Raw genomic sequence first — 115,343 nt, forward strand, 5'->3', positions numbered from 1 at the left:
CCATGTCGGCTGCGGTGTCAACCACCATGCGCATGCCCAGCCTAATGGCGGCGTGATCGTCTGCCAGTAAGACTGAGATGCGCCGTGGTTCAGCGTCGTTGGGCCGTGTCATGAGATGGCCCCTTGGGAAGACGTGGCCGCGGGGGCGGCTGCCGTTACTGAGTTGGCTTCAGTGCAATGGGGAGTTGGCAGCGTGAGCAAGACTATCCACTGCCCGTCGCTGGGGCCTGCCGTGAGCGTTCCGCCGGCGTGGGCAGCCCGAAAATGCATGCTGGCTAGGCCCGTTCCGGTGCCGTTGCGCGGAACCGTGCTGCCCCCGGACCCGTCAGGAAGGGGATTGGTGACGCGCAAGAGAATAGTGTGGGCTGGACTTTGCGTGAGGGAAATGTCCATCCCCTGGCCGGGTGCGTGCTTGGTGGCGTTGACCAAGGCCTCGGCGGCCACACGGTAGATGACAGTCTGCAGGGGCAGCGGCAGGTGATGGCCGGCGTCGGGCACAGTATTTGAAAACAGTAGGCTGGTGCCAGCTCGTTGGTAGTGCGCCACCAAGTTCGGCAGATCGCTGAGCTTGCCCATCGTTTCCGTCAGCTCGCCCGCGTGCAGGAGCCTGATCATGTTGTTGAGCTCCTCTAGCCCGGCAACACTTTCCGCCCGGATGTGGCGCAGGAGGGACTCGTGGGGGTCCTGCACGGCGGCGCCGGACTGCAGGGCGGCGCCGGACTGCAAGGCGATGGCCGACAGCCGGGCGGAGATCACGTCGTGGAGTTCGCGTGCCATGTGCGCCCGTTCCTGCTCCAACGCCAGATCGTGGGCATTGCGCTCGGCCAGAAGTCTCTGCTCGGCGGCCTCGTGGACAGCGTCGGCCCGGGCAGATTCACTCTCGGTGAGTAGGTTCGCCTTGCGCAAGTTCCCCGCCCATTCCACCGGCGTCAGCAAGGTGACAACAGCAACAACGGCTGCCGTGAGTGTTCCGGCAACACTGAGAGTCAGGGCAAAGGTGGCCAGCACCAGAAGCGCCGCCAAAACCCAGGCGCTGCGGGCAGCCAGCCGGGAAGCCTTGGCGGAGGCGAACAGCACTAAGGAGAAGAACAGCTCAAAGGCAAGCACAAAGGCACCCGCATGCCCCGCCAAGACGAAACCGACCACGGCCAGCGAACACATCCACGCCATGGCGCTCGGAGCAGTGCGGCGGAAGAGGACCCCTGCGCAGCCAAGCACGGCGATGCCCAGCCATGCCGAGGCGAACGCCGCCACACGGATACCCCCGGTGGCAGAAATATTAGTGGCCGCCAGGAGCCAAAACAGGGCAAAATATCCGCCAGCCAATGCCATGTCTTCAACTTTGATGTTCGCCAAGGCACGAACATCAAGTCCCCGGTAGCCCTTGCGCAGGCGCGCCAGTGGCGGCCCTGGTGCGGCAACGGCTGCGGATTCTTCCATCTGCCCATCTTCCGTTGCGAGGCTGCCAGCAGGCAAGCGGCGTGCCGCAATGTGGCACTAAGGTATGACCCGCACGTGGACCAGATGGCGGATGTGCTTCACGGCCGGTATTGCGACGCTGGGCGTATGACCATCGCAATTTATGCACAACTCGCCGTCCTGGCCCTGATCGACAGCACCAGCATTGGCACGCTGCTGATTCCGCTGTGGCTGCTCCTGCGCCCGGACGCCAAACGCCTGATGCCACGAATACTCCTCTACTTGGGGGTACTGGCAGGCTTTTATCTGGTGATAGGTGTGGCCGTGCTCAGTGGGGCCAGCTGGCTGTTGGGTGGTTTGTCAGTTGACTCGCTGGCACAAATTCCTGTTGTCCAGTGGAGCATGAGCATTGCTGGTGTCCTCATGCTGGGCTACGCGTTATTTGCCGGTTCCGGCAAGAAACCCGCGGCAGTGGGGGCTGCCAACCGCTTGGCCGGGACATCACAAGGCGGCGCCGGGGCGCAGATCGCGGAAGATGCCTCAACGGGGCAGCGGCGCTGGCAGAACCGGATAGCGTCGGCGCTGGAGAGCCGTGGCGGCATTGTGGCCTTGGCGCTCATTGCCGGCGTGCTGGAACTGCCCACCATGCTGCCCTACCTGGCGGCCATAGGATTCCTGGTCAACTCAACCTTGCCGCTGGCCGGTGAGCTGGCCGTCTTGGCCATCTATTGCGTGGTGATGCTCATCCCGGCGCTGGTCCTGTTGGGTCTACGGGTGGGCCTGGGTGCCAGGCTTGACCCGTTCCTGCACCGGGTCAGCAACAAGTTGGGAAAGTTCTCTGCTGAAACTGTGCTGTGGGTGGTGGGGATCGTCGGATTTCTGCTGCTGCGCTCGGGCCTGTCATACCTGGCCCCACTGGCAGCATGGAACCCGTTCAAGTGACACCCGGCCGCCGTCAGCGCAACCCGGTCGCCGCCGTCGAACATTCAAAAGACCAGCCATCCGTTCGCCGCTGGTGGAAGACGTTCCCGCCACGCGCCGCCATTTGAGAGAATGGGTGCATGACTTCTCTTGGAACCGGCAAAATGTCCAAACCCAGCAAATACACAGGCGTGGGCACCATCGTGCTGGCGCTCGTTTTCCTGGTGGCGCTGGTGTTTGCCGCCAACAACAGCACAGTGCTGGGCTGGATCATTGCCGCCATCGCGTTCGGCTGGTTGGTGCTCTCCACCGTGGTGTACATCGGCGTCCACAAGGCTGCCGCGTTTGGCGCCCGCCAGGTCGCCCTGGCCCAGGCCCAGATGGCGCAGCACAACAGTGCCAATGCCCCGGCCGACGGCGGCACCCACCTGGTCTCCGACGACGCCGGTTCACGCTCGGCCACGAAGGCACGCGATCTGAAACTGGACCACTCTTTCAAGATCATCAATGTTCAGATCGGCGTGGTCAACGAATACCTGGGCAAGGACCCTGAAATGGTGGCCCGCGCCCTGGAAACCATTGACATTACTGCAGCCAACGGCCGCGGCATGATCAACCCCAACTGGGAAGCCCAAGAGGCCAAGATGGATGCTGCCATGGCGAAAAAGAACGCCGAACGCCAGGGCACAAGCGCCAACGCCACAAGCAACACATCAGGCAAGCCCGCAGGCGAGGACGACGAGCCCGTTACCGGCGTCATCGTCGACTAAATCTTCCCCAGTCATTGACGTGGGGACACCTTTTCGCCGCGGCTGCTCAATTATGCGCAATACGCGGCCCGGACATACGCTGCACGGACCTGCGAATCGCAGCTACCTGCGGGTAAGGTGGAGCAAGTGAGTAACGGTAAAGAAAACGGTCAATTGCGGATCGCAAGCGTCAATGTCAACGGCATCCGTGCCGCCTACAAAAACGGTATGGGCCCCTGGCTGGCCGGGCGCGACGTTGACATCTTGTGCCTGCAGGAAGTCCGCGCACCCGACGCCATCGTGGAGGGCTTCCTCGGCGAGGACTGGCACCTGCTCCACGCCGAAGCCGAGGCCAAGGGCCGGGCGGGCGTGCTGATTGCCACCCGCAAGGACGTCCTGGAGCCGGTGGCCACCCGTGTGGGCATCGGTGAAGACTACTTTGCCACCACCGGGCGCTGGGTGGAGGCCGACTACCTCATCAACGGCTCCGACGGCACACCCACCACCTTGACTGTTGTTAGCGCCTACGTGCACTCCGGCGAGGTTGGCACGCCCAAACAGGACGACAAGTTCCGTTTCCTGGACACCATGATTGCCCGGCTGCCCCAGCTGGCAGCCACCCATGACCATGTGCTGGTGGTGGGTGATTTGAATGTTGGCCACACCATCTTGGACATCAAGAACTGGAAGGGCAATGTGAAGCGTGCAGGCTTCCTGCCCGAGGAACGCGCTTACTTTGACAGGTTCTTTGGCGAGGAAATCGGTTTCAAGGACGTAGCCCGTGAATTTGCCGGCGAGGTGGAGGGCCCCTACACCTGGTGGTCCAACCGTGGGCAGGCGTTCACGAATGACACCGGCTGGCGCATTGACTACCACATGGCCACTGCGGGACTCGCTGCAAGGGCTGTTCATGCAGTGGTTGACAGGGCTGAGTCCTACGAGGCCCGTTTCTCTGACCACGCGCCGCTGGTCGTCGACTACAAGTTCTAAAGGACTCCACGCTTTCATGAGTGAAATCACCGCCCGCCCCCGCGTTCTTTCGGGCATGCAGCCCTCAGGCGATTCCCTGCACCTGGGCAACTACCTTGGCGCGCTGGTCAACTGGGTCAAGACCCAAGATGACTACCAGACACTGTTTTTCATCCCGGACATGCACGCCATTACTGTCACCCAGGACCCGGCGGAGCTGCGCGAGCGGACCCGTAAGACGGCAGCCCAATACATTGCCGGTGGCATTGACATTGAAAAATCAACGTTGTTTGTCCAGTCGCATGTACCCGAGCACGCCCAGCTGGCCTGGGTGCTGAACTGCATCACCGGGTTTGGCGAAGCATCGCGGATGACCCAGTTCAAGGACAAGTCAGCCAAGGGCGGTTCCGATGCCGCCAGCGTTGGCCTGTTCACCTACCCTGTGCTGATGGCCGCGGACATCTTGCTGTACCGCCCCCAGGGTGTGCCTGTGGGCGATGACCAGCGCCAGCACGTGGAGCTGGCCCGTGATTTGGCCAAGCGCTTCAACCACCGCTTTGGCGACACCTTTGTGGTGCCGGAGGCTTTCATTCAAAAAGAAGGCGCCCGGATTTATGACTTGCAGAATCCGACGTCGAAAATGTCCAAGTCCGCTTCCGGACCCAATGGGCTGATCAACCTACTCGATGACCCCAAGGTCACGGCCAAGCGGATCAAGTCAGCCGTCACCGACGCGGACACGGTCATTGCCCACGACCGCGCAGCCAAGCCCGGTGTCACCAACTTGCTGGAAATCCTCTCCACCCTGACGGACACGCCCGTTGACGCCCTGGTTGCTGAGTACGACGGCAAAATGTACGGCCACCTCAAGGTGGATGTTGCCGAGGCAGTGGTGGCCCGCCTTGAACCCATCCGGGCACGCACCCTGGAACTGCTCGAGGACCCGGCCGAACTTGACTCCCTGCTGGCCCATGGGGCGGCGAAGGCACGCGAAATTGCTTCCGTGACCCTTGCCGATGTCTACGCCAAGGTTGGTTTCCTGCCGCCACGGCCGGCGGTTGGATAAGCGTGCCAGGTATTGGTCAGAGCGGGGCATCACCTGTTCCACACGCGGACAGTTTGGGGGTCATCATCTCCTTGCCCGCGGCACTCGCCGCCGAGATCAGCGCCCGGCGCGCCGTGTACCAGGGCCCGGATGCCGCCGTCGTTCCTCCGCACATCACCTTGGTTTCGGGGCGAACCACTGACACGTGGGAGAAAGCTGCAGAACACGTGCGCTCGGTGGCCGCAACGGCTGCGCCATTTGTGATTTCACTGCGCGGGACGGGGACGTTTGAGCCTGTTTCGCCCGTGGTCTACCTCAATGTTGCCCGCGGCGGCGCCGAATGCACCGAGCTCCATGAACAGCTGCTGGCAGGGCCCTTGGAACACCTGCTGGAGTTTGATTTCCTGCCCCACCTGACTGTTGCCCATGACCTTGACGAGCCGGCCATGACCTTGGCAAAATCTGAGATGGCCACCTTTAATGCTGACTTTGAAGTGGGCAGCATCGGGCTTTTTGACCATCTTGGCGGCGGCTGGGAACTGCGTGAGGAGTTGAGTCTTGGGGGAGGCAAACCAGCGTGAGAGGGCCGGGACCGGCTATTTTCCGGGCACTGTAGCACCCGGAGTGCGGGCCAAACGGCCCCTGGCTGCAGCGCTGCAGCCACCCCCAAGCCCGCTGGACAGGAAGGCACTGGCTGCGTGGACGCAGTCCAAGCATGCTGCCTACCAGGAAGCTAAAACCGGTGGGAAGTTTGTTCCCAAGGTGGGCGCGCTGTTTCAGTGGCTCAACGCCAGGGCCGGGCAAATGTTTCCCCTGCGCATGTGGAACCTGTACACGCGCCGTCGCGGCCCGCTGCTGGCCGCCGGCAACGCCTACCTCATGTTCTTCTCCGTCGTTGCCATGCTGGTTGCCGGCTTCGCCATCTTCGGCATGATCGTCTCGGACAACCCGGTGCTCCAGGACGCTGTCGTTGACATGGTGGCCGGGACCACCCCCGGCCTGATCGACACCGGCGACGGCGGCCTGGCCACACCCGAACAGCTCCTGGAGTCGACCGATTTCGGTCTGACGCTCGTCATCTCCCTGATCGCCTTGCTCATCACGGCCCTTGGCTGGATCAACGGACTGCGTGAAGGCATTCGTTCGGTGCTGGGCCTGGCCCCGGACAGGACCAACCCTGTGTTGTCCAAACTGCTCGACGGCGGCACCCTCCTCGTGCTGGCCGTGGCACTGGTGCTCACCAGCGCCCTCGGTGCGCTGAGCACCGCCGCCGTGGGAAACATCAGCGAGTTCCTTGGCTGGGGCACGTTCCTGACGGGCTTCTCCGCCCAGCTGGGCTCGGTATTCCTGATGTTCGTGCTGGATGTGGCGGTGGCCATCGTCATGTTCAGCATGGCCTCCCGGGTGCGCATGCCGCGGCGTGTGCTGCTGTTGGCATCTGTGTTTTCCGGTGCTGGCGCCACCATTTTGCGCTTCTTCAGCGCCCTGCTCCTGAACGGGGTCACCAACAATGCACTCCTGGCGCCCTTTGCCGTGATTCTAGGCCTCTTTGTCTGGTTCTTCCTGCTCAGCCAGGTGTACTTGATTGCCGCAGCCATCGCCGCTGTCCGGGCTGCCGATCTGCGCCCCCGCCCCGCCAAGCCCTAGCCGCCCCCAGCATCACCGCGCCCTCGCGCCAGGTACGGCGCCCCGTTCCGCACCCTCGTGCCAGGTACGGCGCCCCGTTCCGCTCCGGGCGCCCCGTCCACGGGGCGCTGAAGGCGGAACGGGGCGCCGCGGCCGGTGAGCAGGCCCCAAGCTGCCTGCAGGGAAACCGCCGTCGTGCAGGCAAAGGCTACTGGGAACGCAAAAGCGCCGCCCCCACAAGGGAGCGGCGCTTTTATCTGGAGCAGATGCTAGATGCTGCGGCCCAGGATGGCCTGCTTGACCTCAGCGATGGCCTGCGTGATCTGAATGCCGCGGGGGCATGCTTCGGTGCAGTTGAAGGTGGTGCGGCAACGCCACACGCCCTCTTTGTCGTTGAGGATCTCCAGGCGCATGTCGCCGGCGTCATCACGGGAATCGAAGATGAAGCGGTGCGCGTTCACGATGGCGGCCGGGCCGAAGTACTGGCCGTCGGTCCAGAACACGGGGCAGGATGACGTGCACGCGGCGCACAGGATGCACTTGGTGGTGTCGTCAAAACGCTCGCGGTCCTCGGCGGACTGCAGGCGCTCCTTGGCCGGTTCGTGGCCACGGTTGACCAGGAACGGCATGACCTCGCGGAAGGACTGGAAGAACGGCTCCATGTCCACGATGAGGTCCTTCTCCACGGGCAGGCCCTTGATGGGCTCAACCGTGATGGGCTTGGACGTGTCAAGATCCTTCAGCAGGGTCTTGCAGGCCAAGCGGTTGCGGCCGTTGATGCGCATGGCATCTGAACCACAAACACCGTGGGCGCAGGAACGGCGGAAAGTCAGCGAACCATCCTGCTCCCACTTGACCTTATGCAGGGCATCCAACACGCGGTCGGTGCCGTACATGGTCATGGTGAAGTTTTCCCACGTGGACTCCTCGGAGACCTCGGGGTTGTAGCGACGTACGCGCAAGGTGACGTCGAAGGTGGGGATTTCCCCGCCGCCACCGAGGTGGGCCGGGAGTTCAATTTTGGATGCCGGTTCCGGCAATTCAGTTTCCACGGTGCTCATTAGTACTTCCTCACCATCGGCTGGTAGCGCGTAAAGACAACGGGCTTGGTGCCCAGACGGATTCCGGCAATGCTTTCAGCGGAGTTTTCCACCGTGACGCCGGAGTCCAAGTACGCCATGGAGTGCTTCATGAAGTTCTCGTCGTCGCGCTCGGGGAAGTCCTCGCGGTAGTGCCCGCCACGGGATTCCTGGCGGTGCAGGGCAGCCACTGTCATGACCTTGGCCAGTTCCAGCAGGAAGCCCAACTCCACAGCCTCAAGCAGGTCAAGGTTGAAACGCTTGCCCTTGTCCTGAACAGTGATGCGTGAGTAGCGCTCTTCGAAGACAGCAATGTCAGCCAAGACCTTGTTCAAGGAATCAGCAGTACGGAACACCTGCATGTTGGCATCCATGGTGTCCTGCAGATCCTTGCGGATCAGCGCAACCTTTTCGCCGCCGTCGGACTTGCGGACGTGGTCCAGCAAGGCAACGGTGTCAGCTTCCGGGTTCTCCGGCAGCTCAACAAAGTCAGCCGTGAGGGCGTACTTTGCCGCGGCAATGCCGGCGCGCTTGCCGAACACGTTGATGTCCAGCAGGGAGTTGGTGCCCAAACGGTTGGAACCGTGAACGGAAACACAAGCAACTTCTCCGGCGGCGTACAGGCCCGGGATCACGGTGTCGTTGTCCTGGAGGACCTCCGTGGTGATGTTCGTGGGAACACCGCCCATGGCGTAGTGGGCCGTGGGGAATACGGGGACGGGCTCCGTGTACGGCTCCACACCCAGGTAGGTGCGGGCGAACTCGGTGATGTCCGGGAGCTTGGCGTCAATGTGTGCCGGCTCCAGGTGGGTCAGGTCCAAAAGGACGTAGTCCTTGTTCGGGCCACAACCGCGGCCTTCACGAACCTCGTTGGCCATGGAACGCGCCACGATGTCACGCGGAGCCAAGTCCTTGATGGTGGGGGCGTAACGCTCCATGAAGCGCTCACCCTCGGAGTTACGCAGGATTGCACCCTCGCCGCGGGCGGCCTCGGAGAGCAGGATGCCCAAACCGGCCAAGCCTGTCGGATGGAACTGGAAGAACTCCATGTCTTCCAGCGGGATGCCCTTGCGGAACGCGATGCCCATGCCGTCACCGGTCAGGGTGTGTGCGTTGGAGGTGGTCTTGAAGACCTTGCCCGCGCCACCTGTTGCCAGGATGACGCTCTTGGCCTGGAAGATGTGCAGTTCGCCTGTGGCCAGGTCGTAAGAGACAACGCCGGCTGTCTTCTTCTGCAGGTAGACGGTGCCGTCCTCGCGGGTGGCTTCCTCTTCAACCGTGAGCAGATCCAGCACGTAGTACTCATTGTAGAACTCAACGTTGTGCTTGACACAGTTTTGGTACAGGGTCTGCAAAATCATGTGACCCGTACGGTCAGCGGCGTAGCAGGCGCGGCGAACGGGCGCCTTGCCGTGGTCGCGAGTGTGACCACCAAAGCGGCGCTGGTCAATACGGCCTTCGGGTGTGCGGTTGAACGGCAGACCCATCTTTTCCAGGTCGATGACAGCTTCGATGGCCTCTTTGGCCATAACCTCAGCGGCGTCCTGGTCTACCAGGTAGTCGCCGCCCTTGACAGTGTCAAAGGTGTGCCATTCCCAGTTGTCCTCTTCCACGTTGGCCAGGGCTGCACACATGCCGCCCTGTGCTGCACCGGTGTGGGAGCGGGTGGGGTAGAGCTTGGTCAGAACAGCGGTGTGGGCACGCTGACCGGATTCAATGGCGGCACGCATTCCTGCGCCACCGGCCCCGACGATTACGACGTCGTATTTGTGGACCTGCATACTGGATGCTCTTTCTCTCATTTACTGCGCAAAATACTGGTGTTCACTTCTGATCCGCCAGGCAAGCCTGGTGGGGTCCACTAAAAGTTAAGGGACGGTGCAGAAGGACGGGAGGTCAATGACGGCGCCGGGGGGGCACGGGTCAAAGGTGAAGATCACCAAGGTGCCCAGCACAATGATGACGGCTGAGGCGATGAACAGCACAGTCTTGAGCGTCAGGCGGGTGCCGGCGCGTTCTGCGTAGTCATTGATGATGGTGCGGACACCATTGGTGCCGTGCAGCATGGCCAGCCACAGCATGGCCAAGTCCCAGACCTGCCAGAACGGGTCGGCCCACTTGCCAGCGACAAAGCCGAAGTCGATGGCGTGGATGCCCTCGCCCACCATGAGGTTGACGAACAGGTGGCCGAAGATCAGCACAATCAAGATCACGCCGGAGAGACGCATGAACAACCATGCGAACATCTCAAAGCTGGATCCGGAGCTCTTGGATCGGGTGTACTTGGGTGACTGTGCGCTGTCAGAGCGCGGTGACGCGATGGCGTTGGTGCTCATTTAGTGCCCCCCGAAGAAATTAGAGAAGACAATGGTGAGGTGACGGATCAGGAACGGGATCATGGTCACGGCCCATAGAGCCAGGACGCCCCAGAGCAGCTGACGCTGGTACTTGGGGCCCTTCTTCCAGAAGTCGATCGCGATGATGCGCAGACCGTTGAAGGCGTGGAAGACGATGGCGGCAACAAGGCCGGCCTCGCCTAAGCCCATGATGGGGTTTTTATATGCCCCAATAACTGCTGTGTACGCCTCTGGGGACACGCGCACCAAGGAGGTGTCCAGGACGTGCACCAACAAGAAAATAAAAATTACTACACCGGTAATTCGGTGTCCCACCCAGGACCACATGCCTTCTCGGCCGCGGTACAGAGTGCCAGCTGGTTTTGTCGGCACTGAATAAACCTTCCCTGCATCACCGTTGCGCTGGCGTGGTTCCACGCGGGGAAACGCACACGGCGTGAGCACTCATAACTTTGCCTAAATTTAGGCTTAGCTAACAGCATATTCAACTTAGGCACTCCTTGCTCTATGCGACATATCACAGACGTGTCACATTTAAGTGTTGTAGAAGTCCGAAATTGGCCCGGATGGCGCTTTCGCAGTGACTGTCCGGGGGACCTCGACGTCGTGCCTGCACCTACTACCCTGGGTGGAGGTTTCGTGTCGGATCACCTGCCCGGACCATGCCATCCCTTAGAGTGGCAGTGATGAATACGCAAAATTTGCTTGATCCCGAGTTGCCCGGAACCGACCCGTTGGGCAGGTTTTACGCAGTAATTCCCGCGGGTGGTGTTGGCACCAGGCTGTGGCCGCTGTCTCGCGCCGCCGCCCCCAAATTTCTGCATGACCTGACAGGCAGCGGCAGCACCTTGTTACGTGCAACCTACGACAGGCTGGAACCGCTTAGCGGCGAAAAGGTTCTTGTGGTCACCGGTGACGCCCACCGAGATGCCGTGTGCCTGCAGCTTCCCGAGATTGCCGATTCGAATTTGGTGCTGGAGCCTGAGCCCAAGGATTCCGGCGCAGCCATTGGTTTGGCCGCAGCCATCCTGTACCTCCGCGACCCCTCCACCATCATGGGTTCCTTCGCAGCGGACCAGGTCATCAGTCCCGTGGAGAAATTCCAGGACGCCGTCCGTGAAGCCGTCTACACGGCGGCCACCGGCAAGATTGTGACGATTGGTATCAAGCCAACCCACGCGTCCACCGGCTTTGGTTACATCAAGACTGGTTCGCCGCTGCACGTCAAGGGTGCCCCGAGTGCCCAGACTGTTGTGAAGTTTGTTGAAAAGCCCAGTGAGGCTGTGGCCGAGGAGTACCTTGTCAGCGGCGACTACAACTGGAACGCCGGAATGTTCGTGGCCCCGGTGGAGTTGATGCTGCACCACTTGGAGATCAATGAGCCCGAACTCTATGAAGGACTCATGGAAATCGCCAAGGCCTGGGACACCCCCGAGCGGGTGGCGGTGAAGAACCGCATCTGGCCCACCCTGCCGAAGATTGCCATCGACTATGCGGTTGCCGAACCGGCGGCCGACGCCGGAGACGTGGCGGTCATACCGGCGTCCTTCAGCTGGGATGACGTTGGAGATTTCGCTGCCATTGCACGTTTGAACAACGCCAAGGAAGTGGACGCGGTCACCGTCATGGGTGAGGGCGCCCGCGTGTTCACCGAGAACAGCAGCGGCATTGTGGTGACAGACACCAAGCGTGTCATCGCCCTGATTGGCATTCAGGACGTGGTGGTTGTTGACACCCCCGACGCCCTTCTGGTCACCACACGCGCCCACTCACAACTGGTGAAAAATGCTGTTGACGGACTCAAGGCCAAGGGTGACACCGACGTCCTCTAACCGTACTTTTTGCAACTGACCCGCAGAAAACGACGAAAAAACGCGTTTTGGACGCGATTTTCGGCGTTTTCTGCGGGTCAGTTGGTATTGGGGCCTAGACGCAACCGCGGCCTTACGCAAATGCCGCAGCTGATTTCGCCGGCGTTGTGTAATGCTGAGCAGTTAATGCCATCCCCGGTCACCGACATGGATAGAGTTTGACCTGTGCGCAATTACTCGCTGGAAACAGAACCGACTGAGTTGGTAGGCCCGTGGCTGGAACCTCTTCTTGAAGAAGTCATTGAGTTCCGTCGGGACCTCCACGCCCACCCGGAGCTGTCATTCCAGGAATTCCGCACCTCGGGCAAAATCTATGACCGGCTCGTGGCGGCTGGGCTGAGCCCGCGCCGCTTGGACGGCACCGGTGTGATTGTGGATATTGGCGAGGGACCCATTGCGACGGCGTTGCGTGGGGACATTGACGCCCTGCCCATCGTGGAGGAGACCGGGCTGCCGTTTGCCTCCCGGAACCACGGCGTCACCCACGGCTGCGGCCACGACTTCCATACGGCCGCCATGCTGGGCATTGCCCTGGTTCTGGCCAAGATGCACGAGCACACCCCCTTGGGCGGTCGGGTCCGGATTATTTTCCAGCCGGCCGAGGAGACCATGCCCGGTGGCGCCTTGTCCTGCATTGATCAGGGCGCCCTTGACGGTGTGCCGCGGATTCTGGCTTTGCACTGCGACCCGCGCGTCGACGTGGGAAAGATCGGGACCCGCATTGGGCCCATCACCAGCGCCTCCGACACCATCAAGATTGAACTCTCCGGCCGTGGCGGGCACACCTCCCGCCCGCACCTGACGGAGGACCTGGTGTTTTGCCTGGCACAAATTGCCATCAGCGTCCCGGCCGTGCTTTCCCGCCGCGTGGATGTTCGCAGCGGAGTCTCCGTGGTGTGGGGACAGATCAATGCCGGCTCAGCACCCAACGCCATTCCGGGCCACGGGGTCATGAGCGGAACCATGCGCTGCCTTGACCGTGAAGCCTGGCATTCTGCAGGGGAGCTCCTGGATGAGGTGGTTCAGCAGGTTGCAGCCCCCTTTGGTGTTGACGTGCATCTGGAGCACACCCGCGGAGTGCCGCCGGTGGTCAACTCCGAACATGAGACGGCAGTCATTGAAGCAGCTGCTCGCGCCGAATTGGGAGAGGACTCTGTGGTGTTGGCTCCGCAGTCCATGGGCGGAGAGGACTTTGCCTGGTTCCTGCAGGGCATTCCCGGTTCCTTGATGCGCTTGGGGACCCATGTGCCAGGAGGCGAGGAATACGATCTCCACCGCGGTGACTACATTGTGGATGAGCGTGCTCTTTCGGTGGGCATCCGGGTCCTGTGCGCTGCGGCCTTGCGCACCCTGCGTGCCCCCTCCGAGTAGTAGTTGGCAGTGCGCCGGTCCCGGTCCGGAAGTTTAGTGTAAACAGTGGCTTGAAGCGCTTGACGTGAACCGAAAAAAGTGCTCATAGGGGCTCTCTGGAGCCCTTATGTAACGGTTGCCCAACGATGGTGTTCGGGTTCCCCTCCTGCACTACCAACGAGTAGCAAAAGGACACTAGTGTGTTCCATAGCACCGCAATGCTGGGTGCGTTCAGCTTCACGGGTCCACTCCCCAAACCGAGACTCCATGTGTTCCGGAAACGGCAGCCATACCCGTGAACGTTTGGGCGCCATGCCTCCACTGCGGCCCTACACACCATGGAGGAACCTTGAAAAGTCTGTTTCTGAACACTGTTAAGCGCGGAGCCGTTGTTGGCACTGTTGCAGTAAGCGCTGTTGCGCTGATGCTCACTGGCTGTGGAGAAGCCCCGCCGGCGCCCGGTGCCGGCGGCACCGAGAACGCGGCTGCGGCCAACTTCCTGGGCTGCATCGTCTCCGACTCCGGCGGATTCGACGACCAGTCATTCAACCAGTCCTCCTATGAGGGCCTGCAGAAGGCGAAGGCCGATCTGGGCATCAAGGTCAAGGAAGCCCAGTCCGCCAGCACCGCCGACTTTGCCCCGAACCTGAGCCAGATGGCCAGTGCAGGCTGCAACCTCACCGTCACGGTTGGCTTCCTGCTGGCCAAGGCCACCGAAGAAGCGGCCAAGGCCAACCCGGATCTGCACTACGCGATCATTGATGACAACACCATCAAGGCGGACAACGTCAAGCCCGTTGTGTATGACACAGCACAGGCTGCGTTCATGGCCGGATATGCTGCCGCTGCTGTGTCCAAGACCGGCAAGGTGGGCACCTTTGGTGGCATCAATATCCCCACCGTCACCATCTTCATGGACGGTTTTGCTGCCGGTGTGAAGTACTTCAACGAGAAGCAGGGCAAGGACGTCAAGCTTTTGGGCTGGGACGCTGCAACGCAGCAGGGATCCTTTGCCAACACCTTTGAGATCATTCAGGAAGGCACCAAGATCACCAACAACTTGATCTCCGAAGGTGCCGATGTGGTCATGCCTGTTGCCGGTCCGCTCGGCAAGGGTGCAGGCGACGCCATCCTGGCGGCCAACTCGGGTGGCAAGGACGTCAAGCTCGTATGGGTTGACTCCGACGGCTTCCTGACGGCACCCACCTACAAGTCCATCCTGTTGACCTCCGTCATCAAGACCATGGGCGCAGCCGTGGAGTCAGTCATCAAGGACGACCTCAACGACAAGTTCGACCCGACCCCGTACGTCGGCACGCTGGAAAATGAGGGCGTTTCCTTGGCTCCCTTCCACGATTTGGACTCTGCCGTCAGCGCGGACACCAAGAGCCAGCTTGAGGAAATCAAGAAGGGCATCATCGACGGCTCCATCAAGGTCGGATCAAAGGCCAGCGAAGGACTGCTGGCGGCTACACCGTAGCTTCCCTGCCGTCCCAGCCAGGCTGACGTCAGCTGGAGTGGTCGCGTTCTTGCCTCTGCACCCCACAGCCAAATCTGTGGGGTGCAGAGGCAAGAACGCGACCACTAAACTTGAGCCTGCACCAGCCACGATCCAACAATCCGCAGACGGGTTAAAACGTTGAAACTAGAACTTCGGGGTATCACCAAGAGATTTGGGTCCTTGGTGGCGAACGACCACATTGACTTGGTGGTGCAATCCGGTGAGATCCACAGCCTTCTTGGCGAAAATGGGGCCGGAAAATCCACCCTGATGAATGTCTTGTACGGACTGTACGAACCCAGCGACGGGGAGATCCTCATCGACGACGTGCCGGTGCGCTTCTCCGGCCCGGCAGACGCCATGGCGGCCGGGATCGGCATGGTGCACCAGCACTTCATGCTGGTGCCGGTGTTTACAGTGGCCGAAAACGTGGCGCTGGGTGCCGAATCAACCACCTTTGGCGGTGTCCTGAACCTGGAGGAAACCCGCAAAAAGATCCGCGAGATCTCCGCAAAGTTCGGCTTCGACGTTGACCCGGATGCGCTGGTGGAGGACCTCCCCGTGGGCGTCCAGCAGCGCGTGGAAATCATCAAGGCGCTGGTGCGCAACTCCAAAATCCTCATCCTGGACGAGCCCACAGCCGTGCTCACACCCCAGGAAACTGATGAACTCATGGACATCATGGCGCAGCTGAAGGCCGGCGGCACCTCCATTGTTTTCATTTCCCACAAGCTGCGTGAGGTCAAGGCCGTCTCGGACACCATCACGGTGATCCGCCGCGGCAAGGTGGTGGGCTCCGCCGCGCCGTCGGCCTCCACCACCGAGCTCGCAGCCCTCATGGTGGGCCGCGCCGTCAACCTGACGCTGGACAAGGCCCCGGCCAACCCCGGCGAGGTCACCTTCAAGGTCAGCAACCTCACGGTGATGAACGACGCCGGCCAGAGACTTCTCGACGACGTCACCTTGAGCGTGGCCCAGGGCGAGATCCTTGCCGTGGCCGGTGTCCAGGGCAATGGCCAGAGCGAACTGACCGAAGCCGTGCTGGGACTGCAAAAGCATGTTCTGGGCTCCATCACGCTCGGCGGGACCGAACTGGTGGGCAAGAGCGTGCGCCAAATCCTTGACTCGGGCGTGGGATTCGTGCCCGAGGACAGGCAAGACGATGGCCTGGTGGGCGAATTCTCGATCGCCGAAAACCTGGTCCTTGACCTCTACAAGCACGAACCATATTCCCGCCGCGGCACCATGGACCGGGCCGTCGTGGCGAAAAACGCCGTGGACAAGGTCGCCGAATACGACGTCCGTGCGCAGTCTTCCCAAGACGCGGCAGACACGCTCTCCGGCGGCAATCAGCAAAAAGTGGTGCTGGCACGAGAACTCTCCCGTCCCTTGAAACTTTTCATTGCCTCACAGCCCACCCGCGGCGTGGACGTGGGCTCCATCGAGTTCCTGCACAAACGTATCGTGGCCGAGCGCGACGCCGGAACCCCCGTGGTGATTGTCTCGACAGAACTCGATGAGGTGCTGGAGCTGGCCGACAGGATCGCAGTACTTTTTGCCGGCCGGCTTATGGGCATTGTGCCCGGAAAATCCAGCCGCGCATTGCTCGGCCTCATGATGGCGGGTTTGCCCGCAGCAGAAGCACAGGAACAGATGGACAATCAGGCCAAAGAAGCCAACGGCACAGACAATTCCAACGGCACAGGGGTGCAGCCATGAGCGGGGTGGAGATGGGGAGTTCGGGCACAGCACCGGATGGCCAGGGCGCCAAGCCGGACGCACCAAATCCGGCACCGCCGGAGGCAAAATCTGCCAAGGAAAACAACGGCACGCAGCTGGTTCGGGAGATCATGAGCGGCAACGCCATGATCTCGGTCCTGGCAGTTGTGGTGGCCTTGGCCATTGGCGGAATCTTGATCGCCTTCACCGATGCCCGCGTCACGGCTGCGATGGGGTACTTCTTCAGCGACCCGGGCGCCACGTTCAGGGCCATGTGGGCGGCGGTTTCGGAAGCCTACGGAGCCTTGTGGCGCGGTGCCACCTACGATCCGAATTCCCGGACCTGGCAGGGCCGGCTGGGAATCTTTGAAACACTGACCTTTGCCACACCGTTGATCCTGTCCGGACTGGCCGTGACGCTGGCGTTCCGGGTTGGCCTGTTCAACATTGGTGCAAAGGGCCAGATCATCATCGGGGCCACCTTTGCCGGTGTGGTGGGCTTCATGATCGAACTGCCCCCGGGCATCCACCTGATTGCGGTGGTGGTGGCTGGCGCCATCGGCGGAGCGCTCTGGGGCGGCATCGCCGGATTCCTGAAGGCAAAAACTGGTGCGCATGAGGTCATTGTGACCATCATGCTCAACTACATTGCCGTTTCCCTCGTCCTGTACCTGCTCAAGAACCCCTTGCGCGATCCCTCCAGTAGCAACCCCATCAGCCCGGCCATGCACGAAACAGCCATGTTCCCGCTGCTGCTGGGCCCCAACTACCGGCTGCACGCAGGACTCATTGTGGCTGTCTTGGCCGTCATTGGCGTTTCCTGGTTGCTGAACCGGTCAACGCTGGGCTTTGAGTACCGGGCCATCGGTGCCAACCCGCGCGCTGCCCGCACGGCAGGCATGCTGGTTTCCCGCGGCTACATCACAGTCATGTTGATCTCCGGTGCGCTGGCCGGACTGGCCGGCGTCACCCAGCTCGCCGGGACTGAGAAAACACTCGATGCGGACATTGCCGGAAGCATCGGCTTTGACGCCATCACGGTAGCCCTTTTGGGGCGCTCCAAACCGTGGGGCACGTTCTTTGCTGCGCTGCTTTTTGGCGCTTTCAAGGCGGGCGGCACCTCCATGGCCATCAACGCCGACGTTTCCATTGACATTGTGGCCGTGGTGCAATCCTTGATTGTGCTGTTCATTGCCGCCCCTCCCTTGATCCGTTCAATGTTCCGGATTAAGGCAGTTCGCCATGAAGGAGTCACAGCATGAGCATCACCGCCAAGAGCGCCCCGTCAGCACATGTTGACGCGGTCGCCATCCGCAGCTGGAAGGTGCCGATCCTGCTCGGGGTCCTGGCCCTGTTCGCCGTCGTTGTCTTCGTGGTGCTGGGCCCCACCGGCACCGCCACTTTCAGGATTTCCCAGGACAACGATGCCTGGCAGGTCCCCGACTTGGTGCTGCCGTCCAAGGCCATGGGCATCATTGTCTCGGTGATTTGCGCGGCGCTGGCGTACCTGGCGTACAGCCAGACCAGGGCCACCGGAAAGATCGCCAAATGGGTGCTCATGACGTTCACCATCGTGTTTGTGGTGGGCTTGATGGTGTGGATGATCGGCGGCACCACCTCCCAGAACATCACCCTGGTGGGTCTGTTCACCGGCGCCATGCTCATCACCACGCCGCTAGTGTTTGGTTCCCTGTCCGGTGTTCTCTCCGAGCGGGCCGGTGTGGTCAATATTGCCATCGAGGGCCAGCTGCTGGCCGGTGCCTTCACCGCGGCGCTGGTCTCCTCCATCACCCACAACGCCTTTGCCGGGCTGTTCGCCGCAGCTGTGGCGGGTGTGCTGGTCTCAGCCATGCTGGCCTTGTTCAGCATCAAGTACGTGGTGAACCAGATCATTGTGGGCGTGGTGCTGAACGTTCTGGTGTCCGGTCTGACCGGGTTCCTCTTTGAGAAGATCATGAAGACCAAGGTGGACGGGGTCACCATCTACAACCAGCCCGCCCAACTGCCCGGCATCCCCATCCCGCTGCTTTCCGAGATCCCCATCATCGGGCCCATGCTGTTCCGGCAGTCCCTCATCGGCTACTTCATGCTGATCCTGGTGGTGGCACTCTGGTTCGGCTTGTTCCGCACCCGCTGGGGACTGCGGGTGCGCGCCGTGGGTGAACACCCCAAGGCGGCCGACACCGTGGGCATCAACGTCAACAGGACCCGCGTCATGAACGTCTTGGCTGGTGGCGCCGTGGCAGGTGTGGGCGGTGCCTACTTCACCCTGGTGGCCGTCAGCAGCTTTAGCAAGGACATGACCGGTGGGCTGGGCTTCATTGCCCTCGCGGCCTTGATTTTTGGCCGGTGGAACCCGATCGGTGCCGCGCTGGCTGCCCTGCTCTTTGGTGTTGCCGGCAACTTGCAGAGCATTCTTTCGCTCGCAGGGACGCCCATCGACGGTCAGTTCCTGGCCATGCTGCCTTACGCGCTGACCATCTTGGCGGTGTCCGGATTTGTGGGCAAGGCCATGGCTCCGGCGGCTGACGGGGAACCCTATGTCAAGGAGTGAGACGGTGACTGCGCCCATGGACGACGGCGGATGGGAGCCTTTGCGTCTGGCCGCCACCGCTGCGCTGGCCAACGCCTACGTCCCGTATTCAAAGTTCCCGGTGGGTGCTGCCGCCCGGCTTGAGGACGGCAGCATTGTGTCCGGCTGCAATGTTGAGAATGCCAGCTACGGGCTGACACTGTGCGCCGAATGCACCATGATCGGTGCTGCGCGGATGAACGGTGGCGGCCTCATCACGGCGTTTTACTGCGTTGACGCCCAGGGCGAGATCCTGATGCCGTGCGGGCGCTGCCGGCAGATCTTGAACGAATTCAGTACGGCGCAGACACAGTTGATGACCCCCTCAGGGGTCAAGTCCATGGACCAGGTGCTCCCCGATGCCTTTGGTCCGCGGGATTTGGCGCGGATTGCAGCCAGCGGGGCCGAACACTAGCGTCAACGCCTCAGCCACCAAGTAACAGCAAACACTGACGACTGGACGGACACACCATGAACCCCGAAGGCTATGCAGGACCCAGCTTTGACGCCGTTGACATCATCCGCACCAAACGCGACAAGGGCACGCTGAGCCCCGAGCAGATCGCCTGGACCATTGACGCGTACACGCGCGGCACCATTGCTGACGAGCAGATGGCGGCTCTGAACATGGCCATCTTGCTCAACGGCATGAACCGGGCCGAGATCTCACAGTGGACAGCGGCCATGATCAACTCGGGGGAGCGGATGGACTTTTCGGCCCTCCGCTCACCGTCCGGGGCGCCCATGCGCACCACCGACAAACACTCCACGGGCGGGGTGGGGGACAAGATTACCTTGCCGTTGGCTCCGTTGGTGGCGGTCTTTGGTGCAGCCGTGCCGCAACTTTCCGGGCGCGGACTGGGCCACACGGGCGGCACCTTGGATAAGTTGGAGGCCATCCCGGGCTGGCGGGCCAACCTCAGCAATGAGCAAATGATGCGCCAGCTCTCCGAGGTGGGTGCCGTGATCTGCGCCGCCGGTGCTGGTTTGGCCCCCGCCGACAAGAAGTTGTACGCCCTGCGCGATGTCACGGGCACAGTGGAGGCCATCCCGCTCATTGCCTCCTCCATCATGAGCAAGAAGATCGCCGAAGGCACCCAGGCACTGGTCCTGGACGTCAAGGTTGGCTCGGGCGCTTTTATGAAAAATGTTGACATGGCCCGGGAACTGGCCCAGACCATGGTGGCCCTGGGGCTGGATGCGGGCGTCAACACAGTGGCCCTGCTGACGGACATGAGCACACCCTTGGGCTTGACGGCGGGCAATGCCATTGAAGTTCAGGAGTCGGTGGAGGTGCTGGCTGGCGGCGGTCCGGAAGACGTCGTCGAACTGACAGTGCGGCTGGCGGAGGAAATGCTGGAAGCTGCCGGCATCCACGACGCAGACCCTGCCGCAGCGCTCAGGGACGGGCGGGCCATGGATGTGTGGCGGCGCATGATCGCAGCACAGGGCGGGGACCCGGAGGCGCGGCTGCCGGTGGCCCGGGAATCCGAGGTGGTCTATGCACCGGCCGACGGCGTGCTGGTGGGCCTTGATGCGATGGCCGTGGGGGTTGCCGCATGGCGCCTCGGGGCTGGCCGGGCCCGCAAGGAAGATATTGTGCAGGCCGGTGCGGGCGTGCGCATGCATGCCAAGCCCGGCGCGTTGGTGCGGGCCGGTGAGCCGCTCATGACGCTGCTGACGGACACCCCGGAGAAGTTTGACCGGGCCAAGGAAGCGCTGGAGGGCGCCGTGACCATTGCGCCCGAGGGATCCCGGCCGGCAAACAAGTTGATTATCGAGCGCATCAGCTAACTCCCCTTGGCTGGCCCTGGCTTGAGATTGGAGATGATGACGTCCGCGAGGAACGGTCGGACGTCATCATCTCCAATCTCAACGGGGTTGCTAGCTGTGGCTGGAAGCGCGGCGGTTGCGGCCCACGAGCACTCCAGCACCTGCCAACAGCAGGAGCGCAGCTCCGGTCACGAAGATTCCAACGTTTGCGCCGGTGGCGACCAACTCATCTGAGCCTTCGCCGCCGGCAACCACAGCGTTCCCCGGTGTGCTGCTCGCGGCACCTGGAATAGCAGCACCTGGAATAGCAGTGGTGGAGCCGGTGGGGCTGGTTCCAGCGCCTGGCTCGGCCGATGTAGCCGGGGCCGTGGGTGTGGCCGCGAGAGCTGCCAGAACCCGTGGTGTGGAACGTGAGACGTTGCCTTCAGGGTCGGTCAGCGACACAGTCCACAGTTGCTCCTTGGCTCCGGTGGCCAGGGCTATGTTCTGCTGGCCTCCGTTTTCCAAGGTGCCCTGGGCGAACTCGCTGAAGCTCCCCGTCTGCGCCCACTGGGAGGACTTCAGCGTGGTGCTCCGGATCAGGCTGACCTGGGCCACAAACTCGTCATCACCAGCGTCGTAACGTGCAGTTGCACCACGGTAGGCGGGCTCGTCATACTTCCAGGCCTCAAAGGAGTCCAAGGACGGTGAGTAGGCGTTGACGGCCATGAGTCCGGCGTCGAGGTCTAGCTGCAGGAGCCGCTGGAAACCGGAGTCACGGTCCAGAAGGTCATTGCGTGTGGTGGAAACCGAGGAACGGTAGCCCTGGTAGTCGGCCAGCATCTCCACCACTGTGCGCCCGTTGCCGCCGACGTTCTTAATGGCGTAGGTGTCGCGGGCCAGCTCCGTGGCATCCGTTTGTTCACCCGTGACCGGGTCGGCATAGTTGGTCACCACACCGTGGTAGTGACCGCCCAGAACGAGGAACACATTGTCATGAGGGGCAATGACCGTGTCCCAGGTTTCTTGGGCCGAGGAGGTGTACCGGGCGTCGATGTTGTCGCGGGTGCCGGCAGTGTGCAGGTAGGAGTGGGTGGCAATGATGATGTTGTGCGCAGGATGGGCGGCAGCCTGGGCTGAGGCCCATGCAAGCTGAGGTGCGGAGGAACGGTAGGGCAGGTTCAACACCATGAAGTCCATGCCCTCATGGGAGAAGAAGTCCGTGTGGGCGGCATTGTCGCCTTTCTGCCAAGACTCCCCGTACCATTCCTTGTCCTGGTACATCTCCACAGGGAAGTACTCGTTGAACTTGGAATTGTCCCGGCCCCAGAAATTGTCATGGTTGCCTGGCAGGACGCCATTGGGGATGTTGGCGTCGTTGATCAGGGACATGATCTTCCGGGCTGCCGCATATTCGCGGTTGGCCCGCTCTTCCGCAGAGTTGCCGGCAATCCAGTTCTGGATAATGTCACCGGTGAGCGAGTTGTAGGCAACCTTGCGGGAGTCCGCGTTGGACACCACCCACGATGACATTTTGCGGAAGACATCTCGGAAGCTCTCGGAATAAAACTGGGGGTCTGTCATGTGGTTCAGCGAAAAGTCATAGCTGGCCGGATTGGCGAAGGCCTGATCGGTGACACCAATTTCATCAATGAGTCCCCCGGAGGTCCGCGGGCCGTCTATGACCAGTACCTGGGCAACGCCGTCCTTGACCTTATCTTCCGGGACCGTGCCGTTGAGCGTAAGGTCGCCATCGGCGGAAGGTACAGCGGTGGTCAGCAGCATCCAGCCGGCGGCCACAGAATCCCAGGCGTACATCTGAATTTCATTGCGGGAGGAGGTGGTGCCGGACCAACTGAAGTTCGCTGGCTCGCCACTGGCAACTGGCAGTTCAAAGCGTTGGAACGGGAACTCGCCAGGTGCGCCGGAGGTCTCCATCTGCTGGCCCTTCCTGGCGATTGTTTCACCGGGAATTTCCAGTGTGGCCGGAACTGCGGCGGTGCTGGATCCTGTGTGGACCACCACTGCTGAGCTGTCCTTGAGTTCGGCGGACTCGGCCTTCAGCGCCAAGGTGGTGCCGCCGTCGTCCGTGCCGGAAACGGTGGCGGACAGATCGCTGCCACCGGCAACGGTCAGCTTCGGCGTGCCGGGGACATTGTTCGTGGACACGGTGGTCGGATCGAGTTCCCCGGCCAACGGTACTGTGGGGTCCACATAGCTGACGTCGTTGAGAATGCCAGGTGTGCGGGTTGCGGCAATGACAAAGTCATTTTCGTTGTCGCCCGTGTGTTGGGCGCGCTGATAGCTTTGGCCCTGGTCGGGCTTGGTGTAGTTGCGTGTTTCCTGACCGAGGCGGCAGGGTGTGAAACGGTCGACGTCGACGTCGTAGGCGGCCATGGCGTCCACCTTGGCGCCGGCCGCGTCCATCAGGTACACGCCATAGTCGGTCTCGTCCAGGCCCGTGGCGTAGCTGGCGTTGGACACATCGCGCACGATGGCCGGCGCATTCACCGAGGAGGCCAGGTAAACCTGACCGGGAGCCAGCGTGATGTCGCCAAGATCAGCGATTTGGGGGGTGGCTGAGCCCTGCCCGGTGTTAGTGCAACGGTAGGCAGACCAGCCCTTGAGGTTGACGGCCGTGGCGCCGTAATTGGCCAGTTCAAAGAATTCGTCATCGGCGCCGGCTGCGCCGGAGGCAGCAATTTCACTGATTTGCACGTCCCCAGTTGCTGGTTTTGCGGCAGTGGCCAGCGTGGTTTGTGCTCCATGGGAGCCCGGGGTGCGCGTGGTGGTCAGCGCAAAGTCAGCGGAGTTGTCGCCCGTGTTTGAAACCCGGGTGAGCACCTCGTTTTGATAGTGGTCGGGCACAGTCTTGATGGCTGAACCGTCGGTGCAGACGCTGTTGCGGTTGTTATAGACGCCAGCCCGGTCCACGATCTCCTGGGAGGCCGTGACTAGCATGACGCCGAAGTCGCGCCAGTGAATTCCGGCGGCAAAGGTTAGGTCCGCTCCGCCGGCAGGCTGGGCCCCCTTGGAGTTGCTGAACACAAAGCTATCTCCGGCGGCAGCCACCGAGCCGGCAGGCAGCTTCGGGATCAGTGAGTACGCCGTGCCGTTTTCCCCGCAGCGGAACAAGCTGTAGCTGCTCATGTCCACAGGTGTGGTGCTGAAATTGGTGACTTCCACATACTGGTTGGCGGCGTTGCCGGCACCACCATTGGAGAGTTCGGTAAACCGCAGCCCATTGTCGATGGTCTTGCGGGTTCCGGCTGTGGCATTGGGTGCATCCACAGTGCGGGTCGCGATGATCCAGTTGTCCGCCAACGGACCGTTGGCAGAAACGCGTTGGAAGGATTCGTCGAGGCGGTGATCAAGTCCGCTGCGCAGGTTGACACCATTGATGGCACAGTCGGAGTTCACATCAGGGTGGTAGACGCCGACGGCGTCCCGGCGCTGTCCCTTGGCGTCCTCTATGAATGCACCATAGCCAAATTCATGCAGGCTGGTGTCGTAGCTGGCATCTGTCGTATATCCGGACGTGTCCCTGGCCGTGGTGAACTGGTCCCCGGGAGCCAGAACTGTATTCTCCGGGACTACGGACTGAGGCCCGTAACCGTCGCCCGTCTGTCCGCAGCGGTAGATCTTCCACCCTGAAATGTCCATGGGCGTATCGCCATAATTGCCTAGCTCAATGAAGTTCTTGGCTGACACGCGGTCGGCGGTGGCTGATGCGCCTGCCCCGCCGTTGGCGATCTCGCTGATGAGTACCGGGGATCCGGGAACCACCTCATAGCGGTTGGTGGTTTCGGTAGGAGCAGCCGGGGCCATCCCCATGCCAAGAGACATAGCGGCCAGACCGACAGTAACTCCTAGAGCAATTCGCCGTGGCGCTCGGGGACTGGCTGGCGGTGGGCCCGCCCTCAGGTGGGCAAGACGTGCTGGCATGTGCCTGTCAACATTCATCGACAAAAATTCCTCTCAAGGAAACTCTGCGGCTGCGCCGAGGGCCCCGGGCACAGGTGTCCCCAACGCAACGGGACTTGAAGAGCCTGTCGAGACAAAGTTTCCTGAACATAGCCATTGAGCTTGCCGTGAGTGACCATAACATGAACGTTGTTCCAGCTGGAGCGAAGAAGCAGTCAAAATCAGTCAGTCATGCCACGGACTGAAGTCGTTTGTGTAATCTAGTCCTGCAGATGGATGCCGGGTAAGTTTTCGCGTGTCAAACTTAGGGCAGACAACCACCACAGGAGAGGAATCATCCACTGTGGATTTTTTGCACATCGTGGGGCAGATCAACTACGTGATCGACCATTCGGCAGCCCAATGGTGGGTTATCCCGATAGTGAGTTTGTTCTGCCTTATTGATGGATTCTTCCTCTTTTTGCCCAGCGAGACAGCCATTGTTGCCCTCGCATCCATTTCGGCCAAAACCGGTTACCCCAATATTTGGCTGCTGATCCTGGGCGCCTCCATTGGCGCCATTATTGGCGACAACATTGCGTATTTCATGGGCCGCAAACTCGGCACCACCCGCTTTAATTGGATGCGCCGCCCGCGTGGAGCCAAGGCATTTGCCTGGGCTGGCAAGGAGCTGGAAAAACGCGGAGCCATTTTGATCTTTACTGCCCGCTATATTCCTGTGGGCAGAATTGCCGTGAACTTCACCGCCGGGGCTACCTGGTTCCCGTGGCGCCGCTTCGTGCTGCTGGACGGCATTGCCGTGGTGACGTGGGCTGGCTACTCGGTTGCCGTGGGTACCTTTGCCGGACGCTGGGTCCATGACAACCCCCTGCTGGGTGTGGCCATCGCCATCACCTTTGCCATTGTCATTGGCTTTGTGGTGGATCATGCCATGAAGTATCTGCACCACTTTTTGGAGAAGCGCGGAAAATTGGCGCCCCGGCCCGAGCCCGGCCTGGCAGCGGCCCAGCACGCAGATCAGGTCCAGGCCGAGGCGGCCGCCAACGCCCAGCTTGTGGCCCAGACCCAGGCTCAAGTCCAGGCTCGATTCCAGGCGGCCCACCCGGAGGTGCCAGCTCAGCTTGCAGCGGAATCGCGCCCGGCAGAACTGGAAACTGGCGCCGCGCCTGACGCTCCAACTGACAGCAGTGAAACGTACCAGGAACCCTTGCCGCAGGCGCGAGGAACCTTGCCGCAGGCGCCGGGGCGGGCTGCGGCTGCGGTTCCGCTGCTGCCCCATCTATCCGGCAATGACATCCCGGTGCCCGCAACGGCCCGCGCACCCCGCGCCGGCACCAACTAGCGCAGCGCCCCTCTCATCCCTAGAGTGGGGATTGTGACTAACTCAACTTCAGAGCAAGCAGCCCAGTCCATCCCCGTTGTGGACCTGAAATCCTTGCCAAAGGTATCCCTGCACGATCATCTGGACGGCGGTCTGCGCCCAGAGACCATCATTGAGTTGGCGGCTGCGAACAGCCATGTACTGCCCACCACCGACCCCGAAGAATTGCGCAGCTGGTTTGTGGAGCAAGCCAGCTCAGGTTCCCTGGTGAGCTACCTGGAGACCTTTGAACACACCGTTGCACTCATGCAGACGCACTCGGCCCTGGTGCGGGTCGCCCGTGAATTTGTTGAGGACCTGGCCGAGGACGGTGTTGTCTACGGTGAAGTACGCTGGGCGCCGGAGCAGCACCTCCGCGCAGGGCTGAGCCTTGATGAGGCTGTTGAGGCCGTGCAACTGGGCCTTGAAGAAGGCATGGACGCTGTGGACGGGGCGGGTGGCTACATTGAGGTGGGCCAGATCGTCACAGCCATGCGCCACGCCGACCGCGGCGCCGAAATCGCCCAGCTGGCCGTGCGCCACCGTGACAACGGCGTGGTGGGCTTCGACATTGCCGGGGCCGAGGAAGGCTTCCTGCCGTCCCGCTTCGCCGAGGCCTTCACCTATTTGGCCGAGAACAACTTCCCCGCCACCGTCCACGCCGGTGAGGGCGCCGGACTGGACAGCATCCAGGACGCACTGGTCCACGGCCGCGCCCTGCGCCTAGGCCATGGTGTGCGCATTGCCGAGGACATCCACCTGGACGTGCAGGAGGAGGACGGGCACGACGTCGGCACCGTCACCTTGGGTGACTTGGCCCAGTGGGTACGCGACCGTCAGATCCCGCTCGAGCTGTGCCCGTCCTCGAACCTGCAAACAGGCGCCATTGCGGCCTTTGGCACCACCATCGCCGAACACCCCATCGACCTGCTGCACCAGCTTGGCTTCAACATCACCGTCAACACCGACAACCGGCTCATGAGCGGCACCACGCTGACCCAGGAATTTGGGCTGCTCGTGGAAACCTTTGGCTACGGCCTGGACACGGTGCTGGAGCTGACCTTGAACGCCGTGCACGCAACGTTCCTGCCCATTGAAGCCCGCGAGCACCTGGCGGACTTCATCATTGAGCACTTCGAGGACGCCATGGATGAGATGGAGGACTTTGAGGACTCCGACGACTTTGAGGGCTTCGACGGGTCCGAGGGCTTCGAAGCGGACGATGACGAGATTGACGACTAATTCCGTTCCTGCTGCTGACAGGCGGGCCGCCTCCACACAGCTGGAAATGGCCCGCCTTGTTGGCGTTGTTGCGGCCCTGCGCGAGCATTGCCCCTGGACCGGCGCGCTGACCCACGATTCCCTCACCACATACTTGCTGGAGGAATCGTATGAGCTCATCGAGGCCATTGAAACGGGCCACAGTGATCAAATATCCGGTGAATTAGGGGACATCTTGTTGCAGGTGGTCCTCCATGCCCGGCTTGCCCAGGAGTCGGGCCAATTCGACGTGGCAGACGTCGCCCGTGGGCTCAGTGACAAAATGATCCGGCGCAGCCCCCACGTCTTCCACCCAGACGGCACCCTGCAGTCAAGTTTTCCAGCCACCATCGAGGAAATTGAGGCAAGCTGGGAGCGCGTCAAGGCCGAAGAACGGGCCGCCGAGGAGCTGGCAATTCCGGTGGTCGGGATTGCTCAACCCGACAGCCCGTTCGCGGGGATTCCGCGGTCGTTGCCGGCACTGGCCATGGCGCAGAAGTCGCTGGAGCGGGCTGCGCGGGCGGGACTTGGTGCCGTGCCACCGGCCGTTCATCTGGCTGAGCACGTCGAAACTGAGGACGAGCTCGGGAAGGTGCTGTTCGGCGTCGTACAGGCAGCCCAGGAACGTGGACTGGACGCGGAACGTGCCCTGCGCCTTGCCGTGCTCTCTTTTCAGGCGGAAAACTAGCCCGCGTCCCTGCCTCCCCTGAACTTATGCGCTGAACCCGCGCTGAGTTCTCCGCATGAGTGTCCATGCGCTGAACTCGCGCTGAGTTCTACGCATAAGTTCAGACTTCCACGAGCATGCAGCGCGAAGCGCGGCAAATTGGCCGCCACAATGCCGCCCTGAGCGTAGCAAAGAGTGCCCCGTCACGCCGTCGGTTACGATTGAGGCGACAGCGTGGTCGAACCGTTACTGTAAAAAGCTGACTTTTAGGAGCAACACGTGGCACTTATTGAAGCCATTCATGCACGCGAAATTTTGGATTCCCGTGGAAACCCCACAGTCGAGGTAGAGGTTCTCCTCACCGACGGCGCCATGGGCCGTGCCGGTGTTCCCTCCGGTGCATCCACGGGTGCCTTTGAGGCTGTGGAGCTCCGCGACGGCGACAAGGGCCGTTACCAGGGCAAGGGTGTTCTTCAGGCAGTCGAGGCTGTTTTGGAAGTCATCGCCCCGGAACTTGAGGGCATCGACGCAACCGATCAGCGCCTGATCGACTCCATGATGTTGGAGCTGGACGGCACCGACAACAAGGGCAAGCTCGGCGCCAACGCCATCTTGGGTGTTTCCCTGGCCGTGGCAAGCGCCGCAGCCGAGTCCGCCGGCCTGCCGCTGTACCGCTACCTGGGCGGCCCCAACGCGCACGTATTGCCCGTTCCGTTGATGAACATCCTCAACGGCGGCTCACACGCCGACTCCGATGTGGACATCCAGGAATTCATGATTGTGCCCCTGGGTGCAGCAACGTTCTCCGAGGGCCTGCGCTGGGGTGTTGAGGTTTACCACAACCTCAAGGCCGTTCTGCAGGAAAAGGGCCTCTCCACCGGCTTGGGCGACGAGGGCGGCTTCGCGCCGAACCTGCCCTCCAACCGTGCAGCCCTTGACTTGATCCTGGAAGCGATCAAGCGCGCAGGCTACGAAGCAGGAACGGACATTGGCCTGGCCTTGGACGTTGCCTCCTCCGAATTCTTCAAGGACGGTGCCTACCAGTTCGAGGGCAAGGCCCTGACGGCCGCCGAGATGAGCGCCTACTACGCTGAACTCGTTGCTGACTACCCGCTCGTTTCCATCGAGGATCCCCTGGATGAAGATGACTGGGAAGGCTGGAAGACCCTGACCGACGCCATCGGCGACAAGGTGCAGATTGTTGGCGATGACTTGTTCGTCACCAACCCCGAGCGCCTCTCCCGCGGCATCGAGACCAAGACAGCTAACTCGCTCCTGGTAAAGGTCAACCAGATCGGTTCCTTGACTGAAACCTTGGACGCCGTGTCCATGGCCCAGCGTGCCGGCTACACCACCATCACCTCGCACCGCTCAGGCGAAACCGAAGACACCACCATTGCTGACATCTGCGTTGCCACCAACGCCGGTCAGATCAAGACAGGTGCCCCGGCCCGCTCCGAGCGCGTTGCCAAGTACAACCAGCTCCTGCGCATCGAAGAAGAACTCGATGATGCAGCACGCTACGCAGGCCGCAGCGCGTTCCCGCGTTTCAAGGGCTAAATAGCTGCTCCGGCCGCGGTGGCTGGCCAAGCCAAGGAATACCTGCCTTGGCCAGCCACCGCGGCTTTGCTGTATCCAGGGCAGGATCCGATACCCAGACGCGGTGGCTTCCCGGATCGGTTATCCCGAGCGCATAGACTGGGCAGCAGCAGTTGATTTTTTCGGGCAAGGTTTTTAGGAGAAGCATGGCCACGCGACGGCCCTCAGTGCCTAAAGCGCAGTTCACAGCCGGCATGGGTGATGCCCCGGAGTCCAAGAAGGTTCCCTCAGCTTCAGCGTCCAGTACGACGCCGGAGGCTGGCCCCGGCGCCACTCCCGCCACGGGTGCCCCCCAGCCACGTGAGCCCCAAGCCCGCCAACGTGCCTCAGCGCCGACCAGTCGAAGCGGCCAGGACGGTGTCATCCACACCGCCGGCAACAGTCCGGTGCCTGCCCGCAGATTCTCGGGCCGACTTTTGGTGTTGGGCCTGACCATGGGTGTTGTGACCTTGCTCCTGGCCCCCAATGTGCACACCTACATGCAGCAAAGGGCTGAGATATCTGCACTGCGCGACGATATTGCTGCCAAGGAAGCCCAGCAGAGCGCCTACAGTGCGGAATTGCTGCGCTGGGACGACCCCGCCTATATCAAGCAGCAGGCCCGGGACAGGGTCAGCATGCTCATGCCGGGCGAGACCGGATACTGGGTTTACGGTGCCAATGGTGTTGTTGGCGCTGAGGATTCCGTGGATGCCGCCAAGGCCGCTGCCGCGCAAGCCACAACCGCCAAGAAGGCCACGGAAATCACCGTTGAACCGTGGGTGGACGCGCTGTGGGGAGCTGTGAAAAAGTCCGCGGAAGTGCAAGCTCCCGCCGCGGAACCCCCAGCCCCGGCCCCGGCCCCAGTCCCAGCACCGGCACCGGCGCCCGCGCCGGCGCCGGCGCCGTAGTCCGCCAGCCAGATTCATGGCGTGGGCTCATCCACGCTAAAATGGCTGGTTGAACCCCACAGCCATGCCAAGACGTTCGGCGCGCAGGTGAGAATCACAGCCGCCAGCAATACTTCAGTTCCATGAAAGGCCCCCTCGTGCCCGCAACAGAAAGCTCCGCCACGGACGGGCGAGTCCCCACTGCGCTGGACCTGGACACCCTCAGCCGCCAGCTCAACAGGCCCGTGCGCGACGTCGTGGAGATTCCGGCCCGCTGCGTGTGCGGCAATCCGCTGGTTGCTGCCACGGCCCCGCGGCTGAGCAACGGCATCCCGTTCCCCACCACGTATTACCTCACCCACCCTGTGCTCACGGCCGCAGCCTCCCGTCTGGAAGCAGCAGGGCTGATGAATGAGATGACGGACAGGCTGGCCGCAGACACGGAACTGGCAGCTGCCTACCAGCACGCCCATGAGGCCTACATTGCCGCCCGCGAAGCCATTGGTGAACGCGCCGGCACCGGTCCCGTTCCGGAGACCGCGGGAATTTCCGCCGGCGGCATGCCCACCCGCGTCAAGTGCCTGCACGTTTTGATTGGCCACGCACTGGCGGCCGGTCCCGGGGTCAACCCGCTAGGTGACGAGGCCCTTGCAGCCGTGGCCGAATGGTGGACCGCCGAGCGCTGCTACTGCGAAGGGGCCTGGGACAACCAGGCGCCCGTGCCGAACAAGGACCTGAGCCGGCACGTCAAGCACCTGAACCAGCTCAAGGCCGAAGCCGCCGGAAACGCTGACTCCACCTCGGATTCCGCCAACACCGAGAAGTAACCACCGCCACCCGCTGTGTAACACCACCTGAAAGGCTTTTCCATGCGTGTTGCCGCCATTGACTGCGGAACCAACTCCATCCGCCTGCTCATTGCCGACGTTGTCCCGGACAACCACGCGGGAGCGGTGCTCCAGGATGTGCACCGTGAAATGCGCGTGGTCCGGCTGGGGCAGGGCGTGGATGTGACAGGCATGCTTGCCGAGGACGCACTGGAGCGGACCTTCGCGGCAACGCAGGACTATGCCGCCTTGATTGCCGCCCATGGCGTGGAACGGGTGCGTTTTGTTGCCACCAGCGCCACGCGCGACGCCGGCAACAAGGACATTTTTACGGCCGGGATCCAGGCCCGGCTGGGTGTGGCCCCTGAGGTTGTCAGCGGCGCCGAGGAAGCCGGCTTGTCATTCGCCGGGGCAGTCAGCGTGCTGCCCGCCGTGGCAAACCGCAACATTCTTGTGGTGGACCTGGGCGGTGGCAGCACCGAGTTTGTCATTGGCAACTCAGAAGGTGTCAGTGGTGCACTGAGCACCAACATGGGTTGCGTGCGGTTCACCGAAAGGTACCTGCAAAGCGACCCTCCCACGGCTGCCGAAATTGCGGCCGCACACGCTGCCATTGAAGAAAAGCTTGACGAAGTCTTCGCCGCGGTCACACTCGACGCGGTCGATGAGGTGGTGGGTGTGGCAGGGTCCATCACCACCATCACAGCCCACGCACTCGGGTTGGCGAGCTACCAGAGCGAGGTGATTCATGCCGCCGTCGTGCCTCTGGAAAAGATCGACGCCGCTGCCTCGCAGCTGCTGGCCATGACACGCGCCCAGCGGGCCGAACTTGGGTTCATGCACACTGGCCGGGTGGACGTCATTGGTGCCGGCGCGCTGATTTGGCGCACGGTGCTGCGCCGCGTGGCCCGGCTCAACGGTGGGAGACTGGAATCGGTAACCACCAGCGAACACGATATTCTTGACGGAATTGCCCTGGGTGCGGCTAAAAACTGAGCCCGCCCCCCACCGGAAACGAGCATTCATGGAGTTAGCGCCACGGAAGCGGACCCTTGCTGCCGCGTTCATGACGCTTGCCCTGGCCGGCACCTTGGCGTTGGTGGCGGCCACGGCAGCATCGGCCGATGACATCCGCAACCGGCAGTACTGGTTGGAGCAGTCCGGGATCGAGAATGCTTGGGAGAAAACCCAGGGTGAAGGCGTGAAAATCGCCATCATCGACAGCGGCATCGACAAGTCCCACAAGGACCTGGCCGGCGCCGTGGTGGGCGGCACCGACATGTCCGGGGCTGGATCCGCCGACGGCACCAAGGGTGTGGGTGCCGAGCCCGAACACGGCACACTCGTGGCAACCATGCTGGCAGGGCGCGGACACAGCCCCAGCACCCCCACAGCCAAGCCCACAAAAACGGCCGGTCCCAGCAGCACGGCACCTGCCAAGGAGACGGTGGGGGCAGGCCCCGACGGCGTCATAGGCGTGGCCCCCAAGGCTGAGCTCCTCAGTGTTTCTGTGTGGCTGGGCAGCGAGAACCCCTCGGGGAAGAACATTGACGATCAGATCCCGGCAGCGGTGAAGTGGGCTGTGGATCAAGGCGCCAAGGTTATCAACATGTCCCTGGGCAGCACCTCAACAGCCTGGCCGCAAAGCTGGGACGACGCGTTTGCGTACGCAGAAGCCAAGGATGTTGTCATTGTGGCGGCGGCGGGAAACCGTAAATCCGGCAGCGAACAGGTGGGTGCTCCCGCCACGATTCCGGGCATCTTGGCCGTGGGTGGCTTGGACAAGGACGGCACAGCCAGTGTTGATTCCTCCTCACAAGGCATCAGTATTGGTGTCAGTGCCCCGGCTGAGGACCTGGTGGGAGGCCTGCCCGGGGGTGGCTATGCACAGTGGAACGGCACCAGCGGCGCCGCGCCCATCGTCTCCGGCGTGGCTGCCCTGATCAGGTCCAAATACCCGGACATGTCCGCCGCCCAGGTCATCAACCGCATCATCTCCACCGCCAAGCCCAAGGGGGAGGGGCTGCCCAATGCCATCTACGGCTATGGGATTCTCGACGCGGCTGCTGCCCTGAGCGCAGATGTCCCCGTGGTGCAAGTGAACCCGCTGGGCAGCATTGCGGAATGGATTCGCGTGCACCGCCGCGGGGAGGTGGTGCCGCCCACCAACGGCCAGCCGGCCACGAGCGTGCCCCAGCCCAAGGCGACGTTGTCCGAACATGCCGCCCCTGTGGCCATCCCTGTCGCGGAACTTTCAAGTGCAGGGCCACGGGCCTTGGTCCTGGGTTCGTTGGGATTGTTCGCGGTGATTGTGGTGGCAGGGGGCACCCACCTGGTGCTGGCCCGGCGCAGGTTGCTGGCGTCCGACGGCGCTGACGGAGCCGATGAGGATTCGGAAGGATCCTGGGGTGCCCACACCAGCCACGAGGCCCCGCCGCAACGAGTGGGCCACAAACACTGATCCCCACCGCCTGCCGAACGGGCAGTAGTTGTTGATGTTTGCGCCGAACATCAACAACTACTGCCCTTTCGGCAGGCGGAGTGGCACATACTCGACGAGACCGCGCAAGCCCGTTACGTCGTCGTGTAATAGGCTAGTGAATATTTTCACAAAGAGCGGTATCATGGTCATATGGCAATCACACCCACCTTTTCAGCACGACCGCGCGTCCTCGTAGTTGGCGGCGGCTACGTCGGCTTTTACACGGCGCTTAAACTGCAGAAGAAGATCGCGAAGTCCGGTGGCATTGTCACCCTCGTCGATCCGCTGCCCTACATGACGTACCAGCCGTTCCTGCCCGAGGTGGCCGGCGGCAACATCGAGGCCCGCCACGCGGTTGTCTCCCACCGCATGCACCTGAAGGACACCGAGCTCATCCAGGGCTCCGTGACCAACATTGACCACGAGAACCGCACGGCAGTCATTGCCCCGGTTGACGGTGGCGCCCCCATCGAGCTGCCCTACCACGACGTGGTTATCGCAGCCGGTGCCGTAACCCGCACCTTCCCCATCAAGGGCTTGGCCGAGGCCGGTATCGGCTTGAAGACCATTGAAGAGGCTGTTGCCCTGCGCAACCAGGTTCTCTCCCTCATTGAGCTGGCCTCCACGGAAGCTGATCCCGAGCTGCGCAAGCGTCACCTGACGTTCGTTGTGGTCGGTGGCGGCTTCGCCGGCATCGAAACCATCGCCGAGCTCGAGGACATGGCCCGCGCGGCCGTCAAGCTCAACAACCGCGTTGAGCAGTCCGAACTGCGCTTCGTGCTCGTCGAAGCCATGGGCCGCATCATGCCCGAGGTCACCGAGAAGCAGGCACTTTGGGTTGTGGAGCACTTGCGCAGCCGCGGCGTTGAAGTTCTGCTGAACACGTCCTTGGACAACGCAGAGAACAACAACATCAAGCTCATCAACCTCCCGGACAAGTCCGTTGCGCAGGAATTTGACGCTGACACCCTCATCTGGACGGCCGGCGTCATGGCCAACCCCATGGTCCGCTCCACCGACTTCCCGATCGAGCCCCGCGGCCGCGTTTCGGTCAACGTCAACCTGCAGATCAACGGCGAATTCGGTGTCATCCCGAACGCCTGGGCTGCCGGCGACGTTGCAGCCGTGCCGGACGTTACCGGCGGCCTGCCCGACGGTACCTGTGTCCCCAACGCCCAGCACGCCCTGCGTCAGGCCAAGCGCCTGGCCAAGAACTTGTGGGCCAGCCGCTTCAACAAGCCGTTGACCGGCTACAAGCACAAGAACCTGGGCGCTGTTGCCGGCTTCGGCGAGTGGAAGGGTGTTGCCAAGGTTATGGGCATCCAGCTCAAGGGTCCGTTGGCCTGGTTGATGCACCGCGGTTACCACGGCCTGGCCATGCCCACGTTCGAGCGCAAGTTCCGCGTCATCATGGACTGGTTCGTTGCCTTCTTCGCTGGCCGCGACTTGGCCCAGCTGGAATTCCTGGACAACCCGCGCCGCGCGTTCGTCACTGCAGCTACCCCGGCTCCGAAGCCTGCTGCCAAGCCGGTCGAGGCTGCCCCGGCAGCCGAGCCCGCCAAGGCGGATGCTCCGGTAGCCAAGGAAGAAGCAACTGCTTCGAAGTAGTTAGCCCTTTTGTTTCAAGCACGACGGCGGCCCTCCCCACTTGCGGGAGGGCCGCCGTCGTACTTTCCCCAGTGGATCCCATCCAAACTGCGGCGGAGCCTACGGCCTCTCGGTTTGCGAACAGGTGCAGGCACTAGACTGCTTCTATGATCATCAGACGCGAGCATGCTGGGGACAGGCCAGAAATTTTGGCTGTGGTGAAGGCTGCCTTTCCCGAACCCGTGGAGGCCAAGCTGCTCCGAGAACTCTTTGCCTCGCGCGAGTACATTCCTGAGTTGTCGCTGGTGGCGGAGTCCGATCGCGGGGAAATCCTGGGCCATGTGATCACCACCCGCGGCTGGATTGGTGCCGAGAAATCGCTGGGACTGGGGCCGATTGCCGTGCAGCCGGAGTACCAGAATCAAGGTGTGGGCTCGGCCCTGATGAACGCCACCATTGAGCAGGCCAACAAAATGGGGGAGTCGACCCTTGTTCTGCTGGGCAGCACCGACTATTACCCCCGTTTTGGGTTTGTGCCGGCGGACTCCATGGGCATCACCTCACCGGACCCTTCGTGGGGATCGCATTTCATGGCACTGCCCCTGGCTGCGCACAAGCCCGGTTTGCATGGACAGTTCAAGTATTCGGAGCCATTCAACGCCCTTTAGATGCCAGTTTCAGTCGCGGGCCAACCATCCAGTAATGTTGTTAACAGCTGGAGAACCAAGCCAGCTACGCCCCAGTAGCCCAATGGCAGAGGCACCAGACTTAAAATCTGTTCAGTGTCGGTTCGAGTCCGACCTGGGGTACCTACACACCACGCCGTGCACGGTGGTTTCCTGAGGTATCAGGGAACAAAAACGGTAGTTTGAACGTAATACTAAGTACCGAATAAAACATTTTGCCCCTCATTTCTAAGGAAACAGAACCATGGCACTTGGTGGAAATCCGGTTTTTGCCAACAACAAGAACTTCAAGGACGCGCCTGCTGGACAACGCGGCTACGCCAATGGTGGAGCTGACACCCTGGCCGCCCAGAAACAGTTCTCCGCCGCGCAGTTGCAGGACATGTACAGCAAGCCCTCTGCGAATGCTGCGCAGACAGGCCGCATGACCTACGACGACGTCATCATGAAGACTGTCTTCACCCTGGGCCTGGTGCTGGTTGGTGCAGCCCTTGGCTGGATGGTTCCCATCCTCATGTGGCCGGGCATGATCATTGGCCTGGTCCTGGGCCTGGTGAACTCCTTCAAGAAGGAGCCGTCACCGGCGCTGATTCTGGGCTATGCCTTGTTTGAGGGCATGTTCCTCGGTGGCCTGTCCGGGCTGCTGGAACAGAGCTTCCCGGGCATCGTGGTCCAGGCCCTGCTGGGCACGCTGAGCGTGTTCATTGTGACCCTGGTGCTTTTCCGCAACGCCAAGGTCCGAGCCACCCCCAAGATGACACGTTTCTTCATCATCGCCTTGGCCGGCTACGCGCTGTTCTCGCTGGTGAACTTCTTCCTCATGATCTTCAATGTCACCACCACCCCCTGGGGTATCAATGGCATGGACATCCCCGGCACCAACATCCCCTTTGGTGTGGTCATTGGCCTGCTGGCCATTGGCTTGGCCGCGTTCTCACTGATTGTGGACTTCACCTCCATTGAGCAGGGTGTGCAGCGCGGGCTGCCCGCCAAGTACTCCTGGACAGCAGCCTTTGGCCTGACAGTGACTCTTGTGTGGCTGTACGTGGAGATCCTGCGCCTGCTGGCCATCCTGCGCGGCAACAACTAATTCCGGCTCAGGCCCTTCATATCACCGGCGAATGCCCGACCCCTGGTCTCAGGGGCCGGGCATTGCTCAAATTTTTCCCAGGAATATGGCAGAACCTGCCGACACGAAACTAGCGAAAGAACCTCATGACTGTTTCACCCCTGATCTGGGGCATTACCATTGTGGTCATTTTGGCCCTGTTGGCCTTTGACTATTTCTTCCACATCCGCAAGGCGCATATTCCCACCTTGCGTGAAGCGGCCATTTGGTCCTCTATCTATGTTGGCTTGGCCGTTGTTTTCGGTATCGCTGTGTTTGTGTTTGGCGGTGCCACGATGGGTGGCGAGTACTTTGCCGGTTACATCACCGAAAAGGCTTTGAGTGTTGACAACTTGTTTGTCTTCTTGGTCATCATGGCCAGCTTCAAGGTTCCCCGTGAGGATCAGCAGAAGGTTTTGCTGTTCGGCATCGTCTTTGCCCTGATTGCCCGGACCGGTTTCATCTTCGCCGGTGCCGCACTGATCAACACTTGGTCCTGGATGTTCTACATCTTCGGCATCATCTTGCTGATCACGGCAGGTAACTTGCTCAAGGAAGAAGACGGCAGCGATGAGGGCGCCGATAACTTCATCATCAAGATTGCCAAGCGCCTCTTCAATACCTCTGAGCACTACGATGGCGACAAGCTTGTTACCAAGATTGATGGCAAGAAGGTCCTCACCCCGATGTTGCTGGTCATGGTCGCCATTGGTGGCACCGACCTGCTGTTCGCGCTGGATTCCATTCCGGCTATCTTCGGTTTGACCCAGAACGTGTACATTGTCTTCACGGCAACGGCGTTCTCCTTGATGGGTCTGCGTCAGCTGTACTTCCTCCTTGATGGACTGCTGGATCGTCTGATCTACCTTTCCTACGGCTTGGCAGCGATCTTGGCGTTCATTGGTGTGAAGCTGGTGCTGCACGCCTTGCATGAGAACAACTTGCCGTTCATCAACGGTGGCGAGCATGTCAACGTCTTTGAGATCTCCACTGGTCTGTCCCTGACGGTGATCATTGGTGTTCTGGTGGTCACGGTGGTGGCGTCGTTGGTGAGCAAGTCCGGCAAGGCCCAGACGGTGCTTAACAACGCCCGTCGCCATGCTGAAAGCTACTCGAACCTGGAATACACGGCTGATCCGGCCGAGCGTGAGCGTGTTTACAGCCTGCTCATGGTCGAGGAAAAGACCATCCAGACCATGGAGCCCAAGTACCGCGACAAGCACAAGGACTCCGAGGAGATCCTCGAGCAGATCGCCAAGACGCACGAACTGCACCAGGACTTCCTGGGTAAGTAGCCGATTAAACAACTAGCCCGCAGAAAACGGCGAAAAACACGTCAAAATCGTGAATTTTCGCCGTTTACTGCGGGCTAGTTGTGGTTTCAACATAGCCTGCGAGTACTCGAGCCAATGAACCGATTTTGTCTACCCGCCGCATCGGATATGATGGTCAAAGCGTAGGGGAGTATCCCGTAGCGCTGAATCCGTCAACACGTAGGGCAAAGACGCCCTGCCGGGTTCAGTGTCCGACTGTTTTTCAGCCGGTGGAGAGACTTGCGGCGATAGCCGCTGCCCTCTACCGAAAGACAGAATCATGACTGTTTCACCCCTGATCTGGGGCATTACCATTGTGGTCATTTTGGCCCTGTTGGCCTTTGACTATTTCTTCCACATCCGCAAGGCGCATATTCCCACCTTGCGTGAAGCGGCCATTTGGTCCTCTATCTATGTTGGCTTGGCCGTTGTTTTCGGTATCGCTGTGTTTGTGTTTGGCGGTGCCACGATGGGTGGCGAGTACTTTGCCGGTTACATCACCGAAAAGGCTTTGAGTGTTGACAACTTGTTTGTCTTCTTGGTCATCATGGCCAGCTTCAAGGTTCCCCGTGAGGATCAGCAGAAGGTTTTGCTGTTCGGCATCGTCTTTGCCCTGATTGCCCGGACCGGTTTCATCTTCGCCGGTGCCGCACTGATCAACACTTGGTCCTGGATGTTCTACATCTTCGGCATCATCTTGCTGATCACGGCAGGTAACTTGCTCAAGGAAGAAGACGGCAGCGATGAGGGCGCCGATAACTTCATCATCAAGATTGCCAAGCGCCTCTTCAATACCTCTGAGCACTACGATGGCGACAAGCTTGTTACCAAGATTGATGGCAAGAAGGTCCTCACCCCGATGTTGCTGGTCATGGTCGCCATTGGTGGCACCGACCTGCTGTTCGCGCTGGATTCCATTCCGGCTATCTTCGGTTTGACCCAGAACGTGTACATTGTCTTCACGGCAACGGCGTTCTCCTTGATGGGTCTGCGTCAGCTGTACTTCCTCCTTGATGGACTGCTGGATCGTCTGATCTACCTTTCCTACGGCTTGGCAGCGATCTTGGCGTTCATTGGTGTGAAGCTGGTGCTGCACGCCTTGCATGAGAACAACTTGCCGTTCATCAACGGTGGCGAGCATGTCAACGTCTTTGAGATCTCCACTGGTCTGTCCCTGACGGTGATCATTGGTGTTCTGGTGGTCACGGTGGTGGCGTCGTTGGTGAGCAAGTCCGGCAAGGCCCAGACGGTGCTTAACAACGCCCGTCGCCATGCTGAAAGCTACTCGAACCTGGAATACACGGCTGATCCGGCCGAGCGTGAGCGTGTTTACAGCCTGCTCATGGTCGAGGAAAAGACCATCCAGACCATGGAGCCCAAGTACCGCGACAAGCACAAGGACTCCGAGGAGATCCTCGAGCAGATCGCCAAGACGCACGAACTGCACCAGGACTTCCTGGGTAAGTAGCCGATTAAACAACTAGCCCGCAGAAAACGGCGAAAAACACGTCAAAATCGTGAATTTTCGCCGTTTACTGCGGGCTAGTTGTGGTTTTACCGGACCCTGCGCGCACCCGGGGCCGGGGAAACGGCAAAGATGTCCGGGGCCGTGAAGGAAGCGTCAGCAAAGGCCTGCACAACACTGGCGCGGACCGTGGCTTTTACCGAGGCCGGGATCAGGGCGATCGCGGATCCGCCAAAGCCGCCGCCGGTCATGCGTGCACCGAGGGCACCATGGGCCAGGGCGGTGTCCACGGCAAGATCCAGCTCGGGGCAGGAGATCTCAAAGTCATCGCGCATCGACACGTGGCTGGCGGTGAGCAAGGCACCAATGGCGGCCGGGCCGGCGTCGTCCAACACAACAATGGTGTCCAGCACGCGCTGGTTCTCGGTGACAATGTGGCGTACGCGCCGGTATGTCTCGTCGTCCAACAGGCCCGCGGCTTCGGGCAGGTCCGCGGCGACAACGTCGCGCAGGGCGGCCACGCCAAGTACCTCGGCACCCAGCTCGCAGGAAGCGCGGCGGGCAGCATAGCCGCCGGTTGCATGCGCGTGGCTGACCTTGGTGTCGACCACCAGGATGAGCAGGCCAGCGGCAGCCAAGTCCAGCGGCACCAGTGTGGATTCCTGCGTGCGGCAGTCAAGGAACACCGCGTGGCCGTCGGTGGACAGCAACGACGCCGACTGGTCCAGGATGCCGGTGGGCGCGCCCACCACTTCGTTCTCGGCACGCTGGCCCACCAGAACCAGCTCGTTGGGGCTCAGCCCGGCCGATTCCAGCTCGTTGAAGGCTGTGGCAACGGCGCACTCAATGGCGGCCGAAGACGACAGACCCGCCCCGGAGGGCACGGTTGAGTGCAGGTACAGGTCAAAGCCGCCAATGGTGATGCCCATCTGGCGCATGACCCACACAACGCCCAACGGGTATGCTGTCCAGCCGGTCATGGTGTCATGCGAGAGGGTGTCCAGATCCACGCTCACCGTGCCCTCGGCGCCGTAGCTGGAACGCAGCTGGGCAATGTTGTCATCACGCAAACGGATGGCCACCGCCGCGGCACGGTCAATGGCGAACGGCAGCACAAAGCCTTCGTTGTAGTCGGTGTGCTCACCAATGAGGTTTACCCGGCCCGGCGCTGCCCAGACACCCTGGGGCGCAGCGCCAAATGTTTCCTCAAATGCCTTAGCCACGTGGGCTGCGTCGATGGACGCACTCATGCCAATCCTGCTTTCATTGTGTCGGCGTTGCTGCGCACAGCCGTGGAGGTGCCGCGCAGAACGGCGGCGGTTTGCTCCGGTGTGGTGTCGTTGATGAAGGCGCCCATGGCTGCCTCGGAGCCGGCCAGGAACTTCAGCTTGTCGGCTGCCCGGCGCGGCGAAGTGAGCTCCAGGTGGAAGCGGCCCGCGGGGCGTAGATGCGCATCCAGGGGTGCCTGGTGCCAGGCGGCAATGTACGGGGTGGGCGTGTCATACAGGTTGTCCAGGCGCCGCAGCACGTCAAGGTACATGACCGCCAGTTCATCACGCTCGGCGTCATTCAGGGCGGTAAAGTCCGGGACGTGGCGGTGCGGGGTCAGATGAATTTCCAGGGGCATGTGCGCCGCAAAGGGCACATAGGCGCTGAAATGCTCGCCCTGGGCGATCATGCGCTCACCGGATTCGGACTCCTTGGCCACAATGTCACCCAGCAAGGTTGCCTGACCGTTGTGCGTGTCAAAGAACTTCCGTGCTGCCGTGGCCATGACCTCGCTGCGCGGGGGCACATAGGAGTACGCGTAGATTTGGCCGTGCGGGTGGTGCAAGGTCACGCCAATGTCCTGGCCGCGGTTTTCAAAGGGGAAAACCTGTTTGACGCCGGGCAGTGCACTGAGTGCCTCTGTCCTGTGTGCCCACGCATCGATGACTGTGCGGGCGCGCTCGGTGGAAAGCCCGCCAAAGGAGCCTGTGTGCTCCGGGGTGAAGGCAACCACCTCGCACCGGCCAAAGGCCCGTCCCGTGGTTCCCCAACCGGGGCTGGCCTCAATGGCCCCAACGGCCGGGCCCAGCGACGGGAATCGGTTCTCAAACACCGCGACGTCGTAGTCGGCGTCGGGAATTTCGGAAAGATTCGCCCCCGTGGTGGGGCACAGCGGGCACTGGTCCGCAGGAGGCAGGTAGGTGCGTGTTTGCCGGTGCGCGGCGATGGCCACCCAGTCGCCGGTCAGCGCGTCAAAGCGCAGCTCGCCGGTGTTTTCCTCCGAGCGGGCGTCCAGCGGACGGGTGTCAACGCCAACATGGGCCTTGGCCAAACCGCCGTCGTCAAAATAGATGAGCTCCCGGCCATCGGCGAGAAGCGTTGTTGTAGCAATGGTCATGAGGACTTCCTGATGGGAGCGGCCGCTGACGGTGCAGCGGCTGACGGGGCTTTGATGAAGTGCTGAACCAGCGGGGTGAACTGTTCGGCGGTGACGTGGCTGACGGAGCTGTCGGTGATGATGGTGTCCACGGCGCTCATGGGCGCAATGGAGGCCAGTGAACGGACCTGGAACTTGGTGCTGTCGGCCAGGATGACCAGGCGCGTGGTGCCCTCGATGAACGCCGCGTTGGTTTCGGCTTCCAGCCAGTTGGGGCTGCTCAAACCGCGCTGTGAATCCAGGCCGTGGACGCCCATGAAGCAAATATCCGTGTTAAGACTGCCCAGGGCCAGGCGCGCCACGGGGCCTACAAGGGCTTCCGACGGCGTGCGCTCACCGCCTGTGACAATGACCTTCAGATCGGAGCTGCCTTGTTGGCGGTACAAAAGTTCGGCAACCTTCAAGGAATTGGTGACCACCGTGAGGTTGCGCAACCGTTCCAGCTCAGGTGCCAGCAGCACGGCCAGTTGGTAGGTGGTGGTGCCGCCTGTCATGGCCACTGTCATGCCGGGCTGGATCAAGGCCAAGGCCTGGACGGCGATGGCCAGTTTGCCGTCGAGCTGCTTGTCGACGTTGAGCAGGAAGCCGGGCTCCAACGCACTCAAGCGGGCAAGGCGCATGGCGCCGCCATGGATCTTGCGGGCCAGTCCGTTGTGGTCCAGCGCCTCAATGTCACGCCGGATGGTCATTTCACTCACGTTGAGGGTTGCTGCAATGTCTGCAACGCGCACAGCCTCATGAAGTTGAAGTTCCTTCAGGATGCGTGCCTGCCGTTCCGGTGCCAGCATGGGAAACCCTCCACTCGAAATGATCAAAATAAATAGTTTTCAAACAAAATATTACATTAGTCGAGGGTGTTTGTGCAGTCAACGGCGCGAAATAGAACAATTTCTGTGCGGCTGAGGCGGTAATCTAATCCCCATGACAACTCCCATTGAAACCGCGGGAATCCGGGCGGCCACAGGAACACAGTTCACCTTGGCGCGTGGGGATGCTACCGCCATTATTACCTCACTGGCTGCGGGCCTGCGCCATTATGACAAGGGTGGGGTGGCCCTGGTGGAGAGCTATCCTCTGGATTTCATTGCCCCCGGGGCCGCCGGAATCACCTTGGCGCCGTTCGCAAACCGCGTGGATGGGGGGCTGTGGGAGCTCGACGGCGTGCCGCAGCAGCTGGATATCACCGAGGTCCCGCGCAACAACGCCATCCACGGATTGTTGCGCAACGTGGGCTACACGGCGTTGGAGTACAGTCCCACGCATGTGTTGCTGGAGGCCACCATCCACCCCCAGCATGGCTACCCGTTTCTGGCCCGGCATCAGGTCCGCTACGAGCTGGGCGCTTCGGGGGAGTTGCGTGTTGCCCAGACGCTGATCAACGATTCACAGCGGCGTGCGCCGTTTGTGCTGGGCGCCCACCCCTACTTCACCCTTGGCACGGTTGCGCCCCAGGAACTGCGGATCACTGTCAACGCCGGGAGTGCCCTGAGCACCAACAGCCGCATGATTCCCACGGGCACGGCCGCCGTCTCCGGGCGTTTTGACCTGCGCGGCGGCAAGGCGGTCCCGGAGTCCTTGATGGATACGTGCTTCACGGATTTGCTGACGGACGACGGCGTCGCCCGGCACACGCTGCAGGCTCCCGACGGTCGCAGCGTGAGTTTGTTCCACGACGGCACTGTCTCCTACGTCCATGTGTACATCACCGATGTGTTCCCGGGACGTTCCCTTGCTGTTGCCATGGAACCCATGACGGGCCCGGCCAATGCCTTCAATTCCGGCGACGGCCTGAAATGGCTCGCGCCGGGGGAGTCATTCACCATGAACTGGGGGATTGACGCCCAGCTGGACGTGTAGCAGGACGCCGCGATGACGTGCTGTGAGGGTGCTGGAGCGGGTGCTGGAGCGGGTGCTGCGCCACGCTGACAATGGACACCGTTTAACGTATTTTTGCCCCATAGGGAATTATTGGTTTATGACGCCCTCACAGCACGAACAAGAGCGCAATTCACCACAGGACGCTTCGGTGGTCCCCTTTGGCATGCGTGTGGCCGGAGCATGGTCCTGGCGGGTGGGAGCAATCCTGCTGGTTTCGGCCATGCTGGTGTGGCTGCTGAGCCAAATTACCATCCTGATCATCCCCGTCATGCTGGCGGCCATCCTTGCCTCCCTGCTGCGGCCATTGGTGCGCGGCTTGAAGAAAATTGGCCTTCCGCAAGGCCTGAGCGTGGCGATCGCCGAAGTGGGGCTGATCGTCGTTGTGCTGGGCGGTTTGTTCCTGGTGGGCCGGCAAATGGTGACAGGCTTCTCCGCCCTGAGCGAGCAAGCCATCCAAGGCGTGATTAAGATCCAGGAGTGGTTGACCAACGGCCCACTGGGCATCAGCAACGACCAAATCAACAAGTACCTCAACGAGGCCCTTGCCGCGGTGCAAAACAATTCCAGCACCATCATCTCCGGCGCGCTTGGCTTTGGCAGCGGCTTCACCCATTTTGCGGCCGGGCTGCTGCTCACACTTTTCATCCTGCTGTTCTTCCTCCTGGAAGGCCAAGACATTTGGGCCTTCATTGTGAAGTTCTTCCCGCTCCGGGCCCGCCCCGCAGTGGATGGTGCCGGGCGCCGCGGCTGGCGCTCACTGGGCAACTATGCGCGGGTGCAAATCCTCGTGGCAGCTGTTGATGCCGTGGGCATTGGTGTTGGTGCCGCCATCATCCAGGTCCCGCTGGCGCTGCCGCTGGGCGTGCTGGTGTTCGTGGGCTCGTTCATCCCCGTGGTGGGTGCCCTGGTGACAGGGGCCGTGGCCGTGTTGCTGGCCCTTGTGGCCAACGGCTGGGTCAACGCCTTGATCATGCTCGCCATTGTTTTGGCCGTCCAGCAGCTGGAAAGCCACCTCCTCCAGCCCTTCATCATGGGCAGGGCTGTGAATTTGCACCCGGTCGCTGTGATCCTGGCAGTTGCCGCCGGTTCAGGTGTTGCCGGCATCCTGGGCGCACTCTTTGCCGTCCCGCTGCTGGCGGTGACCAATTCCTTTATCCGCTACATAGCCGAACGGGGCTGGGAGAACGATCCCCTGCTTCCCGATATATACGGGCTCACCCCCGTGCCCGCTGGGCCACCGGCACCCGAGGCCCCGTCCGACGTCGAACACGGCCCAGACAAACCCTAAGGTGCCCCAGCGGCGCACCACGTTTTTGCATCATCGAGATTCCGTAGAGAAAGAGAAAAGTACCGTGAACGCATCAAGCGATCTCCCCGTCACCCTTGCAGATGTAGAACAGGCAAGGGAGTTGTTGACGGAGATTATTGCGCTCACACCCATTGAGAGTTCGCGGGCGCTGGGCCGGTTGACGGGTTCCGAGGTGTTTTTCAAGTGCGAGAACCTGCAGCGTGCGGGGTCCTTCAAGGTTCGTGGCGCGTACGTCCGCATGGCACGGTTGACGCCGGAAGAACGGGCTCGCGGCGTTGTGGCGGCGTCGGCCGGAAATCACGCCCAAGGCGTGGCCGTCGCTGCGAAGGCACTGGGCATCAAGGCCCGGATCTACATGCCCGTGGGTGTTGCCTTGCCCAAGCTTGCCGCCACCCGCGGACACGGCGCCGAAGTGGTGCTGCACGGCTTCAACGTTGATGAGTCCCTGGCCGAGGCCGAGCGTTACGCCAACGAGACCGGTGCCGTCTTTGTGCACCCCTTCAACAATGTTGACGTGGTGGCGGGGCAGGGCACCATCGGTTTGGAAATCCTTGACCAGGTGCCCAATGTGGACACCATCATCATGGGTGTTGGGGGTGGCGGCCTGTTGGCTGGCGTGGCCGTGGCTGTCAAGGCCCGGGCCAAGGAGCTGGGCCGGGAAATCCGTGTCATTGGCGTCCAGGCGGAGAACGCTGCAGCGTACCCGCCCTCTCTGGCCGCCGATGCCCTGGTTCCTTTGAAGAAGGTTTCCACCATGGCCGACGGCATTGCTGTGGGCCGGCCCGGTCAGCTGCCGTTCTCGATCATCCGCGAACTGGTGGACGACGTTGTCACCGTCAGCGAAGACGCCCTGGCGCGGGCCTTGATCTTCTTGCTGGAGCGCTCCAAGATGGTGGTGGAGCCGGCCGGTGCGGTGGGTGTTGCCGCGATCATGGAAGGCAAGATCGAGAACCCTGGCACTACGGCCATCATCCTTTCCGGCGGCAACATTGACCCGATGCTCATGCTCAAGGTCATCCAACGCGGTCTGGCTGCCGCGGGGCGTTTCCTGACGGTGCGCATGATGCTCAATGACAGACCGGGTTCGCTGGCCACCATTTCACGCATCATTGCTGAGAACGACGCCAACGTCACCGGTGTGGACCACACCCGTGTGGGCGGATCCATCTCCATGGGCGATGTCTCCATCACCGTGAACCTGGAAACCAAGGGGCACGACCACTGTGAACTGGTCCTGACGGCGCTGCGTGCCGAAGGCTTCCAGCCCATAGTGGTCCACTAGCCCCCACGCCCTCCCAAAAAGCAACTGACCCGCAGTAGTGGTCGAAAAAACGCGATTTCGCGGCGTTTTTCGACCACTACTGCGGGTCAGTTCTTGGGCGGTTGGGGCAGTGGGTCGGGAACAGGTGATGCCGGGGTTTATGCGCAGTCCTGGGAGCGGGTAGGGCGCATAGTGCCCATTTGGGGTCCCGGGACTTTGGCCCTGCGCCGCACCAGCTGCCAGCGAGGCGCAGCTGAGTCACTGGCGCGCTGCCCGGTGTCAGTGGTGCGCATAGCCAATGTCCCCCGGCGGCATGCGCGCCGAAGGCTTCCAGCCCATAGTGGTCCACTAGCCCCCACGCCCTCCCACCCGCGAGGGCCCAAAAAACGGTAATACTGAAAACGGTCTTGGGCCGGCATGACTCTCCAAAAAACTGACGGGCCTCTGGCTCTGTCTTCCTGTTGATCTGTCTGCTGGTCCAAGTTCCGTCAAAAGGGTGTTGGCCAGGCGGACATGACTTCATAGGAGCCTGATTCGTTCATTCCCATTACCGTTTTGTCTGCCCACCTGGTCTGCGCCCATTCATCAGCTTTTGAGCACGTGAATGAGGGGCGTCACCATCTTGGTAAACAAACAGACCAGAGTCATCGCGGGCATCGATACCCATGCCGATACGCACCATGTGGCCGTGATCAACGAATATGGCAAACCCCTTGCGGACCGAGAATTCCTGGCTGTCGGTTCCGGATATCAGAAGGTGGTGGAATTCATCGCTGCCTTTGGCACTGTTGTCGCGGTAGGTGTTGAAGGCACGGGATCATACGGGGCAGAAATCGCCAGAACCTTGCGTGGCGAAGGGATTCGCGTCCTAGAAGTAAACCGCCCAAACAGGGCTGAGCGCCGGCTGAAGGGCAAATCTGATCCTCTGGATGCCTACCAAGCCGCTCAAGCTGTACTCGACGGACGAGCTACCGCGATCCCGAAGGCCAAAGACGGCCCTGTTGAGTGCCTGCGTATGCTGCGTGCTGGACGGAACTCAGCAATGAAAGCCCGCACCGCAGCAATCAATCAGATCAAGGGTCTTCTTGTTTCGGCCCCGGACAGACTCCGTGCGAAATACCGAGGACTGGGAACTCCGGCGCTGATCACTGCACTGCAGCGTTCCAGGCCTACAGGCCATGTCGCCGACACTGAGTACGTATGCCTGCTGACTTTGAAAGCCCTGGCAACACGATGTCACTCCCTTTCAGCTGAAATCGACTCAGCCGATGCAGCCATGAAGGAGATCCTGAACAGCTACGCACCCATGCTCTGTGACCTTCCAGGCGTCGGAACAGAAGTAGCCAGCCAGCTGCTGGTCACTGTCGGCGATAACCCGGATCGTCTTGGAAGCGAAGCCCAATTTGCTGCTCTTGTCGGGGTTGCTCCCGTACCGGCCTCATCCGGGAAAACGACCCGTCACCGGCTCAGCAGAGGCGGTGATCGAAACGCCAACCGCGCCCTGCATCAGATGGTGTTGGTGCGTATGAGCTCGTGTCAGAGGACCAAGGACTACGTCCTCAAGCGCACAGCAGAGGGCAAGAGTAAGCGAGAGACCATTCGATGCCTCAAACGCTACGCCGCCCGGGAAATTTATCACCAGATCACTAACCCTCAGCCGGCACCAAATAACGCCGATCTGCGCCAGCTGCGCACAGAGCTCGGCATCACGATCACGACCGCAGCCCACGCGCTCGGTCATTGGCCTTCCAAAATATCCAGTCTGGAACGAGGAATCATCCGCAACGACGACCTGGCCACGCGCTACAGACAGTGGCTAACAGATCAAGTAGCCCAGAACACCATTTGACACCTATAAAACGATCCAGGGACGATTCATCTTGAGGTCCGATGACATCGAGGGCTCTACACCCAGGATCGTAATCTTGCCGAGATCCTCATGATGGCTAGAGGCCTCGCGGCGTTGGAAACCTACCGCCAGCCGTGCTCGATGTGCCGTTCGATTGGGCCCTCCGGCCTATGTCCCAGGCAAGCAGGAGCGCGTTGACGGCCCTTTAGCGCTGGTGTTCCCTTCAGGTCAGCGTCTTTTGGCGAGGCGGAAGTCGAGCCCGCTGCGGACTTGTGGCCACTCGGAGGCGGTGATGGAAAAGACTACGGTGTCGCGCAGGCTGCCATTGGCCAGCCGGCGGTGTGCGCGCAGAATGCCGTCCTGCTTGGCACCGAGCCTGGCGATCGCTTCCCGGGACTGCGTGTTCATCCAGTGGGTGTGGAATTCCACGACCTCACAGCCTAGGGTCACAAACGCATGTTCGAGCAACAATCGTTTGCTGTCGGGATTTGTCCCCGTGCCCTGGGCGCTGGCTGCATTCCATGTGGAACCGATGGCCAATCGCGGCACTTCAAGATCAATGGCGTAGTAGCTGGTCAGACCGATCACCCGACCAGGTTCCCCTGTCGCAGGGTCGTTCAGCCGCGTCGTGAAGGACAGTTCGGTCCCGGCATTCTGTGCTGCCAGTCGTTGGTCGATCTCCGCTTTCATGTCGTCTGGGCGCGGCACCGTAGTGTACCAAAGGTTCCACAACTCGCCGTCAGATGCCGCCTCGACCAGTCTGTCGTGGTGATCCAGGCTCAACGGCTCCAGGGTGACGTACTTTCCGCGCAGGGTTACCGGTGCAATAACAGTCATGGGAAAACCCTAGCCGACTCGAGGGGGAGGTACGCCCATTAGCGTGGCGCAACAGCCTGGCATGGTTTCACCATCACGAGGCAGCCCATGCGCTCGGTCACTGACCGTCCAAAATATCCAGGCTGGAATGAGGGCTCATCCGTAACGTCGAAGTTGCCGCGCGCTACAGACATTGGCTAACCGATCAAGCAGCTCACAACACCATTTGACACCTATAGGAGCATCAACTGACCCGCAGTAGTGGTCGAAAAACACCGCGAAATCGCGTTTTTTCGACCACTACTGCGGGTCAGTTGCCCAAGTGCGGGTGTTAGCCCTTGTACGGCTTGGCGGAGAGGATCTCCACGTCAATGTTCTTGCCGTTGGGGGCAAGGTAGCTGACCTTATCGCCCACCTTGGAACCCATGATGGCCTCGCCCAGGGCTGAGCGTTCGCTGAACACATCAAGGTCCCCGGCACCCACTTCGCGGCTGCCCAGCAGGAAGGTGGTTTCATCTCCTGCGATGGTGGCAACCACCACCATGCCCTGCTCCACGATGCCGTCGTCGGCCGGGGCCTCGCCCACGCGGGCGTAGCGCAGCATTTCGCTGAGCTGACGGATGCGGGCTTCGATCTTGCCCTGCTCGTCCTTGGCAGCGTGGTAGCCGCCGTTTTCCTTCAAGTCGCCTTCCTGGCGGGCTTGTTCAATCTTGCTGACGATTTCGGCGCGGCCGGGACCGGACATCTGGATCAGCTCGGCCTGGAGGCGGTCAAAAGCTTCCTGGGTCAGCCATGCAGAGGGGGGCGCACTGTTAGTAGTAGCCACGAAATTCTCCTTGAATGTACAAAAGCAAAGGCCCCGCTACAGGTGGTCCGGCGCGTAAAAAGAGCTGGAAACCAAGCGGGGCAGAAGGTAATAGGGTCTAGTTTAGTCAATAAGGGGGATAAACCCAAGAATCGACGTGGTGCGTGTTACGTCTACTTGACCAGCCAGCAGTTTTCCACCACGCCGGTGACTGCCAGCGAGTCGGTCCGGATCTCGCCGCGCACGGTGGTGGTGCGGCCATTCTCCGAGCCGGCATCCTTGGCATTGGGGCCCACCGTGACAACATTCCAGCCCACCACGGCGTAGCTGTCATTCATGGCTTTAAGGGCACACTTGGCCGTGGCCGAGGGGTCCTTCGTCACAGCCAGGTCCACCGTTGTCATGGTGCCGTCTGCCACGTTGTAGCTAAGGATTTTTTGGGAAATGCCCGTATTGCCGCCAATAACAACCCACAAAACCCATGTCAGGGACAGCGCACCGGCCACGACGAGCAGAATGAGTTTGCTTCGCTTGGACATGATCCGCTTGGGTGTGCCGTAGCGATTGGTTAGGCTTGTAGCTGCTGGAGAATCTGAGTTTGTCACTGCATCCACTTGTGTCTGTTCCACGGGTCCCGTGGCCTGGCCGCCCACAGTTGATGAAGGCGTTGGACTTAGACAAGTTTAGCGTTTATTTGATCAGGGAATTTTGCCCCCTGGTTGTCACAGATAGTTGTCACAGAAATGAAGGTAACCCCCATGAACGGCAATGAGCGCACTGCAGCGGAGCCGCTGCGACTTTTGGCAGTTCATGCCCATCCCGACGACGAGGCCAGCAAGGGCGCCGCCATGATGGCCTCCTACGCCGCCGCCGGCGTCGAGGTGATGGTGGCTACCTGCACTGGCGGAGAGCGCGGCGACATTCAAAACCCCGCCCTCCTTGGCGCGCCCCATCCCTCCCGCGACATGGGTGGCGCACGCCGCTTGGAAATGGCCAACGCCGCCAACATCCTGGGCATTTCCCAGCAGTGGTTGGGATTCACGGACTCCGGACTGCCCGAGGGGGACCCCCTGCCGGAGCTGCCGGCCAACTGCTTTGCGCTCAAGCCCCTGGAGATTGCGGCCGCGCCGCTGGTGCGCCTGGTGCGCCGGTTCAGGCCCCACGTCATCATCTCCTATGACGAAAACGGTGGCTACCCGCACCCGGACCACATCATGGCGCACAAAATCACCGTGGAGGCGTTCAACGCCGCCGGGGATCCCGACTTGTACCCCGGCACCGGCGAGGCGTGGGAGCCGTCCAAGCTCTACTACGATCTGGCTTTCAACCCGCAGCGGTTCCGTGCCCTCCACTTCGCCTTGGAGGAGGCAGGCCTGACCTCTCCCTATGCGGAACGGCTTGCCGCCTGGCTGGAAACCGACTCCGAGGGCCACTCCATGCCCGTCAGCAAGCACCCCACCACCACCCAGATTGACTGTGGCGACTACTTTGAAAAACGTGACGACGCCTTGCGCGCCCATGCAACCCAGGTGGACCCCGACGGTTTCTTCTTTGCCGTAAGCCCGGCCATGCAGCGCAAAGTGTGGCCGTGGGAGGACTATTCGCTGATTAGCTCCCGCGTTCCCACCGCTCTGCCCGAAAGTGACCTCTTTGCTGGCCTACGATAGATAGTGGACGTTTCCCGCTGGCACCACGCCTGCCGGGGATGAAACGAAAGACGGATTGTGCACACTTTGATTTTGCTTGCCACCACTGACCCCGCAGTTCCCACGCCCGGCGGCCTGCGCCCGGGGCTTACCGAGGACCAGATCACGCCCGGCCTGCTGGGTTTTGTTGTGACCTTCAGCATTGTGATCGTCATGTTCTTTTTGATTCGCGACATGGTCAAGCGCATTCGCCGCGTCCGTTACCGGGCCCAGGTTGAGGAAGGCCATGCGGGCGGTTCGCATGGCCCGGATGCCGAGTACATGGGCATTCCCATCATGAGGGACGACGCCGAGACCACCGTTCCAGCGCCCCGCCCGGCTCCCGCCGTGGGCAAGGAAACAGGCGCCGCTCCCGAAACGGACGCGAAGTAGACTTTCGCCATGAACAGGCTGGCGGGTGAACCAAGCGCTTACCTCCGCCAGCACGCGCAAAACCCGGTGGACTGGCAGCCGTTTGATGCTGCTGCCTTTGCCGAAGCACTGGCACGCGATGTACCCATTTTCTTGTCTGTGGGCTACGCCGCGTGCCATTGGTGTCATGTCATGGCGGGGGAGTCCTTTGAGGACCCCGCGGTGGGTGAATATCTGAAGCAACACTTTGTCTCGATCAAGGTGGACCGGGAGGAACGCCCCGACGTGGACGACGCCTATATGGCGGCTACACAAGCCCTCAGCGGCCAGGGCGGCTGGCCCATGAGCGTATTTCTCACCCCGGACGGGCGCGCCTTTTATGCCGGGACGTATTTCCCGCCCCAGCCAAGCCCCGGACGGCCATCCTTTGTGCAGCTGCTCACAGCAGTCCATGAGGCGTGGAGTGAACGCCGGCCGGAGGTGGAACGCACAGCCAACGAGCTGGCCGAGGCGTTGTCAGCGCCGCTGTGGCAGGTTCGCGCCGCTGCCGCCCCCGACCAAGCGGCGGGTGAGCCATCCGCCGTCGAACTTTCTTCCACACCAGCAGCCGATGGGGGAGCTGTGGCGCAGGCTGCCGTGGCCGCCCTGGCTCATGCCGAGGATCCTGAGCACGGCGGATTTGGCACGTCGCCCAAGTTTCCGCCCACCCCGGCCCTGGAATTCCTGCTGCGGTGTGCCGCCCATGACACCACCGCCACGGGCAGAGAAGCGTTGGGCCTGGCCGGGCGAACCCTGGCGGCCATGGTCAACTCGGCCCTTTTCGACCAGGTGGGCGGCGGCTTTGCCCGGTACAGCGTCAGCGCGGATTGGTCTGAACCGCACTACGAAAAAATGCTCTACGACAACGCAGGCCTGCTGCAGGCGCTGGTGCATTGGATCAGGCTGGCCCAGGCGCTGCCAGCTGCCGGGCCGACGGCGGGTCAACCGCAGGCGCTGAGTGTTGCGGATGCCCGCGGCGCGGCGCAAGCAACCATCACCTGGCTCATGGACGAATTGCGGCTGCCCGGCGGCGCCTTTGCCTCATCACTGGACGCCGACACCGTGATTGACGGGGTGCACCACGAGGGGGCCAGCTATCAGTGGAGCATGGCTGAGCTGAACGCGGCAGCCCTGGAATCAGTGGGCCCAGCCAGCGGGCAGGACGAGGCTGGACGTCTGGCACGGTTGGTTGCCGGGTTCATGAACATCCCGGGCACGGGAACAGCACCTTTCCATCCGGGCCGCCCCTTGGACTCCCACGAGCGCGACGCCTGGAACATGATCATTCCGGCCTTGCTGCGCCGGCGCGAACAGCGGACCATGCCGGCCCGGGACGACAAAGTGGTTGCCGCGTGGAACGGGCAGTTGCTCTCCGCACTTGTCGAGGCCGCCATGGTCCTGGACCGGGCGGACTACCTGGCTGCCGCCGTCGAACTTGGGGAGTACCTGCACGCAGCCCACTGGTCTGGGCAGCTGTTCAGGGTGTCCCACGATGGCCGGGCGCGCGGCATCAAGGGGCTGCTGGAGGATTACGCCTCCTGTGCCAACGGTTTCCTGTCCTTGTATGCGGCCACGGGGGAGCAGCGGTTCTTTGAGTTTGCCGGGACCCTGATGGGCGCACTCGAAACGGAATTCATGGTCGACGGCGTGGTGTTGAACAATGCGGCGGAGAACGCTTTGGCGGGATCCAAGTATGCCGATCCCTTCGACAATGCGAGCGCCAGTGGGGTGGCGCTGCTGGCGCAGGCGTTGACAACGTGGGCCGCATACACCGGATCCAGACACCATCGAAGTCTGGCGGAGGGGCTGCTGGCATCGTTGCCGGACCTGGCGCGCCGGGCGCCGCGGGCAGCAGGTGGACTGCTCGCGGTGGCCCAGGCCCAGATGGCAGGGCCGCTGGAGGTGGCCATTGTGGGTCCAGCCGGTCCGGAACGTGACGCCCTGGTGCGGCAGGCGTGGCTGGCCACCTCACCGGGCGCCGCGATAGCTGTGTGGGATGGTGTTGGCCCGGCGCCGGTGCCCCTGTTTGAGGGCCGAGGGCTGTCCGGTGAACCCGCCGGTGGCGGCCAGCCGCTGGGCTATGTCTGCCGGAACATGGTGTGCGCCCGGCCCGTTGCCACCCCGCAGGAACTAGCCGCGCTGCTGTCCTGACGGGTTGCCTGCCGGCTGCCGTGGGCCTGGGCGAATTTTTTTGCTGCGCCTGAGAGCCATCCCACACAATCCGCCGCGCTCGGCTAGATTGTTGAGAACACTTCTCCGTCCGGGGATCTGTGGGGAGATTCGAAGAAGGAAACCAGAAATGCGTGTACTGCGCCGTGTCATTTTTCCAATTGTGTGGGTGTTGATTTTTGCCGTCATAGCCTTGGCTTTGGTCAAGTTGGCCTTCATTGACGGGCTTAGGAACGACGGCGAACAGCTGGTGCCCCAAGCCCAGATCGCGGCACCCGTCATTGCGGCAAACCGTGCCACCGTGACCAACACGGTGGAACTGGCTGGAACGGTGCAAAGTGATGCTGCCGTGCCCGTGCGTGCCACCGCGGCGGGCAAAGTGGTGTTCTTCTTCGTTGACAAGGGTGCCCAGCTGGCCGCAGGGGACCGCATCCTTCAGATCCGCAGCGAAGTAGTCCCCGATCCCAGCACCGCTGCGGCTACCACGGACGACGGCGCCTCGGCGGACACGGCGAAAGCCCTGCCAGCGGCTCCGAGCTACACATACACTGATGTGCTGGCCCCCGTGGCCGGTACCTTGGAAACCCTGGCACTGCTGTTGAACCAGGAGGTCAGTGTGGGGGACAACGCCGGCTCAGTCAGCCCGGGCACCTTCTCCATCACAGGAGCCTTGACCACGGCCCAGCAATTCCGTCTCCTGGGCAAGCCAGCCACGGCCACCGGCACCATCACTACCGGCCCGGCACCCTTCACCTGCAGCAACGTTCAATTGGGTAACAAGAAGACCCAGGACACTGGCGGTGTTGGGGCCTCAATGGTGCCAGCGGCCATGGTGGGGCCCATTGAGCCGGTGGCACCCGCTGAGAGCGGCGCAGGCCAAGTCACCTGCGCCGTCCCCGCCGGGACGGCAGTGTTCGCCGGGCTGGGTGCAACCATCACCCTGACCGCCGGTGAAGCGAAAGACGTGTTGACACTGCCGCTGACTGCCGTCAAGGGCACTGTGCAGAACGGGGTGGTCTGGGTTCCCGCCGTCGACGGGAACGGGGTACCGCAGGAGCGCCCGGTGGTGTTGGGACTGAACGACGGCGACAAGGTCGAGATCAGTTCCGGGCTGGCCGAGGGCGAACAGGTGCTGGAGTTTGTGCCCGGCATGGATGCCGCGGTGCCTAACGGGCAGATGCCCGGCATCGGCCCGATGGGTGGCTGAGGATGACGAGCATATTCACGCACGACGACGAAGACATAGCCAACGAAGAGTACCTGGCTGGCGAAAGCCCCGCCGACAACAATGATGACAGCGCGCCGCTGGTGGATTTGCGCAACGTCACCCGCAGTGTGGTGTTGGCTGATGATCAGCAACTGCACATTCTGCGCGGTGTAGACCTGCAAATCCGGGTGGGCGACCATACGGCAATAGTGGGGCGCTCGGGTTGCGGAAAATCCACCCTGTTGAACATCCTGGGCCTGCTCGATGTGCCCAGCAGCGGCCAGATGCTCTTTGACGGGACCCCCGTGGAAAGACTGCGCAGCAACACCCGGGCAAAATTGCGCGGTTCCAGCATCGGTTTTGTATTCCAACAGTTCAACCTGCTGCCGGGGCGTACAGCCCTGGAAAACGTGGTGACACCCCTGCTCTATGCGGGGCGGAAAGAATTTTGGCGGCGCAACACGCTTGGCATGGAGATACTGGACCGGGTCGGACTCGCTGCCCGGGCCGGCACGCAGCCCCACATGCTCTCCGGCGGTGAGCAGCAGCGCGTGGCGATTGCCCGTGCCTTGGTGCGCAGGCCCCGGCTGATTCTGGCGGACGAACCGACGGGTGCCTTGGATGTGGAGACGGGCCAGGCCGTGATGGATCTGCTGGACACCATTGCCACCGAATCCGGGGCCGCCCTGGTGACCATCACCCATGACCTCAATGTGGCCGCACGGGCCCGCACCAGGTACCGCCTGGACGCCGGTGTCCTTTCCTCCTCGGATGGGATGCCAGTCAATGACGTCCTGATGGGGGTCAGCGCATGACGGCGCTCATCTCCACCATGGTGGAGGCTTGGTCGGAGCTGCGGATCCACAAGACCCGCGTGTTGCTGGCTCTCATAGGTGTTGCCTTGTCGGTGGCCGTCCTGACCACAGTGGTGGGCGTGGGCAATCTGACCAGGGAGGGCATGCGCGTGGATTCCGAGCGCAACGGCGGCAGGGAGGCAACCCTGGGCGTGTCCGTCTACGCGGACCCCAGCGCTGCCCAGGCGCCGGATGCGGACAGGACAGCCAGTGTTCTGGAGGCCACGGTGAAACGTTACGGTTTCACCCACGCCTCCCGCGTCACGCAGGCGCAGGGGCGGTTCCAATTCCCCAGTGGTGTCCAGTCCGTCCAACTCACAGTGGTTGATCCGGCGTACGGTGCCATCCACCGGGTTGATATTGCCCAAGGCGGCTGGTTTGCCGAGGACGACGCCGACAGACTGGCTCCCGCCGTCGTGGTCAATGACGCCTTCTATGCGGCGGCCGGGCGGCCGAACCTCGCCACGGCACCCCAGGTCACAGTGCTGGGTTCGAACAAGGCGACCGCCGTGATCATCGGTGTCATGCCGAATAGGTACCCGGAGGAGATGCCGCAAGCGTTCATGCTGACCGCGGCAGCACAGGCCGTAGGTGCAGCAGAACAGATGCCGGGCATGGGCCCCGAACTGCGCATCTGGGTACCTGCCGGCATGGCTGAGCAGCTGGTGTCGGTGTTGAACGCCGACTTGGCCCAGCAACTTCCCGGGGCGCAGGTGAGCGTGCATCGCAGCGACTACGCCGCCTACGGTGACCCATTTGCCATGGTGCAACTCATGGTCTCCGGCGTTGCCGCCCTGATCCTTTTGCTCGGCGCCGTGGGGCTGCTGAACATTTCCATGGTCACCGTGCGCTACCGGGTGCGCGAAATCGGCATCCGCCGCAGCTTTGGTGCCACCTCGGGACGCATCTTCACCGGCGTCATGATGGAGTCGGTGGTGGGCACCACCGTGGCCGGCGCAGTGGGCGTCATGATTGCTGTGGCTGTTGTCAAGAACCCGTGGGTGGAGTCGAAAGTGGCTCCCGGCCTGGAAGATTATCCGGCGTTTCCGGTGGAGGCCGCGCTGCTTGGGCTCGGGGCGGCAGTGCTGGTGGGGGCGCTCGCAGGCGCCATTCCGGCACTGGTGGCCATCCGGGTCAAGGTCATTGACGCTATTCGGTTCTGATTCACGGGTTGCCGGCTGCCGGCCACGGCAGCGGGTGGCCCAGGACTCGCAGCGTGATGGGGGAACCGGCCTCCGTTGTTGTGCCAAGTTCCTCGAAGCCCCACTGCCGGTACATGGCGTGGGCGGATGTCGCTTGCCCATAGACGCCCAGCACCACGTGGGTTTCTGTCCGTTGGGCCAGGAGCCGGCGCACGCATTCCTTGGCGATACCCCTGCCGCGGTGCTTGGCGGCCACCGCCAGCTCGTGGATTACCACAACGTTTTCCGGACCGGCCATCCGGTACCGGGCATCTGGCGCCAGGGCCAGCGCCAATATCTCCTGCCACGGGGCATCCTCCACCAGCCCGTGGGACAAGGCGAAGGCTGCGACGGTGCCATCTAGGTGGGCCACCACCAGGCGCCCGCCCGGTTGGGCCAGCTGAGCCGGTCCCCAGTCGGTGATGGCGGCCAAGTCGGCGGGGTCTTCAAAGTAGGGGTCGGCCGAAAAGGTTGCGCTAAAAAGTGCTGCCACCTCCGTCCACAGGACGGGGGAGGCGTGGCCCTCAAAACACTGAAAGTTTAGCTGCGCGGGCGCTTGTGTGAGGGGCATGCCACGAGCCTAGGGGTGCTGTGCGGGGCCAGCAAAACCGCCTAGTCAAAAACCACCAGGACCACTGCAACAAAGTGGGTCGCAAAAGCCGCCACGGTGAGCGCGTGGAACAACTCGTGGAAGCCAAAGTGGGTGTGGCTGAAGTTGGGCTTCTTGATTCCGTAGATCACGGCCCCGGCAATGTACAGGGCGCCGCCCAAACAGATCAACAGTGTGGGGACGGGCCCAGCCGCCCAGAATTGCGGCAGGAAGAACAATGCGGTGACGCCCAGCAAAACGTAGATGGGCACGTACAGCCAGCGGGGAGCGTTGACCCACACCACGCGGAACAGGACACCTGCGATGGCGCCTATCCAGATCATCCAGAGCAGCAAGGTGGCAGTGGGGCGGGGGAGCATCAGCGCTGACAGGGGTGTGTAGGAGCCGGCAATGACCAGCATAATGTTGCTGTGGTCCAGGCGTTTGAGCAGGGCCCTGGTCTTGGGTGGCCAGTTCCCACGGTGATATAGCGCACTCGTACCAAAAAGCAGGACGCCGGTGACGACGTAGATTGCGCAGGCAATCTTGGCTTCACGGCCCGGCGCCAGCAGCACCAGGGTGACCCCGGCAAGCAAGACCAGCGGCGCGGTTCCTGCATGCAGCCAGCCACGCCACGATGGTTTGAGGTCTTCTCCAGCAACGGGGATCATGAAAAAAGCATAACGCAGCACCCAGGAAAGTTACTGTGCAGTAATGTGAGCACCGGTTCGGCTTGGTGAGAATTGGCGGCACGTGCAGGTAACCTAGAGCTAGCAAGTTTCGTACGGCCACATGGCCATTATTCGCAAAGGCCAGGTGCACATTCATGCGACTGTTTACTGGCTCGGCGCGGATGCCAAAGCTGCTGTACAACTATTACGAGCGGCGCCTGGCCAGGTCGCTGGATGCCAGCACGGTGCCCAGACACATCGGTGTCATGGTTGACGGCAACCGCCGCTGGGCCAAACAATTCAACGCACCCACCAGTGAGGGCCACCAGGCGGGCGCGGACAAGATTCTGGAATTCCTTGGCTGGTGCCAGGATCTGGGCATCAAAGTTGTCACACTTTACATGCTCTCCACCGACAACATGAGCCGCTCCCAGGAAGAGCTCGATGAGCTCATGGGCATCATCGCCAACACCTTGGACCTGCTCGACGCCGACGTCGACATCAGCGTCCACGCCATGGGCGCCCCCGAACTTCTCCCGGACTACCTGGCCGCACGGCTTTCATCGCTGACGGCGCGCGTGCCCGCCAAGGAACGCATCCACGTCAACATGGCCATTGGCTATGGCGGCCGCCGGGAAATTGTCGACGCCGTCCGTGAACTTCTGCTCGACGCCGACGCGCAGGGCCGTGCCATGGCGGACGTTGCGCAGCAGCTCAGCGTGGATGACATTTCCAAGTTCCTGTACACCCGCGGCCAGCCGGACCCGGACCTGGTGATCCGCACCTCCGGGGAGCAGCGCCTCTCCGGATTCCTGATGTGGCAAAGCGCCTACAGCGAGTTTTACTTCTGTGAGGCCCTCTGGCCGGCGTTTCGCAAAATCGACTTCCTGCGGGCCCTGCGCGACTACGCCGGCCGCAGCCGCCGCTTCGGCAGCTAGCCTGCCCGGGACCTTGAAATGGTGATCCGCTGTTGATTTATCAGCAGCGGATCACCATTTCGCCGTCGTCGGTACCAAACGTTAAGCTCGCCGTTGCCCGACACGCCCTCCGTGTATGCAAAGCAGCCACCCCCGAAGGCGTAGCTTTAGGCATAACGGAGGGCAACTCCGCTCGCCGTACCGATTAGAATCCGGATGCACAATACGCTCCGGAGGGCTGGAGTCGACGTGGTTGAAGCTTTGAACCGGGAACAGCATTCAGCAAGCGCAAGTGTTGGGGCGAAACTGCGCAGTTACGTCATTGACACCTCTGTTTTGCTGGCTGATCCACGGGCCATCACGCGTTTTGCCGAACACCAGGTCATTGTCCCGATCGTGGTCATCTCGGAGTTGGAGGCCAAGCGCCACGACCCCGAACTGGGCTACTTTGCCCGCACAGCCCTGCGCCTGCTCGATGACCTGCGCACCCAGCACGGCGGCTTGAGTGATCCTGTTCCCCTGGGGCACGACGGCGGGACCTTCCGTGTGGAGCTCAACCACGTTTCGCTGGAGGTGCTTCCGGCGGGCATGCGAGGCAGCGACAACGATGCCCGCATTCTGGCCGTCGCCAAAAACCTGGCCAACGAGGGGCACAACGTGACGGTGGTGTCCAAGGACGTCCCCATGCGAGTGAAGGCCTCCGCCATGGGCCTGGCCGCGGAGGAATACCGCAACGAGCTTGTCCAAGATTCGGGCTGGACGGGTGTTGAGGAAATCGATGCCACGGATTTCGAGATGGCGGCCCTGTACAACCATGAGGCAGTAGCCATTCCCGAGGCTGCAGCCCTGCCGGTGAACACCTCGCTGGTCATCACCAGCAACAGGGGGTCGGCGCTGGGCAGGGTTGGTGCCGACCAGAACGTCCGCCTGGTGCGCGGGGATCGTGACGTCTTTGGCCTGCACGGCCGCTCGGCCGAACAACGGCTCGCCCTGGATCTGCTCATGGACCCGGAGGTGGGCATTGTTTCCCTCGGTGGGCGGGCCGGCACGGGCAAGAGCGCGCTGGCCCTGTGCGCCGGGCTGGAGGCTGTACTGGAACGCAACGAACACCGCAAGGTGGTGGTGTTCAGGCCGCTGTACGCGGTGGGTGGCCAGGAGCTCGGCTACTTGCCCGGCTCCGAAAGCGAGAAGATGAACCCTTGGGCCCAGGCGGTCTTTGACACCCTCGGTTCGGTGGTTTCGGACGCCGTCATGGAGGAGGTCATGGCGCGTGGCCTGCTGGAGGTGTTGCCGCTGACACACATTCGCGGGCGGTCACTGCACGATTCCTTCGTGATTGTGGACGAGGCGCAGTCGCTGGAGAAGAACGTGCTGCTGACGGTCATGAGCCGCATTGGCCAGCGCTCCAAAATTGTTCTCACCCACGACGTGGCCCAGCGGGACAACTTGCGCGTTGGCCGGCACGACGGTGTCGTGGCAGTGGTGGAAACCCTCAAGGGGCATCCGCTCTTTGGCCACGTCACCCTGACCCGCTCGGAGCGCTCACCCATTGCGGCACTCGTGACAGAAATGCTGGAGCGCGCCGAAATCTAGCCTCGCGAACGGGCAGTAGTTGTTGATGTTTAGCGCAAACATCAACAACTACTGCCCGTTCGGGAGGCGGGGTGGTTATTGGGTGGGGCCCAGATCCCAGGGGATGTGGGACCGCACATCCGTCAGGCCCATGCTGACTTCCTCAAACAGGTCATCGAGCATGTACTCGTCAATGCCCATCAGCACCATCCAATGCCCGGCCCCGGCTGTTTCGCCATCCAAGGACTGGGAGGCCACACAAATGCCAGTCTCCAGGTCAATGCGGACGGCAGTCCGCCCGGGAAACAGCAGGGGCGCATCGGCAAAGGTGGGCCGGTAGGAGGCATTGGGTGTCAGCACCGCCTCAACTGCTTCCCGCCCCTGATGGCTGACAGGGGCAATATCTGAAATCTCGGCCACATTGGCAAAGGGTGCCTCCAGGGGAACCGGGCGGTCCCCGGCCAACTCCACCGGGTCCAGCGCCGCAGAGAACCGGCCGGAGCCATAAGCCGGCTCGCCATAGAGGGCCTCGGGGCGCCGCACCACAAAACCGTTGCCGTCCCGCACCGGGTTCACCAACGACGGCGGCAACAGCCAGGGCTTGCGGTTTCCGCTGATAAAGAGCGAATCCCTGGATTCGTTGATCTTGGTGGTGCTGGCCAGCAACGTCCCCTCCAGTGTTTCCACCCGCAAGGCGCCGGGGCGCCGCACCCAGCACTTCAGCGCCGCGGCGGTGTCGGCGGTGTCTGGGTTCTCGCCGCTGCCGTTCGCAGCAGGAAACTTTCGGTGCAGCTCAAAACGCAAGCTCTGCCAGCGCCACGGGGACGAGCGGCAAAGGTGTCTGAAAGTATCGACGGTGAAAGTTGGGGCAGTCATGTCCACAGCATAGCCCCGGGAATTGCAGAGTTTGCCCCGCTTGGCGCGCCCATGGCGTAGCATCACGCTATGGTGACTCGGTTGTCCGATCTGCTTGAAACTAGCCTGGCGGCGTTTCTCGCCGTCCTGGCCGCCTGCCTGTACCTATTGTGGCTTGCGGTGGTGCTGAGCGTCATCGACATCCGGACCCATAAACTTCCCAACCGGTATGTGCTGCCGGCCTATCCCGTGGCCGCAGTTTTGCTCCTGGGCGCCGCGTTGGCAGCGGGCATGCCGCAACTGGTGATCAGTGCTGTTGGGGGAGCGCTGGCTGCGGGCGCGCTGTACTGGCTGCTGTGGGCGCTCTACCCCGCCGGGATGGGCTTTGGGGATGTGAAACTGGCCGGAGTGCTGGGCATGTTCCTGGGTTTCCTCAGTTGGCAGCATGTCTGGCTGGGCCTGGGCGCAGGGTTCGTCGTGGGCGGGTTGTGGGGTGTGGCCGTGATTGTCAGCCGCCGCGGCACTGCCAAGTCGGCGATTCCCTTTGGCCCCTCGATGCTGGCAGGGGCGCTGGCCACCCTGCTCCTGGTCCCCGCCTAAGGGCCACGGCCAGCCCCAGAGCCAGCCGAAACCAGCCCCTAGGGTTTGGCCGCGCTGTAGCGGTGTTCGGGCCGTCCGGTGGCGCCGTAGCGCAGGGAGATGACAACTGCGCCGTCGTCGGCCAAGCCCTGCAAATACCGCTGGGCAGTGGTCCGGGAAATGCCCACAGCCTTGGCCACGTCCGCGGTGGACTGGTCCCCGCCCTGGGCAAGCGCGCTCAGCACTGCCGTCTCCGTGGCTGAGCCCGGCCGGGGGCCCGTGGCCGCAGCGGCCGGGTGCAGTGCCTGCCAGGCGGATTCGAGCCGGTCCTGCGAGAGGGTGCCGGTTTCCGCTAGAAGGCGGCGGTACCTGAGGTATCCGCGTAGCCGGGACTCCAGCAGCTGGGCGGAGAACGGTTTGATCAGGTAGGCCAGTGCACCGTGGCGCAGGGCCTTGCGGATGGTTTCGGGATCAGAGGCGGCGCTGAGCATCATGGCATCAACGTCAATGCGTCGCAGCACGTCCAGTCCGGTGGCGTCAGGCAGGTAGACATCCAGCAAGACCAGATCCGGCGCCTGCGCATGGATGACGTTAAGGGCTTGGGCGGCGGTGGGCGCCGGGGGCAGGGCGCGGAAGCCCGGCACGGCGTTGACGAAACCTGCGTGCAGCCGTCCAACATGAAAGTCGTCCTCAACGATCAGGACGGTGAAATCGTGGCTCATGGTTTCTCCTCTGGGACGGGCACAGCTTCGTCGGGCACAGCCGAGACAACGCCGGGCAGGCGGGCGCAGAATACGGCGCCGTGGGTGGTGGGGGAGCCGGCGTCGGCCACCCAGACGTCGCCGCCACGGCGGCGGGCCAAATGCCGGATCAGGGCCAGCCCCACGCCGTGCCCGGCGATCGGGTCGGCAACCCCCGGTTCCGCGGCAGCGGTTGAAAAACCGGCGGCAAAGATCAGCTCGCTGGCATCGACGGCGGCATCCGCGGAGGAGTCGGAAGCACCGGCTGGTGGCAGTCCCTCCCCGGAATCAGCCACCACCAGATGCAGGGTGGCCCCGGCAGCTGAAAAGTCATCCAAGAGTTCCACCTCAACCCACTTCTGGGCGGCTGACCCGGATACGGCGGCCAGGATCGCGTTGTCCAGGAGATTGCCCAGAACCGCCGTCACGTCCTGGGGGTCCGTGACGTGGCCGCGCATGAGGGTGTCAGCCCCTATCCTCAATTCCACGCCCCGCTCCTGAGCTTCGATGCTCTTGGCGCCGATGAAGGCCTCCAGATAGGGATCGCCCAGCATGCCCAGGTCCCTGGCGGGGTACCGCAGCGGGCCGTTGCTCATGATGGCACTAACGTAGTCGCGGGCCTCGGCTGCCCGCTCAAGGTCCAGAAGCCCGGCCACCGTGTGCAGGCGGTTGGCGAACTCGTGCCGTTGCGCCCGCAGGGCTGTGCCCAGGGCGTTGACGGCATCCAATTGGCGGGTCAGAGCCTGCACCTCGGTCCTGTCACGGACCATGATGACCTTGCCCAGGGCCCGGGCGTCGTCGCCGTCGAGCTTGACGGGGCGGGCCGAGACAATGACCACCCGGTCCCCGGCAACATGCTCTGAGGGGCCATATTCGCTCCCGGCCGCAGCTGCCAAGAGAAACGGTGGCAGCCCACTTTGGTTCAAGGGGATGCCGCCAAAGTCTGCGGTGGAGTCTGGGGCCAGCAGCCGCCGTGCCCCCTGATTAAACACTGTGATGGTGCCGTTCTCGGAGACTCCGATGACGCCTTCGTCAACGCCGCGCAGCACAGCTTCCTGGTCTTGTGCCAGCCCGGCGATTTCCTCCGGTTCCAGGCCCAGGGTGAGGCGCCGCAGCCGGGTCCCCATCATGGTTGACGCCAGCGCTCCAAGGACCAAAGACATGGCCGCCGTGAGCGCCAGGGGAAGAATATTGGGCCCCAGACTGGCTGCGATGTCGTCGCTGGAGAATCCCACACTGACCTCACCCACCACATCGGATTCCGCGCCGGGGGCGTACACCGGAACCTTGGCCCGAGCCGAGTGCCCCAGGGTGCCGGAGTCCTGCGACGTCTCTTCCCCGCCGCCCAGGGCCACCGAGGGGTCGGTGGAAACTTGCTGACCCAACAGGGCCGGGTTGGGGTGCGCCAGACGGAGCCCGGTGTCATCGGTAATGACCACAAAGAAGGCCCCCGTCCGCTCCCGGGTGGACTCGGCACCGAGTTGGAGTGGCCCGTGGGCAAGGCTGGCGGGAGTTAGAGCAGAGGCAGGGGAAGTGGCGAGGGCTGCGGTTTCGCGGCGCACATCCTCCCCGGATGCCACGGCCCGGGCCACGGCCAGTGCGCGCGCCTCGGCCTGATCGCCCAGCCGCTGGTAGGTCAGGGCGGCAAAGGTGCCTGCGGTGATGAGCACCACGGCAAACACCACGCCCAGTTGCAGGAGCAGGACGCGGGTGGAGAAGCGCAGCCTGGGCGTGGGGCGTACCTGCGTCAACGAACTCTCCTTCAGGGATGGGACTCACTGCAAGTGTGGGCTTAATGGGCTAAACGTGTTCAATGGGCACTAGTTGGAGCAAGCGAACTTAACCACCGCGTGTGATGCAGACCACTCTATTCTCTGTATAGCGGGTCACAAATGCGGCCTTTGTACAAAGGAGTTCAAATGCTGGTAATCCTTGGATTTGCCATGATAGCGGTGTTCATGGCGTTGATCATGACCAAGAAATTGACGCCCGTGGTGGCCCTGATAGTTGTCCCCACCATCTTCGGCCTGTTCGCCGGAGCCGGCCTGGGCCTGGGCGACATGGTCATGGACTCCATGAAAAGCCTAACGTCAACAGCGGCATTGTTGATGTTCGCCATTGTCTACTTCGGCATGATGATCGACGTCGGCCTGTTCGACCCCCTGGTCAAGCTGATCCTGCGGACCCTGGGTAACGACCCCGCGAAGGTGGTCCTCGGCACGGCTGTGCTCGCCGCAATCGTCTCCCTGGATGGCGATGGCTCCACCACGTTCATCATCACCACGGCGGCCATGCTCCCCATCTACCTGCGCCTGGGCATGAGCCCTGTGGTGCTGACCTGCGTGGCCGGCCTGGCCAACGGCACCATGAACATCCTGCCCTGGGGCGGCCCCACAGCCCGCGCCGCCGCAGCGCTGAAAGTGTCCCCCAGCGAAGTGTTCGTCCCCATGATCCCGTCGCTGATTGCCGGCATGATTGTGATCTTCCTCTTCGCCTGGCACCTGGGCCTGCGCGAACGCCGTCGCCTAGCCGTGTCCGGCAGCTCGTGGAGTGAAAGCTCCAAGCACGACGGCGGCACCCCCTCAGGCGGCACCCCCGCCACTGCGGCTGGTGGCAAAACCTCGGCCGGCAAGGGATCAACTGGCACCGGAACCGCTGGCACCGTGCTCACGGTGGAAAAGCCCCGATCCGCGGCGCAGGCCCGCTTTGATGAGCAGGTTCTTGCCGTGGCCAACCAGGATGCACAGGCCGTCAACACCTCCCTGGCCGATTCCCAGCTGGACCCCAACCGCAGCACCCTGCGTCCCAAGCTCTTCTGGTTTAACCTGGTCTTGACCGCCACGCTCATGGTAGTTCTGGTCATGGACATCCTGCCCCTGCCCTACGTGTTCATGGTTGGCTCGGCCATTGCCCTGGTGGTCAATTTCCCCAGGGTCAAGGACCAAGCCAGTGCACTCGTCTCCCACGCTGGCAGCATCGTGGCAGTGGTTTCGATGGTGATGGCTGCTGCCGTCCTCACCGGCGTTCTCAGCGGCACCGGCATGGTGGATGCCATGGCCGCGTGGCTGGTCAGCGTCATCCCCACCTCCATGGGTCCGTACATGGCCGTGATCACCGGACTGCTGAGCATTCCCATGACGTTCTTCATGAGCAACGACGCGTTCTACTTCGGTGTGCTGCCCGTGCTGAGCGAAACGGCTGCCCACTATGGCATTGACCCGGCCGCCATGGCCCGGGCCTCCATCACGGGCCAGCCGGTCCACATGCAAAGCCCACTGGTGCCGGCCATCCTGCTGCTGGTCTCACTCTCCAAGGTGGATCTGGGTGACCACCACAAGAAGGTGCTGTGGCGCGCACTGGTAGTGTCCTTGGTGATGCTGGCCGTGGCCGTCGGAATCGGCGTCGTTCCCTGGGGCTAGGCTGGTTTCATGGGATCACCGGAATTCATTGTCAAGATGCGCGAAAAGATCGGCCACGATCCGCTGTGGCTGCCCGGGGTGTGCGGTGTGGTGTTCGACGCCGAGGGCCGGGTTTTGCTGGGCGAACGCTCGGACACCGGTGGCTGGGCGCTGATCACGGGAATCCTGGAACCGGGGGAGGAGCCCGGGCCTGGGCTGGTGCGTGAAATCTTTGAGGAAACCGCCGTCGTTGCCACCATTGAGCATCTGATGGGCATCACGGTGGTGGGGCCAGTGACGTTTCCTAACGGTGATGTGTGCGACTTCCTGAGCATTGAATTCATTTGCCGCCACATCAGCGGCACGGCGCGTTTCAACGACGACGAGTCCGTTGCCGTGGGCTGGTTCTCCGTGGACGGGCTCCCGCCGCTGCGCCCCGGCCACCTCGCCTGCATCCAGCGGGCCGTGGCGTTCAGCGGAGAAGCCCACTTCCAACGCTGAGGCCACCGCCGCTGATTCTCAGCAAGATTTGCCCGAGGTTGGTGCTAGGGGGCGTCCGTTGCGTGGCGGCCGTATTGCCGGAGCAGGTTCGCGGCGCACAGCAGCATCGATGTGAGCACGCCGGCAATGCCACCCACCATTGAACCGCCGATGATCCAGAAGCCGCTGAGGTCCAGGCCCCGGCCGCCAGCGAACGCCGGGTCAACCGGCGGCTGAAATACGGCCATCGCCAGGTACGCCGCAATCCAGATGTATGCCACCGACGCCGCCGGCCCCAGAAAGAAGAACCAGGGCATGCGCCGTTGTGGTTGTTTCATGCACCACAGACCCACCACAACCACCGCCACAATGGGCAGCAGGGCAAGCACCCCGCCCACCAGCAATTCAACTATTTCGTAGTCCATCCGTGCCCCTTCCCGGCCAGCTGCCCAGTCTACGCAAACGCAAAAGGCGTGTGCCGCCGTCGCACCTAAAGTACGACGGCGGCACGCGCCTTTTGTGATCGGGCTACGGCTTGTCCGGGTCTTCCTTGCTCAGCAGCAGGGTGTCGCCAGCCTCAGCCTCAGTCTCGGAATCAGCGGCGGTGCCACTGGCCAGGCGCGCAGCTTCCAGACGCTCAGCCTCTTCCCCGCCAATGGCCTCGCCGCGGGCCACCATGCCGGAAGTGTCCGAGAGCGGGATGACCTTCATGAAGATCGCCAGCACCAGGGCCACGATCATGAACGGGATCAGGTACCAGAACACCGGAGCCAGGGAATCGGCGTAGGCGTTGATGATGCCGTCCTGGATGGCTTGCGGGAGCTGGTGCAGCGCCTGCGGGTCCAGGGAGGACATGGCACTGCCGGCCTCCTCAGCCGATGCGCCACCTGTGGTGAACACGTCCTTGAGGGATTCGGCCAGGCGCGTGGTGAACATGGCGCCAAAGACGGCCACACCCAAGGCGGAACCCACTTCACGGAAGTAGTTGTTGGTGCTGGTTGCGGTTCCCAACTGGGAGGCCGGAACCGAGTTCTGCACCACGATGACCACAATCTGCATGATCAGGCCCAAACCGGTGCCGAAGACAAACAGCTGCGCGCAAATGACCCAGATGGGGGTTTCGGCGGACAACGTGGTCATCCACAGCATGGCGATGATGGTCAGGATTGAACCGGCAATGGGGAAAGCCTTGTACTTGCCGGTCTTGGTCATGCGGATACCTGACCAGATGGAGGTTCCCATCAGGCCCACCATCATGGGCAGCATCAGCAGGCCTGACTCGGCGGCGGAGGTCCCGGAGGACATTTGCAAGAACGTGGGGACGAATGCCAGGGCGGCAAACATGCCCATGCCCAAGACAAAACCGATGGCCGTGGAGTTCAGGAAGATCGGGTTCTTGAACAGGGACAGCGGGATGATGGGGTCTGCCGCACGGGACTCGGTGAAGATGAACAGCGCCACGGCTGCCAGCATGAGGGCGCCCCACGACCATGTGGTCATGGAGGTCCAGCCGTCTTGCTTGCCGCCAAAATCGGTGAAGAAGATCAAGGCTGTGGTGGCAACCGACAGGAACACCACACCCATGAAGTCAATCTTCTTGGTTGCCTTCTTGGAGGGCAGGGTCAAGGTGAAGTAGGCAATGATGAACGCTGCAATGCCGATCGGGATGTTGATGTAGAAAGCCCACTCCCAGGTGAGGTGGTCCACAAAGTAGCCGCCCAGGAGGGGGCCGGCGACGGCTGAGAGGCCGAAGATGGCACCCAGGGGGCCCATGTACTTGCCGCGCTCGTTGGCGGGGACAATGTCAGCAATGATGGCCTGCGAGAGGATCATCAAGCCACCGCCACCCAAGCCCTGGATGGCACGGAAGATCACAAAGCCCCAGAAGTCGGTGGCAAAGGCGCAGCCGATCGAGGCCAGCGTGAAGATGGCAATGGCTGCCAGGAACAGGTTGCGGCGGCCCAGCACGTCACCAAACTTGCCGTAGATGGGCATCACAATGGTGGTGGCCAGCAGGTAGGCGGTGGTGATCCAGGTCTGGTGTTCCACGCCGCCCAGCTTGCCCACGATGGTGGGAATGGCGGTGGAAACAATGGTTTGGTCGAGGCTGGAGAGCATCATGCCCGCGATGAGCGCGGAGAAGATGATCCAGATTCTCTTTTGGGTCAGCAGGAGCGGTTCGCCTGCTTTGATGGCGGTACTCATGGGGTCCCTTCGAAGGGTAAGAGGGAGAAATTGAAAAGTTGTTGGGCCAGGCGCAGGTTGCCGGCCAGGAGGTCGCCGTAGCTGGCTGTGTTTTCTTCCGAGAAGAAGGCTTGGCTGGCGCGGTGCGAACACGTGCCAAAGACGGCTGCCGCCATGTTGACCAGGGGATCGTCCGGGTCCAGGTGTTCCCGCTGGGCTATCAGGTCTGCGAATTCTGCTTCGCGAATCTTGCTGCTGCCCATCATTTTCATCGTGAGGGCAGGCTCCATCTTCATGACAGCGATCAGCTGATGAATTTGTTCCTTGGTGAAGCCCAGCTGCGCCGCCATGGCGCAGGTGAGCGTGTACAAATCGCGCAGCAGTGTGGTGGAGAGTCCATGGGGCCCGCGTTCCACGCCGGAATCCTGGGCGCCGCCGGCAAGGAATTCGGCGATGGCCGCTGCCGGAAACTCGTCGAGCAGGTGGCCAATGATGGCGTCTTCCTTGGAGGGGAAGTAGTTGAAGAACGTCCGCCGGGACACCCCGACTTCCTCGCACAGCTGCTCGATGGTGAAGCCGTTGAGGCCTTTTTGGGCAGTGGCACGCCGGGCCGCCGCGGTGATGGCGGACCTGGTTGCTTCACGTTTACGGGCGCGCAAGCCATGCGCGGCACAATTTTTTGCACTTTCAGTCACAAAGTAAAAGTTTGCACTATTTTGGTCAGAGTGCAAAATGTTTTTGGAGTGGAATTAATCACAACTGGCCCGCAGTAAACGCCGAAAAACTCATTAAAATCGTGAATTTTCGGCGTTTTCTGCGGGCCAGTTGCAAAAGCTCGGGGAGAGCCGGGAGTTACTGCGGGGGGCGGGTCATGGCGAGAACGTCAAGGCCCTTATCCAGCTGCTCGATGGTGATTTCGCCGCGGTCAACGAAGCCAAGCGCCAGAACGGTTTCACGGATGGTGAGGCCGTTCTTGACTGCGTGCTTGGCGATCTTGGAGCCGTTCTCGTAGCCGATGTACTTGTTCAGCGGGGTCACGATGGACGGGGAAGCCTCGGCCAGGAAGCGCGCGCGCTCCACATTGGCGGTCAGGCCGTCGATCATCTTGTCGGCCATGATGCGGGAGGTGTTGGTCAGCAGGCGGATGGACTGCAACAGGTTCGCAGCCATGACCGGGATGCCGACGTTCAGCTCAAAGGCGCCGTTCGTGGAGGACAGGGCAATGGTGGTGTCGTTGCCAATCACCTGGGCGGCAACCATGATGGCGGCCTCGGAGATGACTGGGTTGACCTTGCCGGGCATGATCGAGGAGCCGGGCTGCAGATCGGGGATGGCAATTTCGCCAAGGCCCGTGTTGGGGCCCGAACCCATCCAGCGAAGATCGTTGTTGATCTTCATGATGGAGTAAGCGATGTTGCGCAGCTGGCCGGAGGCCTCAATGAGACCGTCGCGGTTGGCCTGGGCCTCAAAGTGGTTGCGGGCCTCGGTCAGCGGCAAGCCGGTGTCCGCAGCCAGCAGGGCGATCACGCGCTGCGGGAAGCCGGCCGGGGTGTTGATGCCCGTGCCAACGGCGGTGCCACCCAAAGGAACTTCGGCGACGCGGGGGAGTGCGGACTCCACACGCTCAATGCCGTAGCGGATCTGCGCTGCGTAGCCGCCAAATTCCTGGCCCAGTGTCACGGGGGTGGCATCCATCAAGTGGGTGCGGCCGGACTTCACCACCGTGGCGAATTCGGCTTCCTTGCGCTCCAAGGACTCGGCCAGGTAGGCCAGCGCCGGGATCAGATCGTTGATCAGGGCCGAGGTGGCAGCCACGTGAACGGAGGTGGGGAACACGTCGTTGGAGGACTGTGAAGCGTTGACGTGGTCGTTCGGGTGAACGGTCTTATCCGAGCCCGAGGCCAGCAGGGCCTTGTTGGCCAGGTTCGCCAGAACCTCGTTCATGTTCATGTTGGAGGACGTGCCGGAACCGGTCTGGAAAACATCGATCGGGAAGTCGCCGTCGAAGTTGCCAGCAGCAACCAGATCGGCCGCCTTTTCAATGGCGCGGGCCAAATCTGCATCCAAAACACCCAACTCGGCGTTGGTGGTGGCCGCTGCCTTCTTGATGCGGGCCAAGGCGGCAATGTGGGCTGACTCCAGTGTCATGCCAGAAATCGGGAAGTTTTCCACGGCGCGCTGGGTCTGAGCGCTGTACAGGGCGTTGACCGGGACCCGGACCTCGCCCATGGTGTCATGTTCAATACGGAAGTCTTGTGCGGTAGCCGCGGCAGTATCAGTCATGCCTACACCATATCGCCGCCACGCCCCGAGCTAAAAACTGTGTCCCGTCCCCAAGCAGTCCCGTTGCCTGCCCGGTCGGACGCAAAGAAGGCTCGACGCCGGGAGGTGAGTCCCGGCGTCGAGCCTTCCCTTGGGCATATCTAGGCTATGGAACCGTTGCTGTAGACCAGGTCGGCGCTGCCGTCGTCGAGGCGGTAGGTCAGGCCAACCACTGCGGTGCGCTGGCGGGCAACGGCGGTGGCGATGATGGGGGAGTTCTCCACCAGGCGGGCGGCCGTCTGGCGGACGTGCTCCTCGATCATGTCGCTGACATCGCTGTCCTTGTTCTTGCGCAGGGACGTCAGCACCGACGGGGTGATGCGCTCCACCAGGTCGCGAATGAACCCGGCGGGCATCTTGCCGGTGGAAACAGCAGCCTCGGTGGCTGTCACGGCGCCGCAGCTGTCGTGGCCCAGGACCACGATGAGGGGAACTTCCAGGTACTCAACGCTGTACTCCAGGGAACCCAGCACGGTGTTGTCAATGACGTGCCCGGCCGTGCGGACCACAAAGGCGTCGCCAAGGCCAAGGTCAAAGATGATCTCGGCGGCCAGGCGCGAATCGGAGCAGCCAAAGATCACGGCGAACGGGTGCTGGGTGGACAGCAGCGAGGCGCGGCGGGCGGCGTCCTGATTGGGGTGGGAGGACTTGCCGTCCACAAAACGGGCGTTGCCTGCCATCAGCGTGGCCCAAGCCTCCGCGGGAGTGTGGGGCGGGAAGGTAATGGCGTCGACTTCTCCATCGGTCATGAGGTGCTGCCCTTCGTAGTAGAAATGCTGGCAGCCGGGCTGGCGGGTGCGGCATCCACGAGCCGGCCGGCGGCGGTGGCAAGGACATCGAATTCCTTGAAATCTGCCGCGCCGGTCAAAACAATGGTCGTTGTGCCACTCACCAGAACCAGGCTGCGGTCCCCTTTAGGTTTATCACGCAGCTCCCAGACACGGCCGTCAATGGTGCGGTTTCCCGTAACAGGGGCGTTCTGTGCCTGGTCGGAAGTCCAGGTGGGGTTGGCCGTGGCGGACTGGCGAAGCGCAATGAACGTGTTGGCGGATGTTACGTAACCTACGTCCCAGAATGAAACACCATCAGAGCCCGGCGGGTTCCAGCGCGCATAGTTGGCGTACCAGCCATCGGGCAGGGCGGGCGCCACGGGGGTGAACCCGGCCGTCCCCGCCGCGTGGCTGGCAATGGCCGCAACATCGATGGGCGTGCGGTATGACTCCGCCTTTTGTTGCGGATTGAGCCACACAATGGTGACAACAATGGCCACTGTGGAGAACATGGCCAGGAGCATGCCCATGATGGATGCGTTGGCGCGCTTTGCTGCTCCGGCGGCAATAACTGGCTTCACGGGAGGGGTAGGGGTGTAGTCACTCACGTGACCATCTTCCCAGAAATCGTTACAGGATAATTTCACCAGCAGCCCTGACGTGGCATACATCACCATGGCCGCAACGACTGTTTCGCTTATGATGGCTACCGTAGGCGAAACATGTCAGGGGTGCGCACCGTCGCGCACCATAAATCTGCGCCTACCTGAACAACGGGGTTTCAACGTGGCTGAAAAAGCATCACAAGCTGACTATTCGCAATTGTCCCGCTCTCTCGCCGTAGGCGACAGCGAGCCGGACCGGAACCTAGCTCTAGAACTGGTGCGAGTAACCGAAGCTGCAGCCATTGCCGGCGGGCACTGGGTGGGGTTCGGTGAAAAGAACCTGGCCGACGGCGCAGCCGTGGACGCCATGCGTTCGCTGCTCTCAACCGTGCATTTCAACGGTGTAGTCGTTATTGGCGAGGGCGAAAAAGACGAAGCCCCCATGCTTTACAACGGTGAAGTGGTGGGCGACGGCTCCGGCCCGGAATGCGACGTTGCCGTTGACCCGATTGACGGCACCCGCCTGACAGCCCTGGGCATCAACAACGCCATTGCCGTGCTGGCCGTGGCCGAGCGCGGCACCATGTTTGACCCCTCCGCCGTGTTCTACATGGAGAAGCTCGTCACTGGCCCCGAGGCCGCCGACATGGTTGACCTGCGCCTGCCCGTCAAGCAAAACCTGCACCTCATCGCCAAAGCCAAGGGTGTGAAGGTCAACCAGCTCACCGTCATGGTGCTGGACCGCGACCGCCACCAGCCGCTCATCCAGGAAATCCGCGACGCCGGCGCCCGCACCAAGATCATCCTCGACGGCGACGTAGCCGGAGCCATTGCGGCCGTTCGCACGGGCACGGGCGTCGACGCGCTCATGGGCATCGGCGGCACCCCCGAAGGCATTGTGGCCGCCTGCGCCATCAAGACACTGGGCGGCGTCATCCAGGGCCGGCTGTGGCCCACCTCCGATGACGAGAAGCAGAAGGCCCTCGACGCCGGTCACGACCTGGACCGGGTCCTCTCCACCAACGACCTCGTCACCAGCGACAACTGCTACTTCGCCGCAACAGGCATCACCGACGGCGACCTCCTGCGCGGCGTGCGCTACGACAAGGGCCGCGTCCTGACCCAGTCCATCGTGATGCGCTCCAAGTCAGGCACCGTCCGATTCGTTGATGGCGAGCACCAGGCAGCCAAGTGGGAGACCTACGCCCGTCGCAGCTAGCCGGTAGGGTTGGAGCATGACTTTGAACGTTGTGCCGTGCCGTGTCCGTGACGAGTGGGATGCCGCTGTTGATTCCCAGCAGGGGCACCCCATGCAGCTGTGGGGCTGGGGAGAAACCAAGGCCGCCCACAATTGGCGGGTGGACCGGGTGTTGGTCCTCGAGGATGGCGCCGTGGTGGGGTCGGCCCAAATTCTGTTGCGCCCGCTGCCGTTCCCGTTCCGCTCACTGGCGTATATCGCCAGGGGACCACAGTCCGCCGCTGGCCGGGAGATCGAGGTGCTGGACGCCGTCGGACGCTATGTGAAGGCAACCCACAAGTCCGTGGCCCTGAGCATTGAGCCCGACTGGGATGCCGACTCCGTGGCCGCGGCGTCCCTGCCGGCGTCGGGATGGGCGCGCAGTTCGAGCACAATCTTGATCCCGCGCACACTGATTCTGGACCTGAGCCGCAGTGAGGACGAGCTGCTGGGCGCCATGTCCAAGAAGACGCGCCAGTACATTCGCAAGTCCAGCCGCGAGGCCCTGGAGTACCGTGCCGTCACCGCGGCCGAGCTGCCGCAGTGCATGGCCGTGTACAAGGAGACGGCTGAGCGTGCCGAATTTGGGATCCACCAGGACTCCTACTACAGCGACATTCTGAGGAACCTGGGTGCGGGTTCGCCCATTTACGGCGCGTTCGACGGCGAGAAGCTCGTGGCCTTCCTGTGGCTCGCAGCCAGTGGCTCCACGGCCTTTGAGCTGTACGGCGGCATGACGGAGGCGGGCAGCCAGTTGCGGGCCAACTTCTCGCTGAAATGGCTGGCCATCCAGGAGATGAAGGCGCGCGGGATCACCCGCTACGATTTCAACGGTTTGCTCAATGACGGTGTCTCCAAATTCAAGTTTGGCTTTGCCGACCACGAGAACATGCTGGCCGGCACCTGGGATTTGGGGCTGTCACCCCTCTACCCGGTGTTCGCCAAGGCGCTCCCCTTGGGCCGGAAGGCTATGAAGAAGGCCCGCGGCATCCTCAAGCGCTAACCGCACGTGAGTGCGCAGCAGATGTGACTTCCGACGCCGGAACTCGCATCAGCTGCACACTCACGTCTGCTTTTGGGTTCCCATGCAGGGCAGCGCGCGGCGATCCCCCTTTCACCTCAGATTTTTCGGCAGTTGAGTGGCCTAAACGCGCCCGTTATCCACAGATTTCATGAGCAGCCCAGTATTGCGCCCCGTCGCGGCACCAACCGGGTATTAATGGGGTGCATGAGCAGATTGAAGCCCCTCCCGTTGCACCTGCAACAGCTCCCCTTCACCGTTGCCCAGGCACGGCGTGCGGGACTGACGCCGGCAAGAACCCGATCACGGGACCTTTGGACGCCGAGCCGGGAAATTAGGTTGCCGCGAAGTGGCAGTTTTGAGTTGTTGGAGTCTTGCCGGGCCCACACATCAGTAACCAGCTCCAGCTTCATCAGCCACATCACGGCCGCCAAGATCCACGGCTTGTTCCTCCCATCGCGGTTTGAGGCCGCCCAATGCCTTGACGTGGCCAGGCCCCGGGGTGAGTCGTCACCTCGACGCCGGCACGTCAACGGACGCCGTTTGTTGTTGGGGCCAGGGGACCTTGTGATCGTTGCCGGAGTACCTGTCACCTCTGTGCAGAGGACGCTGGTGGATATTGCGTCCCTGCTCACCCTTGATGAGCTTGTGGACATTGCCGACCAGATAGTCTGCGAACATCACAGCAAATGCGTACCGCCCAAAACGGCCATGGTGGAACGGAACGCCCTGAACGCCTACATTGCCGAGCATGCCGGTGCACGGGGGATGCGCAAACTGCTGGCAGCCATGGAATGGGTCAGGGTGGGTTCGGATTCGCCTCCGGAAACCAGGCTTCGGCTGATCATAGCCCGATCACCACTGCCGGATTTTGAGCCAAATGTGGAAATCCTGGGCCCTGACGGACTCGCCATGGTGGCTCCTGATCTAGCCAACGAGGAGTACAAAACGTGCGCCGAGTACGACGGCAACCATCACTTCACGCCGGAGCAGCAGACCAAGGACCATGACAGGGATTTTGTCACCAATTCATTGGGCTGGCACCAGGCGCTGATCAACAGGAAAGACATGCAGGCCGGGGAACTTATTCTTGTCACCAAACTCGCACGGATGTTGGTGCGGGGTGGTTGGCCGGATCCAAAGAACTTGGCTGGCCAATCGCTCCGGGGCGCCCTCAATACACGTCGAGAATTTCAATGACGTGGTGAGTGCGCAGCTGATGCGACTTCCGGACGTGGAAGTCGCATCAGCTGCGCACTCACCGGTGGCGGGGCCGGTGAGGGCCTAGCCAGCTACCGTGACGGCAAAAACCACTGCCGGGGTGTGCGACTTATCGGCGCTGTCCACATGGGCGTGGACCATGACAGGGTTCTCGGCGGCTGGCACAAAAACGGCGCCGCCGCGGCTTAGCACCATGTCGCCGCGGGGTGAATCGAGCAGCACCGACCCGGAAACGGCCAGCACCAGCAGGGGGCCGTTTTGGATCAGCGGCATGGGTTCGGCGCCCACGGCGATTTCCACGCGCTGCAACACAAACTCGGTAAAGGGCGGTTCCCAGATGTGTTGGCCCAGCTCGGTGACGCGGGTGGGCACCACGGGCACGGCGCCGGGGGCAAAGTCAACCGTCGCAAGCAGCTCGGGCACGTCGATGTGTTTTCCCGTCAACCCGCCGCGCAGCACGTTGTCCGAGGACGCCATGACCTCAAGGCCAAGCCCCGAGAGGTATGCGTGGATGTTCCCGGCGGGCAGGTAGATGGCCTCGCCCGGCACCAAGGACACCCGGTTCAGCAACAACGAGATCAGGACGCCCTGATCGCCCGGGTATTGCCGGGCCAGATCAACCACAGTGCCCAGCGCAGCGGCCAGTTCGATGGAAGATGACGCCAAGGCTGAGGCGGCCAGATCCACTAGTTCTGTGGTTGCGGATCCACCGTTTATGAGCGTTTCAAAGGCGCGGCGAACCACCATGGGCTCGGCCATGCGGGAGTTCAGGCTCATCTCGACTTGGCGCAGCAGCGCGGGGACCTCTGTGCCCGTTGCGGCAATGGCGGCTCCCACGGCGCGGAACAATTCCGCAGCCTCGGCACAGGGTCGGAACCCGCAGAGCGCCTCAAAATTGGTGAGCGCAAGGATCATTTCCGGCTTGTGGTTCTCGTCCTTGTAGTTGCGGTGTGCGGCGTCGCGCGGGATCCCGGCAGCTTCCTCGTCCGCAAAGCGAACGCGGGCGCGCTCCAGGGTGGGGTGCACCTGCAGTGACAAGGCCTTGTCCGCGGCCAGCAGTTTCGCAAGAAACGGCAGCTTGGCCCCGAATGCGGCGTGGACTTCCTCGCCCAACGTTGCCCGGGGATGGTCAGCAATGAGCTGGTCCAGGGCTATGGGTCCCTCGGGGGTGGCGGCCACGGAGGGTGAATCCGGGTGGGCGCCCATCCACAGCTCAGCCTCGGGTCCGCCGCTGGGATCGGTGCCAAGGAGCCCTGCGATGGCTGTGGTTGAGCCCCAAGGGTAGTCGCGGGTGACGTTGGTCAGTGCATACATAAGGCGTTTCTCCTGGTTCGCGACAAACTGCAAGTCACTGTGAAATCATGGGCACCAACTCAGTGGCCGGCTCTAGCCGGGGGAGCAGCTCCCGTTATTGGCGAGGAGGGTAAAGAGTGCTGCTTCATCATTGTTGATGGCTAGTTGCTGCAAGTATTCTGCGGAGACATCCGGTCTGGCGGCTGGCGCTTCGGGAGCTGCCGACGTCGGCACAGGCACAGGCACAGGCGCCGGTTCCGGTGCCGGTGCAGCGGGGTCAGCAGGAACGGCAGGGGCAGCCGGAGCCTCCTCCGTCTTGGGCTTCTCGCTGGGCGCCGGCGGGTTCAACAAAGTCTTCACGCGCTCATGGATGACATCAAAGTCAGGGTAGGTGGGGAAGTCCTGATCGAAGTCCGGCGGGCCAATGGTCAAACGGGCCAGGGAGTGTTCCTTGGACTTCAGCGCCAGGGAGACGAAGCTGCCCAACTGCCCGGCCGGGATGTCGGATTCGATGACCTTGGCACCAGCGGCGGCGATGCCGTTGAACTTGGTGAGAACAGTGGCAGGGTCCATTTGGGCCAACATGGCTGCCTGGATGCACTGTTGGCGTTGGCTGCGATTGTACTCAGGCACCCATTGGCGTGAGCGGGCGTACCAGAGCGCGTGGTAGCCGTTGAGGGTTTGCACCCCTGGGGCAATCCAGCCTGTGGGCGGGAGGTGGTCGCCAGTTCCGTTGACGTCGTCGCCACTGATGGGAACCCAGCCGCCCACGTTGACCTTGACCCCGCCCAGGGCATCAATGAGCGTGGAGAATCCGGCCATGTCAACCAAAACGTAGCCCTGAATTTGCAGTCCCAGGGTCCCGCCAGCAGCATCCATCATGGCTGCCGCGCCCGGATCCGGCGCGTTCGGGTACAGGCCCGCATGGTTGTTGGTCACATCCGTGTACAGGAAGTTGATGATGCAGTCATCGCCGCAGTTGTAACCCTCGGGGTAGACGCCCCAGAGCGGGGAGTCGGGCGAGAACTGGGCGTTCTGCAGGTTTCGCGGGATGCTCATGGTGGCAGCCTGGCCGGTTTTGGCGTCGATGCTGACAACAATGATGGAATCCGGGCGCCGTCCGGTGCGGTCCGCGCCGGCGTCGCCACCCATGACCAGGAAGTTGTAGCGCCCATCCACGGGCACCATGTCCGGCCCGGACTGGAAAATGCTGGTGATGGCGTTGCGCCCGGAATTGATCAAAAACGCGCCGTAGGCCAGGGACCCGCTGGTCAGGACCATGAGCACCACCAGCGCGCCGCTGACCAGTGCCCGCATGCCGGGGGCCAGCATGGACGGGCGAATGATCTTGAGCGTGTTCAAAAAAACGATGGCCCAGCCCAGGGCAAGCGCCAGCAGCACCACAATGATTGCCAGTGAGCTCAGCGGGTTGGTGAACAGGTTCAGCAGGGTTTCGCGGTGCACCAAGGCAAGGGCGACGGCGGCAATCACCAAGGCCCAGACCGTGAAAGTGCAGCGCAGGGCCAGGCGGCCAAAGCGCTTGTTGCCGGCAACAATTTGGGCAGCGCCGGGCACAAATAATGTCAGCAGCAGGAGGAACCAGGCTCTTTTTGAGCGTGCAGGTGCCGAGGCCGATTCCGGGTAACGGACCGGGTTGGTCAACACAGGCGGGCGGTTGGAGGCCCGGGACACCTTGGGGCTGCTAAAACTCATACGTTCGCGTTCACACCCTCGGCTCCTGCGGATGTTCCGGTGTTGACCGCCAACGGATAGGCGGCACCGGCCTTTTCACGCAGCGCAGCACCCTTGGCCGAGGCTTGGTCGTTGAGTTCTTGGGCAAAAACTGTCAGCTTCGCGGCCAGGGACACCGCGAGGTCGTCAGTGGCCGATGCCAGCATGCGTACGGCCAGCAACCCTGCGTTGCGGGCACCGCCGATGGAGACGGTGGCCACGGGAACGCCGGCAGGCATTTGCACAATGGAAAGCAGTGAGTCCATGCCGTCAAGTGTCTTCAAGGGAACGGGGACACCCACCACGGGCAGCGTGGTCACGGAGGCCAGCATGCCCGGCAGGTGGGCTGCGCCACCGGCTCCGGCAATGATGACGCGGATGCCGCGGGCGGCCGCGTTCTGGCCGTAGGCGATCATTTCCGTGGGCATGCGGTGCGCCGAGACAACGTCTGTTTCAAACGGGATGCCGAATTCGCTCAGGGCGGCGGCAGCCAGCTCCATGACGGGCCAGTCTGAATCTGATCCCATGACAATGCCCACTAGGGGCTGCTGGGGTGTGGAAAGTTCGCTCATGGTGTTTCCCTATGCTCCGTCACGGATGATGTTTGCCACGGTGGTGGCGCGGGCGCGGACTGTTGCGACGTCGTCGTCCGCGGAACCGATCACGTTGACGTGACCAATTTTGCGGCCAGGACGAACAGACTTGCCGTAGCTGTGCACCTTGACAGTGGGTTCGGCAGCCAGGGCCGCGCCATAGGCACTGAAGAGATCCTGGTTGGCGCCGCCCAGGAAGTTTTTCATGACAACAATCTCGCCCAGGGCATGCGTGGAGCCCAGGGGCAGGTCCAGCACGGCACGCAGGTGCTGCTCGAACTGCCCTGTCACGGCGCCGTCCATGGTCCAGTGACCGGTGTTGTGGGGACGCATGGCCAGCTCGTTGATGAGGTAGCCGGGTGCGCGTCCCGGGGTTTCAAAAAGCTCGGCAGCCATGACACCGGTTACGCCCAGCTCACCGGCAATCAGGAGCGCGGCGGCCTGGGCCTGTGCGGCAACGTCGGCAGGAATCGCGGGGGCGGGGGCAATGACCTCATCGCACACGCCGTCCACCTGGATGGACTCGGCCACGGGCCAGGCGCGTGCCTCGCCGGAGGGGGTGCGGGCCACGAGGGCGGAAAGTTCACGGGAGAAGTCAACCATCTCTTCAACCAGCAGGGGGCTCATGGCCTCAAACCAGTCGGCGGCGGCAGCAGCGTCGTCGGGGGAGCGCAGAATCTTCACGCCCTTGCCGTCGTAGCCGCCGCGCGGGGTCTTCAACACCACGGGCCAGCCGTTGAGCTCGCCAAAAGCCTCAATGTCTGCAACGCAGGAAACAGCAGCCCACTCCGGATTGGGCAAGCCCAAGCGCTCGATGGCCGCACGCATCACCAGCTTGTCTTGGGCATTGATCAAGGCGTCCGGGCGCGGCTGCACGTTCACGCCCTCCGCGATGAGGGTCTGCAAGTGCTCGCTGGGGACGTGTTCGTGGTCAAAGGTGAGCACGTCAACACCGCGGGCAAAAGTGCGCAAGGTGTCCAGGTCTTTGTAGTCGCCCACGGGGGCCGTGGCCACAACGGGCACGGCACACACCTCCGGGGTTTCAGCCAGGACACGTAATTCAAAACCAAGGGCCACGGCGGGAGGGGCCATCATGCGGGCCAGCTGCCCGCCGCCCACAACACCGATTACAGGAAAAGTCACAATCCCCAGCGTACCGAAAGTCTGCCCAGATCCTTGCTTTTAGGCCGAGCTGCGCCGTTTTTGCGCCGACTTTGAATCGGTACGATGGTGCAATATCACAGCTTTCCAAGCCCAAATCGTGGCGTTTTGCAGCCCCTAGCGCAGAACTCGCAGGCGAATTGGCTTAGAATTCATCTGAGGCTGCTAGCGTGATCCAACCGTTTTTGGCCCCTTAGCCTGACGGAGGACCATGTATAAATCACTGACTGAGCGCATCAAAGGCCTGATGGGCCTGTTCTGGCGCGAGGTGGCAAAATTTGGCGTCGTAGGTGGCGTTGCCTTCGTCATCGACACCGGCATATACCTGTGGCTGCTCGCGGGCAGCATGGGCGGGCACCCCACCAAGGCCAAGATCATCTCGGCCGCCGTCGCCACTGTCTTCTCCTGGCTGGCCAACAGGTACTGGACCTTCCGCCACCGCCGCCAGGCCAACATGGTGCGCGAAGTCATCTTGTTCATCATCATGAACGGGATTGGCCTGGGCATCGCCGCCGCGTGCGTCTACATCTCCCACTGGGTCCTGGGCTTTGAGTCCGCCACCGCCGACATCATCGCAGGCTCGGTCGTGGGTCTGATCCTGGGCACCATCTTCCGCTTCTTCGCTTACCGCTACTGGGTCTTCACCGAGGAACTCGATCAGGAACCCGGATTCGACCACGACCACGAGCTCATCGAGTCGGACCACAAGCGCTAAATCCCTTAGCCCAGGGTGATGTTCTCGGTGCTGCGCAGATGATCACTGGCTGCCACGCCGTCGTCAAGCAAAACCACTGAACCGCCGGCCGCCCAAATCTTCAGGGCCGCAGGTACGACGGCGTCCCATCCGTCCCGCACCTGCAGCAGCACCCGCTGTGGTTCAGCAGGCAATGGTTGGGTCACGCCGTCGATCATGACCTCACCCTGTGCCAGGAGCGCAGCGTAGCTGGTGGTCACCGAATCATGCAGCCAGGCAACATCGCCCGGAGCCGGCGCATCGTCGGCAAAGAACACATCGGCGTGCGCGCGCACATCCCCTGAATAGTCCAAGGTGCGCGGGGGCAGCTCGCCCAGCCAGCGCATCTGCAGGGCCGGCAGTGCCACAGCCACCAGCAGGGGGGCCGGAGCAACGCCCGCCAGGCGCTCCTGGGCGTCAGCAGGATGGGCCGTGGCCACAATGTCGGCACCATCGGGAAGGTCCGCCGTCACCGCAGTGCCACCCACGGCCCAGGTGGCCAGGAGCCACACCAGTGACCGCCAGTGCAGGGGCAGGTCCACGGCAACCACTGTGCCGGGTGCGGCGTCGAGCTCGTCAACAAGGTAGTTGGCAGTCTTGGCCACCCAGTTATCCAACACGCGGCCGGAGAACTCCACACGTTCGGAATCCGGCCCGTACCAGGACAACCGGGGAGATGTTGCGTGGTTGCTGCGCAAGGAGTTCAGAAGATCTGCGGGGGAGTTCGGCACGGTGTTCATAGTGCCCCATCTTGCCACTTTCCGCCTGACGAGAAATTCCAGCGATTGGAGTAAATGTCGATTGTGACGTGAGCTGCGTTACATAAGGCTTCGGGCATATTCGCTCGCGGGCTCAGAAAAACGCGAAGACTGTGCGGAATCAAGGTATTTAGGCGATTCAAGGGTGTAAATGCACGGATGTATTGGTATGAAATTGCCGGGCGTGGCGTGCGGGATGTTCGTGCTGTGTAGTGGTTATCATCTACGTCCGCTTGACGTGGGAGACTTACATGGATGTAATTAGACCCACGAACAGCTGACAACGGCACTGAAACCGCAGCTAGCGGTATCCGGGGGGACCGGGCCTCAGTGACCGAAGATTTCAGCAACATTCAGGAGGACGATTATGGGGCAAGCTCAGCTGAGTGTGGCAAATTTCAACGACGACTCCGTAGCGGCTCAGGCTGCGGACACCTATCACTCACGTGGCGTGCCCACTGATTGGTATGTGGACCCGGCAGATCCGGATGCAGCAGCATTTCATGAACGCGAAAACCGCCAGGCTCTAACGGATGCGGCCACGGCATTCCTGACTGAGCACGAGGCGGACGAATCGGCGGTAGCCCACCCGACGCCAGTTACGGGCGTGGACAGTGTGGCTGTCTGGATAGGCCTGCGACCGTCCAAAAACGACTTCAGCGACGAAGGTGAACTAGGCTGGCAAACGGACGCCCTCTGTGCACAGACGGACCCGGAAGCGTTTTTCCCTGAAAAGGGAGGCTCCACCCGGGATGCCAAGAAAGTGTGCGGCGCCTGCAATGTTAAAGCAAAATGTTTGGAATACGCTCTGGCCAACGATGAGCGGTTTGGAATCTGGGGCGGCCTGTCCGAGCGTGAACGCCGGCGGCTGCGGAAGCGAGCAGTCTAATTCTTGATGCAGTAAAAATCACCGCCGTTCTGGTTGCCCACAACGGCGGTGCCTATATCCCCGCGGTTCTAGCCGCTCTGGCAGCACAAACGCGTCCGGCCGACCAGGTCTTGGCCGCGGACTCCGGCTCCAGCGACAATTCGGGGGAGTTGCTGCGTCAGGAGCTCGGAGAGCGCAACGTCATCTCTCTCGAGGCCCGAAAAGGCTACGGAGCGGCCGTCAACGCGGTCCTGGAACATCAAAGCCGTCAGCACCAACGCAGTGCGCAAGCGGGCGGCAAAGCCGCCGCCCGCCGCCGTCTTGCTGAGCCCTCGCTTGCTCAGCCAGCGGGCGGCCGCGTGGCTGTCTTGGAGGACGAAACCAGCGCTGACCATGAATGGATCTGGCTGCTCCAGGATGACGCGGCGCCGGCACCGGATACCCTGCAATTGCTTTTGGAAGCCACCGAGCGGGCCACGAGTGCCACAGTAGTGGGCTGCAAGCAGCTCGATTGGGAGAACCGCAGGCGCCTGGTTGATGTGGGCCTGCAAGCCACACGCTGGTTCGATCGGTTCTCCATGATGGATCTGGATGAACACGACCAGGGCCAGTACGACCACTACACGGATGTTTTTGCCGTTAACACCGCAGGCATGTTGGTGCGCCGGGACGTTTTTGAAAAACTGGGCGGTTTTGATCCTGCCCTGCCTGGCCCCGGTGATGACCTGGATTTTTGTGCCCGTGTTCGCTTAGCCGGGGACAGGGTCCTTGTGGTTCCGGCGGCCCGCATGTTTCACGTGGTGCACAGGCCCAACGGCATGGGCTCGGCTGTTGCGGCCCGCAAGGCAGCAGTTTTCCTGCGGCTCAAGCATGCGCCGCTCTGGGCGGTGCCGTTGCTGGCCGTGGGCACCTTCTTCGCGGCCATCTATTGGTTGATGGCAGGTTTTGTGCTCAAGGCCCCCGGGCACGCGGTGCGCCTGTTCGTGGCAAGCTGCGCCGGGTTGCTGCGGCCCATAACGCTGAAGCACAGCCGGGCAGCGCTGGCAGCCCAGCGGCGCAAGCCGCGCTCCGTCCACAAAGCTTTGATGGTGGAGGACAGGGTTGCGCGGGCTCATTTGAAGTTGCTGCGTGAAGCAGTGGCCCCCGAAGAATTCGCGGCCCCGGAAGAGATGAGTGGCCCCTCCCTCTTGGAGCCCACGGGTGAAACACACCAGTCGGGTGTGACACCACTGGCACACATCAAAACTGCGCCCATTGTCAGCGCCATGGCACTCATTGCACTACTGAGCGTGCTCTCGCTGATTGCCCTCTCACGTTTCCTTGGCGCCCCGGCCTTGAGTGGCGGCGCCCTGCTGCCCGTTTCCGCGCAGCTGGGCCAGGTATGGGAGCACGCCACGGACTGGTGGGTGTCCCTTGGCTCCGGGATGCCCGGCCGCGGAAACCCCTTTAACTTTGTGCTGGCCATGCTGGGTGCACTGGGTGGCAATGCTTCCGTATCCGCCCTCTGGCTGGTGCTGCTGGCGCTTCCGCTCTCAGGTTTCACGGCCTGGTTGGCGGCCGGCGCCCTGACGCGGCACCGCTGGCCCCGCATTGTGGCCGGGCTGGCGTGGGCAGGCGCCCCCGCATTGCTTGTGGCCATGGGCCAGGGCAGGCTGGGCGCGCTGGTGGCACATGTGCTCATGCCGTTGGTCATGCTGGGCCTGATCCGCGCCGTGGGTGCGGCCGTGAGCCCCGTGGCCAAGCCGGACGCTGCTCGCAGCCAGGTTGAAGAATTGGCCGCCAGCAAACGCTTGACCAAGTTGGGCCGGCCCGGTGTTGACGGCAACTCGTCGTGGACCGCCGCCGCAGCAGCGGGTCTGGTGCTGGCGGTTGTGACAGCAGCCTCGCCCACCCTTTTCCCCGTGGCCGTCGTGGGCATCTTGCTGACAGCTGTGCTGATGGGCGGCCGAGGCAAAACCATTTGGTGGGCCCTGCTTCCCTCGGCCGCCGTGTACTTGCCGTTCGTCTGGTCGGCGTGGGGCAATCCGCGGGCGCTGCTGGCCGATCCGGGTGTGCCTGTTCCCTCCACCCCGGGACCCATGTGGCAACAACTTTTGGGCTTCCCCGAACATCTTGTGGCCTCTGAAGGTGCACTGGGGATTGCCGGTTTAACCGCTCCTTGGTGGCTCTGGCTGGCAGTGGCCGTGATCGGTGTCCCCGTGGTTGCCGCGGCATTGGCGGCCCTGGTGCTGCCCTTGCGCCGTGCTCCCATGGTCCGCGCGCTGTGGCTGATTGCCTTGCTGGCGTTGGCCGCCTCATATGGGGCAAAAATGATTGCTGTGGCGTTCGACGGCGTCACCCTCGTGACGCCGTTCACCGGCACTGCCGTCTCACTCGCCTTCTTTGCGCTGCTCGGAGCAGCAGTTCTGGGCTTCGATGCCATCTACAGCCGGGCTTACGACGCCTCCCATCGCGGTCACGGACGCCGTAAGAGCGCCCGGCTCACGGCCGCCGTTCTTTCGGTGGCTCTGGTGGCGGCCCCCGTGGCGAGCCTGGCGTTGTGGACTGCCCAGCAGTTCTCGGAGCAGCCCGGTTCGCCGGCGTTGACAGGCCCCTTCCTTCCCCAAGCCGCCACGACGGGTACCCTCCCCGCGACGGCCGCTGACCGCGGCACTGGGCCCGAGGCCAGCCGCACCATTGTGCTGGCCGTGCAGCCCGGCGGCGGTGTCCAGGCCACCTTGATGCAGGGCGCCGGCACCACCCTTGACACCATGTCCAGCATTGCTGTGGCAGCACGCGTCAATGGCGCACCGGGTCAGGAAACCCTTGAGGACGTGGATTCTGCAACGGCGGCCTTTGAAGCCAGCGTCGCTGACATCTTGTCCAAGACGGGCATTGATCCGCGCCCGGGGTTGGTTGAACTGGGTGTGGGGTTTGTGGTGCTGCGCCAAGGGGATACAGCGGCTGAGCTTGTTGCCGGTGAACTCGACGCAGTCCCCGGACTGGACACTGTGGGCCCCACTGATTCGGGTTGGTTGTGGCGGGTCAAGCCAAGCTACGCCACGGCCGGACTCAGCGACGTGGTCAACCGGGTCAGGCTTGTTGATGCCAAGGGTGAGGCCCTAGCTCCTGTTCCTTCCGAGGGCCAAAAGGTGAATGCCCCCATTGCTGCTGGCAGTGGTGATCGCCGCGTGGTGATGGCGGAGCGTTCAGATCCGGGCTGGCAGGCATGGTTGGACGGCAAGGCGTTGACCAGCGTCAGTTCCGACTGGGCGCAGGCCTTTGAGGTGCCTGCAACTGCTGGCACTCTGGAAATTCGTTATGTACACCCCCTGGATTCGATCATGAGCCTGGTTCAGCTGATCTTGCTGGGCCTGACCGTTCTGCTGGCTCTTCCTGTGAAGGCACGCCGTGGCCGCACAGGGGCCTACAGGGATGAAGCGTCATTGCAAAAGGTTGGTAGAAGTGCCTGAGAACAAGGAAAGCAACCCCATGGGCAAGGCTGACATGGGTAAGGCTGAGGCGCCCAAAGCGTCCAAGCCGTCACGGCCAGTAAAATCCAAGAAGCAACGCCGCTGGCCCCTGGTGGTGGCCGGAACCGCCACCGTGGCCTTGGCTGTGGGCGTCATCGGAGCAGGCACACTGTTTCCTGGCCTCAATGCGACAGCGGAGACCACACCAAGCCCGCACGCCCTGCCGGTGGGGGAGACCCTGGCGAATTGTCAGGGCCCCACACAGTTGCTGGCAGGCTCGGCGGCGGGGACGGATCCGCAGTTTTCTGCCAACTCCTCCGCCACCAAGTCACTGTTGAACGCAGTGGTCTTGAGTAACCCCAACGGAGACTTGCCGGGCTCGGTTTTCCAGGCTCTGGACACCAAGTTCTCCTCCTTGCTCACGCTCGCCAAGGCATCCGATTCCCCGAGCACGCCAGCCACGGCCCTCTCCGGCTCACCCAAGGCACGTGCGGCCGTGGTGCTCGGTAGTGCTGTGGGTGGCGAGTCGGTGCTCCGTGCCCAGCCCTTTAGCGATGAGTCCTCCACCGGCTCGGCCTCCGTGGTGGTTGAGGCGGGCGACGGCGATCTTGCCGGCTTGGCTGCCGCAACGTGCCAGCGCCCGGCCAATGACCTGTGGCTCTCCGGTGCCAGCACCAGTGTTGGCCGCACGGCAGTGCTCATGGTTGCCAACTCATCTAAGAGTCCTGCCACGCTCACACTGGAAATGTTTGGCAACACGGGGCCTATCAACGCCCCGGGCGGCAAGGGCCTGGTCGTTGGTCCGGGCGCTGTGCGCTCCGTGGTCCTATCCGGTTTGGCCCCCGACCAGGAACTTCTCAGCGTGCATGTCAAGAGCGCTGGCGGCGCGGTCAGCGCCGTCATTCAGCAATCGGTGTTGCGCGGTCTTACCCCAGGCGGGGTTGATTATTTGGCACCAGTCCAGGCGCCGGCGTCGTTGGCCACCATTGCCGGGGTGCGGGTTCAGTCCCCGGCGGACGCCGCTAAGATTTCGTCGCAAAACTCCTATGCTGACGCAGCCACAATGTTGGCTGTGACGGTGCCCGGGGTGGGCGACGCCGTAGTGGAGGTCAAGGCCTTTGGCGCCTCGGGCCAGGTTGCTTTGCCCAACGGCGGCGTTTTCACGGCACCTGCCGGCAAGGTCAGCTCGCTGCCGCTGGCAGGACTGCCGGAGGGATCCTACTCGCTCAGCATTAGCGCCGATGCCTCAGTGACGGCGGCCGTTCGCTTGGTGAACTCCACCAAGCCCGGCGAGGCCGTAGACATGGCTGTGGCGCCTTCCACCGGCCGGCTGGGTGACAACCATGTGCTCACTGTGCCCCAAGGCGTGCGCTCCAGCCTGGTGTTCACAGCGCCGGAGGGTGCTGCGACAGTCCGGCTGGTACCGGTTTCGGACAAGGGTGTTCTGGGTGCGCCCAAGACAGTGGATCTCAAGGGCGGCAGCACGGCCGTAGTTGATCCGGGCGCCTTGCTGGGGGATGGCACTGCAGCAGTTGTTGTGTCGGTGTCCGGTGCGCCCACCTTTGGCAGCCAATTGCTGGGCAAAGACGGAACAGCCGGCATTGCCGTGCTGCCCATCCCGGGGACAAGCACCGCCAGCCACTCAATAAACATCATCACCGGGTACTAATCCCCAACTCCGCCCCAATCCAAGCCGCTGGCGCGTCTTGAATTGGGGCCCCTCGGAGTTGTGGGCCCAGCCAACTCCTCCTCAACCCAAGCCGCTGGCGCGTCTTGAATTGGGGCCCCTCGGAGTTGTGGGCCCAGCCAACTCCTCCCCAATCCAAGCCGCTGATTCGAAACTGCAGCTGATGCGGGTTGCTGATTCGAAACTGCAGCTGATGCGGGTTGCGCCGTCGGCAACCCGCATCAGCTGCCGTTTGGAATTCACAGCCAGGGGCCCACGGGCAGTTAAGTGGCCGTTCAGTGTCAGTGGCCCCGGAACTTGCGGAACAGCGGGTCAACGGTGTCGGGGTCAATGTTGAGCAGTCCCGCAACTTGTTCCACCATGACCTCGTGCACCAGCTCGCGGATTTGGCCCGGGTTGTCGCACAGGACCTCCACGGGGTGCCGGTAAATGGCGATGGACGATGGCACTGCAGGGGAGGTGCCGGTGGCCGCCTTGGCCCGGTTGAACTTGCCCAAGGGTGCCTGGGCCCCTGAGGCGATGATGGCTTCGAGCTGATCAGGAACTTCTTCAATCAAATATTCCACCGAGGCCAGGGAATCGGGCCACAAACCGCGCAGCCGCTCGACGGAATCCACCACCAGGTCCTCAAATTTTTCGCTGCGTGTCCGTGCCCCGGGCAGGCTTTCGGGGAGCACAGACCCGCGCAGACCGCGGCCGTGCCTGTCGCGGCGACGGCGCACAAAAGACCGCCCTGCCACTGCATCGGTTGCTGCTGTACTCGTGTCCTGGTCCGCGGAAACCGTCGGTTCCAGCGAGATGGTGAGCGATTTTTCGCTGTCTCTGGCATTGAACTGCATCTATTTACTCTAGGCTCGTGCGCCGCCAACGGGAAATATCCCGGCGCTAAGGGTAGTCTAGGGAATCGTGGGAACACTTCGTCAATGCACAAGATCAGCCTGCCGTGAATCGGCAGTGGCCACTTTGACGTACGTTTATGCCGATTCGACAGCTGTTTTGGGGCCGCTGGCCACCTTCGCTGAGCCGCATTGTTACGATCTCTGCGCCAAACATTCAGCCCGGTTGAGCGCCCCCTTGGGGTGGGAAGTCATCCACCTGGCCCGTTCGGACAAGCCCCCTGCGCCGGGTCCTGACGATCTGCTCGCCTTGGCGGACGCCGTCCGTGAGGCCGCCAATGGGCAGCCTTCAGCCGGTGATGCCTCACCGGCTGTGCGTGAATACCGCGGAACTCTTGAACCGCCGCAGTTCTCTCCCGGTGCCGGCAGCAATTCCGGGCGTCGCGGCCACCTGCGCATCCTGCGCGACTAGATTGCGCGACTAGACTGGTAAACCAGTTGCATCTTACTTAGCGAAACGGAACACAGTGGCTAACATTAGCGAGAAATTGATGGCAGTGCTGCGCTGCCCCGTCACCGGATCGACCCTGATCCAGGACGGTGAGGAACTTGTGAGCACGGCCAATGGCCCGGCAGGTGTCCCCTTGCGTTACACCATTGACGAGGGCATTGCCTTGCTGTTGCGCCCCGAGCAGATCACCTCCTAGCAGATCAACTCGTAGCAGTAAGTTCCGCCAAGGAAGCGAAGGGCAGTCCTCATGAGCGCACGGTGGGAGCGTATCGGCAGCCTTGTCAGGCGGCGGCGGGCTGAAAATCCGGGCCCCATGACGCTCGACGGGACCAATTCCTACGTGCTGGGAGTCCCGGGCGCTGGCGGCGTTGTGGTGGTTGATCCCGGCCCGCTGCTGGATGGCCATTTGCAGGCGCTGGCCGGTGCGGGGGCCGTGGAACTGATCCTGATCACCCATCACCACGGTGACCACACGGATGGCAGCCTTGCCCTGCACCAGCTCACGGGCGCCCCCGTCCGTGCGGCCCAGCCACGTTATTGTCACGCCGCCAATCCCTTGTACGACGGCGAACTCATCCAGGCGGGCGGGCTCACCATTACGGTGCTCGCCACCCCGGGGCACACCAGCGATTCGCTCTGCTTTGCCGTAGCTGCCCGTGACGAGACAGACGCGCCGGCCATGGTGCTGACGGGCGACACTATCCTGGGCCAGGGCAGCACAGTGATTTGCTACCCCGACGGCAGGCTGGGGGATTATCTGGATTCCCTCGAGAAGCTGCGCGGCTGGGGCCTTGAACACCGCACGGCCACCCAAGCCGTAGCCGCGCTTCCGGGCCACGGGCCGGTGCTGGCTGATCTGGCCGAGGCGGCCGGGGCCTATGCCCAGCACAGGGCCGAGCGCCTCGCCCAGGTGCGGGCCGCCGTCGAACATCTGGCGGGAAAAGGCGCCCCAACGAGCACCGAAGCCGTGACAAGCATTGTGTATGGGGATGTGCCGGCCAATCTTCAGGGCGCGGCGCAGCTGTCCGTGGAGGCGCAGTTGGATTATCTGCGCAGCGCAGGTTCGGCGGGCCAGTAGCCACAGGGGCTATAGTCTCTTCAACAGGCACGGTAAGTCAGTTGGGGGAGGCGAGGGCCGCTTGATGGGCAACGGTGCACCACCACGGAGAAATGTGGCCATTTTCTTTGACGTTGAAAACCTGTTCGGTGGCTACCGCAGGGACGTTACGGGCGTGCAGCTGGGCAAGGTGGTGCGCACCATTGAGCAGATTGTTCGTACGTCGGGCATCGGCGGCAAGACGGCCATGGTCAGGGCCTATGCGAACTGGGCGCGTCCGGAGATGGTGGGCTACAAGCGCGAGCTGCAGGAGTACGGGATCAAGCCCGTGCAGGTCTTTTCCTTCGAGAAAAGTGTCAAAAACGCGGCCGACATTGAGCTGTGTGTCGAGGCGCTTGAGGTGGCCCATGATGCGCCGTGGGTGGAAGTATTTGTGATTGTTACGGGCGACGGCGGATTTGTCCCGTTGGTTCGTCGGCTCCACTTCCTGAACAAGTACGTTGTGGTGGTCTCCACCACTGCCCCGAACTCGGGAATCGTCAACCCGCTGCTGAAGTCGGTGGCGGATGAGTATCACCAGATAGATGTCCAGGGTCCTGCTGGTCCTGCTGGTCCTGCTGGTCCGGCTGGTTCGGCTGACGTGACGCAGCCCAGCGGCCCACCGGACGTGGCGGTCCTGAAGGAAGCCATCTTGGGGTTCATTGAGAAACAGCCGCAACTCTCGAAGAAGGGCCAGGTCAACACCCAAGCGCTCGGCCAGCTTGTGAGCAAGAAGTGGCCGGGGTTGAAGTACACCTCTTATAAGTCGACGAACTTGGGTGGCTTTCTTGAGAAGCACTGCGGGCTGGCAATCCAGCGACCGGCGCCCCAGAAGGCCATAACGGCGCAGAAGGCACCTGGCAAACATGTGAAATTACCTGAAGTGCCGGTGAAAGTGCCGCCGAAGCCGGTGAAACCGCCGGCAGCACTGACAGTCAACAACCGTGACGAGTACATTGCGTCGGTGCGGGAACTTTTCACCGACGGCGAGCTGGGCCAACTGGTCCGTGCCCAGAGAATTGATGGCCTGCACTTAGGTCAGGTTTCGGCTCACCTGAGGGAGGCGATTAGCGGTTACACGTCCGCCGACTCCGGTTTCCCCAAATTCCACATGGCGCTCCAAGAGGCACTCGGCGGCACAGACTTCCGTGTGGTCCGGACCGGAGAGAAACTGATGGCAGTTGTTCACTTCCATCATGCCGACCCAGCCCACGTGCTGGCGGAACAGGCGCCATCTGGCATCGAGTAGCGGAGTCCAGCTGACGCCTTCAACAACGCCCTCACGACCGTGTCGTGTTTGCCGGGGAAGTGATCAATGTGCGTGAAATCATGGCGTAAAATGTCCTTATAGCGAATTGCGCGCCGCGGGTCAATACTGTGGAGTTAATCCACCGAATGGGGAGTTTGAATGGCTGATGTGGAAGAGACCAGGAAACCTTCTCGAGGTTTGAAGATCACGCTGATCTCCTTGGTCGCTTTTGTGGTCGTTGCCGGGGGCGTGGCTGCCGCATCGGCAACTGGCTTGTTGCCACTTGGCCAACTACTCGGGCAAGCGTCGGCTCCCACTGCGTCGGCAACTGCCACCGTCGCGCCGACCCCCACGGTTGCCGCCATCCCGGCAACTGTTGCCACGACACCCAACACTGGTGCTACCTCCGTCAATCCGGTAACGGAAGTGGCAGCAGAGGTCATCAACGGTACGGTTTTTAGCGCCGTCCTGAAGGAAACCGCCACAGGTGTTGTTTCCGAGGGTGAGCTGGTGGTCAGCGGACGCAAATGGATTTCCAAAACGCCCCTCAAATTTGCCACGGACTACACCTTTAATGTGACAGCCATGGACTCGGTGGGCGCCAAGTCCACCCACATCAGCACCTTTTCAACCGTTCCCGCCTCGCACGAGGTAGACGCCGTGCTGTACCCGGGCGCTGATTCCAAGGTGGGCGTGGCCCAGCCGTTGGAGTTCAAATTTAGTGAACCAGTGGTGAACAAGGAGGCCGTGGAGAAGGCCATCACCGTCACCACCAGCACAGGCCAGCAAGGTTCCTTCCGCTGGTACTCGGACACCTTGGTGCGTTACCGCGCCGCAGACTACTGGCCGGCCAACTCAACCATCAATGTGGACGTCAAGCTGTTCGGCTTGGATGTTGGCAACGGCATGGTGGGCAATTTCAATAAGAACTACAACGTCAACATTGGCAACAAGGTTGTTATGGAAGCCGATGCCGCAGCCCACAGTGTGACGGTCCTGGTCAACGACCAAGTTGCTCAGGTGTTCCCCGCAACTTTGGGTGATGAGGCTTTCCCGTCGGCTTCCGGGTTCATTGTGCTCACCAATGACAAGCAACGCCACGCAACGTTCAAAGCCTCCACCATTGGCCTGAAGCCGGGCGACCCCGGCGACTACGGCTCCGTTGACGTGGAATTCGCAACACGGCTTTCCTACAGCGGAATCTTCATCCACCAGGCAACAGAGTCGGCCATGCCGTTCCTTGGCGTCAAGAACCTCTCGCACGGCTGCATTGGCCTGTCCGCGGAGGGTGCGGGCTGGGTGTTCAACAACATGGGCGCCGGCGACATCGTCCACACGGTGGGAACACCCAATGAAACCATTGCACCCACCGACGGTTTTGGTGACTGGAACATCCCCTTCGAGCAGTACGCCTCGCGCTAACCGCACCCGCCGGTCATAGTCCAAAGATGCCGGCCCCCATGCCGTAGCATCTGGCTATGATCAATGTGCTGGCGGACTTGTGGGCTGATGCGCCCGTGGCCTTTTGGCTGGTGCTCACGGCCGGGCTGTACTACCTGGTCATGGCAACGTGGCTGAGCGTAATCGACATCAAGCACCAACTGCTGCCCAACCGGATTGTGTTTCCCTCCGCGGCCATTGCTGGGGTGCTGCTGCTGTCAGCATCCTTTTTCATGCACGACGCCGGAACCGCCTTGCGCACGCTCCTTGGGGGAGTGGTGCTCTGGGCCGTGTACGTGGGGCTCAGGCTGGTTTCGCCCGCCAGCATGGGCTACGGGGACGTCAAGCTGGCGTTTGTGCTGGGCTTGTACCTTGGTTTTGTTAGCTGGTCAGCAGTGCTGTGGGGGACCTTCTTGGCATTCGTGTTGGGCGCACTGTGGGGGCTGGCGTTGATGGTCACCAAAAAGGGGACCGGGAAAACCCAGATCCCCTTTGGCCCGTTCATGCTGGCAGGTGCCCTAGTCGCGCTGGTGGTGGCCTAAGGAATGTTAGCGGCATCAAGTGTCCTGGCCACATGAATGCACTCAAGCGTGGCCGCGAACGTAACTCCATTGCTTCTTGCTCGAACGCAATCAGGGAGAATGCCGCGAATTTCGGGAATCCAACTTGGCTGGAACTCGTGGGCCGCAAGAAGGCTGACGCACCCGTGCTGGGCGCCGGCCAGGTTTGCATGATCGGAAATGGCCAGATTTTCCACCCGGCATAGTGTCAAGTTTTGGTGGCAGGTGGGACTCGTTCCCGGACAAGATCACAGTCGTCAGCGAAGATGTTATGGGAACCAGCGAGTCCTGTAAGAGCTGAGGCACTCCATTCTCAGGGTGAACTGCCTGCGGGCACGCCAAAGGGGATCGGGAAAACCCGGATTCCCCTTTGGCCAGTTCATGCTGGCCGTCGCCTTGATCACGCTGGTGGGGTGAAGCGGGTCGCTATCGACCGCCCATGGAGCCACCGGGTGCAAAGATCCCAATGATATTGATGACTGCCGGCCCCATGATGATGATGAACAGTGTGGGAAAGATAAAGAGCAGAAGCGGAAAGAGCACCAAGACGGGTAATTTCATGGCCTTTTCCTCAGCCCGTTGGCGCCGCTTCAGGCGCAGCTGGCTGGCCTGAATACGCAGCACCTTGGCGATGCTGATGCCGTAGACTTCCGCTTGGATCACGGCCCGGACAAAACTCTTCAACTCTGGCACGGTGGTTCGGCTCGCCATGGCCTGGTAAGCGTCTCGGCGAGGGCGACCCATCTGCATGTCCTGGAGGGTTCGTTTCAGCTCCTCCGCCATGGGTCCCTTGCCGTTGGCGGCTGCCCGTGCCATGGCACTTTCAAAACCGAGCCCAGCCTCGACGGCAATGAGCATCTGGTCCAAGGTGTCTGGCAGTTCAAGTTGGATGGCCTTCTGACGTTCCTGCCCCTTGCTCAGAATCAACAGGTCGGGGATGAAGTAACACAGCGTTGTGAGCAAGAGTGCCAACAGCACTGTGGGGGGTCCCGGACGCAGTGCAACAAACATCAGGCTCACCGCCGCGGCACCCATGGCAAGCAATGGCTTGCCGATCAGCAGTCTTGACAACGGCAGGTTGGCCGGCCGGCCGGCCCGGGCGAGCAGGGTGTCCAATTTGGCCACATATCCTGCCGGCGTAATTTTTTTGGACAGCTCCAACCAGGTTTTGTCGCTGAAGGCCGGTGCCCCTTGGCCGCTCTGGTCGGTGCGGCCCAAGTTGTTGCGAATGGTCAGCAAGGATTTCGAATCCACACTGACAAATGACCAAACCAAGTAGCATATGGGCAAAACTATGGAGGCTATGATGAGCCAGGGCATGAGGGTCATGGTGTTCACACCTTTCAGAACTTGATTTGGATGGTTTTGCGCATCCAAAGTGAGCCAATGATCATCATGACGGCCCCGACTGCCAACATGACCCAGCCCACGGGGTTTGTGAAGAGCACGCCCAGATACGTGGGGTTGACGACCATGAGCATGAGAGCCATGACGAACGGCAACGCCACAAGGATGATTCCTGACAGTTTTCCTTCGGCACTGAGGGCCTGAACCTGGGCCTTGATCTCGCCACGTTCACGAATTGTTTCCGCCACATGGTCCAGGACTTCGGCCAAGTCACCACCCACGTCACGGTTGATCTGGATTGCCTGACTGACCCAGGAGAAGTCATCGCTTTTCATACGGTTGGCGGTTTCGCTGAGCGCCACGTCAAGGTCTCGGCCAATCCTGACCTCGTTTACAACTCTGGAAAACTCCTCGGAGGCGGGTGACTCGGCTTCCTTGGCGGCAGCGTCAAGGGCCGCCAAAACGCTGTGACCTGCACGGAGTCCGCCCGTGATCAACATGAGGTTGTCACCGAGCTGTTGATCAAATTTCGCTTTCCGTCTGTCCGCAAGCAGGCTCAGGGCCAGCCAGGAGAGCAGAGGGGCCATCACGGCCAAAATGATCGCCAACGCGGGGCCGCTGAGCAGCATTCCCGCGAGGGCCATGACAGCGCTTGCTGCCACTACCAAAATGAGGAAGTTAGAGGGAGGCATGCGAAGGCCAGCATCTTCTAGTCTGCTGCGGCTGTAAGGGCCGCCGCCGACTGTCTTGTCCAACACAGCAACTGTGGAATCCGTGAAGCTGGTCAGTGAAGACTTGCTGGAGTCGCCGAAGGGCCGCCGCCGCGCCTCCGAGATGGCCGCACCCCAAGGCTTGACTACAACCAACAAGACAACTACCAGCGCGGCAATGCAGAGGGCGAATCCAAGGACGGGCAGGGCCGTGTTCATTGTTATCTCTTTCCCTTGACAGGTGCTGGAACAGAAAAAATGTGGCTGGGGACTGAGATACCCATGTCAGCAAAATGATCGACAAAGCGCGGCCGGACACCGGTGGCTACTGGCTTGCCCAGGAACCGTCCGTTGCTGTCCACTCCTGCGGAGTAGTCAAAGACAAACGCATCCTGGAGTGTGACAACGTCGCCCTCCATGCCTTGAACCTCCGTAATGTGAGTGACCCTCCGGGTTCCGTCCCGGAGCCTAGACAAATGCACAATGAGATTTACTGCGGATGCAACTTGTTCCCGAATGGCCCGCAACGGCAGGTCCATTCCGGCCATCAAAACAAGCGTCTCCAGACGGGCTATTGCGTCCCGGGGCGAGTTTGCGTGGACTGTGGAAAGTGACCCGTCGTGGCCGGTGTTCATGGCTTGGAGCATGTCGAGTGCTTCTCCGCCACGAACTTCACCAATGACAATGCGGTCCGGGCGCATGCGCAATGAGTTGCGCAGGAGGTCCCGGATGGAGACTTCACCACGGCCCTCGATGTTGGCTGGCCGGCTCTCCAGCCGGACGATGTGACGTTGCTGCAGTTGCAATTCCACGGCATCTTCAATGGTGACAATACGGTCTTCTGCCGGCAGGAACCCGGACAAAACATTCAGCAACGTGGTCTTGCCGGTGCCCGTGCCGCCTGTAACTAGGATGTTCAGCCGGGCCCGCACACAGGCATCCAACAAAATAGCCATGTCCGGGGTCAGTGTGCCATAGCGGGCCAGATCTTCAACCGTCAGCGGGACCCGGCTGAACTTTCTGATGGTTAGCGAAGGTCCGCTAACCGCAAGAGGGGGGATGATGGCATTAACGCGGGAACCGTCCTCAAGCCGGGCATCGACCATGGGTGAAGATTCATCGATGCGCCGCCCGATTCTGGAAACAATCCTCTCAATGACCCTGCGAAGATGAGCTTCAGTGGCAAACCTGGCCCCCGTGAGGGTCAGCTGGCCGCCGCGCTCAATGTAAATTTGGTCTGGCTTGTTGACCATGATTTCAGTGACAGTGTCGTCATCCAGGAAGCGTTGCAAGGGACCCAACCCCAACACGTCGTCGCCAATCTCCCGAATAAGGCGTCGACGTTCCTCCGGCGTGAGTGGAACCTGTTCCTCGTCAATGACTTGGCTGAGTTCTTCCCGTGCAGTCTTGCGCAGATCTTCCTCGGAAATGTTGGGATCGGCGAGCCGGGCACCCATCCGTTCAAATAGTGCCTCGCCAGCACGTTGTTTTAGCCCTGCAAGGGCAGTACCCGTACCGTCGACAGCCGAATAATCATCAGGGAATCCTTCTGGCATCGTGCTTCGCTGGAATGAGTGATTTACTGGGATTTCCACGCCTGCAGCAGGGGAAATGCCGCGTGCTGCGTTCAGTCGATCAGTCAGATTCATGACACAACCACCCTTCGGTGCAGCTTCTTGTGCATTTGCCCCGCAGAATCCGGGGCAAAGCGCTCGACGAGTTTTCTTAGATTCTTTGACACGGCGCTTCTGGGACCGTCCTGCAACAAGGGCACGCCCTTGTTGGTTGAAAAGGACACTGCGGGCGAGAGCGGCAGCACCACATCCACGGGAACCCGGAGGGTGGCTTCGATGTCTTGGACGCTCAGGCCCGTGTGGCGGTTGGCAAAGTTCAGTACAACGTGACGTCCTTGTGGGACGAGCCCCAACTCGTGCAGGACGCCGAAGCCGGTGCGCAACCCCTTGATACTGGGGATGTCCATCCCCACCACCCACACGGCATCGCTTGCCTGTTCCAACGTGGCAAGTGCCAGTTCACCCAAACCAGGGGCAGTGTCCACCACCACGTACCTAAACTCTGTGGCCAGTTGCGCGATCAGGTGGCTCACATGGTCTGCCGTGACCAGATCGGCTTCGTTGGGGTTCATGGGGGAACACAACGCGTAGATGCCGCCAGTGTGCACAGTGAGGAAGGCCTTTAGGACCATGGCATCGTGCGCCGCAGCCCCGGTGACGGCATCCACCAAGGTGTGTTCCGGCTCAAGGGACAAGGCAGAGGCCACATCTCCAAACTGGACATCGAGGTCAACGATCACCACACCCATGGGGGCCAGTTTCCCAAGCCCCATGGCCAAGTTGGTGGCCACGGTGGTCTTTCCCACGCCGCCCTTGGGCGACATGACAGCAATGACACGGCCAGTTTCATGGTCGGCGGTGGCCGGGTTGGACAGCCCGCGCCGCCGTCCAGCGGAAGAAAGACAGGCCCGTTCCAGCAGGACCCGGATCTCGGCCAGGTCGGCCCCGGGGCTGACAATGTCACGAATACCCGACCGCATGGCCGTCAGCACCAGCTCCGGTGAAGTCTCTGCTGCCAGGATGACGCTGACCTCGGGGTACTGGAGGTCCAACACAGTGGCCAATTTGAGGGCCTCGTCGGTCGACACTCCAGGACCCAGAATGACCACTTCGGGTGGTTCGGACGGGTCTTGAAGGATGATTCCGCTGGGAGCGCCGTTGATGGCTGATTCAGGGAGCCTTTGGACATTTCCGTGCAAACCGCCTGTCACGGCCGCACGGACACGCTGCTCAAAGCTTGTATCTGTTGTAATGATGACGAAGCGGCTCATCTCAGCACCTGGTCCTTGTGCAACGTGTCCACGGGAGCTGTGTCGGTGTCGGCGTTTTCCTTGGACAGGTAGACGTGCCCGAATTCGATTCCATGGACGGTCTTGGTAGCATCGGTCCCTGATTGTGCCAGGGTCACCAAGACCGAACTGCTGGACTTGGCCGACTGATTTTCTTGTGAATCGGTGGTGTCCACGTCGCCATCCCCTGTGCCGACCTTGGTCACCAGTACCTTGTGGAATTGCAGTTTGGTGGCTGGAACTTCCTTGGTTCCCGGCGCAACACCGTCATTATAAGAGATGAACACGCCCACCGTGTCCCCAGCCTGCAAGTCCCCGCCTAAGACGCGGTCCAAGGGCAACACAAGACTTATTTCAGCCAAGCCCTTGGGCACATCAACGCTGTTGGGAGCTGCCAGACTTTTTGGATCTACGAGACGAGCTGCCAGTAATTGTTCACCCGGTACTAGGTCAACTGCAGCAACCCTTCCCTTGAAATCATCCAGCTGCGTCACGGCACCGTCGGTTATGGCCGTCTTAGGGAATGACTGCATCTTCACCATGGACTTGAGTTCATCGACGGTGGTGCCAGCAGTTATTGGCTGCTGAACAACGAGCACTTCCACCGGCTCCATGCCGGCTTGGGCACGGTTGTCGGCTGCTTGTACGTATGAGGAGAGGAGAATCGCGCCCACAATGGCCAAAACCAGTGCGACAACGCCCCCCAGCAGGCGTGTTTTCACTTCATGCTCCTTATATCTAGTTGGTAAGACGGACTATCGATCCGCCCAGGTTCGGTCCAGTTCCCAGTGACAGCCCTTCATCGAGTGAAACAAATCGTGTGAAGTAGCCCATGAAGCCCCTGCAGTTGCCGGTGCAAGCCGGTGCCAAGGAATCCGGATGGTTTTCCGGATTGAATTTCCACCCGGTTACCTGGAAGGCAGCGAATCCATAGATGGTGTACTCCGCGTGTTGGCCGCCCTTGTCAGTGGACGAGGAGAAGATGGGAATCAGGATTGGCTTGGCCAACATGCCGTCCAGTTGCGGCTTGCATAGATTGTCTATGCTGTTTCCTGGTTTACTGCCGGCCTGCCCTGTGCCAACATCGACGGTGGCCTCACACTTGCCGCCTTCCAGGTCAAGCCATCCAAAGCCACCGGTGGGGTAAGCGCTGGTGGGGCATTCGGGCGTATAGACAGCGTTGGTGTCGGAACGAAGCAGTACGTGTGCACCGCTTGGATCGCCCGTGAAATTGCCGGTGTCCGCGAGCTCTGCTTTTTGCGTGGCTGTCAGGCTCTTGTCAAAAACGCACTTGCCGAAGGTCCAAGGCACAGAGGTTCCGGATTCTGGCGGACCCCAACTTGCTGTAGCGGAGGCGCTGACGTCGGCCTCGCTTGTACCGAAGATATTGGCAAAGGCCAGTTGAACAGGGTTCCCATTGGCAGCGTCCTTGCTGACCACAACGTTGACGCTGTTGCTCGTGGGCCGGGTGACACTCTTGAACTCGGCAAGCTGGTCGTTGGAGTTGAATTTTGCAAAATCTGCTGCGGTGACTTCATTCTCGGCCTGCACACAGGTTCCCTTGGCACATTTGTTGGCGATTGCCAGAGACGCTGCATCGGCGCCATTTTGAAGTTGTGCACGCGAGGCATATAGCATTCCAACGTCGATGGCAATGGCCGCAAAGGCCAAAAGGACCACCATGAGGATGGCTGTTATGACGGCCGTTGCTCCGCGCTCACTTTGTGTGGGGGAACCCTTGAGATTATTGATTATCCGCCGCATTGCATGACACCTACTCCGGAAATTGGTGGTGCGTCAAAGGGGAAGAACCCGATCAGCCAGCCACGGGCCGGCCCTGGTGCAACGTGCACTGTAACGGTTACTCGGACGTTGGCTCCGCAGGCGGATCCTGAGCTGTAAGAAATGGTTGGCGTTCCCGCAATTGAAAGTGTTGGGGCCGAAGCAACGGCAGCTGTGTTCACGCTGCCAGGAAAACCGGCGTCTGCGTAGTGGATAGCTGCGTTGCGGGCCCCTTCTCTTGCAGCATTGGTGGCAGAGATCTGCTGGTTGAACAGGAAGCCAAATTCCATAATGCCGATGACCAATAGCAACAGAACGGGCAAAATGAACGCCGCTTCGACGGCTGCTGCGCCGCGTTCTCTGTCTTTGCGTTTCATGCGACGTTCCCCCATGGGTAGTCAACAAGGTTGTTGCGATTTGATGATGCCGGCGGCCCTGGTCGAGACCAAGGCCGCCACACAGAATCCTGCCGGGCAGGAGGTGAAGTGAAATTACGGCAGTGCGTTGACGACGGTCGTGAAGGCAGTCCTGATCTCTGTGCCCAGAGTTGCGACAATCCCGACGATGACTGCTGCGATCAGGGCCACCATGATGCCGTACTCAACGGCGGTGGCGCCCTTCTCGTTGTCGCCCTTGAGGCGGTCGGCGCCGGCGATGAAAAGGGTCTGCAAGGTAACGTAGAACTTCAACATGACGTACTCCTAGAAATAGTTAAAAAGGATTCTTATTGAATTATCCCAAACCGTGTACTTGTCAATAAGTACATGTCGACATTTCCGCTGCCCCCCAGTTAGGCGGTCTTGGAAGTTCGATACCTAATGAATACAGAGTTATCCAATGGTTGGTCAACACTCGCTTTATCCAGGTGTGGCAATTAACCACTCGGTTTTATGGCAGGAACTACTTGGCTGACTACTCAGTTTTGCTGACTCTGGGAACAAAGTGGGTAAGGCAACGCGTCCTAGCCGTGAACCAGGTGCGACGGTCACTGCAGCTCCTGCGAACTCGGGTGGTCCGAGCGACCTGAGCCATTTCGCCCCGCCAATGCGGCTATCACAAGAGCATCACAAGTCACTGAAAAACCAGCAAACCCAAGGAGCGTGCCTAAAACCATCAGTCCCATGGAGGGGCATTACAAGTACCAAACCAAGTAGAGCCGCGTGTTTGAGGCCGCCCAGGCCCCATCCACGCGAAGAAAATATGTCAAATCTGGATGAGTCATGGATGTGACGGCCTGTCCGGCCATCCGCAGATCAAACCTGGACAGGATCGCGCCGGCCACCGAGGGCGGCAGGCTCGACGGATGCGACCAATAAGAGCCCTCAGCGCGAGGCCATGGTCGCAGAATGGTGGCCAGAATGGCGACACTCTCCAAGGGCGCCCGTGGAATTATTAAGGTAATGCCAGTCTTAATTTCGGGTAATGCCGTGCCAGTTCTGGCTTAGGTTGAGAATGTTCAGAGACGCAAGGAATATATCCCTAATTTTTGCTCAAGATTTATGCAATGATAAATACATATGGTTCTCAAGCGGGCAATAGATAAAAATAATTGTTGCACCCATGCTGACTTGGGAACTATTCTGCACTTGAGCAGCGTTGGAGGTTATAGGGACAAGGAGCCTCGCGGTGACCAAGCAGCCGCCCACACACATGCACTACCGAGACTGAAAGGTTGAATTTGATGTCAACCTCCAAACCAGCTTCATCGAACTACCTCACTATCCTTGAAGTGGCCCAACAGCTGCGTGTCTCAAAGATGACTGTGTACCGATTGGTGCAGACCCATGAGATTGAGGCCGTCCGCTTTGGCCGTTTGTATAGAGTGCCGCAGGAAGCGCTTGACGCCTATATTGAGCGCTCAGCGATCCAGGACTAGCCAAGCGCCGACGGACTAAGCAGCACCACAGCGCAAGCCTGTGCTCAATCAGACTGCTCAATCAGCCTGCTTGCCGCCCGCCCCATACCGTTGCAGCCGCCCACGAACCTGTTCGGCCCGCTGCGCTGCGGCACTCATGCGTTCGAACTCGCGGTCCCTGCGCTCGGCAATCAGGGTGGCCAGGAAAATATCCGGGGGTGTGCCCGGTGCCGGCAGCGGCGCCACATGGTGGCTGGCCTCGCTGGCAAGTTCCACGGCTAAGGAAAAGCGTGAATCGGCCGCCATGGCGCTGCCCTGGCGCAGGAAGAGCGATATCCGCCGGGCTAACGGGTCCGGCAGCCGGCCAATGTCCGCCACGGCAGCCCACTGGGCCAAGGCCGGGGCCACAGAAACCTGCAACGGCTTGTGCTCCGGGGCACGGTCCCTGATGGCATAGGTGCCGGCGAGCATGTCGCCCAAGCGCTTGGACTTGTCGTTGAACAAGGAAACCAGGCAAGCCACGGAACCCAGCGTCATATAGATTTCCAGCACGGCAAGGATCCCGCGGATCAAGGCTTGCCGAAAGCGGATGGAGCCGCCGTCGTCGCGCACTACGCGCAGGCCCATGACCAGCTTCCCCAGCGATTTGCCGCGGCTCAGTGTCTCCACAGTGATGGGGACAATCACAAACAGCGTGACGATCGTCAGCAGGATCGTGGCCCGGGCGGCGGCCGAATCGAGGGTGAACGGCAGGGCTCCGAGCAGCAGGAACAGGCCCACGGCAACAACCAGCGTGGCCAGGACATCGATGGCAGTGCCCAGCGAGCGGGCGGCAAACGATGCGGGGCGCAGCTCAAGGACAACGGCTTCGCCGGTGATGATCGCGGACATGAAAACAGTCTAGCCACCCCGCACCAGAGAGCAGCTCAAGCCTCAATGCGCCCACCAATCCCTATATGCTTGGGCACCATGGACATGGATGCCTTTACAGCCGTGCACCGCCCGCAATGGGAGCGGTTGAAGTCCCTTGCCCGGAAACGGCGCCTGGACGGGGCAGAGGCCGACGAACTGCTGGAGCTGTACCAAAGCGTGTCCGCCCAGCTGTCGCTCATCCGCTCGGTCACGGCGGAGAGCGCGTTGTCGGCGCAGTTGTCAGCCATTTTGGCCCAGGCCCGCACACGCTTCACGGGCGCCAAATCCAACATTTTTGCGGACACCGCCCAATTCTTTGTGGTGTCCCTGCCCGCAGCGTTCTACCGCCTGCGCTGGCTGACGGTCATCATTGGTGCGGTCTTCGTAGCGATTGCTTCCCTGTTTGCCGTGTGGACGGCGGGGAACCCCGGCGTGTTGGCGGCCATGGGCAGTGATGCCCAGCTGCAGCAGCTGGTGAACCACGATTTTGTGAACTACTACTCGGAGAACCCGGCAGCGTCCTTTGCCGGCGCGGTCTGGACCAACAACGCCTGGATCGCTGCCCAATGCGTGGCCTTCGGCGTCACGGGCATCTTCATCCCGTACCAAATCTTCATGAACGCCCAAAACGTGGGCATGACGGCGGGCGTCATGTTCGCCTACGACCGCGGTGACGTCTTTTTCAGCTACATCCTCCCGCACGGGCTCATGGAACTGTCCGCCATTTTCATCGCTGCCGCCGCCGGCCTGCGCATCTTCTGGTCCTGGGTCAGCCCGGGCCCGCGCACGCGCCTGGACTCGCTGGCCAGGGAAGGCCGTTCCCTCGTCACGGTGGCCGTGGGCCTGGTGCTGGTGCTTTTTGTCTCGGGGCTGGTCGAAGCATTTGTCACCCCGAGCCCGCTGCCCGTCTGGGCCAAGATCAGCATCGGCGCGCTGGTGCTCGCAGCCTACTGGGTCTACACCCTGATCCTGGGCCGCAAGGCGGTGCTGGCGGGGGAGTACGGTGACCTTTCCGAGGACGACGCCGGAGCCTCCGTCCGCTCAGTCTGAGACTTCCGCTTCGCAACAGACTTGCCGCGTGCCAAATCGCTCCGTGCCAATTCACGGGCATGGGTGCACTATGGGGGTATGGACCTGCAACGTGGCAACCGGCTGGAAGGACTGCCGCACGCCCTGCCACTTCACGGTCCTACCCATGCCGCGGTGCCATCCCCTGTGGGGGGTCGCCATCCGTGGCGGCGTTTTGTTGCCCTGGGAGACTCGTTTACCGAGGGCATTGATGATCCTGAGCCGAGCAGCGCCCTCGGCTACCGGGGTTGGGCGGATCGAGTGGCCGAGGAGCTCAGTGTTGGGGTGCCCGACTTTGCCTATGCCAATCTGGCGGTTCGGGGGCAGCTGCTGCATGAAGTGGTGGAAACCCAACTTGGCCCGGCCGTGCGGCTGGGCCCGGATCTGGTCTCCCTTCAGGCCGGCGGAAACGACCTCCTGCACCGGGGCGCCGATCCGGACAAACTCGCCGGCATCATGGAATCCGCAGTGGAGGTTCTGCGCGGCCAGGGCATTGGCGTGGTGCTCTTTGTGGGCCCCGATTCGGGCAGGTCAACTGTGCTGGGCCAGTTTCGCACCAAAATGGCCATCTACAACGAGAATTTGCGCAGCATCGCGGACCGGCATGACGCCGTCGTAGCTGACTTGTGGGCCATGACGGAGCTGCACGACATTCGCATGTGGAGCAAGGACCGGCTGCATCCCTCCGCCGTCGGCCATCACGCCGTGGCCATCATGGTGCTGGACACCTTGAATGTGGAGCATTCACTGCTTCCGCTCTCGCCAAAACCACTCCCGGCGAAGAGCTGGCGGGAAGCCCGGGCAGAGGACATTGTGTGGGCGCGGGACTACTTGGTGCCCTGGGTGCTGCGTGGCATCAAGCGCCAGTCACCCAGCCTCCACTTTGAACCGAAGCGTCCCCTGGCGGCGCCCCTGTTCGGCAACACCGTCCCGCCCGAGCTAGATCACCGTTGAATATCCGGTGACAGTTTGGCATCGACCCGGGGTGGCAGCCATGGCCCACGTCGGGGTGCCGGTAGTCTTTCGTCTTGTGAGCGAGAATCCAGAGCACCCAGACTCAGTCAAGAGCCCTGCTGTGGGCCAGCCCCCGATACGGAAAATGGCGGACCCGCACAGGGATGCCGTCGCGGTGGAAAAGGGTGCTGGTTCTGAGCGGGCAGCCGCCCGCCGCCTAGCCAGCACGGGATCTTCCGCCACCAAGATCAAGCTCGAAGCCAGCGCCGCCGGTGAGGACAGCGAACCCATGCGTCCCGCCAGCAGGTTCCCCCAGCTGCCCAGCGACGAGGAGATCGCCGCTGAACTGGACAACGCCGCTCCTGCCAGTGACGCCAACGAGCCCGCTCGGGATGACTCCGGCGTGTTCGTTGAGGACAGTCCCACCACCATGATCCAGCTGCGCCCTCCCGCAGAAGAAGTGGCCAAACGCCAGGCCGCCCGGGAGAAGGCAGCCAACACCAAACCCGTCCTGACCCGCGTGTTCCAGGTGCTGATTGCCGCCTTGTACCCCATTGTTCTTTTGGTGCTCTCCATCCGCCTGGTGACCACCTCCGTGTTCCTGTGGATTGAATACCACCGCCCGGGCTTTCCCGCTGATTCCTTTGGTTTCAGCACCGAGGACCGGCTCACCTACGGGTCCTACACCGTGGATTACCTGCTCAATTTAGCCCCGCCCAGATACTTGGGCGATTTGGTCACCCCCGACGGTGATCCGCTGTTCCTGGCCCGGGAGGTCGGCCACATGGCCGACGTCAAGGACGTCATCGTCATGGCGTTCCTGGTGGGGCTGGTCCTGGCCATAGTCATGGTGATCGGCATGATGTACCTGTCGAAGAAGAGCTTCGGCGGGATCCGCCGGGCCCTGTTCGCCGGTTCCATTGCCACGCTGGCGCTCATTGTGGGGCTGGGAATCTTTGCCGTCACAGGCTGGGAGAAGTTCTTCACCGAGTTCCACAAGATCTTCTTTGCCGACGGTACATGGACGTTCTACACCAACGACACCCTGATTAGGCTCTTCCCCAGCCAGTTCTGGACCGATTCCGGGATCTTCATCGGCGCGTTTGTGCTGATTGTGTCCTCCCTGACGCTGGCCTTCACCTGGCCCACCAAGGACCGCCGCCAGGCAACGGTCGCGGCACAGCGGCCCGGGCGCCGCACCGCCTAACGGCATTTCTGCTTAGTGGCTGCCTAGATCCAGCTGGGCAGCCACATGTGTTGGCGCCAATATTCCTGGGAGATGATTTCCCCGGCCCAGAGCGGGTAGAAATACGCGCTGACGGCCACAACCAAGACCAGGAAGATGCCCACGATCACGGCGCCTTGCTGGCGGCGCCACGGCGGATCGCCCACCTTGCCCAGGATCAGGCCCAGAACCAGCACAATAGCCAGGATGATGAAGGGCTCGTAGGCGATCGCGTAGAAGAAGAAGATGGTGCGGGTGGGGTAGAAAATCCACGGCAGGAACCCTGCGGCAAAACCGGCCAGGATGGCGCCGGCACGCCAGTCGCGCTTGGCGATCCAGTAGCCAATCAGGAACAAGATGGCCAGCGTCCCGCCCCACCAGATGAGCGGGTTGCCCACACTGGTGATGGCCGCCGTGCACTTCTCCGCGGCACAGCCGCCTTGGCCTGCCTCGTAGTTCTGGACGTAGAAGGAAGTGGGCCGGCCCATGACCAGCCAGGACCACGCGTTGGATTTGTACGGGTGGTCCGAGCCCAAGCCCGTATGAAAGTTGTAGGCCGTGGAGTGGTAATGCCACAGCGATCGGAGGGAATCCGGGATCCAGCCCCACGTGCCGGAGGGGTTCTCCGCCCCCCAATTCCTGTCGTACGCGTCCTTGGACAGGAGCCAGCCGGTCCAGGTGGCCAGGTACGTCACGGCGGCCACCGGAACCATGCTGATGAACGCCACGATCCCGTCCTTCCACACGGAACCAAGGACCCAATACTTGATGCCGGCAATGCGGCGGGCGTTCAAGTCCCAGATGACGCTCATCAGGCCAAAAGCGGCCAGGAAGAACAGCCCGGACCACTTGGTGCCGATGCACAGGCCCAGTGCAATGCCCGCAGCCAAACGCCACCAGCGGATCCCTAGCCAGGGACCGTACAGCAATTCCTTGGCCGGAACCCGGCCATCAGCGCCGGCGAGGGCTGCGAGCTTAGCCGCGAGCCGGCGTCGTCCATCATCCCTGTCCATGAGCACTGCGCCAAAGGCCAGCAGGGCAAAGAACATGACAAAAATATCCAGCAACGAGGTCCGCGACTGCACAATGGCGTGGCCGTCAACGGCAAACAGGAGCCCGGCGATGGCACCCAGAATGGTGGACTGGAACATTTTTTGGGCGATCAAGGCGAGCAGGAACACCGAAAGGGTGCCCACCAGCGCCGCCGTAAACCGCCAGCCAAACGTGCTGTCCGATCCAAAGATCCACATGCCGAAAGCGATCATCCACTTGCCTACCGGCGGGTGAACCACATACTCGGCAGTGCTCTCCAAGCTGGTGAAAATGCCCTGGTTGAAGAGGTCATTGGCCTTCTCCGCCCAATTGCGTTCGTAGCCGCTTTGCAAATAGCTGTAGGCGTCCTTGATGTAGTAGGTCTCATCAAAGACCAACGACGGCGGCTGGCCCAGTCGGATGAACCGCAGCAACCCGCCAATCACGGCGGTCAGGGCCGGTGCCAGCCAAAACCAGAGGCGCACATTGACCGGGGAGGTTGGCCGGCGTGCTCCGAGAAGCCTGGCCCGCAAACTTGATTGCGTGAACGCCCGTGCCGGATCACGCACCCACCCCTTGGCGGGGTCGGCAACGGAGGCCTTGGCAGGCTCGGCCGTTGGCCCGCCGTCGCCGGATTTCGGCGCGGGCGGCTCATCGTGGGCAGGGTTGTCCGGGGCCGCCGGGGCGGTATCCATTGCTTGGGATTGCACCCTGCCCATGCTACCCAAGTGGGCCGCTGATGCTGTGGCGCACTACGCTGGTGTCATGGAAGATGACTTTGGCCAAAACGCCGGCACCGCAGATGAACTTGGCGCAGATATTGATGATGACGGCGCTCCCTTGGCCGAGGAAGCCCTTGACTCGTCCATGGCGCCTCCTGTTCGTGAGGGTGAGGGCTACATCATTTTGGCTGCAACGCCCATTGGAAACATGGGCGACGCCTCCGCCCGCCTGATCGCCTGGTTGGGGGCTGCCGACATTGTGGCGGCCGAGGACACCCGCCGCCTGCACCGCCTGGTCACCAGCCTCAACGTCAAAGTGGGTGGCCAGGTCATCAGCTACCACGAGCACAATGAGGCCACCAAGACTGCCGAACTGTTGACCCAGGTCCAGAGCGGCAAGGTCCTGCTCATGGTGACCGACGCCGGCATGCCCTCCGTCTCCGACCCCGGCTTCCGCCTGGTGGCCGCAGCCGTTGAGGCCGGCGTGAAGGTCACGGCCGCGCCGGGTCCCTCAGCCGTGTTGACGGCCTTGGCGTTGTCGGGGCTGCCCACTGACAGGTTCTGCTTTGAGGGCTTCCTGCCGCGCAAATCCGGTGAACGCGCCAGCCGCCTGCACGATCTTGCCGTCGAAAAGCGCACCATGGTGTTCTTTGAAGCACCGCACCGCCTCGAAGCCATGCTGCGTGCCCTGCACACTGCGTTTGGCCCCGCCCGGGCCGGCGCCGTGTGCCGCGAGCTGACCAAGACGTACGAAGAAGTTGTCCGCAAACCACTGTCCGGGCTGTTGGAGTGGGCTGAGACCACTCAGATCCGCGGCGAGATTGCCATTGTGGTGGCCGGTGCCCCGGACAAGGCTACCGGCACCCTCGAGGATCATGTTGCGGCTGTCAATGAGCTCATGTCCCAGGGCATGCGCATGAAGGAAGCCGTTGCTGTCATTGCGCACGACGTCCACGTCAGCAAGCGTGAACTGTACAGCGCGGTGCTCGCCGCCCGCGGCTGAGACTGAACATATGCGTTGAACCCGTGGTGAGTCCTGCGCATAGCAACTTATGCGCTGAACTCACTGCGGGTTTTGCGCATAATTTCAGGGCTCCCAATCCGGCTTGGACCCGCTGTTGTACAAATGCACAGCGAAGTCGCTGTTGGTAGTGCGTACATGCGTAGACACTTTTATTGGCTGAGAACTACCGTGAACTAAAGCACATTGGACTGCTGCATGGCCCAGCCGGTTCGGAGTAATTCCGCCCCGGCCATGCGTCAGCAGTCATGCATTAGCACACGATAAATCGGCCTTCGATAACGTCGTCCAAGCAACTAAGGAGTCATCATGACCGTGACAGCTGCCACCGAACTTACTGAGCGCGAAAGTGCTTTGCTGGCAAGTGTTCCCACAGGACTGCTGATCAATGGTCAATGGCGCAGTGCAGCCTCGGGGAAGACTTTCAGCGTTGAGGACCCCTCCACCGGAAACGTGCTGCTTGAGATTGCCGACGCCGGAGCCGAAGACGGTGCCGCAGCCCTGGACGCCGCCGTCGCCGTCCAGGAAGAATGGGCCGCCACGGCACCGCGTGTTCGTGCCGAGATCCTGCGCCGCGCCTTCGACATGGTCACGGCCCGCGCCGAGGACTTTGCGCTGCTCATGACACTGGAAATGGGCAAGCCGTTGGCTGAAGCCCGTGGCGAAGTGGCCTACGGTGCGGAATTCCTGCGCTGGTTCTCCGAAGAAGCCGTCCGCTCCTTTGGCCGGTACTCAACCAACCCCGAAGGTACCGCCCAGATCCTGGTGCAGAAGAAGCCGGTTGGCCCCTGCCTGTTGATCACGCCCTGGAATTTCCCGCTGGCCATGGCAACCCGCAAGATTGCCCCGGCCATCGCGGCAGGCTGCACCATGGTGCTCAAGCCGGCAAATCTGACTCCTCTCACCAGCCACTTGTTCGCACAGGTCATGATCGAGGCCGGCCTGCCTGCGGGCGTGCTGAACGTGGTTTCCACTACCACCGCCGGCCAGGTTACTGGCCCGCTGATCCAGGACACCCGCCTGCGCAAGCTTTCCTTCACCGGCTCCACACCCGTGGGCCGCCGCCTGCTGGCTGATGCTTCCACCAACGTGCTGCGCACCTCCATGGAACTGGGCGGCAACGCTCCGTTCCTGGTCTTCGAGGATGCTGACATCGAAGCAGCTGTTGACGGTGCCATGGCCGCCAAGCTGCGCAACATGGGTGAGGCCTGCACCGCTGCGAACCGTTTCCTGGTGCACGAATCCGTTGCCGACGAATTTGCCACCAAGTTCGCTGCCAAAATGGGCGCCATGACAACAGGCCGCGGCACCGATCCGGCAACCAAGCTGGGCCCGTTGATCGACGGTAAGAGCCGCGACAAGGTCCACTCCCTGGTGACCGATGCCCTGGCCGACGGCGCCCGCGCCATCACCGGCGGCGCCCACGCCGAAGGCCCCGGCTACTTCTACCAGCCAACGGTGCTGCAGGGTGTTGAGCCTGGCTCACGCATCCTCAGCGAGGAAATCTTTGGCCCGGTGGCACCAATCGTCACGTTCAAGAATGAGGACGAAGCCGTGGCCCTGGCCAACGACACCGAGTATGGCCTGGTGGCCTACGTCTTCACCAAGGACCACAACCGCGGCCTGCGCATGGCCAATCGCATCGAGACGGGCATGATGGGCCTGAACGCCGGAGTCATCTCCAACGCGGCTGCCCCCTTTGGTGGCGTGAAGCAGTCCGGCATGGGCCGTGAAGGAAGCATCGAAGGCATCGCCGAGTACCAGTACACCCAGTACATCGGCTTCCCGAACCCGAACAACGCCTAACGTTTTTCCAACTGACCCGCAGAAAACGGCGAATATTCACGATTTTGACGTGTTTTTCGGCGTTTTCTGCGGGTCAGTTGGCATGTGAAGCTAGGGGCGGGTTAAGAACGACGGCGGCAGGAACGTTGCGCGGAACCGCTGCCACGGCGTTGCTGTGGTTTTCAGACGGGCCAGCAGGGTTTCCAGTGCGTCGGCCAGCTCGTCATTTCCCGGCGCACCATTGCTGTTCTTGCCGCTCTCCGCCTTGCCGTAGGCGGCCTGTTCGTAGGAACTCAACACCAGGGCCAGTCCGCCCGGGTCGCTGCGCCCCAGCATCCGGGAGATCTTTTCGGCATGGCGGGCAGGGGTCAGGGCAGGGTCGTAGTCGTAGCCATAGTCCACGGCCGTCGCCACCAGTTCACGCCATGCCACAAGTGCGTCCGCCGTGCCGGCCAAACCCGTATCAGCCAACCCGGAGCCTCCCAAGCCAGACCCCCAGCGAGGTGAGCCGCGCACCTGGCCCAGGCGGCGGCGTCGAACCACCATGCGGGCCAGCGCAGGCGTGGCCAGCAACAGCAGGAGTGCCGCAGAAACACCCGACACCAATGGCCACCGGTTGGTGGTCGAGGACGCCCCGCCGGCAGCCACGGCAGCAGCAGTGGCGGTGGCACTTGGAGTGGATGTTGGGGTGGCCGAGGCAGCAACTGTGGGTTCGGCGCTGGCTTGAGGAGCCGCGGCGGTGTCGTCCTGGGTATAGTCAGGCACCGAACCGCGTGCGGGGGTTGGCTCAAAGGGAACCCACCCCAGACCCTGGAAGTACAGTTCAGGCCACGCGTGCGCGTCCCGTCCCGTGGCCTGGAAACCGTTCAAGGTCTGCCCGTCCAGCTCGGCCCGCGCGGAGGTGGAAGCGCCCGGAGCGTAGCCCACGGCTATGCGTGAGGGGATGCCCAGCTCACGGGCCATGACGGCCATGGCTGCCGAGAAGTGTATGCAGTATCCGCTCTTGACGTCCAAGAATTTGGCCAGGACGTCCATGCCGGAACCGTCGTAACCGTCCTGCACGGGTGTGTCCAGGCTGTAGGTGAAGGCGCCCGAACGTAAATAGTCCTGCAGCGCCACGGCCTGGGCGTAGGGGGACTGCTGATCTCCTGCCACCTCGCGGGCTGTTGTACCAACAATTGGTGGCACGTTGGCTGGAAGGGCAGAAAAAACGGGGTCCAGTTCAGCCCCGGACGCGGCAGACGCGGTGGACAGCACTGCCCGGCTCAACCGTGGCATTTTGCTGCGCACCGTGTATTGCTGGCCGGCTGTGCTGGAGGTGCTGCTTCTGATGGTTTGACGTTCCGGATCCCACAGCCAACTGCCGTCGAGGCCAGACACATCCGTTACTGAGAGCGGGGCCGGCAGCCACTCGCTGGCAAGGTTGGGGGTGGAGATGACAGTCAGCGTATCGAGCGATGGCACCGAAGCTCCTGCGGCGGGTGCCGGGCTCAGCTGGCCAAGCCCGGGATCGAGGCTGTTGTCAAAACTGGCGGGTTGCCAGATCTTGCCGGTGAAGTCCTCCAAGGTGCTCAGCCGCATGTAGTGGGCACTGGTGGAGTTGGACAAATACGTCAGGGCCACTTCATTGGACTGCTGGCGCAGATTCGCTCCGAGGGAGATCATCGGATCAAGTTCGGATACACCCGAGGGGCCGTTGAGTCGTGAGCCTTGCGGGAACGAGCCCTGCGTGAAGCCCGGGATGGCAGCTGGCAGCAGGGCCGTCAGCAAAACCACGGCAGCACCCAACGCCATGGCCCGGGACAGGATCCCGGTTGGCTGCACCATGCTGGCGGATCGGATTTTCCCTTCGGGGGCATACCAGTTGCAGCAGCCCAGGACCAACAGGTAACCAGCACCGGCGGCCATGAAGCCGACCGTGCCAACTCCTGCCTTGGTGGTCAGCGCTGCCGGCAACATGATCAGCACCAGCCCCAGGGCACTGGCCGCTGGCATGGCCACGGTGATGGCAATAGTGTCGATGAGCAGCGCCGCAAAACCCAGCCCCGCGCAGATCAGAAAGAAGATGGCGGGAGCCGACGGAACCGGTGCGTTGTTCGTCATGATCAAGGTCGATGCGCGGGAGGCCAGTTCCAAGGCGGCCCCCACCGTGGCAGGGGTGGGCACAAACCCCAACAAGGCAGTCCCGGGAAAGAACACCAGGGTCAGGCCCAGGAGCCAACCCAGCAACGCCCCCACGGGCGCAAAGGGACTCAGCGGCAGGCGCCGGCGCAGCAGTGCGGGAAAGAGCAGCGTGCAGGCAACCACGAGGGTGGCCGGCGGGAACCAGCTAAAATCCACCACCAGGCCGCGCAGGCTCAGCGAGGTGCCCATGACAGCGGCAAAAACAGATGCGGCCAGAACCCAGCGCGCCGGCCCCGTTTGGGGCCTGCCCAGGAGCTTGGGTGCCGGTTCGCTGGGAATGCCCCGTCCGACGTCGTGCCCGGGCTCAGGTGTTGCCCTGCCACTGAGCAGCTTGCTCATCGCCCACCGCCCAAGTGCAGGGTCTCTGATTCCAGTTGGGCCCAGGCATCCTCCACGGGGGAGTGGCGTGTCAGGGCGGCGGCCTGCCAGCCTGCGCGGCGCAGGATCTCCAAGGCTTCGCCGGCGTCGGCAGTGTCATGGCACAGCACCAGGGCATAGGCGCCCGCGGATTGCTCGGACGTGCCCGCCAGCAGCAGCGCTTCCTGGGCGCTGAGGGTGCCCGTGATGGCAACGAGGGGGCCGCGGCGCCGCGACTGCTGTAATTTATGGGCCAAGGACTCGGCGAAGGGTTCGCGGTGGGGCACGGTTGCGGTGTGAACCCCGGCCAACTCTACGGCGGCCAAGGCGGCTGAAACCTCAAGGGCAGCCGTTGGCCCGGCAAAGTCCTCCTGTTCCGGATTTGCTGCGGACGGGGAGGAACTGAAGGCAGGCTGGCCCAACTGGTCAAGGATGCGCAGGGTGTACCCGCGCTCCAACAAGTGGCTGGC

At 62.1% G+C, this 115,343-nt stretch carries 104 protein-coding genes and 1 tRNA gene (2 of these 105 running past the window's edge); 63 read left to right on the plus strand and 42 right to left on the minus strand.

All coding sequences use genetic code 11. The annotated features are described in order from the left end of the window. Both CVS27_RS02555 and CVS27_RS02560 read right to left on the minus strand, forming a co-directional pair. Positions 1-112, minus strand: the 5' end (the start) of a protein-coding gene (locus tag CVS27_RS02555; protein WP_103464181.1) for a response regulator. It extends 557 nt beyond the left edge of the window; the window shows 112 of its 669 coding nt (coding positions 1-112); the start codon lies at positions 110-112; its stop codon lies off the left edge, out of view. Beyond that, the gene (locus tag CVS27_RS02560; RefSeq protein WP_103464182.1) at positions 109-1,440 is read right to left on the minus strand and encodes a sensor histidine kinase; all 1,332 of its coding nucleotides are present in this window, start codon (positions 1,438-1,440) and stop codon (positions 109-111) included. Before CVS27_RS02560 ends, CVS27_RS02555 begins: the two co-directional genes overlap by 4 nt. A 126-nt stretch (positions 1,441-1,566) precedes the next feature. On the opposite strand from CVS27_RS02560, the gene CVS27_RS20705 reads away from it, so the two are divergent. From CVS27_RS20705 to CVS27_RS02590, 6 genes are all read left to right on the plus strand, one after another. Then, on the plus strand, positions 1,567-2,361 hold the full coding sequence (locus tag CVS27_RS20705) for a GAP family protein (RefSeq protein WP_165788239.1): 795 nt from the start codon (positions 1,567-1,569) through the stop codon (positions 2,359-2,361). 119 nt (positions 2,362-2,480) lie between these two features. Further along, positions 2,481-3,110 carry a hypothetical protein gene (locus CVS27_RS02570; RefSeq protein ID WP_207767437.1) on the plus strand — a complete coding sequence of 210 codons (630 nt, stop codon included), beginning with the start codon at positions 2,481-2,483 and terminating at the stop codon, positions 3,108-3,110. A gap of 117 nt (positions 3,111-3,227) precedes the next feature. After that, a complete protein-coding gene (locus CVS27_RS02575; RefSeq protein WP_103464183.1) occupies positions 3,228-4,079 on the plus strand; it encodes an exodeoxyribonuclease III in 852 nt (283 codons plus the stop codon). 16 nt (positions 4,080-4,095) lie between these two features. Next, on the plus strand, positions 4,096-5,124 hold the full coding sequence (trpS, locus tag CVS27_RS02580; RefSeq protein WP_103464184.1) for a tryptophan--tRNA ligase: 1,029 nt from the start codon (positions 4,096-4,098) through the stop codon (positions 5,122-5,124). A gap of 2 nt (positions 5,125-5,126) precedes the next feature. Further along, a complete protein-coding gene (locus tag CVS27_RS02585) occupies positions 5,127-5,684 on the plus strand; it encodes a 2'-5' RNA ligase family protein (RefSeq protein WP_165788055.1) in 558 nt (185 codons plus the stop codon). Then, positions 5,662-6,750 carry a YihY/virulence factor BrkB family protein gene (locus tag CVS27_RS02590; protein ID WP_103464186.1) on the plus strand — a complete coding sequence of 363 codons (1,089 nt, stop codon included), beginning with the start codon at positions 5,662-5,664 and terminating at the stop codon, positions 6,748-6,750. Before CVS27_RS02585 ends, CVS27_RS02590 begins: the two co-directional genes overlap by 23 nt. Positions 6,751-6,998: 248 nt before the next feature. Here the strand turns inward: CVS27_RS02590 and CVS27_RS02595 are convergent, their stop codons facing one another. The 4 genes from CVS27_RS02595 to sdhC form a co-directional block, all read right to left on the minus strand. Further along, positions 6,999-7,781 (minus strand): succinate dehydrogenase iron-sulfur subunit, encoded by a 783-nt coding sequence (locus tag CVS27_RS02595; protein ID WP_103464416.1) that lies wholly within the window; start codon positions 7,779-7,781, stop codon positions 6,999-7,001. 8 nt (positions 7,782-7,789) lie between these two features. Then, positions 7,790-9,589 (minus strand): succinate dehydrogenase flavoprotein subunit, encoded by a 1,800-nt coding sequence (sdhA, locus tag CVS27_RS02600; RefSeq protein WP_103464187.1) that lies wholly within the window; start codon positions 9,587-9,589, stop codon positions 7,790-7,792. Positions 9,590-9,676: 87 nt separating this feature from the next. Beyond that, positions 9,677-10,144 (minus strand): succinate dehydrogenase hydrophobic membrane anchor subunit, encoded by a 468-nt coding sequence (locus CVS27_RS02605; protein WP_103464188.1) that lies wholly within the window; start codon positions 10,142-10,144, stop codon positions 9,677-9,679. After that, a complete protein-coding gene (sdhC, locus tag CVS27_RS02610; RefSeq protein WP_074711603.1) occupies positions 10,145-10,537 on the minus strand; it encodes a succinate dehydrogenase, cytochrome b556 subunit in 393 nt (130 codons plus the stop codon). Positions 10,538-10,851: 314 nt separating this feature from the next. Between sdhC and CVS27_RS02615 the strand changes: the two genes are divergently transcribed. The 8 genes from CVS27_RS02615 (at position 10,852) to CVS27_RS02650 (ending at position 20,972) form a co-directional block, all read left to right on the plus strand. After that, positions 10,852-11,997, plus strand: a complete 1,146-nt coding sequence (locus tag CVS27_RS02615) for a mannose-1-phosphate guanylyltransferase (RefSeq protein WP_103464189.1) — start codon at positions 10,852-10,854, stop codon at positions 11,995-11,997. Between the two features lie 204 nt (positions 11,998-12,201). Beyond that, a complete protein-coding gene (locus tag CVS27_RS02620; RefSeq protein WP_103464190.1) occupies positions 12,202-13,407 on the plus strand; it encodes an amidohydrolase in 1,206 nt (401 codons plus the stop codon). A gap of 328 nt (positions 13,408-13,735) precedes the next feature. Continuing rightward, complete coding sequence (locus CVS27_RS02625; RefSeq protein WP_370739459.1) at positions 13,736-14,866, plus strand: BMP family lipoprotein; 1,131 nt, start codon at positions 13,736-13,738, stop codon at positions 14,864-14,866. Between the two features lie 159 nt (positions 14,867-15,025). Beyond that, positions 15,026-16,606: an ABC transporter ATP-binding protein gene (locus tag CVS27_RS02630; RefSeq protein WP_103464191.1), complete on the plus strand. Its 1,581-nt coding sequence runs from the start codon at positions 15,026-15,028 to the stop codon at positions 16,604-16,606. Further along, positions 16,603-17,868, plus strand: a complete 1,266-nt coding sequence (locus CVS27_RS02635) for an ABC transporter permease (protein WP_370739460.1) — start codon at positions 16,603-16,605, stop codon at positions 17,866-17,868. The genes CVS27_RS02630 and CVS27_RS02635 overlap by 4 nt, the downstream gene beginning before the upstream one ends. After that, positions 17,865-19,160, plus strand: a complete 1,296-nt coding sequence (locus CVS27_RS02640) for an ABC transporter permease (RefSeq protein WP_103464192.1) — start codon at positions 17,865-17,867, stop codon at positions 19,158-19,160. Before CVS27_RS02635 ends, CVS27_RS02640 begins: the two co-directional genes overlap by 4 nt. Next, entirely contained in the window at positions 19,147-19,593 is a 447-nt protein-coding gene (locus CVS27_RS02645; protein WP_103464193.1) for a cytidine deaminase, read from the plus strand. The genes CVS27_RS02640 and CVS27_RS02645 overlap by 14 nt, the downstream gene beginning before the upstream one ends. A gap of 56 nt (positions 19,594-19,649) precedes the next feature. Beyond that, the gene (locus CVS27_RS02650) at positions 19,650-20,972 is read left to right on the plus strand and encodes a thymidine phosphorylase (RefSeq protein ID WP_103464194.1); all 1,323 of its coding nucleotides are present in this window, start codon (positions 19,650-19,652) and stop codon (positions 20,970-20,972) included. 90 nt (positions 20,973-21,062) lie between these two features. On the opposite strand, the gene CVS27_RS02655 is transcribed toward CVS27_RS02650, so the two are convergent. Then, positions 21,063-24,776 (minus strand): lamin tail domain-containing metallophosphoesterase family protein, encoded by a 3,714-nt coding sequence (locus CVS27_RS02655; RefSeq protein ID WP_165788240.1) that lies wholly within the window; start codon positions 24,774-24,776, stop codon positions 21,063-21,065. A gap of 421 nt (positions 24,777-25,197) precedes the next feature. Between CVS27_RS02655 and CVS27_RS02660 the strand changes: the two genes are divergently transcribed. From CVS27_RS02660 to CVS27_RS02725, 14 genes are all read left to right on the plus strand, one after another. After that, positions 25,198-26,196: a DedA family protein gene (locus CVS27_RS02660; protein WP_243399681.1), complete on the plus strand. Its 999-nt coding sequence runs from the start codon at positions 25,198-25,200 to the stop codon at positions 26,194-26,196. A 33-nt stretch (positions 26,197-26,229) separates the two neighbouring features. After that, positions 26,230-27,456 carry an adenosine deaminase gene (locus CVS27_RS02665; protein ID WP_243400024.1) on the plus strand — a complete coding sequence of 409 codons (1,227 nt, stop codon included), beginning with the start codon at positions 26,230-26,232 and terminating at the stop codon, positions 27,454-27,456. After that, on the plus strand, positions 27,437-28,162 hold the full coding sequence (locus tag CVS27_RS02670) for a MazG nucleotide pyrophosphohydrolase domain-containing protein (RefSeq protein WP_423716376.1): 726 nt from the start codon (positions 27,437-27,439) through the stop codon (positions 28,160-28,162). Before CVS27_RS02665 ends, CVS27_RS02670 begins: the two co-directional genes overlap by 20 nt. 258 nt (positions 28,163-28,420) lie before the next feature. Then, the gene (eno, locus tag CVS27_RS02675; protein ID WP_103464197.1) at positions 28,421-29,701 is read left to right on the plus strand and encodes a phosphopyruvate hydratase; all 1,281 of its coding nucleotides are present in this window, start codon (positions 28,421-28,423) and stop codon (positions 29,699-29,701) included. Positions 29,702-29,886: 185 nt separating this feature from the next. After that, entirely contained in the window at positions 29,887-30,630 is a 744-nt protein-coding gene (locus tag CVS27_RS02680; RefSeq protein ID WP_103464198.1) for an FtsB family cell division protein, read from the plus strand. Between the two features lie 122 nt (positions 30,631-30,752). Next, positions 30,753-31,436 carry a DUF501 domain-containing protein gene (locus CVS27_RS02685; RefSeq protein WP_103464199.1) on the plus strand — a complete coding sequence of 228 codons (684 nt, stop codon included), beginning with the start codon at positions 30,753-30,755 and terminating at the stop codon, positions 31,434-31,436. A gap of 42 nt (positions 31,437-31,478) precedes the next feature. Then, on the plus strand, positions 31,479-32,432 hold the full coding sequence (locus tag CVS27_RS02690; RefSeq protein WP_103464200.1) for a Ppx/GppA phosphatase family protein: 954 nt from the start codon (positions 31,479-31,481) through the stop codon (positions 32,430-32,432). Between the two features lie 28 nt (positions 32,433-32,460). Continuing rightward, on the plus strand, positions 32,461-33,897 hold the full coding sequence (locus CVS27_RS02695; protein WP_103464201.1) for a S8 family peptidase: 1,437 nt from the start codon (positions 32,461-32,463) through the stop codon (positions 33,895-33,897). Positions 33,898-34,068: 171 nt separating this feature from the next. Next, positions 34,069-35,526 (plus strand): NAD(P)/FAD-dependent oxidoreductase, encoded by a 1,458-nt coding sequence (locus CVS27_RS02700; protein WP_103464202.1) that lies wholly within the window; start codon positions 34,069-34,071, stop codon positions 35,524-35,526. Between the two features lie 146 nt (positions 35,527-35,672). After that, on the plus strand, positions 35,673-36,173 hold the full coding sequence (locus CVS27_RS02705) for a GNAT family N-acetyltransferase (RefSeq protein ID WP_103464203.1): 501 nt from the start codon (positions 35,673-35,675) through the stop codon (positions 36,171-36,173). Positions 36,174-36,241: 68 nt separating this feature from the next. After that, positions 36,242-36,314, plus strand: a tRNA-Leu gene (locus CVS27_RS02710). 121 nt (positions 36,315-36,435) lie between these two features. Next, on the plus strand, positions 36,436-37,281 hold the full coding sequence (locus CVS27_RS02715) for a Bax inhibitor-1/YccA family protein (protein ID WP_103464204.1): 846 nt from the start codon (positions 36,436-36,438) through the stop codon (positions 37,279-37,281). Positions 37,282-37,406: 125 nt separating this feature from the next. Further along, entirely contained in the window at positions 37,407-38,594 is a 1,188-nt protein-coding gene (locus CVS27_RS02720; RefSeq protein WP_103464205.1) for a TerC family protein, read from the plus strand. 298 nt (positions 38,595-38,892) lie between these two features. Beyond that, entirely contained in the window at positions 38,893-40,080 is a 1,188-nt protein-coding gene (locus CVS27_RS02725; protein ID WP_103464205.1) for a TerC family protein, read from the plus strand. Between the two features lie 86 nt (positions 40,081-40,166). Here the strand turns inward: CVS27_RS02725 and galK are convergent, their stop codons facing one another. The 3 genes from galK to CVS27_RS02740 are packed head-to-tail and all read right to left on the minus strand — an operon-like array spanning position 40,167 to position 43,290. Continuing rightward, positions 40,167-41,327, minus strand: a complete 1,161-nt coding sequence (gene galK, locus CVS27_RS02730) for a galactokinase (RefSeq protein ID WP_103464206.1) — start codon at positions 41,325-41,327, stop codon at positions 40,167-40,169. Then, positions 41,324-42,463, minus strand: a complete 1,140-nt coding sequence (gene galT / locus CVS27_RS02735; protein WP_103464207.1) for a galactose-1-phosphate uridylyltransferase — start codon at positions 42,461-42,463, stop codon at positions 41,324-41,326. Before galT ends, galK begins: the two co-directional genes overlap by 4 nt. Next, entirely contained in the window at positions 42,460-43,290 is an 831-nt protein-coding gene (locus CVS27_RS02740) for a DeoR/GlpR family DNA-binding transcription regulator (protein ID WP_103464208.1), read from the minus strand. Before CVS27_RS02740 ends, galT begins: the two co-directional genes overlap by 4 nt. Before the next feature lie 133 nt (positions 43,291-43,423). Here CVS27_RS02740 and CVS27_RS02745 point away from each other — a divergent pair, with 133 nt between their 5' ends. The 4 genes from CVS27_RS02745 to CVS27_RS02760 all read left to right on the plus strand — a co-directional run bounded on the left by CVS27_RS02745 (position 43,424) and on the right by CVS27_RS02760 (position 48,799). After that, a complete protein-coding gene (locus CVS27_RS02745; protein WP_103464209.1) occupies positions 43,424-44,359 on the plus strand; it encodes an aldose 1-epimerase family protein in 936 nt (311 codons plus the stop codon). A gap of 118 nt (positions 44,360-44,477) precedes the next feature. Then, a complete protein-coding gene (locus CVS27_RS02750; RefSeq protein WP_103464210.1) occupies positions 44,478-45,668 on the plus strand; it encodes an AI-2E family transporter in 1,191 nt (396 codons plus the stop codon). A gap of 64 nt (positions 45,669-45,732) precedes the next feature. Further along, positions 45,733-46,971, plus strand: a complete 1,239-nt coding sequence (gene ilvA, locus CVS27_RS02755) for a threonine ammonia-lyase (RefSeq protein WP_103464211.1) — start codon at positions 45,733-45,735, stop codon at positions 46,969-46,971. 601 nt (positions 46,972-47,572) lie between these two features. After that, complete coding sequence (locus CVS27_RS02760; protein WP_243400025.1) at positions 47,573-48,799, plus strand: IS110 family RNA-guided transposase; 1,227 nt, start codon at positions 47,573-47,575, stop codon at positions 48,797-48,799. 228 nt (positions 48,800-49,027) lie between these two features. Here the strand turns inward: CVS27_RS02760 and CVS27_RS02765 are convergent, their stop codons facing one another. The 3 genes from CVS27_RS02765 to CVS27_RS02775 form a co-directional block, all read right to left on the minus strand. Further along, positions 49,028-49,636, minus strand: coding sequence for a GNAT family N-acetyltransferase (locus tag CVS27_RS02765; RefSeq protein ID WP_103464213.1), 609 nt, complete (start codon positions 49,634-49,636; stop codon positions 49,028-49,030). 310 nt (positions 49,637-49,946) lie between these two features. Continuing rightward, positions 49,947-50,441, minus strand: a complete 495-nt coding sequence (gene greA, locus CVS27_RS02770; protein ID WP_103464214.1) for a transcription elongation factor GreA — start codon at positions 50,439-50,441, stop codon at positions 49,947-49,949. A 152-nt stretch (positions 50,442-50,593) separates the two neighbouring features. Then, positions 50,594-50,959 carry a DUF4307 domain-containing protein gene (locus tag CVS27_RS02775; RefSeq protein ID WP_133162858.1) on the minus strand — a complete coding sequence of 122 codons (366 nt, stop codon included), beginning with the start codon at positions 50,957-50,959 and terminating at the stop codon, positions 50,594-50,596. Positions 50,960-51,178: 219 nt separating this feature from the next. Between CVS27_RS02775 and mca the strand changes: the two genes are divergently transcribed. The 6 genes from mca (at position 51,179) to CVS27_RS02805 (ending at position 57,909) form a co-directional block, all read left to right on the plus strand. Continuing rightward, positions 51,179-52,087 (plus strand): mycothiol conjugate amidase Mca, encoded by a 909-nt coding sequence (mca, locus tag CVS27_RS02780; protein ID WP_103464216.1) that lies wholly within the window; start codon positions 51,179-51,181, stop codon positions 52,085-52,087. 57 nt (positions 52,088-52,144) lie between these two features. Then, positions 52,145-52,498, plus strand: a complete 354-nt coding sequence (locus CVS27_RS21180; protein WP_370739461.1) for a hypothetical protein — start codon at positions 52,145-52,147, stop codon at positions 52,496-52,498. 9 nt (positions 52,499-52,507) lie between these two features. Beyond that, positions 52,508-54,667 (plus strand): thioredoxin domain-containing protein, encoded by a 2,160-nt coding sequence (locus CVS27_RS02790; protein ID WP_103464217.1) that lies wholly within the window; start codon positions 52,508-52,510, stop codon positions 54,665-54,667. 148 nt (positions 54,668-54,815) lie between these two features. Continuing rightward, the gene (locus CVS27_RS02795; RefSeq protein ID WP_103464218.1) at positions 54,816-55,892 is read left to right on the plus strand and encodes a permuted SH3 domain-containing protein; all 1,077 of its coding nucleotides are present in this window, start codon (positions 54,816-54,818) and stop codon (positions 55,890-55,892) included. Positions 55,893-55,894: 2 nt separating this feature from the next. Beyond that, positions 55,895-56,707 (plus strand): ABC transporter ATP-binding protein, encoded by an 813-nt coding sequence (locus CVS27_RS02800; protein ID WP_103464219.1) that lies wholly within the window; start codon positions 55,895-55,897, stop codon positions 56,705-56,707. After that, positions 56,704-57,909, plus strand: coding sequence for an ABC transporter permease (locus tag CVS27_RS02805; protein WP_103464220.1), 1,206 nt, complete (start codon positions 56,704-56,706; stop codon positions 57,907-57,909). The genes CVS27_RS02800 and CVS27_RS02805 overlap by 4 nt, the downstream gene beginning before the upstream one ends. Position 57,910: 1 nt before the next feature. On the opposite strand, the gene CVS27_RS02810 is transcribed toward CVS27_RS02805, so the two are convergent. Together CVS27_RS02810 and trhA are read right to left on the minus strand one after the other, a co-directional pair. After that, positions 57,911-58,498, minus strand: coding sequence for a GNAT family N-acetyltransferase (locus CVS27_RS02810; RefSeq protein WP_103464221.1), 588 nt, complete (start codon positions 58,496-58,498; stop codon positions 57,911-57,913). Between the two features lie 41 nt (positions 58,499-58,539). Further along, positions 58,540-59,187: a PAQR family membrane homeostasis protein TrhA gene (trhA, locus tag CVS27_RS02815; RefSeq protein ID WP_103464222.1), complete on the minus strand. Its 648-nt coding sequence runs from the start codon at positions 59,185-59,187 to the stop codon at positions 58,540-58,542. A gap of 155 nt (positions 59,188-59,342) precedes the next feature. On the opposite strand from trhA, the gene CVS27_RS02820 reads away from it, so the two are divergent. Together CVS27_RS02820 and phoH2 are read left to right on the plus strand one after the other, a co-directional pair. Then, the gene (locus CVS27_RS02820; RefSeq protein WP_103464223.1) at positions 59,343-60,125 is read left to right on the plus strand and encodes an isoprenyl transferase; all 783 of its coding nucleotides are present in this window, start codon (positions 59,343-59,345) and stop codon (positions 60,123-60,125) included. Between the two features lie 195 nt (positions 60,126-60,320). Beyond that, positions 60,321-61,697, plus strand: a complete 1,377-nt coding sequence (gene phoH2, locus CVS27_RS02825; RefSeq protein WP_103464224.1) for an RNA 5'-3' helicase PhoH2 — start codon at positions 60,321-60,323, stop codon at positions 61,695-61,697. A gap of 75 nt (positions 61,698-61,772) precedes the next feature. Here the strand turns inward: phoH2 and CVS27_RS02830 are convergent, their stop codons facing one another. Continuing rightward, on the minus strand, positions 61,773-62,552 hold the full coding sequence (locus tag CVS27_RS02830; RefSeq protein ID WP_103464225.1) for a hypothetical protein: 780 nt from the start codon (positions 62,550-62,552) through the stop codon (positions 61,773-61,775). A gap of 69 nt (positions 62,553-62,621) precedes the next feature. Between CVS27_RS02830 and CVS27_RS02835 the strand changes: the two genes are divergently transcribed. Further along, a complete protein-coding gene (locus tag CVS27_RS02835; RefSeq protein ID WP_103464226.1) occupies positions 62,622-63,131 on the plus strand; it encodes a prepilin peptidase in 510 nt (169 codons plus the stop codon). Between the two features lie 38 nt (positions 63,132-63,169). On the opposite strand, the gene CVS27_RS02840 is transcribed toward CVS27_RS02835, so the two are convergent. After that, complete coding sequence (locus CVS27_RS02840; protein ID WP_103464227.1) at positions 63,170-63,832, minus strand: response regulator; 663 nt, start codon at positions 63,830-63,832, stop codon at positions 63,170-63,172. Beyond that, positions 63,829-65,601, minus strand: a complete 1,773-nt coding sequence (locus tag CVS27_RS02845) for a sensor histidine kinase (RefSeq protein ID WP_103464228.1) — start codon at positions 65,599-65,601, stop codon at positions 63,829-63,831. The genes CVS27_RS02840 and CVS27_RS02845 overlap by 4 nt, the downstream gene beginning before the upstream one ends. Before the next feature lie 168 nt (positions 65,602-65,769). On the opposite strand from CVS27_RS02845, the gene CVS27_RS02850 reads away from it, so the two are divergent. Together CVS27_RS02850 and CVS27_RS02855 are read left to right on the plus strand one after the other, a co-directional pair. After that, positions 65,770-67,269, plus strand: coding sequence for a CitMHS family transporter (locus CVS27_RS02850; RefSeq protein WP_103464229.1), 1,500 nt, complete (start codon positions 65,770-65,772; stop codon positions 67,267-67,269). A gap of 9 nt (positions 67,270-67,278) precedes the next feature. Then, a complete protein-coding gene (locus tag CVS27_RS02855) occupies positions 67,279-67,749 on the plus strand; it encodes an NUDIX hydrolase (RefSeq protein ID WP_103464230.1) in 471 nt (156 codons plus the stop codon). 44 nt (positions 67,750-67,793) lie between these two features. On the opposite strand, the gene CVS27_RS02860 is transcribed toward CVS27_RS02855, so the two are convergent. From CVS27_RS02860 to CVS27_RS02885, 6 genes are all read right to left on the minus strand, one after another. Further along, positions 67,794-68,153 carry a hypothetical protein gene (locus CVS27_RS02860; protein ID WP_103464231.1) on the minus strand — a complete coding sequence of 120 codons (360 nt, stop codon included), beginning with the start codon at positions 68,151-68,153 and terminating at the stop codon, positions 67,794-67,796. 103 nt (positions 68,154-68,256) lie between these two features. Then, complete coding sequence (locus CVS27_RS02865) at positions 68,257-69,933, minus strand: MDR family MFS transporter (RefSeq protein WP_103464232.1); 1,677 nt, start codon at positions 69,931-69,933, stop codon at positions 68,257-68,259. Next, positions 69,930-70,607 carry a TetR/AcrR family transcriptional regulator gene (locus tag CVS27_RS02870; protein ID WP_103464233.1) on the minus strand — a complete coding sequence of 226 codons (678 nt, stop codon included), beginning with the start codon at positions 70,605-70,607 and terminating at the stop codon, positions 69,930-69,932. Before CVS27_RS02870 ends, CVS27_RS02865 begins: the two co-directional genes overlap by 4 nt. 157 nt (positions 70,608-70,764) lie before the next feature. Then, entirely contained in the window at positions 70,765-72,195 is a 1,431-nt protein-coding gene (locus CVS27_RS02875; protein WP_103464234.1) for a class II fumarate hydratase, read from the minus strand. Positions 72,196-72,335: 140 nt separating this feature from the next. Continuing rightward, positions 72,336-72,983 (minus strand): carbonic anhydrase, encoded by a 648-nt coding sequence (locus CVS27_RS02880; protein WP_103464235.1) that lies wholly within the window; start codon positions 72,981-72,983, stop codon positions 72,336-72,338. Then, positions 72,980-73,612, minus strand: coding sequence for a DUF4245 domain-containing protein (locus CVS27_RS02885; protein WP_165788046.1), 633 nt, complete (start codon positions 73,610-73,612; stop codon positions 72,980-72,982). The genes CVS27_RS02880 and CVS27_RS02885 overlap by 4 nt, the downstream gene beginning before the upstream one ends. Before the next feature lie 178 nt (positions 73,613-73,790). Here CVS27_RS02885 and glpX point away from each other — a divergent pair, with 178 nt between their 5' ends. The 3 genes from glpX to CVS27_RS20465 all read left to right on the plus strand — a co-directional run bounded on the left by glpX (position 73,791) and on the right by CVS27_RS20465 (position 77,067). Beyond that, positions 73,791-74,828 carry a class II fructose-bisphosphatase gene (glpX, locus tag CVS27_RS02890; protein ID WP_103464237.1) on the plus strand — a complete coding sequence of 346 codons (1,038 nt, stop codon included), beginning with the start codon at positions 73,791-73,793 and terminating at the stop codon, positions 74,826-74,828. Between the two features lie 16 nt (positions 74,829-74,844). Then, positions 74,845-75,849 (plus strand): lipid II:glycine glycyltransferase FemX, encoded by a 1,005-nt coding sequence (locus tag CVS27_RS02895; protein ID WP_103464238.1) that lies wholly within the window; start codon positions 74,845-74,847, stop codon positions 75,847-75,849. A gap of 225 nt (positions 75,850-76,074) precedes the next feature. Then, positions 76,075-77,067, plus strand: a complete 993-nt coding sequence (locus CVS27_RS20465) for a putative endonuclease domain-containing protein (RefSeq protein WP_133162859.1) — start codon at positions 76,075-76,077, stop codon at positions 77,065-77,067. Positions 77,068-77,151: 84 nt separating this feature from the next. Here the strand turns inward: CVS27_RS20465 and manA are convergent, their stop codons facing one another. From manA to CVS27_RS02920, 4 genes are all read right to left on the minus strand, one after another. After that, positions 77,152-78,402 carry a mannose-6-phosphate isomerase, class I gene (gene manA / locus CVS27_RS02905; protein ID WP_103464240.1) on the minus strand — a complete coding sequence of 417 codons (1,251 nt, stop codon included), beginning with the start codon at positions 78,400-78,402 and terminating at the stop codon, positions 77,152-77,154. A gap of 72 nt (positions 78,403-78,474) precedes the next feature. Beyond that, the gene (locus CVS27_RS02910; RefSeq protein WP_103464241.1) at positions 78,475-80,094 is read right to left on the minus strand and encodes an LCP family protein; all 1,620 of its coding nucleotides are present in this window, start codon (positions 80,092-80,094) and stop codon (positions 78,475-78,477) included. Next, positions 80,091-80,684, minus strand: a complete 594-nt coding sequence (gene purE / locus CVS27_RS02915; RefSeq protein WP_103464242.1) for a 5-(carboxyamino)imidazole ribonucleotide mutase — start codon at positions 80,682-80,684, stop codon at positions 80,091-80,093. Before purE ends, CVS27_RS02910 begins: the two co-directional genes overlap by 4 nt. 9 nt (positions 80,685-80,693) lie before the next feature. Continuing rightward, positions 80,694-81,848 (minus strand): 5-(carboxyamino)imidazole ribonucleotide synthase, encoded by a 1,155-nt coding sequence (locus tag CVS27_RS02920; protein ID WP_103464243.1) that lies wholly within the window; start codon positions 81,846-81,848, stop codon positions 80,694-80,696. Positions 81,849-82,077: 229 nt separating this feature from the next. Between CVS27_RS02920 and CVS27_RS02925 the strand changes: the two genes are divergently transcribed. Further along, positions 82,078-82,581, plus strand: coding sequence for a GtrA family protein (locus CVS27_RS02925; RefSeq protein WP_103464244.1), 504 nt, complete (start codon positions 82,078-82,080; stop codon positions 82,579-82,581). 5 nt (positions 82,582-82,586) lie between these two features. Here CVS27_RS02925 and CVS27_RS02930 read toward each other — a convergent pair whose 3' ends face one another. Beyond that, positions 82,587-83,339, minus strand: a complete 753-nt coding sequence (locus CVS27_RS02930; RefSeq protein WP_103464245.1) for a TIGR03089 family protein — start codon at positions 83,337-83,339, stop codon at positions 82,587-82,589. A 385-nt stretch (positions 83,340-83,724) separates the two neighbouring features. On the opposite strand from CVS27_RS02930, the gene CVS27_RS02935 reads away from it, so the two are divergent. The 3 genes from CVS27_RS02935 to CVS27_RS02945 are packed head-to-tail and all read left to right on the plus strand — an operon-like array spanning position 83,725 to position 89,346. Next, positions 83,725-84,246 (plus strand): WhiB family transcriptional regulator, encoded by a 522-nt coding sequence (locus CVS27_RS02935; RefSeq protein WP_103464246.1) that lies wholly within the window; start codon positions 83,725-83,727, stop codon positions 84,244-84,246. Positions 84,247-84,275: 29 nt separating this feature from the next. Next, positions 84,276-87,677 carry a glycosyltransferase family 2 protein gene (locus tag CVS27_RS02940; protein ID WP_103464247.1) on the plus strand — a complete coding sequence of 1,134 codons (3,402 nt, stop codon included), beginning with the start codon at positions 84,276-84,278 and terminating at the stop codon, positions 87,675-87,677. After that, positions 87,670-89,346: a DUF5719 family protein gene (locus CVS27_RS02945; protein ID WP_103464248.1), complete on the plus strand. Its 1,677-nt coding sequence runs from the start codon at positions 87,670-87,672 to the stop codon at positions 89,344-89,346. The genes CVS27_RS02940 and CVS27_RS02945 overlap by 8 nt, the downstream gene beginning before the upstream one ends. A gap of 299 nt (positions 89,347-89,645) precedes the next feature. Here CVS27_RS02945 and CVS27_RS02950 read toward each other — a convergent pair whose 3' ends face one another. Continuing rightward, positions 89,646-90,203: a metallopeptidase family protein gene (locus tag CVS27_RS02950; protein ID WP_103464249.1), complete on the minus strand. Its 558-nt coding sequence runs from the start codon at positions 90,201-90,203 to the stop codon at positions 89,646-89,648. A gap of 67 nt (positions 90,204-90,270) precedes the next feature. Between CVS27_RS02950 and CVS27_RS02955 the strand changes: the two genes are divergently transcribed. The 7 genes from CVS27_RS02955 to CVS27_RS02985 all read left to right on the plus strand — a co-directional run bounded on the left by CVS27_RS02955 (position 90,271) and on the right by CVS27_RS02985 (position 95,262). Then, positions 90,271-90,672 (plus strand): DUF3499 domain-containing protein, encoded by a 402-nt coding sequence (locus CVS27_RS02955; protein WP_103464250.1) that lies wholly within the window; start codon positions 90,271-90,273, stop codon positions 90,670-90,672. Between the two features lie 55 nt (positions 90,673-90,727). After that, positions 90,728-90,907: a hypothetical protein gene (locus CVS27_RS02960; protein WP_103464251.1), complete on the plus strand. Its 180-nt coding sequence runs from the start codon at positions 90,728-90,730 to the stop codon at positions 90,905-90,907. Positions 90,908-90,958: 51 nt separating this feature from the next. Beyond that, a complete protein-coding gene (locus CVS27_RS02965) occupies positions 90,959-91,789 on the plus strand; it encodes an MBL fold metallo-hydrolase (protein WP_103464252.1) in 831 nt (276 codons plus the stop codon). Positions 91,790-91,883: 94 nt separating this feature from the next. Then, positions 91,884-93,056 (plus strand): NYN domain-containing protein, encoded by a 1,173-nt coding sequence (locus CVS27_RS02970; protein ID WP_165788241.1) that lies wholly within the window; start codon positions 91,884-91,886, stop codon positions 93,054-93,056. 159 nt (positions 93,057-93,215) lie between these two features. Continuing rightward, on the plus strand, positions 93,216-94,478 hold the full coding sequence (locus tag CVS27_RS02975; RefSeq protein ID WP_103464254.1) for a L,D-transpeptidase: 1,263 nt from the start codon (positions 93,216-93,218) through the stop codon (positions 94,476-94,478). Between the two features lie 56 nt (positions 94,479-94,534). Continuing rightward, positions 94,535-95,038, plus strand: coding sequence for a prepilin peptidase (locus CVS27_RS02980; protein ID WP_103464255.1), 504 nt, complete (start codon positions 94,535-94,537; stop codon positions 95,036-95,038). 32 nt (positions 95,039-95,070) lie between these two features. Then, the gene (locus CVS27_RS02985; RefSeq protein WP_103464256.1) at positions 95,071-95,262 is read left to right on the plus strand and encodes a hypothetical protein; all 192 of its coding nucleotides are present in this window, start codon (positions 95,071-95,073) and stop codon (positions 95,260-95,262) included. A gap of 220 nt (positions 95,263-95,482) precedes the next feature. On the opposite strand, the gene CVS27_RS02990 is transcribed toward CVS27_RS02985, so the two are convergent. From CVS27_RS02990 to CVS27_RS03025, 8 genes are all read right to left on the minus strand, one after another. Then, entirely contained in the window at positions 95,483-96,385 is a 903-nt protein-coding gene (locus tag CVS27_RS02990) for a type II secretion system F family protein (protein WP_103464421.1), read from the minus strand. Positions 96,386-96,399: 14 nt separating this feature from the next. Continuing rightward, a complete protein-coding gene (locus CVS27_RS02995) occupies positions 96,400-97,332 on the minus strand; it encodes a type II secretion system F family protein (protein ID WP_103464257.1) in 933 nt (310 codons plus the stop codon). Positions 97,333-97,334: 2 nt separating this feature from the next. Beyond that, complete coding sequence (locus CVS27_RS03000; RefSeq protein WP_103464258.1) at positions 97,335-98,762, minus strand: TadA family conjugal transfer-associated ATPase; 1,428 nt, start codon at positions 98,760-98,762, stop codon at positions 97,335-97,337. Beyond that, positions 98,759-99,958: a CpaE/TadZ family protein gene (locus CVS27_RS03005; RefSeq protein WP_103464259.1), complete on the minus strand. Its 1,200-nt coding sequence runs from the start codon at positions 99,956-99,958 to the stop codon at positions 98,759-98,761. Before CVS27_RS03005 ends, CVS27_RS03000 begins: the two co-directional genes overlap by 4 nt. Next, positions 99,955-100,698, minus strand: a complete 744-nt coding sequence (gene cpaB, locus CVS27_RS03010) for a Flp pilus assembly protein CpaB (RefSeq protein ID WP_103464260.1) — start codon at positions 100,696-100,698, stop codon at positions 99,955-99,957. The genes CVS27_RS03005 and cpaB overlap by 4 nt, the downstream gene beginning before the upstream one ends. Before the next feature lie 16 nt (positions 100,699-100,714). Next, entirely contained in the window at positions 100,715-101,740 is a 1,026-nt protein-coding gene (locus CVS27_RS03015; protein ID WP_103464261.1) for a pilus assembly protein TadG-related protein, read from the minus strand. Then, a complete protein-coding gene (locus tag CVS27_RS03020; RefSeq protein WP_103464262.1) occupies positions 101,728-102,135 on the minus strand; it encodes a TadE/TadG family type IV pilus assembly protein in 408 nt (135 codons plus the stop codon). Before CVS27_RS03020 ends, CVS27_RS03015 begins: the two co-directional genes overlap by 13 nt. A 114-nt stretch (positions 102,136-102,249) precedes the next feature. Further along, positions 102,250-102,450: a Flp family type IVb pilin gene (locus CVS27_RS03025; RefSeq protein WP_103464263.1), complete on the minus strand. Its 201-nt coding sequence runs from the start codon at positions 102,448-102,450 to the stop codon at positions 102,250-102,252. 989 nt (positions 102,451-103,439) lie between these two features. Here CVS27_RS03025 and CVS27_RS03030 point away from each other — a divergent pair. Then, entirely contained in the window at positions 103,440-103,634 is a 195-nt protein-coding gene (locus tag CVS27_RS03030) for a helix-turn-helix domain-containing protein (protein WP_103464264.1), read from the plus strand. Between the two features lie 57 nt (positions 103,635-103,691). Here CVS27_RS03030 and CVS27_RS03035 read toward each other — a convergent pair whose 3' ends face one another. Further along, positions 103,692-104,504 (minus strand): RDD family protein, encoded by an 813-nt coding sequence (locus CVS27_RS03035; protein ID WP_103464265.1) that lies wholly within the window; start codon positions 104,502-104,504, stop codon positions 103,692-103,694. A 78-nt stretch (positions 104,505-104,582) separates the two neighbouring features. Between CVS27_RS03035 and CVS27_RS03040 the strand changes: the two genes are divergently transcribed. The 3 genes from CVS27_RS03040 to CVS27_RS03050 all read left to right on the plus strand — a co-directional run bounded on the left by CVS27_RS03040 (position 104,583) and on the right by CVS27_RS03050 (position 107,754). After that, a complete protein-coding gene (locus CVS27_RS03040; protein WP_207767438.1) occupies positions 104,583-105,575 on the plus strand; it encodes a stage II sporulation protein M in 993 nt (330 codons plus the stop codon). Between the two features lie 78 nt (positions 105,576-105,653). Next, positions 105,654-106,547, plus strand: a complete 894-nt coding sequence (locus CVS27_RS03045; protein ID WP_103464266.1) for an SGNH/GDSL hydrolase family protein — start codon at positions 105,654-105,656, stop codon at positions 106,545-106,547. 76 nt (positions 106,548-106,623) lie between these two features. Next, positions 106,624-107,754, plus strand: coding sequence for a TIGR01906 family membrane protein (locus CVS27_RS03050; RefSeq protein ID WP_243400026.1), 1,131 nt, complete (start codon positions 106,624-106,626; stop codon positions 107,752-107,754). Between the two features lie 23 nt (positions 107,755-107,777). Here the strand turns inward: CVS27_RS03050 and CVS27_RS03055 are convergent, their stop codons facing one another. After that, complete coding sequence (locus CVS27_RS03055) at positions 107,778-109,523, minus strand: dolichyl-phosphate-mannose--protein mannosyltransferase (RefSeq protein WP_103464268.1); 1,746 nt, start codon at positions 109,521-109,523, stop codon at positions 107,778-107,780. Positions 109,524-109,671: 148 nt separating this feature from the next. Here CVS27_RS03055 and rsmI point away from each other — a divergent pair, with 148 nt between their 5' ends. Together rsmI and CVS27_RS03065 are read left to right on the plus strand one after the other, a co-directional pair. Further along, on the plus strand, positions 109,672-110,529 hold the full coding sequence (gene rsmI / locus CVS27_RS03060; RefSeq protein ID WP_103464423.1) for a 16S rRNA (cytidine(1402)-2'-O)-methyltransferase: 858 nt from the start codon (positions 109,672-109,674) through the stop codon (positions 110,527-110,529). A 327-nt stretch (positions 110,530-110,856) separates the two neighbouring features. After that, positions 110,857-112,353 (plus strand): NAD-dependent succinate-semialdehyde dehydrogenase, encoded by a 1,497-nt coding sequence (locus CVS27_RS03065; RefSeq protein ID WP_103464269.1) that lies wholly within the window; start codon positions 110,857-110,859, stop codon positions 112,351-112,353. A 90-nt stretch (positions 112,354-112,443) separates the two neighbouring features. Here the strand turns inward: CVS27_RS03065 and CVS27_RS03070 are convergent, their stop codons facing one another. Both CVS27_RS03070 and CVS27_RS03075 read right to left on the minus strand, forming a co-directional pair. Next, positions 112,444-114,855, minus strand: a complete 2,412-nt coding sequence (locus CVS27_RS03070) for a transglutaminase TgpA family protein (RefSeq protein ID WP_103464270.1) — start codon at positions 114,853-114,855, stop codon at positions 112,444-112,446. Continuing rightward, a protein-coding gene (locus tag CVS27_RS03075) for a DUF58 domain-containing protein (RefSeq protein WP_103464271.1) crosses the window boundary here: on the minus strand, positions 114,852-115,343 show its end. It continues 843 nt past the right edge of the window; only the last 492 of its 1,335 coding nucleotides appear in the window; its start codon lies off the right edge, out of view — the gene reads right to left on this strand; its stop codon occupies positions 114,852-114,854. The genes CVS27_RS03070 and CVS27_RS03075 overlap by 4 nt, the downstream gene beginning before the upstream one ends.

Origin of the sequence: Arthrobacter glacialis, assembly GCF_002909445.1 — a bacterium.
In the GTDB taxonomy this organism is placed as follows: domain Bacteria; phylum Actinomycetota; class Actinomycetes; order Actinomycetales; family Micrococcaceae; genus Specibacter; species Specibacter glacialis.

Excerpts from the sequence above, each read along its gene's own strand:
- CVS27_RS02560 (WP_103464182.1), bottom strand. The coding sequence starts at position 1,440 with ATGGAAGAATCCGCAGCCGTTGCCGCACCAGGGCCGCCACTGGCGCGC.
- CVS27_RS20705 (WP_165788239.1), top strand. The coding sequence starts at position 1,567 with ATGACCATCGCAATTTATGCACAACTCGCCGTCCTGGCCCTGATCGAC.
- CVS27_RS02570 (WP_207767437.1), top strand. The coding sequence starts at position 2,481 with ATGACTTCTCTTGGAACCGGCAAAATGTCCAAACCCAGCAAATACACA.
- trpS (WP_103464184.1), top strand. The coding sequence starts at position 4,096 with ATGAGTGAAATCACCGCCCGCCCCCGCGTTCTTTCGGGCATGCAGCCC.
- sdhA (WP_103464187.1), bottom strand. The coding sequence starts at position 9,589 with ATGCAGGTCCACAAATACGACGTCGTAATCGTCGGGGCCGGTGGCGCA.
- CVS27_RS02605 (WP_103464188.1), bottom strand. The coding sequence starts at position 10,144 with ATGAGCACCAACGCCATCGCGTCACCGCGCTCTGACAGCGCACAGTCA.
- CVS27_RS02615 (WP_103464189.1), top strand. The coding sequence starts at position 10,852 with ATGAATACGCAAAATTTGCTTGATCCCGAGTTGCCCGGAACCGACCCG.
- CVS27_RS02635 (WP_370739460.1), top strand. The coding sequence starts at position 16,603 with ATGAGCGGGGTGGAGATGGGGAGTTCGGGCACAGCACCGGATGGCCAG.
- CVS27_RS02640 (WP_103464192.1), top strand. The coding sequence starts at position 17,865 with ATGAGCATCACCGCCAAGAGCGCCCCGTCAGCACATGTTGACGCGGTC.
- CVS27_RS02645 (WP_103464193.1), top strand. The coding sequence starts at position 19,147 with ATGTCAAGGAGTGAGACGGTGACTGCGCCCATGGACGACGGCGGATGG.
- CVS27_RS02650 (WP_103464194.1), top strand. The coding sequence starts at position 19,650 with ATGAACCCCGAAGGCTATGCAGGACCCAGCTTTGACGCCGTTGACATC.
- CVS27_RS02655 (WP_165788240.1), bottom strand. The coding sequence starts at position 24,776 with ATGTCTCTTGGCATGGGGATGGCCCCGGCTGCTCCTACCGAAACCACC.
- CVS27_RS02670 (WP_423716376.1), top strand. The coding sequence starts at position 27,437 with ATGACGAGATTGACGACTAATTCCGTTCCTGCTGCTGACAGGCGGGCC.
- CVS27_RS02680 (WP_103464198.1), top strand. The coding sequence starts at position 29,887 with ATGGCCACGCGACGGCCCTCAGTGCCTAAAGCGCAGTTCACAGCCGGC.
- CVS27_RS02685 (WP_103464199.1), top strand. The coding sequence starts at position 30,753 with ATGAAAGGCCCCCTCGTGCCCGCAACAGAAAGCTCCGCCACGGACGGG.
- CVS27_RS02690 (WP_103464200.1), top strand. The coding sequence starts at position 31,479 with ATGCGTGTTGCCGCCATTGACTGCGGAACCAACTCCATCCGCCTGCTC.
- CVS27_RS02695 (WP_103464201.1), top strand. The coding sequence starts at position 32,461 with ATGGAGTTAGCGCCACGGAAGCGGACCCTTGCTGCCGCGTTCATGACG.
- CVS27_RS02700 (WP_103464202.1), top strand. The coding sequence starts at position 34,069 with ATGGCAATCACACCCACCTTTTCAGCACGACCGCGCGTCCTCGTAGTT.
- CVS27_RS02705 (WP_103464203.1), top strand. The coding sequence starts at position 35,673 with ATGATCATCAGACGCGAGCATGCTGGGGACAGGCCAGAAATTTTGGCT.
- CVS27_RS02715 (WP_103464204.1), top strand. The coding sequence starts at position 36,436 with ATGGCACTTGGTGGAAATCCGGTTTTTGCCAACAACAAGAACTTCAAG.
- CVS27_RS02720 (WP_103464205.1), top strand. The coding sequence starts at position 37,407 with ATGACTGTTTCACCCCTGATCTGGGGCATTACCATTGTGGTCATTTTG.
- CVS27_RS02725 (WP_103464205.1), top strand. The coding sequence starts at position 38,893 with ATGACTGTTTCACCCCTGATCTGGGGCATTACCATTGTGGTCATTTTG.
- galK (WP_103464206.1), bottom strand. The coding sequence starts at position 41,327 with ATGAGTGCGTCCATCGACGCAGCCCACGTGGCTAAGGCATTTGAGGAA.
- galT (WP_103464207.1), bottom strand. The coding sequence starts at position 42,463 with ATGACCATTGCTACAACAACGCTTCTCGCCGATGGCCGGGAGCTCATC.
- CVS27_RS02740 (WP_103464208.1), bottom strand. The coding sequence starts at position 43,290 with ATGCTGGCACCGGAACGGCAGGCACGCATCCTGAAGGAACTTCAACTT.
- CVS27_RS02745 (WP_103464209.1), top strand. The coding sequence starts at position 43,424 with ATGACAACTCCCATTGAAACCGCGGGAATCCGGGCGGCCACAGGAACA.
- CVS27_RS02750 (WP_103464210.1), top strand. The coding sequence starts at position 44,478 with ATGACGCCCTCACAGCACGAACAAGAGCGCAATTCACCACAGGACGCT.
- CVS27_RS02765 (WP_103464213.1), bottom strand. The coding sequence starts at position 49,636 with ATGACTGTTATTGCACCGGTAACCCTGCGCGGAAAGTACGTCACCCTG.
- CVS27_RS02775 (WP_133162858.1), bottom strand. The coding sequence starts at position 50,959 with ATGTCCAAGCGAAGCAAACTCATTCTGCTCGTCGTGGCCGGTGCGCTG.
- mca (WP_103464216.1), top strand. The coding sequence starts at position 51,179 with ATGAACGGCAATGAGCGCACTGCAGCGGAGCCGCTGCGACTTTTGGCA.
- CVS27_RS02790 (WP_103464217.1), top strand. The coding sequence starts at position 52,508 with ATGAACAGGCTGGCGGGTGAACCAAGCGCTTACCTCCGCCAGCACGCG.
- CVS27_RS02795 (WP_103464218.1), top strand. The coding sequence starts at position 54,816 with ATGCGTGTACTGCGCCGTGTCATTTTTCCAATTGTGTGGGTGTTGATT.
- CVS27_RS02800 (WP_103464219.1), top strand. The coding sequence starts at position 55,895 with ATGACGAGCATATTCACGCACGACGACGAAGACATAGCCAACGAAGAG.
- CVS27_RS02805 (WP_103464220.1), top strand. The coding sequence starts at position 56,704 with ATGACGGCGCTCATCTCCACCATGGTGGAGGCTTGGTCGGAGCTGCGG.
- CVS27_RS02810 (WP_103464221.1), bottom strand. The coding sequence starts at position 58,498 with ATGCCCCTCACACAAGCGCCCGCGCAGCTAAACTTTCAGTGTTTTGAG.
- trhA (WP_103464222.1), bottom strand. The coding sequence starts at position 59,187 with ATGATCCCCGTTGCTGGAGAAGACCTCAAACCATCGTGGCGTGGCTGG.
- CVS27_RS02820 (WP_103464223.1), top strand. The coding sequence starts at position 59,343 with ATGCGACTGTTTACTGGCTCGGCGCGGATGCCAAAGCTGCTGTACAAC.
- phoH2 (WP_103464224.1), top strand. The coding sequence starts at position 60,321 with ATGCACAATACGCTCCGGAGGGCTGGAGTCGACGTGGTTGAAGCTTTG.
- CVS27_RS02830 (WP_103464225.1), bottom strand. The coding sequence starts at position 62,552 with ATGACTGCCCCAACTTTCACCGTCGATACTTTCAGACACCTTTGCCGC.
- CVS27_RS02835 (WP_103464226.1), top strand. The coding sequence starts at position 62,622 with ATGGTGACTCGGTTGTCCGATCTGCTTGAAACTAGCCTGGCGGCGTTT.
- CVS27_RS02840 (WP_103464227.1), bottom strand. The coding sequence starts at position 63,832 with ATGAGCCACGATTTCACCGTCCTGATCGTTGAGGACGACTTTCATGTT.
- CVS27_RS02850 (WP_103464229.1), top strand. The coding sequence starts at position 65,770 with ATGCTGGTAATCCTTGGATTTGCCATGATAGCGGTGTTCATGGCGTTG.
- CVS27_RS02855 (WP_103464230.1), top strand. The coding sequence starts at position 67,279 with ATGGGATCACCGGAATTCATTGTCAAGATGCGCGAAAAGATCGGCCAC.
- CVS27_RS02860 (WP_103464231.1), bottom strand. The coding sequence starts at position 68,153 with ATGGACTACGAAATAGTTGAATTGCTGGTGGGCGGGGTGCTTGCCCTG.
- CVS27_RS02865 (WP_103464232.1), bottom strand. The coding sequence starts at position 69,933 with ATGAGTACCGCCATCAAAGCAGGCGAACCGCTCCTGCTGACCCAAAAG.
- CVS27_RS02875 (WP_103464234.1), bottom strand. The coding sequence starts at position 72,195 with ATGACTGATACTGCCGCGGCTACCGCACAAGACTTCCGTATTGAACAT.
- CVS27_RS02880 (WP_103464235.1), bottom strand. The coding sequence starts at position 72,983 with ATGACCGATGGAGAAGTCGACGCCATTACCTTCCCGCCCCACACTCCC.
- CVS27_RS02895 (WP_103464238.1), top strand. The coding sequence starts at position 74,845 with ATGACTTTGAACGTTGTGCCGTGCCGTGTCCGTGACGAGTGGGATGCC.
- CVS27_RS20465 (WP_133162859.1), top strand. The coding sequence starts at position 76,075 with ATGAGCAGATTGAAGCCCCTCCCGTTGCACCTGCAACAGCTCCCCTTC.
- manA (WP_103464240.1), bottom strand. The coding sequence starts at position 78,402 with ATGTATGCACTGACCAACGTCACCCGCGACTACCCTTGGGGCTCAACC.
- CVS27_RS02910 (WP_103464241.1), bottom strand. The coding sequence starts at position 80,094 with ATGAGTTTTAGCAGCCCCAAGGTGTCCCGGGCCTCCAACCGCCCGCCT.
- purE (WP_103464242.1), bottom strand. The coding sequence starts at position 80,684 with ATGAGCGAACTTTCCACACCCCAGCAGCCCCTAGTGGGCATTGTCATG.
- CVS27_RS02925 (WP_103464244.1), top strand. The coding sequence starts at position 82,078 with ATGTATAAATCACTGACTGAGCGCATCAAAGGCCTGATGGGCCTGTTC.
- CVS27_RS02930 (WP_103464245.1), bottom strand. The coding sequence starts at position 83,339 with ATGAACACCGTGCCGAACTCCCCCGCAGATCTTCTGAACTCCTTGCGC.
- CVS27_RS02935 (WP_103464246.1), top strand. The coding sequence starts at position 83,725 with ATGGGGCAAGCTCAGCTGAGTGTGGCAAATTTCAACGACGACTCCGTA.
- CVS27_RS02950 (WP_103464249.1), bottom strand. The coding sequence starts at position 90,203 with ATGCAGTTCAATGCCAGAGACAGCGAAAAATCGCTCACCATCTCGCTG.
- CVS27_RS02965 (WP_103464252.1), top strand. The coding sequence starts at position 90,959 with ATGAGCGCACGGTGGGAGCGTATCGGCAGCCTTGTCAGGCGGCGGCGG.
- CVS27_RS02975 (WP_103464254.1), top strand. The coding sequence starts at position 93,216 with ATGGCTGATGTGGAAGAGACCAGGAAACCTTCTCGAGGTTTGAAGATC.
- CVS27_RS02980 (WP_103464255.1), top strand. The coding sequence starts at position 94,535 with ATGATCAATGTGCTGGCGGACTTGTGGGCTGATGCGCCCGTGGCCTTT.
- CVS27_RS02985 (WP_103464256.1), top strand. The coding sequence starts at position 95,071 with ATGAATGCACTCAAGCGTGGCCGCGAACGTAACTCCATTGCTTCTTGC.
- CVS27_RS02990 (WP_103464421.1), bottom strand. The coding sequence starts at position 96,385 with ATGACCCTCATGCCCTGGCTCATCATAGCCTCCATAGTTTTGCCCATA.
- CVS27_RS02995 (WP_103464257.1), bottom strand. The coding sequence starts at position 97,332 with ATGAACACGGCCCTGCCCGTCCTTGGATTCGCCCTCTGCATTGCCGCG.
- CVS27_RS03000 (WP_103464258.1), bottom strand. The coding sequence starts at position 98,762 with ATGAATCTGACTGATCGACTGAACGCAGCACGCGGCATTTCCCCTGCT.
- CVS27_RS03005 (WP_103464259.1), bottom strand. The coding sequence starts at position 99,958 with ATGAGCCGCTTCGTCATCATTACAACAGATACAAGCTTTGAGCAGCGT.
- CVS27_RS03015 (WP_103464261.1), bottom strand. The coding sequence starts at position 101,740 with ATGCGGCGGATAATCAATAATCTCAAGGGTTCCCCCACACAAAGTGAG.
- CVS27_RS03020 (WP_103464262.1), bottom strand. The coding sequence starts at position 102,135 with ATGAAACGCAAAGACAGAGAACGCGGCGCAGCAGCCGTCGAAGCGGCG.
- CVS27_RS03025 (WP_103464263.1), bottom strand. The coding sequence starts at position 102,450 with ATGTTGAAGTTCTACGTTACCTTGCAGACCCTTTTCATCGCCGGCGCC.
- CVS27_RS03030 (WP_103464264.1), top strand. The coding sequence starts at position 103,440 with ATGTCAACCTCCAAACCAGCTTCATCGAACTACCTCACTATCCTTGAA.
- CVS27_RS03035 (WP_103464265.1), bottom strand. The coding sequence starts at position 104,504 with ATGTCCGCGATCATCACCGGCGAAGCCGTTGTCCTTGAGCTGCGCCCC.
- CVS27_RS03040 (WP_207767438.1), top strand. The coding sequence starts at position 104,583 with ATGGACATGGATGCCTTTACAGCCGTGCACCGCCCGCAATGGGAGCGG.
- CVS27_RS03045 (WP_103464266.1), top strand. The coding sequence starts at position 105,654 with ATGGACCTGCAACGTGGCAACCGGCTGGAAGGACTGCCGCACGCCCTG.
- CVS27_RS03055 (WP_103464268.1), bottom strand. The coding sequence starts at position 109,523 with ATGGGCAGGGTGCAATCCCAAGCAATGGATACCGCCCCGGCGGCCCCG.
- rsmI (WP_103464423.1), top strand. The coding sequence starts at position 109,672 with ATGGCGCCTCCTGTTCGTGAGGGTGAGGGCTACATCATTTTGGCTGCA.
- CVS27_RS03065 (WP_103464269.1), top strand. The coding sequence starts at position 110,857 with ATGACCGTGACAGCTGCCACCGAACTTACTGAGCGCGAAAGTGCTTTG.
- CVS27_RS03070 (WP_103464270.1), bottom strand. The coding sequence starts at position 114,855 with ATGAGCAAGCTGCTCAGTGGCAGGGCAACACCTGAGCCCGGGCACGAC.